Consider the following 111,567-nt stretch of genomic DNA (forward strand, 5'->3'; position numbering starts at 1 on the left):
ACCAGGACCAAGGGCCTGCTGTACGGCGGCTCGATCGAGGTGCTGCTCAAGCAGCTCGCCGCGATCGTCGTCGTCGGCCTCTACTCCTTCGTCGTCACCTATCTCATCGGCCGCGTCGTGGACCGGCTCTGCCGGATGCGCGAGACCGAGGCCGAACAGCTCGCCGGGACCGACGCGCAGCTCGGGACGGAGGACTGATGGCCGCCACCCGCCATCCGGCCCGCGCGCTCGTCCTGGTCGGGGTGGGCGGCGGCGTCGGCGCGGTCGCCCGCCACCTGCTCACCCAGACCCTGATGGGCGCCGACCACCCGCTGCCCTGGCCCACGCTGGTGGTCAACGTTCTCGGCTGCCTGCTGATGGGCCTGCTCACCGGCGAGCTGACCCGCCACCCGCTGCACCGCATGCCGGTCAAGGCGCTGCTCGGCACCGGCTTCCTGGGCGGCTTCACCACCTTCTCGCACCTGGTGGACGGCGTCCGCGAGCTCACCGTCGGCGGCGCGGCCGGCTGGGCGGTGCTCTACCTGGTGCTCAGCGTCGTCCTGGGCCTGCTGGCCGTCTGGGCGGGCCTGCGGCTGGGCGGCCGTCGATGATCCTCGCGCTGGTCGTCTTCGTCGGCGGCCTGATCGGCGCGCCGGCCCGCTACCTCGTGGACGCAGGCGTCACCAAGGCGGCCGGCAAGGCGATGCCGTGGGGCACGCTGGCCGTCAACGTCATCGGCTCGGCCGTGCTCGGCGTCCTGATGGGCATCGCCTCCCACGGCGCCCTGCCGCCGGCCGTGTTGTCGCTGGTCGGCACCGGGTTCTGCGGCGCGCTCACCACGTTCAGCACCTTCAGCGCCGACACCTGGAAGTTGCTGGCCGCCGGGTCCACCGGCCGGGCGCTGGCCAACATCGCCATGAACCTGGTGCTCGGCCTGGCCGTCGTCAGCCTCGGCTACCTGCTCGGCAGGGCGATCGCCGGCTGACCGGAAGGAGGCGGGAACGCCCATGACCACCGCCTCCCCGTGGGAGCGGGCCAAGCGGGCCCTGGTCGGCCGGCCGCTGCGGACCCAGCACCTGGAACGGCAGCTCCTGCCCAAGCGGCTGGCGCTGCCGGTCTTCTGCAGCGACCCGATCTCGTCGGTGGCGTACGCGACCGAGCAGATCATCATGGCCCTCACCCTGGGCGGCCTCGCCCTGCTGCACGTGACCGGCTGGATCGCCCTGGCCATCGTGGCCATGCTGGTGATCATCATCGTGTCCTACCGGCAGACCTGCTACGCCTACCCGGGCGGCGGCGGCGCGTACGTCGTCAGCCGGGAGAACCTGGGCGTCAACGCCAGCCTGGTCGCCGCCAGCGCGCTGCTGGTCGACTACGTGCTGACCGTCGCCGTCTCCGTCGCCGCCGGGGTGGACGCCATCACCTCCTACGCGCCCGGTCTGAACCGCTGGTCGGCGCCGCTGAGCGTGGCCTGCGTCGCGCTGCTCACCCTGGTCAACCTGCGCGGCACCCGCGAGTCCGGCCGCGGGTTCGCGGTGCCCACCTACGCCTTCATCGCCGCGGTCTACCTGATGTTCCTGGTCGCCGCCTGGCGGCTGCTGGCCGGCGAGCATCCCCGGGCGGTCAGCGCCGGCTTCACCATCGAGCCGCTCTACCAGCCCGTCGGCTTCGTCGCCGTCTTCCTGGTGCTGCGCGCGTTCGCCTCCGGCTGCACGGCGCTGACCGGGGTGGAGGCGGTCAGCAACGGCGTGCCCGCCTTCCGCCGGCCCAAGAGCAGGAACGCGGCGAACACCCTGGCGATCATGGGCGTGCTGTCGGTCACCATGTTCTCCGGCATCACCGTGCTGGCCCTGCTCACCCACGTCCGGATGACCGACCCCGACCACCCCGGCCGGCTCGCCGGGATGCCCGCCGGGTACGTCGAGCCCACCGCCCTGGCCCAGATCGGCGACGCCGTGCTCGGCCGCGGCGTCCTGTACGCCTTCCTCCAGGCCAGCACCGCGGCGATCCTGATCATGGCGGCCAACACCGCCTACAACGGCTTCCCCATGCTGGCCTCGATCCTGTCCGCCGACTCCTACCTGTCCAGCCAGCTGCACAAGCGCGGCGACCGGCTGGTCTTCAGCAACGGCATCCTGCTGCTCGCGACGGCCGCGGCCGTGCTGCTCGTCGTCTTCGACGCCAACAGCTCCCGGCTCATCCAGCTCTACATCATCGGCGTCTTCATCTCCTTCACGCTGAGCCAGGCCGGCATGGTGCGGCACTGGCAGCGGACCGGCCCGCGCTCGCCCGGCGTGCGGCGGCGCCAGGCCGTCAACGCGACCGGCGCGACGGTGACCGCCGCCGTCCTGGTGATCGTGCTGGTCACCAAGTTCGCCAACGGCGCGTGGCTGGTCTGCCTGGCCATCCCGGGCCTGTTCGCGCTCATGAAGGGCATCAGGCGGCACTACGACCAGGTACGGGCGGCCACCACGCCGGACACGCCCGTCGAGCTGCCGGGCGGCGCCCACGCCATGGTGCTGGTCTCCCGGCTGGGCAGCCCCGCGCTCCAGGCGGTCGCCTACGCCGCGGCCACCCGCCCGGCCGGGCTGGAGGCGGTGCACGTGTGCACCGACGAGGAGGCGACCCGTGAGCTGCGCGAGGGCTGGGAGCACTACGCGCCCTCCTCCGTGCCGCTGAGGATGATCGAGGCGCCCTACCGGACCGCCGTGGGCCCGATCCTGCGGCACGTACGCGACTGGCTGGCCCTGCACCCCGACCAGATCGTGACCGTCTACATCGTCGACTACGTCACCGGCCGCTGGTGGGAGCCGGCCCTGCACAACCGGCTGACCGCCCGGCTGCGGGACCGGCTGCTGCTGCTCCCCGGGGTCATGGTCACCCTGGTGCCCTACCGGCTGGCCTCGGGCGAGGGCCGGGCCGAGCGCCCGCCGCGGCTGCCCACGCGCCTGGCCGTCCTGGCCCAGGCGCCGGACGGCGGCGACGACCCGGCGCAGGCTGCTACGCCGCGGCCCTGACGACGTGCATGAGCTCGGCCAGGACCTCGGTGTTGAGCTGGTAGGCCAGCCGCACCTCGCCGATGATCCGCTGCCGCTCGCGCTCGTCGAGCTCCGCGCCGAGGGCGTCGAGCCGGGCCCGGTACTCGGTCTTGAACCGCGGCAGGCTGCCGACCTCGTCGAAGATGTAGAAGTCGACGCCGCCGCCGGCCCGGTAGCCGAAGATCTTCTGCAGTTCCATGCGGATGAACTGGCCGCCCGACAGGTCGCCGAGGTATCGGGTGTAGTGGTGGGCGACGTAGCCGCCGGGCCAGTCGGTCATCTGGTGGATGCGGGCCTGGAGGGTCCGGGTGGCCTTGGAGGGGGCGACGCGCTCGCGCCAGGCGGGGCCGTAGATGGTGGCCAGGTCGCGTTCCAGGGCGGGCTCGCGGTACAGCTCGGGGAAGACAAAGCGACCGGCGACCGGGTGGGCGGCCAGCTCCTTGGAGACGCCGTCGAGGGCGAGGTAGGCGAAGTAGTGCTGGGCGACCATCTCGCCGTACTCGTGCTCGGTCAACCGGCCGCTCATCAGCTCGGCGAGGTAGCCCTCGGACTCGGCCGACTCGTGGTCGCCCCAGGTGGCGGCCCTCAAGGTCTCGGAGAACGACGTCGTCACAGCACTTCCCCAACTCGCGCGAATGTTTCTGACACAGTGTCACAACCCTCGGAGGCTCCGTCAAGGTGATGGCGACAGCATGTCAGCAAAACTCGCCTCCGCCGTTCATCTACCCAGGAAGGCGGGGCTCAAGGGGGCGGGCCTGGCGGGGCCGTCCGTCGCGCACAGTGGCGGGCGTCAAACGGTCCGCTACCTGGAAAAATCGCTCTAACATACGGTGACACCGTCACTCGCTAGCCAACCCAGGAGTGATCCTTGACCGTCCAAGCCGACGTCGCCAGGCGACGCATCGAAGAGCTGCTCCGTGAGCACGAGGAGCAGATCCTCGCCCGTTGGGTGCAGCTCGCCAAGGCCCCGTCGGACGAGCTTCTCGACATCTACCGCGCCCTGCGGTCCTCGCTCGATCAGGGCAAGGGAGACCTCGCCGACGTCCGCGGGCTGCTCGCGGAGCTCTCCCGCACCCGCGCCCGCGCCGGCCACCAGCCCGCCGACACCGCCCGCGCGGTCTTCGGGCTCAAGGAGGCCCTGTACGAAGTCGTCGAGGCCGACGGCGAGCCCGAGGCCCTGCGCGGCTTCATCTGGTTCTCCCGGCTCATCGACGACCTCGGCCTGCTCACCTTCGAGACCTTCGCCGACGCCCGCGAGAAGATCATCCTGGACCAGGCCGAGCAGCTGCTCGAACTGTCCACCCCGGTGGTCAAGCTCTGGGAGGGCATCGTCGCCGTGCCGCTGATCGGCACCCTCGACTCCGCCAGGACCCAGGTCGTGATGGAGAAGCTGCTGCAGACCCTGGTCGACACCGGCGCCGAGCACGCTGTGATCGACATCACCGGCGTGCCCGCCGTGGACACCCAGGTGGCCCAGCACCTCCTCAAGACCGTGGTGGCCGCCAGGCTGATGGGCGCCGAATGCGTCATCTCCGGCATCCGCCCGCAGATCGCGCACACCATCGTCACGCTCGGCATCGAGTTCGGCGACATCGTCACCAAGGCGTCGCTGGCCGACGCCCTCGCCCACGCCTTCAAGCGCAGCGGCGTGCAGGTGACGCAGTCCAAGCACGCCCGCATCGCCGTCCGGGCGGAGGGCGCCTGATGGACCGGGTGCCCGTACTCAAGCTCGGCGACATCCTGATCGTCTCCATCCAGATCGACCTGGAGGACCAGAGCGTGCTGGCCCTCCAGGAGGACCTGGCCGAGCGGGTCGTCGCCACCGGGGCCAGAGGTGTGATCATCGACATCACCGCGGTCGAGATCGTCGACTCCTTCATCGGCCGCATGCTGGCCACCATCGCCACCATGTGCCGCATGCTGGACGCCCAGACCGTGGTCGTCGGCATGCGTCCCGCGGTGGCGATCACCCTGGTCGAGCTCGGCCTGTCGCTGGGCGGCGTGCGCACGGCGCTGAACCTGGAGAAGGGAGTGGCGCTGCTCGACCACGTCAGGGGCGCCGCCACGTGACCGAGACGATGACGATCGCGGGCAGCGCGGACGTCGTGATGGTCCGGCAGATCGTGCGGACCCTCGCGATCGAGGCAGGGCTCTCCCTCGTGGACCAGACCAAGATCGTCACGGCGGCCAGCGAGCTGGCCCGCAACGCGCTCGTCTACGCCGGCGGCGGTGACGTGCGCATCGACCTCGTCGAGAACGGCCGGAAACGGGGCCTGAAGCTGGTCTTCAGCGACGAGGGCCCCGGCATCCCCGACCTGGACAAGGCGCTCACCGACGGTTTCACCACCGGTGGCGGCATGGGCCTCGGCCTCGGCGGCTCCCGCCGGCTGGTCGACGAGTTCGACCTGATCTCCGCCCCCGGGAAGGGTACGACCGTGACGGTGACCAAGTGGGCGAGGTGAATCCGGCCTGGGTGCGCGCCGAGGACCCGAGTGCCGTCGGCGCCGTCCGGCGGCGGGCGGTCGAGCTGGCCGAGGCGGCCGGCTTCGACACCACCCGCACCGGGCAGACGGCCGTGGCCGTCAGCGAGGCGGTCTCCAACCTGGTCAAGCACGCCGTGGAGGGCGTCGTCCTGGTGCGGCCGCACCCCGAGGCCCCGGCCGGCGTGGAGCTCGTCGCGGTGGACAAGGGCCCCGGCATGGCCGACGTGGCCCGCGCCCTGCGCGACGGCTACTCCACCTCCGGCACGCTCGGCATCGGCATGGGGGCCATCGCCCGCATCGCCACCGGATACGACGTTCACTCGGTGCCCGGCATGGGCACTGTGCTCGTCATGCATTTCACCGCCGAGGGCGCGCCCGGCCCTCCGCTGCGCGCCAGCGGCCTGACCCGGCCGATCGGCGACGAGGTGAGCTGCGGTGACGGCTACGCCATCGCCGAGAACGGCGAGAGCACCACGGTGCTGCTGTGCGACGGCCTCGGCCACGGCCACATCGCCGCCATCGCCGCGCAGACCGCCATCGAGCTGTTCGCGCAGGTCCAGGACCAGGAGCCGCTGTCGATCCTGGAACACCTGCACCGCGGGCTGAGCGGGACCCGCGGCGGCGCCGTCGCGGTCGCCCGGGTCGGCCGGGACACCGTCACCTACGCCGGGCTGGGCAACGTCTCCGGCTGGGTCGCCGACGCCGGCGGCCGGCAGGGCATGATCTCGCTGCCCGGCATCGCCGGTCACCAGGGACGCACGCTCCGCCAGTACGAGTACAAGATCCCCCCGTACGCCACCGTCGTGATGCACTCCGACGGCCTGACCGACCGATGGGACCCCGGGAACGTGCCGGGGCTGTTCGCGCGCACCCCCGCGGTCATCGCCGCGGGCCTGCTGCGCGAGGCGGGCAGCAGGCGTGACGACGCCTGCGTGGTGACGGTGAGGCCCGGCAATGGCGGCGACTGAGCTCATCAGGGTCAGGCTCGACACCGACCAGGACGTCTTCGTCCTGCGCCGTCTCGGCCGGGCCGCGGCCGAGCTGGTCGGGCTGGAGTCCCAGGACCAGATCCGGGTCGCCACCGCCCTCAGCGAGGTGGGCAGGGAGGCCTTCGGCAAGGGCGCCGCCGCCGTGATCACCCTCGGCCGCGACGTGCTCGCGATCACCATCCACCACGCCAGGCCCTCCGGCTTGGACCGCTCCGAAGGCGTGACGCTGGCCGGCCGGCTGGTCGACGACATCGCCCTCGGCGACGGCCACGTCACGCTCACCAAGCGGCTGCGGCCGCGGGTGACCGCCCTCCCGTTGGAGGCCGTCCGCGCCGACCTCGCCAGGCTGGCGCCGATCAGCGCGCTGGAGGAGCTGCGCGAGCAGAACAGGGAGCTGGCCGAGACCCTGGAGGACGTGCTGCGGCTCAACTCCGAGCTGCAGGAGACCAACACCGGCGTGCTGGCCATGTACAACCAGCTCTCGGCCGAGCTGGAGGAGACCAACAGGGGAGTCGTCGCCCTGTACGCCGAGCTGGACGAGAAGTCCGCCCAGCTCCGCGAGACGATCGACGCGCGCAACCGGTTCTGGGCCACCGTCAGCCACGAGCTGCGCACCCCGCTGAACTCCGTCATCGGCCTGGTCCGGCTGCTGACCGGCCAGGGCGGCGAGCCGCTGACCGAGGAGCAGGCCCACCAGATCGGGCTGATCGGCGACTCGGCGCAGACGCTGCTCGAACTCGTCAGCGAGCTGCTCGACATGGCCAAGGCCGAGTCCGGCCGCCTGGACCCGCAGCCCACGCTGGTCAACCTGGCGCGGATGGCCGGGCAGTTGCACGTCACGATGCGGCCGACGAGCGAGCGCGCCGGCGTGACGCTGAGCCACGAGATCACGCCGGAGGCCACCGAGCTGTACGCCGACGAGAGCATGCTGATCAGAATTCTGCGCAACTTGCTGTCGAACGCGCTCAAATTCACTCAAAGCGGGCAGGTAGTGCTGGCCGCGCATGCCGACGAAGCCAAGGGCGAGATCGTCATCACGGTCACGGACACCGGCATCGGCATCTCGGAGGAACACTTGACGCGCGTGTTCGAGGACTTCTACCAGGTTCCCGGCTCGCTCCAGGTCAGGGCCAAGGGCACCGGCCTCGGCCTGCCGTACGCGCGCAGGCTCACCGAGGCCCTGGGCGGCACGCTGGATCTCACCAGCACCCCGGGCGAGGGCACCACCGCCACCCTGCGGCTGCCGCACCAGAGCGGCACGCCCGAGGTCCAGCGCGTGCTGATCGCCGACGACGACGAGGTCTTCCGCGCCACCGCCCGCCGCATGCTCTACGGCTTCACCGTGCACGTGGACGAGGCCGCCGACGGCGCCGCCGCGCTGGAGGTCATGGCCGCCTCCCCGCCCGACGTGATCCTGGTCGACCTGCTCATGCCCCGCGTGGACGGTCACGTGCTGCTGCACCAGATGGCCGAGGACGAGCGGCTGAGCGACATCCCGGTCGTCATCGTGACCATCGCTCCGCAACACGCTCCCGGCAACCGGCCGGTACTGTCCAAGCACGGGCTGCGCAGGGAACAACTCCTGCAGGCCATCCGCAGCGCCCGCCAGGGCGAGAACGGCGGTGCTGGAGAGGACCAGAATGTCTGAGTCCGCACGCGTGCTGGTGGTGGACGACACCCCCACCAAGCGCTACATCCTGTCGAGCTGGCTACGACGGTCGGGGCACCAGGTGCTGGAGGCCAGGGGCGGCGAGGAGGCCCTCGCCCTGCTCGCCGCCAACCAGGTCGACCTGGTCGTCCTCGACGTCCGACTGCCCGACATCAACGGCTACGAGGTCTGCGAGCTGATCAAGGCCAACCCGGCCACCGCCTCCATCCCCGTCATCCAGGTGTCGGCCAACGCGATCACCCCCGCCGACCGCACCGAGGGGCTGGAACGCGGCGCCGACGCCTACCTGAGCGAGCCCATCGAGCCCACCGAGTTCGCCGCGACCGTCGAGGCCATGCTGCGCTACTACCGGGCGCGCTGGCGGGCCGAGCTGATGGCCGAGCGCCTGGCCAAGCTCGCCGAGGTGACGTTGCGGATGAACGAGGCCGAGACGTTCGACGAGCTGCTGACCGTGGCCGTCGAGGGCACCGCCGAGGTGCTCGGCCGCTACAGCGGCACGCTCGCCATGCTGCCCGACGGGCGGGTCCGGCGCTTCCGCGCCCGTCCCGGCGAGCCGGCCAGTGTCCAGCCCGCCGCCCCCGACGTGCTGGAACGCCTGTCCGAGCGGACGCTGAAGGACGCCGCCAGGGCCCGGGTGTTCACCCTGGCCACCAGCGAATGGGAGGGCCTGCTGCCCGACGTGCGCGCCGAGGACTCCACCACCGGCGTGCTCTGCCGCACCAAGAACTCCCCGTCGCCGGTCTACCTGGGCGTCGAGGCCGTCTCGCCGCTCGACGCCGACGAGGTGAACCTGCTGCGCCAGCTCGGCCAGGAGCTGGCCCTGGCGCTGGGCGCGCTGCGCGCCTACACCGAGGAGCACGACATCGCGCTGACCCTGCAGCGCAGCCTGCTGCCCAGCCGCATCCCCGAGGTGCCGGGCCTGCAGGTCGCGCTGCGCTACCAGCCCGCCGTGGACAACGTCGAGGTCGGCGGCGACTTCTACGAGGTGCTGCAGGTCGACGGACGCGTGCTGATCGCCGTCGGCGACGTGGAGGGCCACTCCCTGCACGCCGCGACCGTCATGGCCGAGGTGCGCCACGCCCTGCGCGCCTCGCTCATCGCCCAGGTCGACCTGAGCGCCTCCCTCGACCTGCTCAACCAGATGATGCGGCGCTACCACCGGGGCCTGACCGCCACCGTGTGCCTGATGCTCATCGACCCGGCCACCGGCGAGATCGAGCTGGCCAACGCCGGGCACATGCCACCGCTGTTCGCCGGGCCCGGCAGCTCGTACCACACGCTGGGCAACCTGCTGCTCGGCGCGGTGCCCGAGCGGTACCAGGTGGACCGGCTCAAGCTGCCGCCCGGCGGCACGATGATGCTGTTCACCGACGGCCTGCTGGAGGACCGGCACATCCTGCTCGACGACAGCATGGAGAAGGCCAGGCAGCTCGCCGAGACCGTCGAGGACGACCTGGAGGAGTTCGCCGAGCGCATGCTGGCGGCGTTCGGGGCGCGCGAGGACGACGTGGCGCTCGTCGTCGTCCGCCGCACCCTCGACGCGGACTCCGCCGGAGCCTGAACGGGCGTACTCGGGCCTGAACCCTCCTCAGCGGGTGTACCGGTGCTTGGCTCCGGGCGGGAAGTACTCGGAGTCCCCGGCCTCGCGCAACCGGATGAACGGCATCTGCTGCGCCACCGGCACATAGTTCGCGAACTCGCTGTTCAGCCGCAGCAGCTGAGCCAGGATCGAGGCGCCCACCGCCTGGGCGACCTCGTCGGCAGGCTTCTCGCCGGGCATCAGCTCCACCGTGACCGTCAGGTGCCGGTCGTGGTCGGCGTCCTCGGCCGCCTCCATCACGAACTTGCCCGTCACCGACCCGCTGACCTCCGGCTGCTCCAGCCCCACCGCGATGTTCTCCGGGTAGACGTTCGCGCCGTAGTACGACAGCGTGAAATGGCTCCGGCCGAACACGTAGACGAACGGATGTCGCGGGCCGGCGACGTCCGACCGGAAACCGTGCCGCTCGGCGAACTCCAGCATGCGCTCGTACGGGATCACGCCGCCCTCGTCGGCGATGTGGTACCGGATCAGCGGCACGCCGTTGTCGCCGGAGAACAGCAGCGTGCCCTCGTGCTCCTCGAAGAAGCGCACCCGCGGGTCGTACTGCACCAGGGTCGGCAGCCGGGACTCCCCGAACAGCTCCCTGGCCGTGTCCGGGCGGCCGGACAGGAACCGGCGCAGCTCGACCGAGAGCGGCGTCTCGTTGCCGAGCACCCCGGCGTCCGCGGTGCCGTACAGCGAGGCGATCCCGCGCACCGGGTCGGCGATCCCGGCCCGCTCGGCCACCAGCGTGCGCCACTCCTCGCTGAACACCTCGCCCGCCGTGACCAGCTTGACGTTCCAGTCGGCCCAGGGGAGCGGCTCGGTGTCGATGACGTTCTTCAGGAACGGCGGATAGCCCAGCAGGACCACCTGGTCGAAGTGCGGCGCCAGCTCCGGCAGCACCCGGGCGATCTCCCTGCGGTCGGTGCCCGGCGCGACGACGGTGATCGGGTAGCCGCGTTCGGCCAGGTGACGACAGCACTCGATGGTGAACAGGCCGCCCACCCAGGTGCCCAGGGCGAAACAGACCACGGCCAGCGTACGGCGTTCGCGGGCCCCGAAGGAGTCCCGGAAGACCTCCTCGAAGCGGGACGCGATCACCCGCTCGTCCGCCACCGAGCGCGGCCAGAACGACGGCGTCCCCGTCGAGCCCGAGGACACGGCGATCATGTCCCCGATCACGCCGTCCCGGCAGAGGTCGGGGAGCGGGTGACGGCGGATGTAGGTGTCCTTGGACGTCATCGGCAGCCGGCTGAAGCGCTCCAGATCGGTGACGCTCGCCGGCTCGACACCGTGCTCGGCCAGGAACGAACGGTAGGCGGGCACGGTGGCGGCCACCTGATGGAAGAGCTCAAGGGGATCCATGGGGCACGCGCGGCCGACCGCCCGGAACCCTGCGCCCCGGGCCAGCCCCCACGCCTCCTCCCTCCAAGAATCGATCGTCTCCAGCCCCCATGGTGACACCGTCGCATGTCGGCCGCCCACGGCCACTCCACAAGCTGCGGCTCCATGGTGAACACGGCCCCGCGGCCACACTCTCTCGACCGCGAAGGGAAGCTGCGCCGTAAGGCCAAGGGCCTCGTCCTGAGCCAAAGGGCCAGGCGCATGCCATGAGGTCAGGGCTCGCCGGCATGGGGTGTCAGGGGCCGTGGTGGACGAGTGCCGCCCAAAGATCAGGTCTGTCCGGGTGGGTACGGCGTAGGTCGCGCATGACGCGGTGCAGCACGCGGGCGGCGTCGTCAGCGTCCGGTCCGGGCAGGCCGCGGTAGAACTCGCGGGCAACCGCCGCGGCCGTCGCGTCGTCGAGGGGCCACAGACTGCCGACGACATGGCGGAAGCCGATCATCTGAAACACGGACGCGAGATGGATCGACTCGTTGGCGTGGAAGATCCCGCTGAAAGCGGTCGAGCAGGCCGACAGGTAAGCCAGTTCCGCCTGGTCCAGGGGCAGTGCGGCGATCGCACCGACGGGCAGCAGGTCATCGTGCAGGACGAGGCCGCCCAGCGACGGCTTCTCCAGGTCGGTGGCCGCGTGGCAGGCGAAATGGGCCCAGGTGCGGCCGGGCAACTCGGCGAGTACCCGGTCGGTCGTGGCGTGCTCGTCCACGAGAAGGATTCCGGGGTGGTGCTGGTGCAGGGCCTCCGCCTCCTCGGCCGTGGAGGTGAGAGCAGGCAGCGCGGGCGCGCTGCCGACCGCGACGGTGAGCTGGCGGCGTACTGTGGCCGGCGCCCGCGACCTGGCCCGGGCGAGCGCGCGAAGCGTCGGCGCGTAGGAGGACACCACAGGTTCGGGAAGGGCCGTGTGCAGGGGGAGGACGCCGAGCATGCCGATGGGCAGCCACCAGACCCGGTCCACTGCGGACAGGGCGGCTGCGATGGGCCCGGCGATCGTGGCCGACAGCCACTCCAGGGTCTCCTTGACCACCCTCTGCATGCGCAGCGCGCCGGTCAGCGTTCCGTTCGCAGATGCCCGGATGGAGATGACCAGTTCGGCCACGTGCTCCGCCACGTCGTCCCAGGAAAGGCCGGGCAGCGCGACCGGGGTGATGTCCCCGGTCGTGATGATGATCGCATCGCTACGGGTGCGTGCCGAGTTGACCAGCACCACCGCGCCGCCCTCCGTGGCGGCGCGCAGTTCGGCCAGGTCCGGACGGCCGAGGAAGCGCGGTGCCCCACGCCGGATCTCCTTGACCAGGTCGTCGTACTCCGCCCATAGCCGCGTGCGGTCGTTGACCAGATCGGTGGTGATCACCATCAAGCCGCCTGGATGGACCTGTGACGTGGCGCGAAGCCTGTCGCGTACGTCCCGGAAGCGCGCGGCGAGCCCGGGGTCGCGTGCCTCCAGTTCGGTGAGGTCGGCGTGCAGGTCGGCCTCTTCGGCCAGCAGGATGCCTCTGCCCTGTTCCGCCACGGCGACGGCGCCCGCCGGATCGCCCGCGGCCAGATGGGCGGCGACGGCCTCGCCCACCAGGTGCGTGTACTCGGCGACCCGTTGTTCCTGATCCACGCGGGAGTTGCGCCTGGACACCGCGGCGGGCAGCAGCGCGACCGCCGCGTCGTACAGGTCGGCGGCGAGCGACGGGTCACCGAGGTCGACAGCCAGTGTGGCCAGCTGGGTGAAGGCGCGGACGCTGTGGCTGGGCACCGAGCGGACGGCGCCGCGGGCCAGCCCGGCGAGGCGCCGCAGCTCGTCGATCGTCACCGAGGGGGAACCAGCGGCGCGGTGTGCCGAGTGGATGTCGGTGGTCACGGAGATGATCCCGGCGGTGGCGGGGTGGCCGTCCGGCAGCAACGGGAGGGCGCTCCGGGCGAGTTCCGCCGCGCGTGCCAGGTCTGCGGCGTCGCCGTCGCGCTCGTACCGCCACAAGTAGCCATGGGCGAGGTCCGCCAGCTGCTTGGCCAGGTCCGCAGCACCGGCCAGGGGGGCACCGGCGGCCAGGTCGGCGCCCCCGGACGCGAGCGCGCCGCCCCCGGACGCCAGCGCGCCGCCGGACGCCAGCGCGAGCCCCTGTTCACCGGCCTCGATCGCGCGATCCAGGGTCACCGGATCCCCGCCGTGCTCGTGCCGCCGAGCCAGAACGGCGGCGAGCTGCCTGAGGTAGATCACCCGCTCGGGATGATCGCCGGGCACCGACGCCAGGCTCTCCTCCGACAGCTCGATGGCCCGGTCGAGATTCGCCACTCCACCCCCGCGCTGGTAATGCTGGAGCAACGCGATGCTGAGGTTGTTCAACCGTCCCGGCCGGTCCGGGTCGTCCGGCGGGGTGGCCTCGACCGACACCTCGCTCAGCGTGATCGCCCGGAGCAGGTCGGGCAGCCCGCCGTCCCTCAGGTACCGCAGCTGGTACCCGATGCCAAGATACGAGACCGCGACCAGCAGCAGCGGATGATCACCCGGCGCGGTGTCCACGACTTGATCCCCCAGCCGGATCGCCTCGTCCAGATCCGCCACATCGCCACGCAGCTCGTATCGCTGCTGATAGACCGCGACAAGATTGGCGGCCGCCGCGAACCACTCGGCGCTCGACTCGCTCACCAGGCCCAGCGCCTCCTCCGTGGCCAGGGTCGCGGCGTCGAGATCGGTTGGATCACCGTGACGCTGGTAGCGGTGGCGGAAGGCGACGCCGAGGTTCATGAGCAGCAGCGGCAGCTCCGGGCTGCCGGACGGCGTCCCGGCCGCCGCCTGGGAGAGCAGCGTGATGACGACGGTCAGGTACGACGGTTCGGACGTGGTGTGCGCCTCGGCGAGCATGGCCATCGCCGTACCGGCCTGGACCTCGGGGTCGGCGTCGGGCCCGATCAGCGGCCGTAGCAGTTCGGGGACCACGCGGGGGATGTGCGCGACCGGTGTCAGGTGGAAGGCGGCCTGGGACAGCTCGAAGTTCGACCGGGTGGCGACCCAGCGGGCGTGAAAGAGCCATCCGATGGCGATATGTGCCTTGAGCAGTCGTTGCCGCTCCGAGCCGGTCATGTCCGAGGGCTTCCGCCGCACCGCGCCGTGCCACAGCCGTAAAGCGTCCGTGAGAGCGTCCTCGTCGAGCACGGTCCGCGCGTCACCGGTACGTTCGTAGGCCGCGAGGCGGCGGCGGATCCGGCGGGCGATCAGGTAGAGCCGGAAGCCCTGCGGCACACCAGAGATTCCCACCTCAGCGTCCTTTCCGTGCCACAGCGGTGACCCGGCTGCCCTCCTCGACGGTGAGCGGCCCGGCATGGCCTTCGTCGGCCACGCCCAGTGCCGTCGCGAGCGTACGGCCGTGCAGGTCCACGACGGACTCGACGAGCAACGCCAGCTCGGCCACGGCGCCGCGGGCGCGTGCCCATCCGGCGGCGCCGACCACGATCGCGATCAGGGCGGCGGGCCACCACACGAAGGCGAGGGCGACCAGCGGCCATGACCAGCTGGCGACGGCGACCGCCGTGGCCAGCGCGGTGCCGGCGTTCACGAGATCGGCACGCGCGGCCTCGGGCAGCACCACCCACAACCTCGGCCAGACGAAGGGCAGATCGAGGCCGTAGCGATCCCGTGCGACCGCCTCCGCACCGTGGATCCGGTCCCCCAGCCAGGTCGGCCGCCCCGGCTCGGCCAGGGCCATCCGATTGACCTCGGCCGCCGCCTGGTCGATCCGCTCCTGCTGCTCAGGAGTCCTGGTCGGGGCAGGGTGAGCGCGGGTGAGCGTGCGGCGTCGATTCAGCAGCGCATGCCAGCGGTCGCGCCTTCGCCGTACGAGCGTGTTCCGCAGCCGGCCGAACGGCCATGGCCACTGACCCAGCCACAACGTACGCGTCACCCCGGCCATCGCCTGCACCAGCAGCCCGGCCCCGCCGGTCGCCACCAGCACAGCGACCAGCAGTCCCACCTGACCCCCCGCAGGCCGCCGGGCGAACCACTCCGAGAACCGGATCACCTCCCTCGCCGCCAGATCCACGTCGAGGGCGTGGGCGTGCCCGAGCCGGACGCCGAGCGCCGCGACGGCGAGGAACAACACTCCGGGAAGCAGCAGCAGCGAAACCCATCGCTCGGCGAGCTTCTTGGCCAGCTCGGCGAAGAAATCACCCACGGCCGCTACCTGGGCCGCATCGGCGCGAAGGTCACCCGGCACACCGGGATCGGCCCGCCGGGCAGGGGAACCTCCACCCGGTCACACGCGCCGTCCGGGCAGCCGAACTCCTCCTCGTGCGCCCTGCCGGGACCGGTGCCCGGCAGGGCGCTGCCGAGGGCGCGCAGGGCGCCGGATCCGTCGCCCCCGAGCAACTGCCCCAGCATGGGAATGATCGGCCGCCGCACGCGGGCCGCGGCCTCGATGGCTCCGAGCAGCCGCTGATGGCGCTCGGACTGGCGCGCACATTCGGCACGCAACTCAGGCAACTCGCCGCATAACACGGTCAGCGCGAGACGTTCGGCGTCGTCCATCGCCTCGATCGTCCCAGCCCGTGATCGCGGCATCAAGGGCACGAATACGCCGCGGCCGCGGCAAGACCATCGGCGCCGCCGCCGTCACCGAGAAGGCCGTGCTCTCCGTGGCTCCGCAGCTGCGCGACATCGCGCACGGCTCGTGCCTCCCCGGTCGCCGTCGTACTGCCGTACGCCCCTCCCCGTGAGCGCACTGTTCCCAGGTCGCTCCGGCTCGCTGTGCCTCTCGGCTTCCGAGGTTGCTCCGGCTCGCTGTGCCTCTCGGCTTCCGAGGTTGCTCCGGCTCGCTGTGCCTCTCGGCTTCGCCGTTCCCGTAGGTATCCCTCGTGCCGTCGTTTCCCTGTGCCGGCTGACCTGGGCGTCGGCGTACCGCCGTCCTCCCGTTCCGGCCGGTGCGGCGTCCCGGGGGCTTGCCGGCTCGTCGTGCCCTGGGCAGCGCCGTACTCGTATGTTGGGCTCTTGTGGTGTCGTGCTGTGGCGCTCGGTGCCGCCCCGGCCTCATGTCCGTCCGTGTTCCAGCGCTGGGTGTTTGTTCGGGGACGGGTTACTCGCCGGGGCGGACGAGGCCGGTTTCGTAGGCGAAGACGATGGCCTGGGCGCGGTCACGCAGCCCCAGTTTGGTCAGCACGCGGCCCACATGTGTCTTGACCGTCTGCTCGGCCACGAACAGCTTCTGGGCGATCTCCTGGTTGGACATCGCCTGGGCGACCAGGATCAGCACCTCCGTCTCGCGTTCGGTCAGCTCCTCCGGACGCCTCCCCGACGGCGGACGGGGCCCGCCCAGCCGGGCGAACTCGTGGATCAGCCGCTTGGTGATGGCCGGCGCGATGAGCGCGTCGCCGGCGGCGACCACGCGGACGGCCTCGGCGAGCTGGGCTGCCGAGGCGTCCTTGAGCAGGAACCCGCTGGCTCCCGCCCGCAGCGCCTCGTAGACGTAGTCGTCGAGGTCGAACGTGGTCAGGATGAGCACCTTCGACGCCGGGCACGCCGCCAGCACCTCCCGGGTCGCCTCCAGCCCGTTCATGACCGGCATGCGCACGTCCATCAGCACCACGTCGGGGCTCAGCGCGACGGCCCGCGTCACCGCCTCACGGCCGTCGGCCGCCTCGCCCACGACCTCGATGTCCGGCTGGCCGCTCAGGAACACGGTGAACCCCGTGCGGACCATCCCCTGGTCGTCGGCGATCAGCACGCGGATCACGCGGCGCCCTCCCTCTCCTCGATCGGCAGCCCTGCGGCCGGCCCGCTTGATGACTCGACCGGCGGTTCCGTCGGCAACGCGGCGCTCACCTGGTAACCGCCGCCGCGCGTGGGCCCGGCGTCGAGCGTGCCGCCGAGCAGCGCCGCGCGTTCCCGCATGCCCACCAGCCCCTGGCCCGCGCCGGGCGCCGCCGCGGGGGAGTGGCCGGGGCCGTTGGCGACGCGCAGGCGCAGCGTGCCGGCGTCGGCGGTGATCTCCACGGTGACGCTCGACCCCGGCGCGTGCCGCATCGCGTTGCTGAGCGACTCCTGCACGATCCGGTACGCCGACAACCCCACCGCGGGCGACAGCCGCCCGATCGACCGCCGCCGGTCGACCGCCACGGTCAGCCCCGCGTTGCGGGCGTTGGCCACCAGCTCCTCCAGCCGGTCGAGGCCGGGCTGCGGCGCGGTGTCGGTGCGGCCCTCGGGGTCGCGCAGCACGCCGAGGACCTGGCGCAGCTCGTTGATGGCCTCCAGGGACAACGCGCGGATCTCGGCCAGCCCCGCCTCCAGCTGGGACGCGTCGCCCGCGGCTCTGAGCGGCACGGCCTCGGCCTGGATGGCGATCACCGACATGTGGTGGGCCACCACGTCGTGCAGCTCGCGGGCGATGCGGGCGCGCTCTTCCAGCACCGCCTGCGCGCCCTCGGCCTGCCGGGTGCGCCGCTCCTCCTCGATGAGCAGGGCCGTGGCGTTGCGCCGGGCGCGCACGTTGTAGCCGAACAGCAGGACGACCACGGCCACGCCGGCCACCACCGGCGTCGAGTCGACGTCGACGGCCAGGCACAACAGGACAGTGAGGATCCCGGCCCCCACCGTGATCCGCCGATCGCAGCGCACGCCCACGGAATAGAGCGCCAGCAGGTACGCCACCCCCACCGCGACCGGGTAGGGCGCGTAGCCCTCGTCCTGCCCGATCGTGAGGCTGGCGCAGACGGCGACGGGGGTCAGCACGGCGGCCGCCCGCCAGGCCGCCAGCGGCCACCGGTTGCGCAGCACCACGGGCAGGCCGGCGGCCAGGGCCGCGAGGACGACGGCGCCGCCCCAGAGCGGCGCGGGATCGCCGGGCGTGGCGGCGGCCTGCTCGTTCCACTCCTGGGTCGTGGACAGCGTCACGCCGAACAGCTCCACGCCCAGCAGGAGCTCGGCGATCTGCAACAGGCTGTACGTCTTCACCGGGACCAGCGGCGCCAGCCATCGGGGCACCGGCATCCGCAGCCACCGGGAACGCGGCCGGGACGGGGGATCGGCGCTGCCCGTCAGCAACGCGAGCGTGAAGGGCCGCAGCACGGCCAGCGAGGCCCGCCACAGCGCCACGGCGAACCGCCCGGCCGCTCCTCCGGGCGACTCCGGAGGGCCGGTGCGCGCGTCGCCCCGGGAGGCGAGGGGCGCCGAGCGCCGGGCACGGTGATTCACCTGGTCAAGGATACGGAAAGGCGGGCGGCCGGACGTCAGACCAAGGTCTGATCCTGACGTCACCCTCAGGTATCACTTACAACATTACGATCGCCGTGAGCGAACATCGGCAAGGTTGGGAACAACAGCGCGCTCCAATGAATTGAGTCGGTATAACTCAACCCTTTGGAGTTCGCATGAGTGAGAGCTTGATCCTCCCGGTCCTGCCGCTCGACGACGAGGTCGTCCTGCCGGGCATGGTGGTTCCGCTGGACCTGTCCGACTCCGAGGTGCGCGCTGCGATCGACGCGGCCCGCGCGTCCGGTGGTAACAAGCCGCGGGTCCTCCTCGTTCCCCGGATCGACGGCCGTTACGGCGCCGTCGGCGTCCAGGCCGTGATCGAGCAGGTCGGAAGGTTGCCCGGCGGTGAGCCCGCCGCCGTGGTCCGCGGCGTCAACCGCGTGCGCGTGGGCACCGGCACCACCGGCCCCGGCGCCGCACTGTGGGTCGAGGCCGACACGATCGACACGGTTCCGGCCGGCGAGCGCGCCCAGGAGCTGGCCAAGGAGTACAAGGCCCTGGCCACCACCATCCTGCAGAAGCGCGGCGCCTGGCAGGTCGTCGACCAGGTCAACCAGATCGACGACCCCTCGGTGCTGGCCGACAGCTCCGGCTACACCCCGTGGCTGACCACCGCCCAGAAGGTCGAGCTGCTGGAGGCCGCCGACCCGGCCGACCGCCTGGCCAGGCTCATCGAGTGGTCCCGCGAGCACCTCGCCGAGCTCGACGTCGCCGAGACGATCCGCAAGGACGTCCAGGAGGGCATGGAGAAGCAGCAGCGTGAGTTCCTGCTGCGCCAGCAGCTCGCCGCGGTCCGCAAGGAGCTGAAGGAGCTCAACGGCGACACCGCCGAGAGCGAGGAGGAGGACTACCGGGCCCGCGTCGAGGCCGCCGACCTGCCGGAGAAGGTGCGCGAGGCCGCACTCAAGGAGGTCGACAAGCTGGAGCGCACCTCCGACCAGTCCCCGGAGGGCGGCTGGATCCGCACCTGGCTCGACACGGTGCTCGACATCCCGTGGAACGAGCGTACCGAGGACAACTACGACATCGCGGGCGCGCGGGCCGTGCTCGACGCCGACCACACGGGCCTCGACGACGTCAAGGACCGCATCATCGAGCACCTGGCCGTGCGCAAGCGCCGCCAGGACAAGGGTCTCGGCGTGGTGAGCGGCCGGCGCAGCGGCGCCGTCCTGGCGCTCGCCGGTCCTCCCGGGGTCGGCAAGACGTCCCTGGGCGAGTCGGTGGCGCGCGCGATGGGCCGCAAGTTCGTCCGGGTCGCGCTCGGCGGCGTACGCGACGAGGCCGAGATCCGCGGGCACCGGCGCACCTACGTCGGCGCCCTGCCGGGCCGCGTCGTCCGGGCCATCCGCGAGGCCGGCTCGATGAACCCGGTCGTCCTGCTCGACGAGGTCGACAAGGTCGGCGCCGACTACCGCGGCGACCCCACGGCGGCGCTGCTGGAGGTCCTCGACCCGGCCCAGAACCACACCTTCCGCGACCACTACCTCGAGGTCGAGCTCGACCTGTCCGACGTGCTGTTCCTGGCCACGGCCAACGTGCTGGAGGCCATCCCCGGCCCGCTGCTCGACCGCATGGAGGTCGTCACCCTCGACGGCTACACCGAGGACGAGAAGGTCGCCATCGCCCGCGACCACCTGCTGCCCAGGCAGCTGGAGCTCGCCGGGCTGACCTCCGAGGAGGTCAAGGTCGACGACGGCGCGCTGCGGCGGCTGGCCGGCGAGTACACCCGCGAGGCCGGCGTGCGCTCGCTGGAGCGGGCGGTCGCCAGGATCCTGCGCAAGGTGGCTGCCAAGGACGAGCTGCCCGTCACGGTCGGCCCGGACGACCTGGTCGGCTACATCGGCAGGCCGCGGTTCGTGCCGGAGTCGTCGCTGCCCGAGTCCACCCAGCGCACCTCCGTGCCGGGCGTGGCCACGGGCCTGGCGGTGACCGGGGCCGGCGGCGACGTCCTCTACGTGGAGGCGTCGCTGGCCGACCCGGAGACCGGCGAGACCGGCCTGACCCTGACCGGCCAGCTCGGCGACGTGATGAAGGAGTCGGCCCGGATCGCGCTGTCCTACCTGCGCTCGCACGGCGCGGAGCTGGAGCTGCCGGTCACCGCGCTGAAGGACCGCTCGGTCCACGTGCACTTCCCCGCGGGCGCCGTCCCCAAGGACGGTCCCTCGGCGGGCGTGACGCTGACGACCGCGCTGGCCTCGCTCCTGTCGGGCCGCCAGGTCCGCGCCGACGTCGCCATGACCGGTGAGATCTCGCTGACCGGGCGGGTCCTGCCGATCGGCGGCGTCAAGCAGAAGCTGCTGGCCGCCCACCGGGCGGGCATCACCACGGTGCTCATCCCGGCCCGCAACGAGCCCGACCTGGACGACGTGCCCGAGGAGGTGCGCAACGAGCTGACCATCCACGCGGTCAGCGACGTGCGCGAGGTCCTCGACATCGCGCTGACCCCGGCCGAGGTCGCCACCACGGTCGCGGCCTGACGCCGCGCCCGGGGGCTGCCCCGGGACCGCCCCGCCGCACCCGGATGCGGCGGGGCGGCTCCATGTACGGGGGCCTGAACGAACGGCGCGCGAGGGGCCGGGAACGAGCCGGTGAATCGGGTCAGTCAGTGAGCAGCAGCGACTCCAGTTCCGCCAGCAGCGCCATGACCCGGGCCGCGCGTTCGGGATCGTCGCCGACCGCCGCGCGCACCGCCTCCTCCACCGGCCTGGCCGCCCGGCGGTGGACCGCGGCCAGCGCCGGATCCGTCAGCGTGACCAGGGTGCGCCGCCCGTCGCCGGGGTCGGGTTCGGTCCGGACGAGGCCGCGCTCGCGCATCCGGGCCACCGAGGCCGACACGTGGCTCTGGACGAAGCCCGTCCTGGCCTGGATCTCGCCGACGGTGCCGCCCGGGTGGCGCAGCACGTCCTCGAAGACGGCCTCCTCGCCGGGGGTGAGGGGCGGGCCCTTGGTCTCGCCGGCCGCCGTCTTCGACAGCTCCACCAGCCGTCGTCCGAGCCTGCGCAGTCGTGCCACGTTCATGGTGGCCGATTGTATCGCTGGAGATGTATCGTCAGCGATATGAATGGGGTGGCGAGGACGGCGGTGGGCGCGGCCCGGTTACGGGCGCGCGAGAGCGAACGGCCCGACCGGCTGTTCGAGGACCCGTACGCGGGCGCCTTCGTGGCGGCGGCGGACGCCCGGTCGCCGGACGCGGGGCGGGGGAGCGGAGCGGGTGATCTCTTCAGCGCCCACCTGGTGTTCCGGACCAGGTTCTTCGACGACCACCTGAGCGGTTCCGGCTGCGACCAGGTCGTCCTGCTGGCCGCCGGGCTCGACGCCCGCGCCTTCCGGCTCGACTGGCCGCCGGGCGTGCGGCTGTTCGAGCTCGACCTGCCCGAGCTGCTGGCGTTCAAGGACGGCGTGCTGCGCGGGCTGGGCGCGACGGCGCGGTGCGAGCGCGTCCCGGTGCCGGTGGACCTGCGCGAGGACTGGCCGGGCAGCCTGCGCGCGGCCGGGTTCGACCCCGCGCGGCCGACGGCCTGGCTGATCGAGGGCCTGCTGATCTACCTGAGCCCGGCCGAGGCCGGGCGGCTCCTCGACGGCGTGTGCGCGCTGTCGGCCGCGGGCAGCAGGCTCGCTTTCGAGCACGACCCGGCCGCGGCCGCCGTGCTCGCCGAGCGGGTGCGCACGATGCCCGAGCTGCGGCGGATCGCCACCCTCTGGAAGGGCGGCCCCGGCGCGGACGCCGTCGCCCGGCTGACGGCCCGCGGCTGGCGGACGCGTACGGTCGAAGCCGCCGCCCTCGCCGCCCGGTACGGCCGCCCCGCCCCGCGCGGCGGTTTCCTCACCGCGGTGCTGAGTGACGCAGATCACCACAATTCCCCGGAATAGGAGTATGTAAAGGCGGCGTTAGCACCGGCGTGAACGAGGCATACGCGAACGACCACCGCGCCCACCGGGACGCCATGTGTTGTCGCATGCGTATGGGGCGAATGCCGGCCCGTTAGAGACCAGATCCCCGCCCGTTCTCCTCGAAGGTCACCATGATCCACACTTTCTGCTTCGTGCTGCGCAGGCTGAGCCACCTGCCGTTCCCTCCGGGCAGCCACTAGATCCCACCGCTCCGACGGTGATGTTCGTGTAAGGAAGCGGCCCGCCACCCGGCCGCTCTCACTCGTGGGGAAATTTCGTGATCCAGGCTTCCGGCCTGCGCAAGCAGTACGGCCAGACCGTCGCGCTCGACGGCGTCGACCTGCATGTGCGCGAGGGCGAGATCTACGGCGTGCTCGGCCAGAGCGGCGCCGGCAAGAGCACGCTGCTGCGCTGCGTCAACCTGCTCGAACGCCCCACCGCGGGCACGGTCACCGTCGCCGGGCAGGACCTGACCGCCCTGCCCGGCCGCGAGCTCAACCGCGCCAGGCAGCGCATCGGCATGATCCACCAGCACTTCGCGCTGCTGTCCTCGCGCACGGTGGCCGGCAACGTCGCCTTCCCGCTGGAGGTCATGGGCGTGCCCAGGGCCGAACGGCAGCGGCGCGTGGCCGAGCTGCTCGACCTCGTCGGCCTCCAGGGCCGCGGCGGCGACCGCCCCCACCAGCTCTCCGGCGGCCAGAAGCAGCGCGTCGGCATCGCCAGGGCGCTGGCGGGCAACCCGTCGGTGCTGCTGTCGGACGAGGCCACCTCCGCGCTGGACCCGGCCACCACCCAGTCGATCCTCGCCCTGCTCAAGCGGCTCAACGCCGAGCTTGGCCTGACGATCCTGCTCATCACCCACGAGATGAACGTCGTCAAGAGCGTCTGCGACTCGGTCGCGATCATGGCCGGGGGCCGCGTCGAGGAGTCGGGGGCGATCGCCGACCTCATCAGGACCCCCGGATCCCGGCTGACCAGGGAGATCTTCCCGCTGCCCGAGCCGGCTCCGGCCGGTTCCGTCACGCTCACCTTCACCGGTGACCCGGGCCGTCCGCTGGTCTCGGAGTTGGCGCGCAAGTTCGACGTGGACGTCAACATCCTCGGCGGCTCGATCGAGGAACTGGCCGGCGGTTCGGTCGGCCGCCTGCGCGTGGCGCTGACCGGCGCGGAGTCGTCCTCGGCGCTGTCGTTCCTGCGGGAGTCGGGGTTGCTCGTCGAAGTCGCGGGGGAGGCCGCATGACCTGGGAAGAGATCGCGCCGCTGCTGTGGCCGGCCACGTGGGAGACCGCCCAGATGGTGGGCTGGGCCACGCTGTTCACCGTGCTGTTCGGGCTGCCGCTCGGCGTGGCGCTGGTGGCCTTCGACCGGGACGGGCTGCGCCCGCTGCCGGCGTTGAAGTCCGTGCTGGGGATCGTCGTCAACATCGGGCGGTCGCTGCCGTTCATCGTGTTGATGATCGCGATCATCCCGTTCACCCGGCTCGTCATCGGGACCACGATCGGCACCGCGGCCGTGGTGGTGCCGCTGACCGTGGGGGCCGTGCCGTTCTTCGCCCGGCTGGTCGAGACGGCGCTGCGCGAGGTCGGCACCGACGTCGTCCAGGCCGCGCAGGCCATGGGGGCGAGCCGGACCGCCATCGTGCGCAAGGTCCTGCTGCCCGAGGCGCTGCCGGGCCTGGTGTCGGGGCTGACCGTCACGATCGTCGCGCTCATCGGGTACTCGGCCATGGCGGGCACCGTCGGTGGCGGCGGGCTCGGCGACCTGGCCGTGCGCTACGGCTACCAGCGGTTCGAGACGCTCGTGATGATCGTGACCGTCGTCCTGCTCATCGTCATCGTGCAAATTCTGCAGAGTCTGGGCGACTGGGTCGCTCGGCGCATTTCACATAAGTAAGGGAAAAATCATGAAGATTCGCTCGATATTGGGTGCTGCTGCGCTGTCTCTGTTGCTCGCCGCATGCGGTACGTCGCAGTCCGCGACGTCCACCCCCGCCGCCGAGTCGGCCGACACGGTGCTGAAGGTGGGCGCGAGCGCCGTCCCGCACGGCGAGATCCTGAAGTTCGTCAAGGACAACCTGGCCCCGGCCGCCGGGCTGAAGCTGGAGATCGTCGAGTTCAGCGACTACGTCCAGCCGAACGTGCAGCTCGACGAGGGCCAGCTGAACGCCAACTTCTTCCAGCACAAGCCCTACCTGGACGACTTCAACGCCTCCAAGGGCACCAAGCTGAGCTTCGTCACCCCGGTGCACCTGGAGCCGCTCGGCCTGTACTCCAAGAAGATCACCTCGCTGTCGGCGCTGGCGGACGGGGCCACCGTGGCCGTCCCCAACGACGCCACGAACCTCGGCCGCTCGCTCAAGCTGCTCGCCGACAACGGCCTGGTCAAGCTCAAGGACGGCGCGGGCACCGCGGCCACCGAGCGCGACGTCACGGACAACCCCAAGAAGCTGCAGTTCAAGCCCCTTGAGGCGGCCCAGCTCCCGCGCTCGCTCGAGGACGTGGACGCCGCGGTGATCAACGGCAACTACGCCATCGAGGCCGGGCTCAAGCCCGCCAGCCAGGCGCTGGTGCTGGAGAAGACCGAGGGCAACCCGTACGTCAACGGGCTCGTCGTCCAGGCCGGCCACGAGAAGGACGCCAACATCGTCACCCTCGGCAAGCTGCTCCAGGACCCGAAGGTCAAGGACTTCATCAAGCAGAAGTACGAGGGCTCGGTGATCCCCGCCGAGTGATCCCCGCCGAGTGATCCGCGCCGAGTGATCCGCGCCGAGTGATCCCGGCGTCGGCCGACGCCGAAGCCGCGGCTTCCCCACCGGGGAGCCGCGGCTTCGGCGTGCCCTAGCGCCGCCGCCGACGGACCGAATACTGTTCTAATATGTACCCGGGAGCCATCGCAGCCGTCACCCCCGACAAGCCCGCTGTGATCATGGCGGGCTCCGGGCAAATCCTCACCTACCGCGAGCTCGAAGAGGAGTCCAACCGCCTGGCCCACGCCTTCCGCGCGGCCGGGCTCAGGCCCGGCGACCACGTCGCCTTCATGCTCGCCAACCACCCGCTCTTCCTGGCCGTCGCCTGGGCCGCGCACCGCGCGGGCCTGTACTACACGCCGATCAGCTCCCGCCTGCAGACCGACGAACTCGCCTACATCGTGGACAACTGCGGCGCCCGGGTCTTCATCTCCAGCGCGAACCTGGCGGAGGTGGCCACCTCGATCACCGACGCCACGCCGCGGGTGGAGCTGCGGCTCATGCTCGACGGCCTCGCCGAGGGCTTCGCCTCCTACGAGGAGACGGTGGCCGGCTGCCCGGTCACCCCGATCGCCGACGAGTGCCAGGGCGCCGACATGCTCTACTCCTCCGGCACGACCGGGCGTCCGAAGGGCGTCAAGGTGGCCGCCTCGCTGGCCCCGCTGACCGAGTCGAACACGCTGGTCCGGCTCATCCAGGCGCTGTTCGCGCCGTCGGCCGACAGCGTCTACCTCTCGCCCGCGCCGCTGTACCACGCCGCGCCGCTGCGCTACTGCCTGTCCTTCCAGCGGCTCGGCGCCACGGTGGTGGTGATGGAACGCTTCGACCCCGAGGAGTACCTGCGGCTGGTCGAGCGGTACGGGGTGACGCACTCGCAGCTCGTCCCGACGATGTTCATCAAGATGCTGAAGCTGCCGGAGGAGACCCGGAAGAAGTACGACCTGTCGTCGCTGGTCTGCGCCATCCACGCGGCCGCGCCGTGTCCCGTGCCGGTCAAGGAGCAGATGATCTCCTGGTGGGGGCCGGTGATCCACGAGTACTACGCGGGCACCGAGGGCAACGGCTTCCTCTACGTCGGCTCCCAGGACTGGCTGGAGCACAAGGGCACGGTCGGCCGCTCGCTGCTCGGCGTCGTGCACATCTGCGACGAGGAGGGCGAGGACCTGCCGCCGGGCGAGCACGGCACGGTCTACTTCGAGAACGGCGCCCGCTTCGAGTACCACGGCGACCCCGACAAGACCCGCTCGGCGCAGGACCCGAAGGGCCGGGGCTGGACCACCCTGGGCGACATCGGCTACCTGGACGCCGACGGTTTCCTGTACCTCACGGACCGCCGCTCGTACATGATCATCTCGGGTGGGGTGAACATCTACCCGCAGGAGGCCGAGAACGTGCTGGCCGTGCATCCCAAGGTGGCCGACGTGGCCGTGTTCGGCGTACCGGACGAGGAGATGGGGGAGCAGGTCAAAGCCGTGGTCCAGGCGATGACGGCGGCGGAGGCGGGGCCGGCGCTGGAGGCGGAGCTGATCGCGTACTGCCGGGAGCACCTGGCCCACTACAAGTGCCCGAAGTCGGTCGACTTCCGCGACGAGCTTCCGCGCCACCCGACCGGCAAACTCTACAAACGCCTCCTGAGGGACGAATACTGGCCCGCCCGCACCTGACCACAGGGCCGCGATCACGCGACCGGCGTCCAGGATCGTCCCGTGGTGGACGGGCGGAGGCTGCGAGAGGAAGCCCGGTCCGTCGCCGCCTCTGGCGCAGACGCAGGTCGATGAGGGAGGCTCGGTGGTGCCCCCGGCCCTGCCGCGGGCCGGGGCGAACAGTCCGGGACCGACACCCGGGGGCCCGTTCCCGCGAGGCGGCGACCCCTCGTCCGCCCGGCCGCCCCTGACGGCCGAGCCGGCGTGACGGCCCCGCACCGACCTGGACGGGAGACGAGCATGACCAACATCGGAGTCCCTGAGATCCTCGCTCTTCTGGTGATCCTCGCCCTCGGGGCGTTGATCTTAGGAGGCATCGTGTTCGTGGCGGTGAGGCTCGCCAACCGCGGCCGGCGGTAGCCCCGGCGCCGGACGCCTCGTCGACAACGCCGCTCTGGCCGCCTAGGGTGCGGGCCATGACGGAGCGTCTCACCATGGCCCGGTGCGAGTGCGGCGCGGCCGCCGGACCGCTGGGCGCCTGCGTGGACTACTACCACGCCGTCCTTGCCGAAGAGCAGGGCGATCCCGGCATGTACCGGTGGCACGCGGTGGTGGTCTGCGCGTACTTCCTGCAGCATCCGTCCGGGGCGCACCCGAAGTACCTCGACGACCAGTTCCGCCAGTTGCAGCTCTGCCTGGACCGGGGGCTGGACGCGCTGCTTCGCGTGGGAGCCCGCCAGGTGGCCAGGAACAGGCACGGGGCGCGGCCGGCCCACGACCCGGATCCGTTGTCGGCGTACGCGCCGCTCCCGCCGGGCGGGCCGCCCCGGCACTTCCGCGCCACGTTCAGCGACCTCCCGGTCCGCGACGGCAGCTTCGTGTCCGACGGCCATCCGGCCTACGGCCGGCGCATCGAGACGATCGCCGCGGCCACGGTGGAGTCCTGGCGCTCCCTCCAGGCATGACCCCCCGGGGCGGAGGCCGTGGCCCTCGTTGACGGATCGGGGACCCGGCAGCTATCGGATCTTGATCTCGGGATGGCAGCCTCTCGACCCGTGACCTCTTCAGCAGACGAGCCCGCCGACGACCAAGTCCCCGTCCAAGTCCCCGTCCTCGTGGCGTCCACCGGAGGGGACGGTGACCCCGCCACGGCGGTGCGCGTGGTCGGCAACGTGGCCATCTTTCTGGGCCTGGCGCTGTCGGTGCTCACCATCGTCACGCCGTGGCAGGACGAGCCCACCGCGTGGCTGCTCGTCTACCTGGTGATCGCCCTGGGCGGCTTCGCCCTGCGCATCGAAGCGGCCGTCCGCGCCCGCCGCCGGTGAACCCACCGCCCGGCTGCGCCGCACCCCGTACGAACGTGGTTTGTAGATTCTTTTCTGCTTTTATGGGCCGAAGTCCGACCCGTGAGCAGCGCGGATAAGGTGTGAGTGAGTCGTCTCACAGAGTTCCGATCACCGCCTTAACCAGGTCTTACGCACCTCTTGGCACCCTTGAGTCATAGGGACTTGAGGGAGATGACAGATGAACGCGAACGAGCCTCGCGAGCAGGGCACCGGTGGGTGGAGCCAGTTCGGCGCCACCCCGCCGGCCGCCGGGGGCTTCCCCCGGCGGGACACGATCGTCATGGAGCAGCCGCCTCCTCCTCCGCCGTCCACCCCCGTCAAGGCGCGGCTCAACGCCGGGCAGAAGGCCGTCGCCGGGCTCGCGCTGGCCGCGATGGCCATCGGCGGCGGTGTCGTGGGGGCCGCCGTCGCGACCGCGTTCCAGCCCGAGCCGCAGCAGGTGGTCAGCGCGCCGAGCCCGGTGCTCAGGGCCGCCTCCAACCAGCTCTCCACCGCTGAGGTGGCCGAGCGGGTGCAGCCCTCGGTGGTCATGATCCAGGGGCAGACGGGCGAGGGGTCGGGGGTCGTGCTCTCCGAGGACGGCCTCATCCTCACCAACAACCACGTGGTCGTCGGCGCCTCGCAGGGCGGGGGTCAGATGACGGTCAAGTTCAGCGACGGGAAGACGGCCAAGGCCAAGGTCGTGGGCACCGACCCGGCCACCGACCTCGCGGTCATCAAGGCCGAGGACGTCTCGGGCCTGACCAAGGCCACGCTGGGCGACAGCGACCAGCTCAAGGTCGGCGACGACGTGCTGGCCATCGGCAGCCCCCTCGGCCTGGACGGGTCGGTCAGCAGGGGCATCGTCAGCGCCCTGAACCGTACGCTCAAGCTGGGCGGCGAGCAGCGTCAGCAGCTTCCCCCCGGGTTCGGCGGCGAGCAGCAGGCCCCGGTGGAGGGAACCACCATCGGCGACGTCATCCAGACCGACGCCGCCATCAACCCCGGCAACTCCGGCGGCGCGCTGGTGAACGCGGCGGGCGCGCTCGTCGGCATCAACACCGCCATCGCCTCCGACGCGGCCGGTGGCGGCGTCGGCTTCGCGATCCCGGTCAACACCGCCAAGCAGGTCGCCGAGCAGCTCATCAAGAGCGGCAAGGTCAGCCACGCCTTCCTCGGCGTGAGCGTCACCGACGCCACCGGCGACGTGCCCGGCGCGCTGATCCGGCAGGTGACCGCGGAAAGCCCGGCGGCCAAGGCCGGGCTGCAGGAGGGCGACCTCATCACCAAGATTGGGGACACACCTGTTGACTCAGGCGATACCGTTGTTGGACAGGTCAGAGGTTTCAAACCGGGCCAACAGGTCAAGATCACATATATGAGGGACGGTCGGTCCGCGGAGGCCACCGTCACCCTCCAAGAGAAGAAGTAAACACAAGGACCCCCTCCCGGAGACGGGTGTGCCGTTGAGATCGCTGCGGACTCGGCGGCACACCCCCCCATCAGGCGAAACGCCGACCCTCGTCACGGCGGTACGCCCACGTCGCGGCGGCCGCCGCGATCACCGTCCAGACGCCCAGCATGATCAGCGCGATGCCGTCAGGGCGGGCCCCCGAAATGGCCGCCCAGATCAGCTCGGCCGCGCCCCTGGACGGAACGTACGGCGAGACGGCCTCCACGATGTCCGGCAGGATCTGCGGCGGCAGGATCAGCCCGCCCACGATCGCCACGGGGAAGAAGACGATCTGCGCCACCGCGAGCGCCGCCTTCGACGGCAGCGTCAGGCCGAGGAACAGGCCGATCAGCATGAACGGCACCCCTCCGCCGACCAGCGCGGCCAGCCCCAGGGCCAGCCGGACCGGCGTGATGACCGCCTCGGTCAGCAGGGCCGCGACCACCAGCACCGGCACCACCGACAGCAGCATGAGGACCACCGTCGAGACCATCCGCCCGGCCAGGCGCGGGAACGGCCCGGCGGGCAGCGTGCGCGTGTAGGGGTCCCAGGGCTGCTCGCGATCCTGCGAGACCGACGCGCTGAGCCCGATCACCGCCGAGGACATGGCGCCGAAGAACATCAGCGCCCCCGTCGCCCCCGTCGCCGCCGCCGGGTCGCCGCCCGCGAACGGCACCACGAACGCCAGCATCGAGATGGCCGGGAACATGGAGCTGGCCAGGATCCCGATGGGCACCCTGAACTGCTCGACGAGCTGCAGCCGGGTGTGGGCCACGATCAGGCTAGACATGCGCGCTCTCCTTGGGGGGCGAGGTCGAGGTGATGGTGAGGAAGGCCTCCTCCAGCGTGGTCGGCCTGACCTCCAGCCCCGAGAACGGGACGCCGCTGCGCACCAGCTCGACCACCAGCCGGTCGGGATCGGTGGTCAGCAGGCTGACGCGGCCTTCCTGGCGTTCGGTGCTGAGCACGCCGGGCAGCTCGGGCAGGTCCCCGGCGTCGAGCGAGACGCGCCGCACCCCCACCATGTCGCGCACGGCCCGCACGGTGTCGTCGGCCAGGACGCGTCCCTGCCCGACGACGACCACGCGCTGGGCCAGCGCCTCGATCTCCTCCAGGTAGTGGCTGGTCAGGACGACCGTGCCGCCTTCGGCGTGGAAGGCCTGGATGCCGTCCCAGAGGGTGCGCCTGGCCTCGACGTCGAGGCCGGTCGTCGGCTCGTCCAGGAACACCAGGCGCGGGCGGCCGGCGAAGGCCAGCGCCACGGCCAGGCGCCGCTTCTGGCCGCCGGACAGCCCGCCCACCTGCCGCTTGACCAGGTCGCTCAGGCCGAAGCGGTCGAGCAGTTCGTCCCTGCCGAGCGCGTCGGGGAAGTGGGCGCGCACGAAGTCGGCGATCTCGCCGACCCGCAGCGACTCGGGCAGGCCGGTCTCCTGCGGGGTCACGCCGATGCCCCGGCGGATGACGGGATCCTGGGGTGAGCCGCCGAACAGCTCGACCGTGCCGGAGGTCGGGCGGCGCAGCCCGACGAAGAGGTTGATCAGGGTGGACTTGCCCGCGCCGTTCGGGCCGAGCAGGCCGACCAGCTCTCCTGCCCGGATGTCGAGCGAGACGCGGTCGAGCGCGAGCACGTCCCCGTAGCGGCGGGTGACCTCCACCGTTCTGGCGAGGGCCGTCATGGGGTTCCTCCAGCGTTGTCGAGCAAGGCGCGGATCGCCTTGGTGTAGTCCTCGAAGGCCAGCCGTCCGCGCTGGGTGAGCGCGACGTAGGTGACGGGGGTGCGGCCTTTGTGGGTCTTGGTGATGCGGACGTAACCGGCGTCCTCCAGCTTGGTCAGGTGCACCGAGAGGTTGCCGGCCGTCATCCCGAGCAGGTCCTTCAGCGAGGGGAAGGCGATCTCGTCGCGCCCGCCGAGGGTGTTGAGCGTGGCGACCACCCGCAGCCTGGCCTGCGCGTGGATCACCGGGTCGAGCTCGGGGACGGCCCCGTCGGGGCTCACATCCGCCGCCGCAGCACGACGCCGGCCGCGATGTAGCCGCCGCCGGTCAGCACGGCCGTCAGCAGCGCGTGCCAGCCGGCGCCGAGCATGACGCCCACGCCGTTGACCACCGCCGCCCACACGCCGACGAAGAACATCGGCCAGTACGTCCAGATCGCGCCGCCGGCCATGTAGAGCAGCGCGACGAGCATCATGAATCCGCCGCCCCACAGCAGGCCGCTCTCGGCGGCCGGGAGCTGGGGGCTGAGGCGGATGGCGAGCACCGTCATGGAGACCAGGCCGGCCGCCCAGGCGTAGCCGTACATCATGCCCTTGGCGGAGGTCTCGCCGCGGACCTGCGCCCCCATCTTCACCATGCCGAAGATCGCGATCGCCCCGGCCAGCGACATGCCCGCGAACAGCACCATGAGCGCCTGCGGGCGGGAGATCGGCGCGTAGGGGACGCCGTCGAGGCCGTAGTGCAGGAACAGCGCCGTGAAGCCGAGCAGCCAGGCCACGCCCCAGGGCACGTAGAGCAGCACCGGGTCGCCGTGCAGGCGCCGGACCGTGGCGGAGCGCTGCTGCTCGATCAGCCGCAGCGTCTCCTCGGGAGTACGCGCCCGATCGTCGTCAACCATGCCAACTCCTCTTACCCGCAAACAGGTTTGCATCATAAACCTGATGGCGGCGCAAACTCAAAGCGAGGGCAAGAGGAACGGCTACCGCCGGGTCAGCGCCTCGGACTCCCACAGGTCGCGGTAGTACCCGGGCGCCGCCACCAGCTCGTCGTGCCGTCCGCGCTGGACGACGCGGCCCTCATCGAGCACCACGACCTCGTCCACCGACTCCAGGCCCTTGAGCCGATGGGTCACCAGCACGGTGGTGCGGTCGCGGATGACGTCCAGCAGGTCGGCCATCAGGCGGTCGGCGGTCTCCTCGTCGAGCGCCTCGGCGGGCTCGTCCAGCAGCAGCACGGGCGGGTCGTACAGCAGCGCCCTGGCCAGGGCCAGGCGCTGGAGCTGGCCGCCGGAGACGGTCCTGCCGTCCTCGCCGAGCTCGGCGTCCCAGCCGGTGCGCTCGACCCACGGGCCGAGCCTGGCCTCCCGCACGGCCGCCGTCAGCCGCTCGTCGCCGGCGTCCGGCCCGGCCAGGCGCAGGTTGTCGCGCAGGGTGGTGCGGAAGATGTACGGGTCCTGGGTGAGGCCGGTCATCAGCGTGCGGACGTCGTCGCCGGACAGGTCGCGCAGGTCGGTCCCATTGACGCGCACGCTTCCCGACTCGGGCTCGACCAGGCGCATCAGCGCGGCCAGCAGCGTGCTCTTGCCCGCCCCGCTCGGGCCCACGATCGCCACCCGGCGGCCCGGGGTCAGGCGCAGGGAGACGCCGTCGAGTGCGGGGCGCGCGGCGTCGGGGTGGCGGACGACGAGGTCGTCGACCTCGACCGTCAGCGGAGCCGACGGCACGGGCGCGGGCGCGGCCGGCTCGGTGACGGCCGGCGCGGCGGCGCGGACCTCGCGCAGCCGCCGGATCGCTGCGGTGATCCCGGCCATCCGCTCGCCCGCCGCCGCCAGCGGCAGCACCGGCTCGAACGACACCAGCGCGGTCAGCGCGAGCACCGCCGTCGCGACGGAGCCGGCGCCCGCCCCCTGGGCGAGCAGCACGATGGCCGCCACCGTCAGGCCCTGGGCCAGCGTCCCGACCGCCAGGGCGGCGGCGTGCACGCGCGACTGCCGGCGCTCCAGCGCGGCCAGCGCCTCGTCGGCGGCCAGCGCGCCGGACAGCGCCCGCTCGCCCGCGCCGTAGGCGGCCAGGTCGGCCGAGCCGTGCACGAGGTCGGCCACGCGGGCCGCCAGCGCGGCCCTGGCCGGCGCGATCCGGGCCGACCAGCGGCGCGCGGCGGCGGCGGTCGCGGCCGGCAGCAGGACGCCCGCCACCACGAGCCCGGCCACCAGCACCAGCGCGGTCAGCGGCAGCACGAACAGCCCGATGGCGACCGCGGCCAGCCCGGTCAGCAGCGCCGCGGCGGCCGGGAGCAGCGCGCGGACCAGCAGGTCCTGGACGGCCTCGGTGTCGTCCACCATGCGGCTGAGCAGGTCGGCGCCGCCGTGGCGGGGACGCTGGGGCGGGACGAGCGCCTGGTAGAGCCGCTCGCGGGTGCCGGCCTGGGCGCGCAGGGCCACGTCGTGGCCGGTGAGCCGTTCGGCGTAGCGGAAGACGCCCTTGCCGGTCGCGAACGCCCTGGTCGCCACGATGGCCACGCTCAGCGCGGCCAGGGACGGCTGCTGCGCGGCCCTGGTGATCAGCCAGGCGGCGGCCGCGATCAGCCCCAGCCCGGCCAGGTCGGCGGCCGCCCCGGCCAGCACGGCCCAGGCCAGGCGGGTGCCCATGCGCCGGTTCATCGCGCGCTCCCCTCGGGAAGGGAGACCGCGCTCTGCGGTTCCCGGTGACCGTCGCCGTCCGGGTGGGCCGGCGGCCGGTCGCGGGTGGTGTCGGAGACGACGCGGCCCTCGTGCACCCGCACGATCCGGTCGGCGAGGTCGATCATCGCGGGCCGGTGGGCGACGATGACGGCGGTGCGCCCCCGCGCCAGCTGCGCGGTGGCGGCCACGACGGCTGCCTCGCTGCGGCCGTCGAGGCGGGCGGTGGGCTCGTCGAGCAGCAGCGCCGTGGCGTCCGGGCGGCAGAAGCCGCGGGCCAGCGCCACGCGCTGCCGCTGGCCGGCCGACAGGTTCGCGCCGCGCTCGCCGACCACGGTGTCGAAACCCTGGGGCAGGCCGTCCACGAAGTCGGCGTGCGCGGCGGCGGCCGCCCGCCGGACCTCCTCCAGGGTGGCGCCGGGCGCGCCCAGCCGGATGTTGTCGGCCACGGAGGTGGTGAACAGGTGGGGCCGCTGCGGCACGTACGCCAGGGCCGCCCGCCAGCTGTCCAGGTCCAGCTCGCGCAGGTCGGCGCCGTCGACCAGGACGCGTCCCTCGGACGGGCGCAGGAAGCCCAGGACCAGGTGGAGCAGGGTGCTCTTGCCGCCGCCGCTCTCGCCGACCAGCGCCACCCGCTCGCCGGGCGCGATGGTGAGCGTCACGTTCTCCAGGGCGGGCTCGTCCCTGCCGGGGTAGCGGACGGTCACGTTCTCCAGGCGGATCTCCGGCGCGCCCTGCCCGTCGTACGGGCGGGCCGGGCCGGACGGGTCGCCGGCGGCCTCGTCCAGGACGGCGAAGGCCGCGTCGGCGGCGGCCACCCCCTCCATGGAGGCGTGGAACCGGGTCCCCATGGCCCTCAGCGGCAGGTACGCCTCCGGCGCCAGCAGCAGCACCAGCAGCGCCGTCGTCAGGTCCAGCGAGCCGCCGAGCAGCCGCAGCCCGATCGGCACCGCCACCAGCGCCAGCGACAGCGACGCGCACAGCTCCAGCACCAGCGACGACAGGAACGCCACCCGCAAGGTGCGCATGGTCGCGCTGCGGTGGGCGTCGGCGACCTGCCGGATGACCGTGGCCTGGTAGCGGGCCCGCCCGAAGGCGCGCAGCGTGGGCAGCCCGCGCACCACGTCGAGGAAATGCCCGCCGAGCCGCGACAGGGCGTGGAACTGCCGCTCGGTGACGGCCTTGGTCGTCATGCCCACCAGCGCGCCGAAGACGGGGATCAGCGGCAGCGTCACCAGGACGATCACCGCGCTGCCCAGGTCGGCGGCGAACAGCCGGACCAGCACGGCCACCGGCACCACGGCCGCCACCGCGATCGAGGGCAGGTAGCCGGTCAGGTAGGCGTCGAGGCCGTCCAGGCCGCGGCCGGTCAGCGTGACCAGCTCGCCCGACCGGTGACCGGTCAGCCTGGACGGCCCCAGCTCGCCCAGGCGGGCCAGCAGCCGGTGGCGCAGCGCGGACTTCACGCCCGTCGCGGTGCGCCCGGCGAAGACGCCCTGCGTCCAGGCCAGCAGCGCCCGGACGCCCACGACGGCGGCGAGCGCCCCCAGCGCGGCGGCGGTGAAGCGGCCCGACAGCACGCCGGCCAGCAGCTCGGCCTGCGCGAGCACGAGCAGCCCGGCGAGCACGGCCGCGACCATGGTGACGGTCAGGTGGCGGCGCACCGAGCGCTCGGCCCGCATGAGCCGCAGAAGATCCTTATGCACGTGGCCTTCAGAAGAACGAGGGGAGCGGGATGGCGCCCTTACCTGGCCGGAAAGTCCGCCATACCCATACTTGCGCGCCCAGCATGATCGGCGCGAACGGCAACGCCATGACACTGAGCACATTCAACGTAGTCGCCGGCGCGCTGTGCTCCAGCAAGTACGGCATGGCCCCCGCCAGCAGGCCGATCGCGGGCAGCGCTGCCACCAGCCCGGACAGCAGCAGCGCCCGCCCCGACCGCACGGCCCCGAACGCTCCCGGCTCCCGCCAGGCCAGGAACGTCCACCCGTGGAAGGCGAACAGCAGCGTCACCAGCACGCCCAGCAGCACCCCGACCGGATTCACCGGCGAGGAGGCGAACCCGGTCGCGGCGGCGTGCAGCGCCATGCCCCACCCGAAGGACAACCCCAGCGACCCGAACGCGATCATCGCGTCCCAGAAGCCGCGCCACCTCGCGCCGTCCAGCCGCCGCCGGAACCACAGCCCGGCGTCGCGCACGATCCAGCTCAGCAGCATGGCCACCACCAGCGGGTACAGCCCGAACAGCACCTCGCCCTCCAGGCGTGGGTACACCCCGAACAGCGTCCCGGCCACCGCCACCAGCCACACCTCGTTGGCCAGCACGAACGGCGCCATCGCGGCCACCATGCGGTCGCGGTTGCCGCGCGTCCTGCCCAGCACCGGCAGCAGCAGGCCGACGCCGAGGTCGAAGCCCTCCAGGGCGAAGTACCCGGCCAGCAGCACCGCGAAGAACAGGAACCAGATCACTTCCATGTCAGCACTCCTAGTAGCTCAGCGCCGGGGCGGGCTCGGCGCCGGCCGGGACCGCCCCGAGGTCGAGGTCGCGCGGGCCGCGCCGGACGACCCGGGCGATGAGGACGTAGTCGACGACCGCCAGCAGCCCCAGCACGCCGGCGAACCCGATCAGCGAGGCCGTGACCATGCCCGAGGTCAGGCCGGGCGTCAGGGCGTCGGCCACGGTGAGCTTGTGCCAGACCATCCACGGCTGGCGGCCGATCTCCCTCGCCATCCAGCCCAGGATGGCCAGCGCGAACGGCACCGGGGTCATCACGATCAGCACGAGGTGCGTCCACCGCCAGCGCGGCAGCCAGTAGATGAGCGGCAGGAGCACGAACAGCAGCACGAACGCCAGGAGCTGGCCGATCTCGATCATGAGCCCGAGCGGCACCCCGGCGCCCGCGTCGCCGTCGAACTTGCCCTCCTGGACGCCGCCGAACTGCGCGTACCCGAAGCCCAGGGCCAGGAAGGCACCGACCGCCGCCACGCCGACCCCCGTGCGCAGCGACTTGGTGAAGAACAGCGTCTCGCGGGTGCGCCGCCGCAGCTGGTACGCGCTGGCCCCGGCCAGCACCAGGCCGCCGGTCAGCAGCCCCGCGCCGATGACGTGGGGGAAGGAGAAGACCAGCGTCTTGTTGGTGAGCAGGGCGCCGAAGTCGACCAGCTCCAGCCGGCCGTTCCTGACCACCGAGCCGGCCGGGTTCTGCAGGAAGGAGTTGGCGACCATGATGAAGAACGCGCTGGCGTACGCGGTCAGCGTCACCAGCCAGATGCAGGCCAGGTGCAGCCACTTGGGCAGCCGCCCCCACCCGAAGATCCACAGACCCAGGAACGTGGACTCCAGGAAGAAGGCCACCAGCGTCTCCATGGCCAGCGGCGCGCCGAACACGTCTCCGGCGTAGTGGGACAGCCCGCTCCACGACAGCCCGAACTGGAACTCCATCACCAGGCCGGTGACGATGCCCAGGGCGTAGTTGATGACGTAGATCTGCCCCCAGAACCGCGTCATGCCGCCGTGCAGCGCGCTGCCGGAGAGCACGTGGCGGGTGTGCATGAGCGCCACGACCGGCGCCAGCCCGAGCGTGAGCACGACGAACAGGAAGTGCAGGCTTCCCGTCACGGCGAACTGCGTGCGGGCGAGTTCGAGTACGTCCATTCGATCGACTCCGTTGTTGTGTCTACCTACATATAGGCAGCCTACATGTAGACTGGCTACATGGCGAACGGTTGTCTAGGATCAGGAGCATGAATCCAGACGCGCTGCGCGGGCACATGGACGCGTTGCTGCTCTCGGTGCTGGAGCGGGAGCCGCTGCACGGCTACGCGATCATCGAGGCGCTCCAGGAGCGCAGCGGGGGCGCGCTGAGCGTGCCCACCGGCACCGTCTATCCGGCGCTGCGGCGGCTGGAGCGGGTCGGCTACCTGGCCAGCGAGTGGGCCACGGTGGGCGGGCGCAAGCGGCGCACGTACCGGCTGACCGACCCGGGCAGGAAGCAGCTAGAAGGGGAGCGGTCGGCCTGGCGGGAGTTCACCAGCGTGATCGGCGGCGTGCTCCAGGCCGACACCCGGGCCGACGTACGGGCCGACGCGCGGGCCTCAGGCTGACGGGGCGGCGGTGGGTCGGCGGGTGCGGCTGACCCGCAGGCAGCGCGTGGCGCCGTAGATCTGCAGACCCCAGAACGCGGTCGTGACCAGGTTCGCCAGGAACGCGGGCAGGTAGCCGGTCATCGTGCCCGGCCCGGGCGGGCTGTAGGACAGCACGAGGCTCATGGCGCCACCGAGCGGCAGCATGCCCCACACGACGATGCCCAGCGACCTGGTCACCAGGTGCGGACGGCGGATCCAGCGCGCGCCCCGGCCCAGCGCCAGCAGGGCGAGGCCGCCGTACAGGCCGGTGGCGAGCTGGCAGATGTCGAGCAGCTTCGAGATCAGGTGGTACCAGGCCGGACGGCCCACCCACAGCGCCGGGTCGGCGGGGTAGGTGCGCCACACCATCGACCACATGAGCGCGGTCAGCGGGACGCTGATGAACAGCAGCAGGCCCAGCCGCCGCCCGGCCACGGCGGTCAGCTCGCTCTGGTAGCCGGGGGCGATCTCGGTGACTGGGCCGAACTCGGCGACCGCCAGCCGCTCGGCCTCGGCGCGGTCGAGGCCGTCGGCCTCCAGGGCGTCGGCGGTGTCGGACAGGCTGTCGCGGGCCTCGACGACCAGGTCGCGCTTCGCGCCGGACGGGCCGGAGAGCGCGCGATCGAGGTCGGCCACGTAGTCGTCGATCCGCATGATCCCAGTTTACGGAGTGAGCCGCCGATGGCCTATCAGGGAAGTCCCCGATATTTCACGCCGCGACTTGATATGTCGGAAAAATCCTACGTATAGTGTCCGACATGCTGATTTCCGGGATCCTCACCGTCACCGTGCCCGTCGCCGACCAGGCACGGGCGCTCGACTTCTACACCGGCGTGCTCGACTTCGAGGTGCGCACCGACAACCCGTTCCCCATGGGCCGCTGGCTCACCGTCGCCCCCAAGGGTGCGGCGACCACGCTCCTGCTGGCCTCCTGGTTCCCCGACATGGCCCCCGTCGGCGGACTCGTGGTGGCCGCGCCCGACCTCGACGCGCTGGCCGCCCGGCTCGCCGCGCACGACGTCGCCTTCGAGGGGCCGAGCGAGCAGGCGTGGGGACGCCAGCTCCTCTTCCAGGACCCCTTCGGCAACGGGTTCGTGGTCAGCCAGGCATGACCGCCGACCACGTCTTCACCGCGCTGGCCAGCCCGGCCCGGCGCGAACTGCTGCGCCTGCTGCTCCAGGAGGGCCCCCAGCCCGCCGGACGGCTGGCAGAGCGCTTCGACATGAGCCGGCCCAGCGTCTCGGAGCATCTCAAGGTGCTCAAGGACGCCGGGCTCGTGGCCGAGGCCCGCAAGGGGCGCGAACGGCACTACCAGCTGGAGGCCGAGCCGCTCATGGAGATCCGCGACTGGCTCACCCCGTACGAGAGGTTCTGGCGCGAGAAGCTGACCGGCCTGTCCGCACTGCTCGACGAGATGGAGGAAGAGGATGGCTGAGGACCGGACCGCGATCAGGCTGGACGAGTTCCTCAAGCACCCGCCGGCCAAGGTGTGGCGGGCGCTGACCGACCCCGAGCTGATGGCCCGCTGGCTGATGCCCAACGACTTCCGGCTGGAGGTGGGCCACCGGTTCACCTTCACCACCCAGCCCAGGAAGGCGGTGGGGTTCGACGGCACGGTCCACTGCCGGGTGCTGGAGTTCGAGGAGGAGAAGCTGCTGCGGATCAGCTGGAGCGACCGCAAGCAGGCCGACTGGACGGTCACCTGGCGGCTGGTGCCGGAGGGCCGGGGGACCCGGCTGTTCCTCGACCACGAGGGCTTCGACCCCGACGACCCCACCCAGCAGCTCTCCCGCCGGATCATGGGCGGCGGCTGGCCCCGGCACTTCGCCGTCATCGGCGACCTGGCCGCCGCCCTCTGAGCCGGGCTCCTACATGGCCGGGAGCTCGCGGGTCAGGCGCGAGCTCCACGGGCACCAGTGGCCGCCCGGCAGGAACGCGCCGCCCGCCTCGTCGAGGTGCTCCTCCACGTACGTCATGCTCGCGTCGCAGACCTCGATGGCCATGTCGAAGAAATTGATCGTCTCGGGCTGCAGGTGGTAGCTCCACCGGGCGTTGTAGGCGACGGGCCGCTTGACGATGCGGCCGTGCACGTGCGGCCGCTCGTCGGTGGCGCCGGACAACAGGTCGCGGGCGTGCCGGATGGAGGCGGGGTCGGTGAGCTGCATGACGAACCGGGACCGGCCGTCGGTGTCGGTGAACTCGAAGTACGCCTCTCCGGCCGCCTGGGCCGGGACGGCTCCCGCCGCGGCGAGCAGGACGACGGACGCCAGCACAGCGCTGATCTTGGTGACGATGCGGGGCACGGGGGACACCTCCGAAACTGTCGGCCGCACTCTGCGGCCCGTCACTCAAAGTAATCGAGTGAATGCGCAAAGTCACTAGGACGGAAGCCGGAGATGGGCCATGACCTGCGCGGCCACCTCCTGCGGCGGCCGGCCGTCGGTGTCCAGGCGCACGTCGCCCGCCCCCGCCCGGTCGAGGGCGGCGGCCTCCCGCGCCGCCCGCCCGGCCACGGCCCGCAGGGCGTCCGGGCCGAGCCCCCGCAGCTCGTCGCCGGGCATCGCCGGGCCGCCTCCCCGGCCGCGCAGCAGCACGCGTTCCAGCAGCGTGGCGGGGGAGGCGTGCAGCCGGAACACGGTCGGGGTCAGGCCGGGGAGCAGGGTGGTGCAGGCGCGGACGGTCTCGTCGGAGTCCGCTCCGCCGGAGACGACCAGGCATCCGGCCCCGGCCGCCCGGTACCCGTCCCACAGCGCGGCCAGGCCGTGCGCCCTGAGCCGGCGGCTCTCCTCCTCGGTGGACGGGCGCAGCGCGGCGATCTGCCGCAGATCGACGTAGGCGGCCCGGACGCCCAACCGGTGGACGCGGCTGAAGACCTCGTAGCCGACCGTCGACTTCCCCGCCGCCGTCGCCCCCGAGAACCACACCAGGGGAACCGGCACGCCGGAACCGACACCCCCGCCCGGATCGGCCGGGGCGGGCGCCGGCTCGGTGGCGGGGACGGGCGGCGGCCAGCCGCCCAGCCGGTCGAGCACCAGCCGGGCCGTCTCGGCCACCGTCCGGCCGCCGGTGTCCACGCACAGGTCGGCGTACCGGCTGCGGTCCTGCTCGACGGCCTCGGCCACGGCCGCCTCCACCAGGTCCGGACGCCAGCCCCGCCCCAGGAACCGCTCCCGCAGCTCCGCGTGCGGCACCCGCAACCGGCACACGGTGAACGCCGCGCCGGGCAGCAGCGCGGTGTACTCGCCGACCTCCTCGGGCGTGTCCACGAACCCGGCCAGCACCAGGCAGCGCATCCCCGCGCGCCGGAACCCGGGCCACAGGGCCGCCAGGTTGCGCGCCCGCAGGCGATGCGTGCCGCCCTCCGGCGCCGGATGGCACAGGGCGATCTGGTCGGCGTCGAGGAACGCCGTCTTGACGCCGCTGCGGCCCAGCCGGTCGAAGATCTCCCACCCGGCCGAGGACTTCCCGGCGCCCGTGGGGCCCGTCAACCAGAGCAGCGGCAGCGGATCGGTACTCACCGGCGCGACCCTAGCGAGCCCGGTCCGCCGCCTGCCACCGCATTTCCGCCCGCCCGCCCGTCGGCGGGCGGACGGCTCGGCCCGGCTACTGGTGGAGGACCGGGTTGTGGTGGACCGCCTGGCGGGCCGCGTGCGAGGTGGAGCTCCACAACACCGCCGCCGCGGTCAGCGCCGCCAGCAGCGTGCACCAGGCCACCGCGCGTCCGAGCCGCATGCCGTACCCCCACAGCAGCCACGACAGCGACAGCCACCAGTGCTCACCGGCCCGGCGGCGCATCTCCATGGCGGCGAAGGCGAAGTCCGCCGAGGTGTCGCGGTCCTCGATCCGGCCGCGCAGCTCGGCGTAGAGGGCGGCCAGCAGGTCGGGGGTGGTGGGCGAGCCGCCGGAGGCGTCCCAGCCGCGCAGGGCGTGCTCGTCGGCCAGCGCGCTGCGCCGCGAGATCCAGCGCAGCATCGGACGGCGCAGGCTGACCCGCACGCCGCGCGGCGTGAGCGCGAACGTGCAGTTCCTGACCCGCACCCCGGCCGGGTGCGTGAGCCCGGCGAAGCCGCAGCCCGACAGGTCGAGGCCGGTCAGCGTGAGGCTGGCGGCGTCCACCTGGCGCAGCGAGCTCAGCATCGACAGGCCCTTGCCGGTCACCGAGGCGGGCCCGTGCAGCACGGCGCCCTCCAGGTCGGCGCTGGAGTCGGTCAGCCGCACGGTGGCGGCCCCGAAGACCTCGGCCCGCCGCAGGTCCACCCCGCAGCGCGCGACCGTCACGTCGAGCAGGCCGTCGGCGCGGGCGCGCGCGGCCGAGAGCCTGCCGGAGGCCGACAGGTAGGCGTCCCCGGCGAAGTGGGCGTAGTCGAACCCCGCCTGCCCGCGCACCTTGCGGAAGGAGAGCGTCCGGCCGAACCTGGCCCCGCGGAACGTGGCGCCGGTGCCCAGGCGGGCGTCGTCGAAGGTGGCGTACCCGTCGAACCGGGCGCCCTCGCAGGAGAGCCCGTGCTCGAAGACGGCCTGGCCGAACAGCGCGTCGCGGGACATCACGGCCCGGTCGAGCGAGACGTGCCCCCGGACGCGTACGCCGTGGAAGGACAGCTCGCGCGTGAACCTGGCCGCCGCCAGCGACACGTTGCCCTCGAAACGGGCCCCGAAGAAGGAGGCGAGCCGCTCGAACCTGGCTCCGTCGAGCGACACGTCCCCGGCGAACGTCACGCCCGACAGCCTGACGTCGCCGGTGAACCTGGCCCGGTCGAGCCGGGCGCGGCCCGGTCTGCAACTCGTCGCCTCCAGGACCCGCGACAGCAGGTCGCCGTTGACGGTGGTGCCGCGGAGGTCGAGCAGCCTGCCGGGGGACAACCGGGCGAGGACGGCGGGCAGGTCCTCGGCCGGCAGATGCGCCAGGCACAGGCCGGACGGCTGTTGGGCGATTCCGGGGCAGGCAGCAGAAAACGCGCAGGTGACCCAGTCCATGCACTGGTCATACCCGCGTGCCGCCAATGTCAAGGTTCGATGATTTAATGTTCTATCCACTTTTGTGTGGAAATATGCGGTCAATAATCCCTCTAAAGTGCCGGTCATGCGCGTTTTATCCCGAGCAGCACTCGCTGCCCTTGTGGCGGGCGCCCTGACCGCCACCCCGGCCCTCGCCGACACGGCGGCGGCGCCCTGTGACACCCCGGCCGACCGCCGCGTCGCCGAGGTGCAGGGCAGCGGCGACACCGGCCCCCTGACCGGCCAGACCGTACGGGTCGAAGGCATCGTGACCGGCGACTTCCAGCGGACCGACCAGCTCAGCGGCTTCTTCCTCCAGGACCCGCGGCCGGACGCCGACCCCAGGACCTCCGAGGGCCTGTTCGTCTTCGCCCGCGAGTCCGTCAAGGACGTCAAGACCGGCGACCGCGTCCTGGTCACCGGCAAGGCCACCGAGTTCAACGGCTGGACCGAGCTGTCCCCGGTCACCGCCGTGGACGTCTGCGGCACCGGGAGCGTGGCGGCGCAGCCGTACACGCTGCCCCCGGCCGCGGACGGCCTGGAGGCCGTCGAGAACATGCTGCTCACCTTCCCGCAGCCGCTCACCGTGGACGACAACTACAACCTGGGCCGCTTCGGCGAGGTCACGGTGTCGGCGCACGGCCGGCTGTACCAGCCCACCGACCGGCCCGGCGTGGACCCCGCCGCCGACACGCGCCGCTCGCTGCTCATCGACGACGGCTCCAACCGGGAGAACCCGGCGACGCTGCCGCCCGTCACGCGGGCGGGCACCGTGGCCGCCGGCGTCACCGGCGTGCTCGGGTACGGCTTCGGCGAGTACCGCCTCCAGCCCACCCAGCCGATCGCCTACCTGGACGCCAACCCGCGCACGCCGCGCCCCTTCCCGGTGGTGGGCAACGTGAAGGTGGCCTCGTTCAACACCCTCAACTGGTTCACCACCATCGGCTCGCGCGGCGCGAGCAACGCCAACGAGCAGCAGCGGCAGCTCGCCAAGCTGGTGGCCGCGCTGAAGGGCCTGGACGCCGACGCGGTCGCCCTCATGGAGGTCGAGAACAACGGCCAGACCGCGCTGCAGGCGCTCGTGGACGCCGTCAACGCCGAGGTCGGCGCCGGCACGTACGCGGCCCTCAGCCACCCCCACCCCGGCACGGACCTCATCCAGGTCGGCCTGATCTACAAGCCGGGCAAGCTCACCCCGGTCGGCGAGACCAAAGCCTCCCAGGACCCGGTCTTCAGCCGTCCGCCGCTGATCCAGACCTTCCGCAGGAAGGGCGGCGGCCAGCCGTTCACCATGATCGTCAACCACCTCAAGTCCAAGGGCAGCTGCCCGGCCGACGGCCCCGACGCCGACCAGGGCGACGGCCAGAGCTGCTGGAACCCCACCCGCGTCAAGCAGGCGCAGGCGCTGCTCGGCATCATCGGCGACCAGGACCTGCCCAACCCGCTGGTGCTCGGCGACCTCAACGCCTACGGCGAGGAGGACCCGATCGACACGCTGGAGGCCGGCGGCCTGACCAGCCTCACCAAGCGGTTCGTGCCGCAGGCGCAGCGCTACAGCTACCTGTTCGACGGCCTGGCCGGCGAGCTCGACCACGCCTTCGCCGGCAAGCAGCTGCTCAAGCGGGTGACCAGCACCACCATCTGGCACATCAACTCCGACGAGCCGCGCATCCGCGACTACAACACCGAGTTCAACCCGCCCGGCCTCTACCAGCCGGACGCCTACCGCTCCTCCGACCACGACCCCCTGGTGATCGGCCTGACCCTGCCCGGCGGCCACTGACCCGTGCGGAAGGCGCGGCCCGCGGGCCGCGCCTTCCGGCGTCCCGGATCGCCCGCCGCAGCGGGGTTGCGGGCCCTCAGAGCATGGAATGCTGGTGGGGGGTACGTGGTTGACACGGTTGCAATTTCACCGAAGAGCGAGGAGCCACTTGTGGCGACCATCGAAGTAACAGAGAAGAACTTCAACGACATCGCCGACAAGGGCATCGTGCTGCTCGACTTCTGGGCGACGTGGTGCCCGCCGTGCAAGAAGTTCGGGCCGATCTTCGAAGCGGCCTCCGACAAGCACGACGACATCACCTTCGGCAAGATCGACACCGACGCCGAGCAGGCGCTCGCCCAGGGCTTCGACATCACCTCGATCCCCACGCTGATGGCCATCCGCGACGGCATCGTGGTCTTCGCCCAGGCCGGCGCGATCCCGGCCCCGGCCCTGGAGGACCTCATCCGCCAGGTCCGCGCCCTCGACATGGACGCGATCCGGGCCGAGCTCAGCGAGGAGCTGAAGAACGCCGAGCAGAACTGACCCCGGCGGGCCCCGCCGGCACGGCGGGGCCTTCGCGTCGCCCGGCCCGCGCCAGGGCGGCGGCCAGCGGGAACAGCGCGATCACCACGAGCGTGCCGGGCAGCCCGGCCAGGCGTGACAACGCACCCGCCACGCCCAGCCCGATCCCGCCGCCGACGAAGAACGTCAGGTTCAGCAGGCCCATCGCGCCGCCGCGCCGCTCCACCGGGAAGCTCGCCGACATCCGGGCCGTGATCACCACCTGGGCCAGCGAGAACGCCGGGAACCCGAGCGAGGCGGCCACCACCAGCAGCACCGCGGCCCACCCCGCCGGCCCGCCGTGCCCACCCGGCCCGCCGATGAGCGCTCCGGCGAGCCCCGCCGCGACCAGGCAGAGCGCGAACGCCGCGGCCACCGCGGGCAGCAGCCACGACCGGGTGCCCGCGATCCTGGCCAGCACCACGCCCACCAGCGCGCCCGGTAGCAGCCAGGCGCCGATCGCCGGCACGCTCCACCCGTGCACCCCGGCCAGGAGCTGCGGGGCGGCCCACATGGTGGCGAACAGGCCGCCGTACACGCCGACGCCGATCAGGGCGGCCCCGCGGAAGACGCGGTCGGCCGGCAGGTCTCGCGGGACGAACCCGCCCGCGACCGTACGGGTGCGCCGGACCAGCGCGGCCCCCGCGAGCACCGCCACCACCCCGGCCAGCGCCGCGACCGGCCAGGTCAGCCCCAGGTTGGCCGACTGGACGAGCACGAGGAACGCCGACACGCCCGCCGCCAGCAGGCCCGCGCCCACGACGTCCACCCGGCCGCCCGACCCCGCCCGCCGCGCCACCGGCAGGCAGAACGGCACCGCCACCAGCGCCAGCGCGGGCAGCGCGAGCGTGAGCCGCCACGACAACGCCTGGGTGACCAGCCCGCCGGCCAGCGTCGCGCCCGCCGAGAACACCGCCATCGCGCTGCCGAACCAGGCCAGCACCGCCTGACGGCGCTCCGGCTCGGCCGTCGCCGCCAGGTTCAGCGCGACCGCCGACAGCGCGCCCGACCCGGCCGCCAGCACCGCCCGCGCCGCCACGAGCGCGCCCAGCGACGGCGCCACCAGGCAGGCCAGCGCCCCGAGCGCCAGCACCGCCGAGCCGAGCAGCAGCGTGCGGCGCACCCCCCACGCGTCCGACAGACGCCCGAACAGCGCCGTCCCGATGCCCAGCGCCAGCGCGTGCGCGGTCAGCACCCACACCACCGCGCCAGGACGCGCCCCCAGTGCGGCGGCGACGTCCGGCAGGGCGACCCCGGCCGCCGTGACGCCGAACACGGCCGGGCCGAAGAGCGCGCCCAGCCTGATCCCGATCGATCCACTCCCGTTCATGCCGGCCAGTCCATCGCGGGAAGAGCGGGCGAACCAGGAGACGTTCTCCTGGACAGTCATCACCGATCATGATGAATGGAGACACAGTGGAGCTGCGGCAGCTCGCCTACTTCGTCGCCGTCGCCGACGAGGGCGGTTTCGGCCGGGCCGCCGAGCGGCTGCACATCGTGCAGCCCGCGGTCAGCCAGCAGGTGAGCAGGCTGGAACGCGAGCTGGGCGCCCGCCTGTTCGACCGGTCGACCCGGCACGTGCGGCTGACTGAGGCGGGGGAGCGGCTGCTGCCCGAGGCCCGCGAGGTGCTCGCCGCGGCCGAACGGGCCCGCCGCGCGGTCACCGGCCATCTGGCCGAGGCCACCCTGCGGCTCGGCGTGTCCGCCGCGCCCGGCACCCGCCTGTACCCGATGCTCGACCGGCTCGACCCCGGCCTGCGGGTCCGGCTCGCCAAACAGGGGCTGGCCGAGCGGCTGGCGGCGGTGCGCTCCGGCGACCTGGACGCCGCGCTGGTGCGTCTGGTGGACGCCGCGCCCGGCCTGGAGTTCTTCCCCGCCTGGACCGAGCCGCTGGTCGTGGCCCTGCCCGCCGCCCATCCGCTGGCCGGCTCCGGCACGCTCAGCCTCGCCCAGCTGGGCGACCTGCCCGTACGGCTCGCCCCCCGCGAGCGCAACCCGCCCTTCCACGACCTGGTCACCGGGGCCCTGGCGCGGGCGGGCGTGGACCCGCCGCGCGGCCCGGCCTTCACCGGCCTGCACGACACGCTCATCGACCTGGCCTCGGGCCCGCCGTCGTGGACGCTGTTCTACCCGGTCTTCGACGAGCTGCCGCCGATCCGCGGCGTGGCCTACGCCGGCCTGGACGAGCCCGAGGTGCGCACCTACCTCGCCGTGCCGGCCGGGCCGCCGACGGCCCGGGTGCGGCAGCTCCTGGCGGCCCTGCCCTGACCGCGCCCCTCACCGGGCCCCTCATCGCGGCCCTCACCGGGGGCCGCGATCCGGGTGTGCGTCAGGGCTTGCGGGCGACGCCGACGTAGCCGACGTCGGTGCCGTTCGTCAGGGCGGGCGGCTCGGTGGGACGCCAGTCCTGGGGGAAGACCAGGCCGGGGTCGGCCAGCTCGTAGCCCTCGAAGAAGGTCAGGATCTCCTTGTCGGTCCGCAGGCTCAGCGCGGCCGTGGCCTGGTTGTAGACCTCCAGCGCCTGCGGGGTGGTGTCGGGCCTGGCGTCGATGGCATGGCTGATCACCAGGTGACTGCCGGGGGCGCTGACCTCGCGCAGCCGGGCCACGATGGGGTGAGCCTGCTCGTCGGGGATGAAGTGCAGGATCGCCAGCATGAGGAAGGCCACCGGCTGGTCGAAGTCGACCAGCGCGCCCAACTTGTCCAGCAGGGTGTCCACCTCGCGGATGTCGGCCTGCAGGATGTCGACGTTGTCCGTACGGGCCAGCAGCGCCCGGCCGTGGACGCACACCACCGAGTCGTAGTCGACGTAGACCACGCGGGCCTCGGGCGCGATCTCGTGCGTGTTGCCCTGGGTCGGCAGCCCGGCGCCCAGGTCGACGATCTGCCGTACGCCCGAGTCCACCAGATGCCGCACGGCCCGCTGCAGGAACGCCCGGTTGGCGCGGGCGGCCTCCTTGGTGTTGGGGAACACCTTGAGGATCTGCTCCGCCGCGGCGCGGTCGGCCGCGAAGTTGTCCTTGCCGTCGAGGTAGTAGTCGTACATCCGCGCGACGTTGGGGACGTTGGGGTCGACCCCCTCGGGGGCACTGTCCACGATTTCTCCCGAAATTTCGGTCCTTCGGGTGATCATAGCCTCGCCGACCACGCCCGCACTGGAATTCGGTTCGGTTGTCCGCGCGGCGCGTCACGAACACGCGCCGCGCGGAACCGGCTCAGCCGCGGTACAGCTCGGCCACGCGGAAGGCGAGGTCGAGGGACTGGCCGCGGTTGAGCCGCGGGTCGCAGGCCGTCTCGTAGCGGGTGCCGAGGTCGCCCTCGACGATCTCGTGGCCGCCGCCCACGCACTCGGTGACGTCGTCGCCGGTGAACTCGATGTGGATGCCGCCCGGGTGGGTGCCGAGCGCGCGGTGGACCTCGAAGAACCCGGCCACCTCGTCGAGCACGTCGTCGAAGTGGCGCGTCTTGTGCCCGCTCGGCGCCTCGAAGGTGTTGCCGTGCATCGGGTCGCAGATCCAGGCCACCTGGGCGCCGGCGGCCGTGACCTCCTTGACCAGGGTGGGCAGGTGCTCGCGGATCTTGGACGCGCCCATCCGGGTGATGAACGTGAGCCGGCCGGGCTCGTTGTCCGGGTTGAGCTTCTCGATCAGCGCGAGCGCCTCCTCCGGCGAGGTCGTCGGCCCGAGCTTGACGCCGATCGGGTTGCGGATGCCGGCGAAGAAGTCGACGTGCGCGCCGTCGAGCTGACGGGTGCGCTCGCCGATCCAGACCATGTGCGCCGAGACGTCGTAGGGCAGGCCGGTGCGCGAGTCGATGCGGGTGAGCGCCCGGTCGTAGTCGAGGATGAGCGCCTCGTGGGAGGAGTAGAACTCGACCGTGTGGAACTCCTCGGGCTCGGCCCCGCAGGCCCGCATGAAGGCCAGCGCCTGGTCGATCTCGCGGGCCAGCTGCTCGTAGCGGCGCCCGGCGGGCGACTCGGCCACGAAGTCCTGGTTCCAGGCGTGCACCTGGCGCAGGTCGGCGTAGCCGCCCTTGGTGAAGGCGCGCGCCAGGTTGAGCGTCACCGCCGAGGAGTGGTACGCCTTGAGCAGCCGCCACGGGTCGGGCTCGCGCGACTCGGGGGTGAACTCGAACCCGTTGACCATGTCGCCCCGGTAGGCCGGCAGCTCCACGCCGTCGCGGATCTCGGTGCCCTTCGACCGCGGCTTGGCGAACTGGCCCGCCACCCGGCCGATCTTCACGACCGGCACCTTCGCCGCGTAGGTCAGCACGATCGCCATCTGCAGCAACGTCTTGAGCTTGTTGCGCACGTTGTCGGCGGTCGCGCCGGAGAAGGTCTCGGCGCAGTCGCCGCCCTGCAGGACGAACGCCTCTCCGCGCGAGACGGCCGCCAGCTGCCTCTTGAGCTGGTCGCACTCGCCGGCGAAGACGAGCGGGGGCAGGCCGCCGAGCTCGGCGACGACCTTGTCGAGCTCACCGCGATCGGGCCAGTCGGGCTGCTGGGCCGCGGGGAGGGCTCGCCAGGAATCGAGATCCACGAGATTGCTGCTCACGAGATACGAGGGTATTCCACTGACCCGGCCCCACCGACCCTCTTGTCCACGTTGTGAGAATGCATTTATCAGCTTTCGGGAGACTTCACATGCTCAGGCAGCACCCCGAGGCCGATGAAACGCCGCGGCAGCCGGTTGAACAGCGGAATTCTGGTGAGGTCACGCGGCATCCTGGACGCGTCGAACCGCCGCCCCAGCGCCGGCGTGATCACCTGGTTCTGCACCAGGCGCTGGGCCGCCTGGGTGACCCGCGTGGGCAGCATGCGCCGTCGTTGCAGCCGGTGCAGGACGGACTCCGGGATCGGCAGGCCCGCGGCGAGCGGCGCGGCCAGCAGGTTGGCGGCGGCCACCGCGTCCTGGACGGCCAGGTTGATGCCCACCCCGAACACCGGCGACATGGCGTGCGCGGCGTCCCCGATGCACAGGAACCCCGGGCGGTGCCAGCGGCGCAGCCGGTTGAGCGCGACCGTGAGCACGCTGACGTCGTCGAAGCCCTCGATCTGCCCGACCCGGTCGGCCAGGTACGGCAGCAGCGTGGCCACCGGGCGCCTGAGGGCGTCGATGCCCTGCCCGGTCAGCCGCCCGAAGCCGCCCTTGGGGATCAGGTAGGCGAGCTGCCAGTAGGTCTCCCGGTTGATGGCGACCATCATGTGGCCGCTGGAGATGCGCAGGAACGTGTCGTCGGGGTCGTCGTCGTGCCGGGGCAGGCGGAACCAGACCACGTCCATCGGCGCGTGCAGGTCCTGCGGGACCAGGCCGGCGCGGGCGCGCAGCGCCGAGTGCCGCCCGTCGGCCGCCACGGTCAGCGTGGCCCGCAGCTCGTGCTCGCCGGACGGGTCGCGGTAACGCACCCCGCGCACGGCCCCGCCCTCGCGGATCAGGTCGTGGCCCTCGGCGTTCATCAGCAGCCGGAAGTTCGGGTACGCGCTCGCGGCCGTGGTGACCAGCTTGAGGAAGTCCCACTGGGGCACGAACGCGATGTAGTCGTAGCCGCCCGGCAGGCCGCGCAGGCTGGCGAGCCTGATGTCGCCGGTGTCGGTCACCAGCCGCAGCTCGTGGGCCTTGCGGTGGGGCAGCTTCAGGAAGTCCTCCGCCAGGCCGAGCTCGGCCAGCACGCGCAGGGTGGAGGGGTGGATCGTGTCGCCGCGGAAGTCACGCAGGAAGTCGGCGTGCTTCTCCAGCAGCGTGACCTCGACGCCGGCCCTGGCCAGCAGCAGTCCGAGCACGGCCCCGGCGGGACCGCCTCCGGCTATCACACAAGTCATAATTCATCACCCAATGAGATTGTGTCACGTCCCCGGAAATGAGCAAGCCCCCGCGCCCCTCCGACGTGCCGGAGGGGCGGTGGGAGGGGGTGGGGTCAGGAGGGCAGGGGCGGGCGGCCGTAGCGGGCGGTCCAGGCGGTGTAGACCGGGCTGCGGGCCGCCACGGCGGCATGGGCCGCCCGGGCGCTCTCCAGCAGCGCCGGCGCGTGCGCGGCGAACGACGACCGCCAGATGAGCACCTGACGCATCCACAGCGGGTTCCCGCGCAGCGGCAGCACCGACACCCGCTCGCCCGGGTCGTAGAGCGCCTGGCAGGCCGACACCGCGTGCCCGGCCGCGATCAGCTCCCGCCGCACCCCGGCCTCCACGAGCTGGTACCGCCCGCGCGGCGTGAACCCGGCCCGCCGGCACGCCTCCAGCAGGTGCTCCGGCCAGCCCATCCCGTCGGGCGGCGGCAGCACCCACGGCTCGCCCGCCAGCTCGGCCAGCTCCACCTCGGCACGCCCGGCCAGCGGATGGGCGGCGGGCAGCGCCACGAACACCGGCTCGACCGCCACCACGCCCATCCCCATGGCCGGGCCGAGCCGCAGCTCGTGGTCGGGGTAGTCGGCCACCAGCGCCACGTCGAGCCGCCCGTTGGCCACCATGTCCACCAGCACCCGGACGTAGTGCTCGGTCTGCAGCGTGATCCGGGCCTCGGGCAGCGCGCCCGCCAGGTTCGCGACGAGGGGCACCACGACGGGGTTCTCGAAGCCGCCCACCCGGATCGCCTGCCCGGCCAGCTCGTACGGCCCCGCCGCCAGCAGGTCGTCCACCCCGGCGAGCACCACCCGCGCCCTGGCCAGCACGAACTCCCCGAACGCGGTGGCCGCCACGCCGCGGTGGTCGCGGGTGAAGACCGCCCCGCCGAGCAGGCGCTCGATCCGGCCGAGCTGGGCGGTGAGCGCGGGCTGGGAGACGCCGAGCGCCGCCGCGGCCCTGGTCACACTGCCGTGGTCGGCGATGGCGCGCAGCGTCCTGAGATGTCTCAGTTCGAGCTGCATCCCGCAGAAGCTATCACTCCGGAGTTATGCCCTTATGGGATGAGACTGCCGGATCCATCGGGCCGATAGTGCATGACATGCGTAGATTCGCGGCCCTGGTACTGGCCGCCGCCGTCCTACATGTCCCATCCGCCCATGCGTCGGCGGCCGCCGACGGGCCCGGCGCGGCCACGGTCGTGCCGGTCCAGGTCACCGGCGCCCCGGCCAAGCGGTTCAACCTGATCGTCATGGGCGACGGCTACACCGAGGCCGAGCAGGCGAAGTTCCGGGCCGACGTGGACCGGCACCTCAACGTGATGTGGTCGATCGAGCCGTTCAAGACCTACCGCGACTACATCAACGTCTACCGGATCGACATCGTCTCGGGCGAGTCCGGCGTGAGCTGCGACCCCGGCCTGGACGCGCCCCGCCGTACCACCCCGCTGAGCATGGGCTTCTGGGGCGGCTGCAACCCCGGCAGCGTGCAGCGACTGATCACCATGGACAACTCCGCCGCCACCCGGTTCGCGAACCTGGTCACCGGGACGACGTCGGGCAACCGGCAGATCCTCGCCCTGGCCAACAGCGGCACCTACGGCGGCGCGGGCGGCAGCTACGCCACCGCCTCGGGCAGCAACTCCATGTCCGCCCTGATCAGCCCGCACGAGCTCGGCCACTCCCTGGGCGGCCTGCAGGACGAGTACGACTACTACCAGCGCGGCGTCCCCGGCGGGACCTACGGCGGCTCCGAGCCCTCCAGCGCGCACCACAGCCTGCTGACCGAGCAGCAGATGCTCGACCAGCGCCGGAAGTGGTGGCGGTGGCTGGGCGAGGACAGCGAGTCCGGCGGCCCGATCGCCCGCTACGAGGGCGGCCTGTACTACACGAGCGGCGTGTGGCGGCCGAGCAGGCACTCCATGATGAAGACCCTCGGCTACTACTTCGACCAGGTCAGCCGCGAGGTCATGACCCAGCGCATCACCGCCAAGACCACGCTGATCCAGGACTCCACGCCCACCGCCGCGCCCGTCGGGGCCGACCGGGTGCTCTGGGTCGAGCCGATGCGCCCGGCCGGGCACTCGCTGACCACCACCTGGGCCGTGGACGGCAAGAACCTGCCCGGCGACGCCGACGTCCTCGACCTGCGCACGCTGGGCCTGGCCGCGGGCACGCACACGGTCACGGCCACGGTCGCCGACCCCACGGAGTTCGTCCGGGACCCGGCGATCCGGACCGCCATGAGCCGGACCCGCACCTGGACGGTGGACACCACGCTCACCACGCCGCCCGACGGCGTCCAGGCCGCCGTCGTGTCGTCCACGCCGACGGACCGCCCGGCCGGGCGCGAGGCCGTCGTGTACGTCGAGACCACCCACCCGGCGGCGTCCGTCCCCGCCGTCGCCTGGGCGCTGGACGGCCGGCCGGCGGGCACCGGCACCGAGTTCGACCTGGGCGCGGCCGACCTGGCGCCCGGCTCCCACACCCTCACCGCCACCCTCGGCGCCACCACGCTGACCTGGCAGGTCGACGCCGCCGCGCCCACCACCGGGTACGAGCTGTCCGAGCCGCTCGCCCGCTCCGGCGACACCTACGTCTACAACGGCCCGTTCACGATGAAGCTCACCGGCGACGACGACCGCGACGGCTACGTGGTCTCGGAGTCCCGGGTGGACGGCGACGGCTGGTTCAACTACTTCGGCTGGCCCACCTCCTCCGAGCTGCCCTGGACGTTCACCGAGCAGGGCACCGTCATCGACTCCCTGGTCTACGGCAAGCTGCCGCGCGGCCGGCACACCGTCGAGTACCGCTCGATCGACGCCGCCGGCAACTACGGGCAGGCCAAGAGCTTCACCGTCACCACCATCGCCCCGCCGCCCGCCTGCGACCGCACGGTCACCGGCGCGCACCGGGGCCCGCTCACCGTGGCCGACGGCGTCACCTGCCTTAAGGACGCCGAGGTCACCGGCCCGGTCACGGTCAAGGCCGGCGCCTCGCTGGTGACCGACGGCGGCCGGATCAGCGGCACGCTCACCGCCGCCGGGCCCGCCGCCGTGCACCTGATCAGGACGCGCGTGGACGGCGCGCTCAGCGTCACCGGCGCGGGCCGGCTCACGGTCGTGGGCGCCGAGCTGCGCGGCGCGGCCGTGCTCACCGGCAACACCGCGCCGATCCTGTCGGGCGTCACGGTCAAGGGCGCGCTCGCCTGCACCGGCAACACCCCCGGGCCGGCCGACCTCGGCGTGCCGAACCAGGTGAACGGCGCGGGCGGCGGTCAGTGCGGCAAGCTGTCAGCGGGCGTCAAGGGGAAGCCGTACGAGGCGGTCCAGGACGTCCGTCAGTGAGCTGACGGCCAGATCGCGGACCCTGGCGTACTCGGACTCCGGGTACTGCCGGGGTCCGTTCTCCACCAGCAGGATCAGGTAGAGGTAGGCGCGGTACAGATCCAGCCGGACGCGCGCCGAGGAGGTCAGCTCCAGCGGCGTCACCTCGCGGTAGCCGGCCAGCAGCGGGTCGTCCTCGCGCAGCTCGTCGAAGATCGTCGGGGTGACGAACTCGGCGATCGGGTCGCCCCAGAACGCCCGCTCGTGGTCGATGATCGCCTGGATGCGCGGCTCGCCGGTCAGGTCGAGGAACACGTTCCCGGCCCACACGTCGAAGTGCACCAGGCACGGCGTGGTCACCTCGTCCAGCACCGGCGCGGCCCGCTCGAAGACCGCCATGATCTCGGCGGCCGGGCGGGGCAGCGGCGCCGGGTAGCGCTCGGTGTCGGCCAGCAGCGCGCCCGCCATGGCCAGGAACGCCTCCCGCCAGGTCGAGCCGACGATCCCGGCGTGCGGGTAGCCGAACACCTCGCCGGTCACCGCGTTGAAGGCGGCCAGATGGCGGCCGAGCTCCCGGCGCAGCGCCTGCTCGCCCTCGGGCTTGACGTCGTTCCAGGAGACGCCGTCGAGCGCGGTCAGCATCAGGTAGTCGCCGCCGAGCACCGGGTCGTCGAACCCGGCCACCAGCAGCTCGGCCATCGGCACGCCCGCCGCGGCGGCCAGCTCGTAGGCGGCGGCCTCCATGCGCAGCAGGTTGCGCTCGTAGCTGAGCTGGTCAAGGTCGGGCGAGGGGGAGAGCTTGAGCACCACCTCGCGGCCGTCCTCCAGGGTCAGCCGCCACACGGCGTTGGCGTAGCCGTCGGTCAGCTCGACGGCCGTGAAGACACCGGCCCCCACGGCCCGTCTGGCCAGCGCGTCGAGCTCGGCGGGCGATAAGCGGCGCTTGGTCCTGCTGTCCACGCGAGGCCCCTTCCGGGTTCAGGCGACGCTGATCGTCCAGCTCGCCACGTGTTCGTCGCCCGGCCGCAGTACGACCAGGTCGGTGCCGGAGTTGAAGGCGTCGGGCGGGCAGGTCATCGGCTCGACCGCGACGCCCTCGTAGCCGAGCTGCCGGCTCGTGCAGACCTGCACCCAGGGCAGCACCGCCGGGTCCCAGGCGAGCCGCACCCCGCCGACCCGCACCTCGCCGCGGTCGAGCCCGGTGAAGGCGTGGTCGATCACGGTGTCGCCGACCGGGCGCGGCTTCCTGAAGTCGTACGGGGTGCCGGCGACGTCGGCCAGGCCGGCCGGCAGCAGCCGGTCGTCGGTCGTCAGGTAGCGGGCGGCGGGCAGCTCCAGCTCCTCACCCAGCAGCCACGGGTGGGGCCCGCAGCCGTAGGGGGCGTCGGCCTCGCCGGTGTTGCGGGCCGTGACCGTCGTGGTCAGGCCGCCCGCGTCGAGCCGGTGCTCGGCCGACAGCGCCAGCGTGAACGGGTAACCGGGCGCCTCGGCCAGCTCGTACGTCAGGCGCGCCCGATCGGCCCCGGCCTCGGCCACCTTCCAGTCGACGACGGCGACCAGGCCGTGCAGCGCGTGACCGCGGTCGGGCTCGGTCACCTCAAGCCGGTGCGAGCGGCCCTGGAAGGCGTAGCGGGCGCCGCCCACCCGGTTGGGCCAGGGGGCCAGGACGGTGCCCGCGAAGTAGGGGACCGGGCCCTGCTCGGGCCAGGTCGTCACCAGGTCGCGCCCGCCGTGCCGGAGCGTTCTGAGCGCGGCGCCGCGCGAGCTGATCTGCGCGGTGTAGCCGCCGCCTTCGAGCTGGGGCACGGGAGAAGGTCCTTTCGTCGGGCGTGCGAGCGAGCCGGGCCAGGATAACGCCTGGTCAGGCAGACTCTCGGCGTACCAGGTGCGTGTCGAGGATCACCACGGGCTGGCGCAGCTCCTCGCCGTTGATGCGGGCCACGAGGAGCTGGGCCATCTGGCGGCCCATGGCCTCCGTGGGCTGGTGGACGGTGGTCAGCGGCGGATCGGCGTGCAGCGCGGCCTTGGAGTCGTCGAAGCCGATCACGGCGACGTCGCCCGGGATGGCCTTGCCCGCGGCCTTGAGCACGCGCATCGCGCCCAGGGCCATCGGGTCGGAGGCGGCGAAGACGGCGTCGAGATCGGGATGGCTCTCCAGCAGCTCCTGCATGGCGGTGGCGCCGCTCTCCTCGGAGAAGTCGCCGAAGGCCACGATCTCCGGCAGCCCCGAGGGCAGCAGAGCGTCGCGGTAGCCGGCCAGACGGTCGACGCCCACGCCCATGTCCTGGGGGCCGGCGATCGTGGCGATCGCGCCCCGGCCGAGGCCCAGCAGGTGTTTGACCGCCTGCCGGGCCCCCGCCCGGTTGTCCATGTCCACGAAGCTGTAGGGATCGAGGCCGACGGGCCTGCCGCCGAGCACGGTCGGCACGCCCATCTCCTCCAGCCTGCCCGGCAGCGGGTCGGCGCCGTGCAGCGACAGCAGCAGCACGCCGTCGACGTGCTGCCCCGTCAGGTAGGTCTCCAGCCGCTCGTGCTCCTCGGGGGAGCGCGCCATCGCCAGGATCAGCTGCAGCCCGGTCTCGGCCAGCGCCGAGCCGATGCCGCGGATGGTGCCGGCGAAGTACGGCTCGTCGAAGACCCGGAACTGGGACTCCGACACCACCAGGGCGACCGTGTCCGTGCGGCGCGTGACGAGGGCGCGCGCCGCCCTGTTGGGCACGTAGCCCAGCTCGCGGATGGCCAGCTCGACGGCCTCGCGGGCCTTGGCGCTGACGTTCGGCGAGCCGTTGATGACTCTCGACACCGTGCCCCGGCCCACACCGGCCCGAGCCGCGACTGCCTCAAGAGTCGGTCGGTTCATGTCGCCTATTCTGCCGGATGATCTCCGAGTACCAGTGCGCGCTGTCCTTCAGCAGCCGCTCCTGGGTGTCGAAGTCGACGTGGACCAGGCCGAAACGCTTGCCGTAGCCCCAGGCCCATTCGAAGTTGTCCATCAGCGACCAGGCGAAATAACCCTGCAGGGGCACGCCCGCGTCGATCGCCTGCCGGCACGCGCCGAGGTGCGCCTCCACGTACGCCTGCCGCTGCGCGTCGTGGATGCGGCCGTCGGCCAGCACGTCGTCGAAGGCGGCGCCGTTCTCGGAGACCACCATCGGGATCGGCGGGTAGTCCCGCGCCACCCGGGTGAGCACCTCCACCAGGCCGTCCTCGTCGATCTCCCAGCCCATCGCGGTGACCGGCCGGCCGCCGTTGACGAACGAGACGTGCTCGCTGCCCACCCACGGCGAGGCCGTGTCCGTGGGGGCCGCCGCCGCCGACGCCCTGCCGCCGGGCGCGCCGGAGACCGTGAAGCGGCTGTAGTAGTTGACCAGCAGCACGTCGATCGGCGCGTTGATGGTCTTCATGTCGCCCGGCCGCACGAGGTCGTCGTCGATCGGGATGTCGTTCAGGACGTCCTCGGGGTAGCGGCCGGTCAGCAGCGCGTCCAGGAAGAACCGGTTCTGCAGGCCGTCGATGCGGCGGGCCGCGTCCAGGTCGGCCTCGCTGCCGGTCTCGGGGGAGATCGCGTACAGGTTGACGCAGCCGCCGGCGCGGCGCGCGTCCATCGCCTGGACGGCCAGGCCGTGGGCCAGGTTGAGGTGATGCGCGCCCCTGATCGCGTTGCGCGGCTCACGCCGGCCAGGGGCGTGCTCGCCCGAGGCGTAGCCGAGGAACGCGGCGCACCACGGCTCGTTGACCGTGCTGAAGGTGTGGACGTGGTCCTTCAGCGCCTCGTGCACGATCGCGGCGTACTCGGCGAAGCGGTAGGCCGTGTCGCGGTTGGGCCAGCCGCCCTTGTCCTCCAGCTCCTGCGGCAGGTCCCAGTGGTAGAGGGTCAGCCACGGGTCGATGCCGTTGTTCCGGAGCTCGTCCGTGAGCCGCTTGTAGAAGTCCAGGCCCTTCTGGTTGACCGCGCCCGAGCCGGTCGGCTGGATCCGCGGCCACGACACCGAGAAGCGGTAGGCCGTCAGGCCCAGGTCCGCCATGATGGCGACGTCCTGGCGGTAGCGGTGGTAGTGGTCCATGGCCACGTCCCCGTGGTGCCCGTTGAGCACCCGCCCCGGGGTCTTGGTGAAGGTGTCCCAGATGGACGGGCCGCGTCCGTCCTCGGTGACCGCGCCCTCGATCTGGTACGCCGAGGTGGCCGCGCCGAACGCGAAACCGGGAGGGAAGCGCAGCCCGGGACGAATCTGTTCCTCTTGTGTCGTCACGCCTTGACCGCACCTTCCATGAGTCCGCCGACGATCTGGCGGCCGAATGCGACGAATACCGCGATGAGCGGAATGATGGACAGCGCGGTACCCGCGAAGATCAGCGAGTAGCTGGTCGAGTAGCGCGCGTTGAGCGAGTTGATGGCGATCTGCACGGTCGGGTTGTCCGGCGTCAGCACGATCAGCGGCCACATGTAGTCGTTCCACATGAGCATGAAGGTGTTGATGCCGAGCACCGCCATGCCCGGACGCACGGCCGGCAGCACGACGTTCCACCAGATCCGCAGCGTCGCCGCGCCGTCCACCCTGGCCGCCTCGACCAGTTCGTTCGGCACGGCCTGGCGCGTGTACTGGGTCATCAGGAACACGCCGAACCCGTTGAGCAGGTACGGCAGGATGATGGCCTTCAGGGTGCCGGTCCACTCCAGGCTCACCATCATGCGGTAGAGCGGGACCACGCCCATCTGCTGCAGCGGCACCGCCATCGTCAGCAGCACGAGCAGCAGCAGGATGTTGCGGCCCTTGAACCGCAGGCTGGCGAAGGCGAACCCGGCCAGGGTGGAGATGATCACCACGGACACGGTGACGATCGCCGCGCTGAAGAAGGAGTTGGTCAGGCCGAGCAGGAAGTGCGCGTCCTCGTTCTCCAGCACCGCGACGATGTTCTCGCCGAGGTTGCCGCCGGGCAGGAACTTCGGCGGCACCGACACGGCGTCGGAGTTCGTGCGCGAGGCGATGACGAGCATCCAGTACAGCGGGAACGCCGACAGGAAGATCGCCACCCCGAGCATGACCCGCGTCATGACGGTCGGTTTCCAGCCGGTCACTTGGCGCCTCCGATCCGCCGGACGAACAGGAAGTTGACGGCCGCGCCGATGAGGATCAGCAGGAACAGCAGCCAGGCGGCCGCCGCGGCGTAGCCGTAGTCGAACTCGCGGAAGCCCTGCTTGACGACGAACATCGCCACCGTCTGGAACTGGCCCTGCGAGCCGCCGTCCACGTTGCCGTTGTAGAAGGTGGTCGGCTCGGAGAACAGCGTCAGGCCGCCGATCGTGGAGTTGAGCACCACGAAGATCATGGTCGGGCGCAGCATCGGCAGCGTGATCTGCCAGAACTGGCGCCGCCGGGACGCGCCGTCGATGGCGGCGGCCTCGTACAGGTCCTTGGGGATCGTCTGCATGCCGGCCAGGAAGATGATGGCGTTGTAGCCCGTCCAGCGCCAGTCGACCATCGCGGCGATGGCCAGCCAGGACGGGAAGCGCTCGGCCCGCCAGTTGATCTTGTCCCCGCCGAACCAGCCCAGGACCCAGTTGACCAGGCCCCAGTCACGCGCGAACAGCTGGGTGAACACCACCGCGACCGCGACCACCGAGGTGACCAGCGGCAGCAGCACGCTCATGCGGATCGGCAGGCGCCAGCGCAGCTTCTTGTTCAGCGCGTTGGCCAGGAACAGGGCCATCAGCATCTGCGGGATCGTGGCCAGCAGGAAGATGCCGACGGTGTTGGTGACGGCGTTCCAGAAGTCCTCGTCGGCCAGCAGCGCGGCGTAGTTGCCCAGCCCGGCCCACTTGGTGTCGCCGGCCAGGTCGTAGTCGTAGAGCGAGTAGTAGAGCGTGAAGGCCAGCGGGAACAGCCCGAAGGCGGCGAACAGCAGGAAGTACGGGGACACCAGGGCGTACGGCATGGCCTTGACGTCGAGTCGAGAACGCCAGAGGCGGCCGGGCGGGCGATCGCGGCGATGGTGGTTCCGCGCCGCCCGCGGAAGGGTGTCGAGGCTCATAACAGACCTTTCAGCGGCAAGCCCGGCCCGCCGGCGGCGGACCGGGCGGGGGAAGATCAGCCCGCGGCCTTCACCGCGTCGTCGACCAGCTGCTGCCAGGCCTTGTCGTAGGCCACCGAGCCGTCGTCCATGCCCTGGATGACCGACTCGACCGCGTTCTTGACCTGCGCGTGCTTCACCCCGAGGAAGACCGGCTGCAGGCTCTCCGCGGACTTGGCGAAGATCTCACCGATCGGGGCGTCGCTGAAGAACTCGTTCTTCGCGCCCTGCACGGCGGCGTCGGCCTGGGCCTTGCTGTTGCTCGGCATGTTGCCGAAGTCGGTGAAGATGCTCGCCTCGGTCTGCGCGCTGGTCAGGTAGTCGGCGACCTGCGCGGCCTCCTTCGGGTGCTTGGACTGCTTGGGCACGGCCACCCACGAGCCGCCCCAGTTGCCGCCGCCGCCGGGCACCGAGGCGACGTCCCACTTGCCCTTCATGCCGTCGCCGGCGTTGCCCGAGACCACGCCGAGCATCCAGGACGGGCAGCCGACCGTGGCGAAGGCGCCCTTCTGGGTGCCCGCCGCCCACTCGTCGGTGAAGTTGCGCAGCTTGGCCGTCAGGCCGGACTGGCTGAGCTTGGAGGCGAAGTCGAAGCCCGCCTTCACCGCCGGGTTCTTGTCGACGATGAGGTTGTTGTCCTTGTCGAAGTAGGCGACGTTGCCGTTCTTGGCCGCCTCCTGGTACAGCACCACGTTGTAGAGCGTGTTGGTGCCGTCGGTGAACTTGGTGTCCTTCACCTTCGCCTGGAACTGCTGGCCGACCTTCATGAAGTCGTCCCACGTCGGCCACAGGGCGGCGACCTTCTCGCGGTCCGTGGGCAGCCCGGCCTTCTTGAACAGGTCCGTGCGGTAGCACAGGCTCATGCCGCCGATGTCGGTGCCGAGGCCGAAGATCTTGCCGTCGGCCGTCACGCCGTTCTCCCACTTCCAGGCGGGGTAGTCGGCCTTGCGGCCCTCAAGGCCGTACTCCTTCAGGTCGGCCCACCACTCGGGGTGCGCCTTGGCCAGGCCCATGCCGCCCTCGTCGATGCCGACGACGTCGCCCGCCCCGTTGCCGGACTGCAGCCACTGGATCATCTGGGGCCAGTACTGCTGCTCGAACTGGTCGGTCAGGTGCTCTTCCTTGATCTGGATGTCCTTGTGCTCGGCGTTCCACTTCTCGATGGCGTTCTTGTAGCCGAAGTTGGAGCCACCGCCGAAGGTCTGCACCCGGATGGTGACGGGCTCGGCCGCCGCCGCGGAGGAGGCGGGGCTGTTGCCGGCGGCCGGCGTGTCGCCGCTGCCGCACGACGCGACGGTCAGCGCCGCCGCGGCCAGGGCTGAGGCCGCGGCCAGACCGCGACGCTTGCTGATCATCATGAGGGACCCCTTCTCGGGTGACTGATGGGAGGTGCACCGCGGCACGCGCTCCGCCGCGGTGGGAGTGTTTGGGAGCGCTCCCACAAAGGGTGCACTTACCGGCTGTGTCCGTCAATCCGCCGAAACGGAACCGTTACCAATCGTGCGTTTTGCCACCCAGAATCGGGATTTAAGGGGATGAAGGGTGTGAAGGGCTGTTTGGGAGCGCTCCCACCTCAAGAGACATCTTTCGTGCCGCATCAAGGGCATGTCGCCCGGACCCTCCGAGCTTGCTCCCGGTCAGGTATGGCTGTCACGGAGCGTGACGGTCGGCTGGCACGTTCCAACGCCTTGACCCGGGGCCCGCCCGCGGCGTCCGGCGCAGCGTCGGCGGCGTCCGGCTGAGTGGCTGCGCGGATGGGGGCGGTTGGGGAGACTGGTGGCAGAGCGGGTACGAGTCCTGGCGATCATGGAGTGGCACCATTGTGTGATCGTTGGGGAGACTTGTGCCTGTTCTGCCGCCCTGGCAGACCGAACCGTTGTGGGAGCAGTTCGCGGCCCTGTTGCCGATGCGGCCGGAGTTCCACCCGGGCCATTCGCGGCTACGACGATCCGCACCACTGGACCTGCTGGACGACCTCCGGCCCCTGCCCGACGACATCACCGTGCACCTGGACGCCGGCTGCGACTCCGACAAGACCCGCCCCCTGCTTGCCGAACGTGGCCTGGGCGGCCGGATCGCGCACAAGGCGAGAAGGCACCGGTCAAGGCAAGCGACAGGTGGCATGTGGAGCGTACCCATGCCTGGCAGAACGCCTTCCAGCGCCTCGCCCGCTGCCACGAACACCACGCGACGGTCATTGACGCGTTCTTACGCGGCCTGATCCGCCGGGCCTGGACAACGCACCGCTGGGACAACCGACCCAACCGCCACCCGTGAACACACGCCCGATGGCGCGTCGAGCGGTTCATTGCTCGTCGTCGAGGCCCTCGACGGCGACAGGCTGCCTTCCGTTGAACGTCACGAGGATTCCGTAGGGGTCCGCCATTCGGAGCCTGCTCTCCGTGAAACGGATTGCCCAGGTTCGGTCGGCCCACACGGTTGCTTCGGGAACTGCCAGTGGCAACTCCGGAAGGTCGAGCCAGCTCAGTTCCTCAGTGGTGAGTTCGAAGTGCGATTCCCGGAGTCGGGTGCGGCAGTACTCCAAAGCTCGGTCGACGAACACATCGAAGTGGCTCACGACGTCGTGAGCGAAATGGAGGGTGGCCTCTTCTGGCGGGGCGGCTGGCTCGATCACCAGACTCATCCCGGTCTCGACCGCGCCTGTCGGCTCCGGGAAGTAACCGGTCCAGCAGGCCAGCGATGGAGGGCTCTCCATCCTTCTCAACACAACCCCGGCGATACGCACGGTCGCGGGCAGTTTCGCGTCAACGCCAGGCTCTTCAGCGCCCGAGCTTCTCGTGGGGGCGCCGTTGTCGGTCATTGGCTCAGCATAGGTCCAGCCTGGTCACGATGATGATCGACAGCCGAGGCACGTAGCCACTTGCGCCCTCCGCCCCAAGCCCTATTCGCGCGGTCTGTAAGGGCCCGGCCCAGCGGTAGGCCCAGCGGTTGGCACGGCGGTCGGCAGAGTGCCCGCCACAGCGTCCGGCCTCAGCCTGATGCGGGCCTCAGCAGGCGGCGGCGCGTTCGTGGAGCAGGGCGCGCTCGCGGGAGTTGCGGGTCATCGAGGCCGCCCGTTCGAACTCGGCCCGCGCCTCGCCGCGCCGGCCCAGCCGGAACAGCAGGTCGCCGCGGACGCTCGGCAGCAAGTGGTAACCCTTGAGCGCCGGCTCGTCCACGATCTGGTCGAGCAGGTCGAGGCCCACCGCCGGGCCGTAGGCCATCGACAGCGCCACCGCGCGGTTGAGCTCGACGACGGGGGAGCGGGCCAGCCGGGCCAGCGACTCGTACAGGCTCGCGATGCGCACCCAGTCGGTGTCGCCGGGGTCGAACGCGCGGGCGTGGCAGGCCGCGATCGCGGCCTGCAGCGTGTACGGCCCCGCCGCGCCCACCCGCTCCTCGGCCCGTTCCTCGGCCAAGCTCTCCGCACGCTCCTCGGCCAGGCCCTTGGTTCGCTTCTCGGCCAGGCTCGCGGCCCGTTCCTCGGTCAGGCTCTCGGCTCGGGCCAGGGCCGCCAGCCCGCGGCCGATGAGCAGCCGGTCCCACCGGGTGCGGTCCTGTTCCAGCAGCAGCACCGGCTCCCCGGACGGCCCCACCCGGGCCGCCGCCCTGGACGCCTGGATCTCCATGAGCGCGACCAGCCCGTGCACCTCGGGTTCGGCGGGCATCAGCCCGGCCAGCACCCGGCCCAGCCGCAGCGCGTCCTCGCACAGGCCGGGCCGCATCCAGTCGTCGCCCGCGGTCGCCGAGTACCCCTCGTTGAAGATCAGGTAGATGACCTCCAGCACGGACGACAGGCGTCCGGCCAGCTCGGCGCCCTGCGGCACCTCGAACGGGACCTTCCGGTCGGCCAGGGTGCGCTTGGCCCGCACGATCCGCTGGGCGGCGGTCGGTTCGGGCACCATGAACGCGCGGGCGATCTCGTCGGTGCTCAGGCCGCCGAGCACCCGCAGCGTCAGGGCCACCCGGGCCTCCATCGACAGCGCCGGATGGCAGGCGGTGAAGACCAGCCGCAGCAGGTCGTCCTCGATCTCGTCGGGCTCGGGCGGCTCCCCGGCGGTCTCCAGCCGGTGGCCCAGCTCGGCCAGGTTGCGGGACATCCGCTCGTTCCTGCGGATCAGGTCGACGGCGCGGCGCTTGGACACCGTCATCAGCCAGGCGCCCGGGTTGCGTGGCACGCCCGATTCCGGCCACTGCTCCAGGGCCGCGACCAGTGCGTCCTGGGCCAGCTCCTCGGCCAGGCCGACGTCGCGGACCAGCCCGGCCAGGCCGGCGATGAGCCGGGGCGCCTCGATCCGCCAGACCGCCTCGATCGCCCGGTGGGTGTCGGAAGCCATCACCGGCTCATGACACCAGCACCGTCCGGGGTCCGCAAGCCGAGGTCAGCTCTCCCGCCCGCCCAGACGCCGGCGCATGGCCCTCTCCCGCTCGACCTCCGCCGGGTCGGAGGAGGCCGCGTCGGGCGCGTCGGAGGCGTCGTACACCCGCCACACGTCCAGGCCGATCCCGTCATAGCCCTCGGGGACGGGCACGCGCATGGCCCATTCCAGAGCCTCCTCCCTGGACTTCACCTGGATCAGCCAGAACCCCGCGATCAGCTCCTTGGCCTCGGCGAACGGGCCGTCGATCACCGTGGCCCGGCCGCCGCTGTAGGCGATCTGCGCGCCTTGCGAGCTCGGGTAGAGCCCTTCGGCGGCCAGCAGCACCCCCGCCTTGGCCAGCGCCTCGTTGTAGGCGTGCATGTTGTCGACGAGCTCCTGGCTGGGCAGCGCCCCGGCCTCGGTCTCCCCGTTGGCCTTGCCGACGATCATGAATTTCATCCTGCCGTCCCTTCCCTCCGCGGCCCCCGGGCGGAGCCGGCCTCGCCGAAGCGTCGAACGGGCGCCGGCCGGATCGACACGCGGGCGCGGACCGTCCGCTTCCAGGGCACCGTACCGGTCGTGCGGGCGGATGGCCGATGTGCCATCCTCGCCCCATGCCCCAACCCGCACCAGACGCCCCCGTCCCCAACCGGGCCCTGTGGGACGAGCGCGCCCGCGTCCACGGCTCCACCTCGGCCGACCGGTTCTACGACGTCGACGCCTTCCTCGCCGGCCGGCAGACCCTCTACCCGCTCGAACGCCGCCTGGCCGGCGACGTCGCCGGCCGGGACCTGCTCCACCTGCAGTGCCACTTCGGCCTGGACACGCTGAGCTGGGCGCGTCTCGGAGCGCGGGTGACCGGCGTCGACTTCTCCCCGGTGGCGGTCGCGCGCGCCCGCGACCTGGCGGCCAGGGCCGGGCTGGCGGCCACGTTCGTGGAGGCCGACACGCAGCGGCTGCCGGCGGAGCTGGCCGGCGGCTTCGACGTGGCGGTGGCCACGTACGGCGTGTTGTGCTGGATCGGCGACCTGGACGCCTGGATGCGCGGCGCGGCCATGGCGCTGCGGCCCGGCGGGCGGCTGGTGCTGGTCGACCTGCATCCGGCCTACCAGACGGTGGCCTCGCTCGACCCGCTGGTGGCCGACTGGCCCTACGGCGGCGGCCAGGCCCACCGGGAGACGGTGACCGGCACGTACGCCGACGCCGCGGTGGTGATCGGGACCCACGAGGCGGTGGAGTACCCGTACTCGGTGGGCGAGATCGTCACGGCGGCGGCGCGGGCCGGGTTCACGGTGGCCGAGCTGGGCGAGCACGTCGAGACCGACCTCGACCCGCGCGGCCTGCTGCCCGAGGGCGCGGACGGCCGGTACCGGTTCCCGTTCGGGGACTCGCACCTGCCGATCCTCTACTCGCTGGCGGCGGTCCGGCCCTGAGACGCGGCGAGCGCGCGTCCCTCGTGCGGGACGCGCGCTCGGAGCGGGCGGAGGTCAGCTCGCGTACTGCGGGTATCCGTAGCCGACGACCTGCGACTTAGGACGGACGCGCTCCTCGACCTTGCCGTTGCCGGTGTTGCCCTCGATCGTGGAGATCGTGCCGTCGCCGTTGTCCTTGACGACGAAGCCGACGTGCTGGATGGCGTCCAGGCTCTTGCTGCCGCCCCAGGAGAAGAAGACCACCGCGCCGGGCCTGGCCTCGGCTCCCCAGCGGTCGTTGGCGGCGAACCACTTGGCGTGGGCCACGGTCCAGGCGTCCCAGCCGACCTGCGGGCGGGCGCCGGTCTGCTCGCCGACCCAGGAGACGAAGATCGAGCACCAGGGGGCGTTCAGGTACATGGCGCGGGTGCCGCCGTCGCGGGCGATGGTCTCGGCGGCGCGCTTGGAGTCGGCGTACCACTTCTGGAACTTGGTGCCGCCGCCGTAGGCGTTCTCGGAGGTGCCGACCTGGGCCTTGGCCAACGCCAGGACCTGCTGGGCGGTGACGTTGACCTGGGTCTCCTCCGCCTTGCGGGTCTGGGCGGCGGCCTGTGGCGCGACGGCCGAGTGCCCGGCCGCGGCGGCCGGGCCGGCGCTGTCGGCGGCGGCGGCGGTGGCGTGGGCGCCGATGGCGGAGGCGAGGATGGCCGCGCCGAGCGCGGCGTGGGCGTAGGTGATCTTCGGGGCACGGATGGGACGGTGCGTGGCCATCGAGGGCATTGACTCCTTGCTTCCATGCCGCTTACCGGGTTAGCTGACGGGTTCGGACGTGGAAGCTGCCCTACGGCACCGAAGTGCCGATTCACCCCAAAGGACGTGGGTCCCCGGTTCCGCCCGAAGGCGGATTCAGCGGTCACAGGACGATCCTGTGAAATGTCTTGCGATGGTTGGACAAAGCCGGACAAACCGGACGTCTGCCGCGAGATGCCCCACAAGGTAATACATCGGGCAAGAGCTAGGCAAGTGGCTAAAGGTCCAGCTAGGAGAGTTGGGCCCGTGCTTCGGCCAGAAGCCCCATCATGGCAAGGGATTCGTCAAGCGGCATGATCTCGCTCTCCGTGCGGCCCTCGATCGTGGCCGCGCGCACCTCGCGCAGCTCGCCCGCGTACCCGTTGTCGGCCGGGTCGAGCACCAGCTCCTCCGTCTCCATCGACGGCCCCGACAGCAACACCCGCCGCGGCGCCCAGAACGGCGCCAGGATGTCAGCCCGCATCGACGTGCCCACCACGCTCGCGTCGTTGGCGTGATGTGCCAGCAGCGACACGTCCACCAGGGCCCGCCGACCGTCGGGGTACAGCAGCAGCCCGCCGGCCTCGGCGTCGACGCCGCTGGGCGCCAGCGAGCCGGCCATGCGCAGCTCCGCGGGCATGCCGAGCAGCAGCTGGGCCAGCCCGAACGGGTAGATCCCCAGGTCGAGCAGGGCCCCGCCGCCCAGCTCCGGCGCCCACAGCCGATGGGCGGGGTCGTAGGGCAGCGCGAAGCCGAACGAGGCCCGCACCGACCGGATCTCGCCGAAGCGCGGATCGGCCGCCACCCGCTGGATGAGCGGGTTGAAGCGCATCCACATGGCCTCCATGAGGAAGACCCCGGCCGCGCGGGCCAGCGCCACCATGCGCTCGGCGTCGGCCACGTCGGCCGCCAGCGGCTTCTCGCACAGCACCGACTTGCCCGCCGCGATGGCCGCCTCGGCCACCTCCAGGTGCTGGGCGTGCGGCGTGGCGACGTAGATCGCGTCTACGGCCGGATCGGCGCACAGGGCCTCGTAGGAGCCGTAGGCCGACTCCGCGCCCAGCTCGTCGGCCAGCGCCCGCGCCCTGAGCGGGCTCCGCGAGCCGACGGCGGCCACCCGCATGCCGGGCTCGGCCACGATGGCCGCCCCCACGGTACGCGCGATGCCGCCGGTCGCCGCTATTCCCCAGGTGAAATCTCGCACGACCGAGATCGTAGAGCGCTCAGGTCAGGTTGAACGAGTCGGGGTCGGGCCCGATCCGCCGCCCCGCGTTCATCGCGCCGATGGCCGCCATGTCCTCGGTGTCGAGGATGAAGTCGAACACGTCGATGTTCTCCTCGATCCGCGACGGCGTGACCGACTTGGGGATCACCACGTTGCCGAGCTGCAGGTGCCAGCGGAGCACGATCTGGGCGGGCGTCTTGCCGTACTTCTCCGACAGCACGCGCAGCGCCGGGTCGGCCAGCAGCCCCTTGCCCTGCCCGAGCGGGCTCCACGCCTCGGTCAGGATGCCGTTGGCCTCGTGGAAGGCCCGCATCTCGCGCTGCTGGAAGTACGGGTGGAGCTCGATCTGGTTGATCGACGGCGTGATGTCGGTCTCCTCCATCAACCGGGTCAGGGTGGCGATCGTGAAGTTGGAGACCCCGATGGCCTTGGCCCGGCCGTCCCGGTAGATCTTCTCCAGTCCCCGCCAGGCCTGCACGTACCTGTCCTGCTCCGGGACCGGCCAGTGGATCAGGAAAAGATCTACGTAGTCGAGGCCCAGGCGGGCCAGGCTCTCGTCGAAGGCCTGCTCGGCGCGCCCGTGGTCGCCGTTCCACAGCTTGGTGGTGACGAACACCTTCTCCCGTGGCACCCCGGCGGCGCGCACGGCCCGGCCGACGCCCTCCTCGTTCTCGTAGGCGGCGGCGGTGTCGACGTGCCGGTATCCGGCGCGCAGCGCGGCCGTCACCGCGTGCTCGGCGTCGTCGGCAGAGACCTGCCAGACGCCGAAGCCGAGCTGTGGTATCTGCACACCGTCGGTGTTGAGCATCAGCGAGTTCATACCCTCCATTGTTCACGTGTCGTTTCTTGCGGCTTAAGCAGGCCGGGCTACCTTGAGGCGGGTCGTGCAAGGCCATCCACCGGCTGGGGGAAACAGAGTGGTCAGACAGGCGTCGGCCTGGGTGGAGTCTCCGCTCCAGATGCTGTGCGCCGTCGAGGCCCACCATGCCGGGCTGCTCGGCCCGGACACCGTGGTCGTGCCGCGCGCCGGCCTGCGTCCGCTGCGCGCCACCCGCAAGGAGCTGCGCCGCCTCGACCTGCCCGCCGGCCTGGTGCTGGACGAGCCGCGCGAGCGCATGCCGCGCCGCGTCCAGGCCGTGGGCGACGCGTTCTCCGGCAAGGTCCAGATGCGCTGGCTGACCTCCGACCCCGGCCACATCGTCGTCGTGGACGACGGCCTGGCCACGCTCAGGCTGCTCGAACTGCTGGCCGCCGGGCCGTTCCGGCCGCTGCTGCGGGCGCGGGCGACCCCCTCGCGGGCGCGCGCCCTGCTCGGCCTGGCCGCCGCGCTGCGGCTGCGGATGAGCCGGGTGTCGGTCTTCACCGCCCTGCCCGTCCCCGACGAGCTGGTCGCCGCCGTCCGGGGGGCGGGCGTGGACCTCGTCCGCCACGACTTCGCCTGGCTGCGCGCCCAGCCGCCGAGCGCCCAGGGGCCCGCCGAGCGGACGGTCGTCCTCGGCACGTCCCTGGTCCGCAACGGCCTGGTCCACCGCGACCACTACCTGCGCTGGCTGACCGACCTGGCCGGACGCGAGCCGCTGGCCTACTACCCGCACCGCCGCGAGGACCCCGTCGACCTGGCGCTGATCGGCGAACGTCCGGGCATCACCGTGCACGACGCGGGCGTGCCGGCCGAGCTGACGTTGCGCGGCCTCGACGCCGGGCAGCGGGTGCTCAGCCTGCCCTCGACCGCGATCACCTCGCTGCGGGTGCTGCTCGGCCCGCGCGGCGTCGAGGTCGAGCCCGTGGACGTTCCCGACGACTGGTGGACGAGCAGGGCGGCCCCCGGCCTGCGATCGCATTTGACAGGAGCTTCCAGGTGAGGGTGCTGGCGATAGCCGACTCCGACTCGTATCTGAAGTGGGCGGCCTGCCTGCTCGACGACCTGCCCGCGGGCTGCGAGAGCGAGCTGGTGGTGGTGCGCACCCCGATCGCGCCCTCGCCGGAGCAGATCGCGGCGGCGGTGGGCGGGCGCGCGGCGCCCCCGGTGTTGTCGGCGCGCTCGCTGCGCCGCCTGGCCGAGCGCACCCGCCCCGACGCGATCCTGGTGGGCTGCACGGGCCCGGTGGTGGACGTCCTGGTGGCCGACGTGCTGGCCGGGCTGCGGCCGGCGGGCCGGGCACGGCCGGTGTTCGTCAGCGGGCTGCCCGGCATCTCGGTGCCGGCCACGGAGAAGGCGTGGCTGTTCCGCAGCGGCTGCGACCTGTTCGTGGTCCACAGCGAGCGCGAGGTGGCCGAGTTCTCCGAGATCGCCGGCCGGCTCGGCGGGGGAGGGGCGGTCGGGCTGGCCAGGCTGCCGTTCCTGCGGCCCGGCGCGGTGTCCGGCGGCGGCGACCGGGTCGTGTTCGCCACCCAGGCCAAGGTGCCGCGGGCGCGGGAGGAGCGCGAGCGGGTGCTGACGGCGCTGGCCGAGCTGGCCGCCCGCCGCCCCGGCCTGGAGGTCGTGGTCAAGCTGCGCGCCCTGGAGCACGAACGCCAGACCCACAACGAACGCCACCACTACCAGCGGCTGTGGCGCGAGATGGGCGAGCCGGGCAGGCTGACGTTCGCGGCCGGGTCGATGCACGAGCAGCTGTCGCGGGCGGCCGGGTTCGTCACGGTCAGCTCGACGGCCGCGCTGGAGGCCGTCGCCATGGGCGTGCCGTCGCTGGTGCTGAGCGACTTCGGCGTCAGCGCCGAGATGATCAACCTGGTGTTCGAGGGCAGCGGCCTGCTCGGCACGCTGGACGACCTGGCCCTGGGTGACTTCCGCACGGCCGAGCCGCGCTGGTGCGAGGCCAACTACTTCCACCCGGCCGGCCGCGACGACTGGGCGGCCCTGCTGACCGGCCTGGCCGCGGACGGGACGCGCCCGGCCGCCCGCTCGCTGCTGGACGGCCCCGAGCACGCCGCGGCCCGCCGCCGGGCCAGGTTGCGGGTGGAGGTGCCGCCCACGATGCTGCGGGCGGGCTACCGGGCCAAGCGGCGGGTGCGCCGCTACCTCAGATCGCTGACCTGATCTTCCTGCGCAGCCTGGACAGCGCCGAGGGCGGCTCGGCCAGCCCCAGCGTCTCCAGGCGCTTGCGCTTGAAGTAGCGCCCGTCGAAGGCCCCGTCGAACCCCGGGCCCGACGGGCGCAGCTCGGGATAGGCGTCGGCCTGCATGCAGTAGCCGACCGCGCGCACCAGCGCGGGCAGGTCCGTGCGCGGCGGCTCGTCGATCACGCCGTCGGCGTTCAGCCGGGGCAGCAGCGCGTCCACGATCGTGGCCGGCACCCGGTTGCTGTTCTCGTACGGCGTCAGCCGGTCCAGCACCAGGCCGGTGCCGAAGGAGGCGACCGGCAGGCCGAAGTAGCGCCGGGCGGTCACCAGGCCGGTGGAGAAGCAGCCCACGACCAGCTCGGGCCGCTGCGTGGCGAAGCACACCTCGGCCGGCACGCTCTCCCCGGCCACCGTCAGCCGCACCCCCAGCGGTCCGGCCGCCGCGCGCAGCAGTTGCGCGTGCCGGCGTCCGGCGGCCGGGTGCGGCTTGAACACCACGTCGGTGCAGCCGCGGGCGGCCAGCGCGCGCAGCATCGAGGCGTGCAGCCCGGCCTCCTCCTCCGGCGTGACGATCTCCAGCGCCGACAGGTACTGGCCGAGGACGACCGCCTGCCCGGCGCGCAGGTCCGGCGCGGTGGCGGCCACCTCGTCCACGACCGCGCGGAAGCGCTCCTCGGGCAGCACCACGGACGGCACGCCGTACTCGCTGAGCAGCAGCGGGGTCAGGCCGGGCACCAGGTCCAGGTGGAGCAGCCGCTCGATGCGCCGGGAGATCTCCGCGGGCAGCGGGTCACGGGTCGGCCCGTAGCTCATCAGGCCGTCGGAGTAGACGGTGATCGGGCAGTCGCGCACCAGGCCGGCGATCGTGCGCGCGGGCGGCACCGCGATCGACTCCAGCACCAGCTCCTCGACGTCGTCCAGCGCCAGGTGGGAGCGGATCAGCCGCTCGAACATCGGCACCTCGATGATCCGCGCCCGCCAGTCGGAGGGGTGCAGCGGGGCGATCAGCTCGTTCCAGGAGTGCACCTCGTCGAAGCGCGAGCGCAGGGCGGCGAAGCCGGGCGTGCCGTCGAGCGGCACCGACACCTCGGGGATCGCCGCGTTGTTCGACACGATCAGCACGCGCCGGCCCGCGCCGAAGCGGCCGTCGTCGATGGCCGCGGCCAGCGACATCGCGCCGAACAGCGTCGAGGCGTAGAAGACCTTCATCAGGAGTCCTCCCGATCCCGGCGGATCCGGACGTGGGGGCTGGGGGGAATGTCGGGTACCAGGGCGCGCAGCACGGCCTCCCGCTCGACGGCCATCCGCGACACGGCGTCGGCCACCAGGGCGGGCGGCAGGCCGCGGACCATCTGCGCGCCCCGCTCCTCGAACCGGGCGCGCAGCGCGGGCGTGAACCGGCCCGCGAGCTCCAGGTGGTGGGCCAGCAGCGCGCAGAAGTTGCGCGCCGCCTTCGGCAGGAACTCCGGCTCCAGGTCCTTGAGGACCAGCTCGAAGGCGTCGAAGAAGTGCAGCTGCCGCTCGTCGCCGACCTGCGTCAGCGACCCGGACACCAGCCGCCGGTAGAACACCCCGGCCATCGGCACGACCGCGAACGTGGCCGCCTCCCGGTGCAGCCGCCAGATCCACGGCCGGTCCTCGGCGGTGTGCAGCGAGCCGGGGAAGTGCAGCAGGTCCCGCAGCGAACGCCGGTAGACCCCGGCCCATGCGTACGGGTAGTCCACCATGGTCCGCTCCCCGGCCGGCAGGATCGCCGAGCGGGGGTCGAGCACGACGCCGCGGCGCGACAGCGGGGCCCGGTGCACCACCCGCCTGCGCCCCTCCACCTGGACGTGGTCGACGCGCACGAAGTCGCAGCCGAGCCCGTCGATGGCCGCCACCAGCCCGGCCAGGTAGCCGGGCGCCAGCCAGTCGTCGCCGTCCATGAACGTGACGAACCGCCCCGAGGCGGCCGACAGCCCGGTGTTGCGGGCGTCGGCCAGCCCCACGGGGGCGGGGTTGCGCAGCACGGCCAGGCCGGGCAGGTCGCGGGCGAAGTCGGCGATGATGTCCGGGGTGGCGTCCACGGAGCCGTCGTCCACGACGATGAACTCGAAGTCGGGCCGGGCGTTGCGGGCGAGCGAGGTGAGCGCGTCGGCGATGAAGCGCTCACCGTCACGCACCGGCACGACGACGGAGAGAGTGGTCGGCGTCATGACTCAGACGGTCACCCGGCGCAGCCGGGCCTTGGGCGCCTCCTCGCCGGGGAAGACGCGCTTGACGCCGTCGCCCATGGCCTGCTCGATGATGCGGATGTCGCGGACGAGGTGCTCCAGCCCCGACGGCTCCAGCGAGGCGGCGTGGTCGGAGCCCCACATGGTGCGGTCGAGCGTGATGTGCCGCTCGACGCAGACCGCGCCCAGGGTGACCGCCGCCAGCGAGATCTGCAGGCCGCGCTCGTGCCCGGAGTAGCCGACCGGCACGCCGTAGCGCTCCTTGAGCGTGGTGATCGTGCGCAGGTTGGCCTCCTCCGGCGGCAGCGGGTACGTGGAGGTGGCGTGCATCATGATCAGCCGGTCGGTGCCGAGGATCTCGACCGCCTGGTCGATCTCCGACAGCGTGGACATGCCGGTGGACAGGATGAGCGGCTTGCCGGTGGCCGCCAGGGCGCGCAGCAGCTCGTGGTCGGCGACGCTGGCTGAGGCGATCTTGTGCGTCAGCACGTCCATGTCTTCCAGGAACTCCACGGACGGCACGTCCCACGGCGAGGCGAACCAGTGCAGGCCGCGCTCGTCGCAGTACTTCGCGATCTGCCGGTACTCGTCGTGGCCGAACTCGGTGCGCTCCTTGTACTCCAGGTACGTCATCTCGCCCCACGGCGTCTGCCTGATCTGGCCCTTCTGCTCCTCGGGCACGCAGATCGCGGGGGTGCGCTTCTGGAACTTGACCGCCTGGCAGCCCGCGTCGGCCGCCACGTCGATGAGCCGGCGGGCGAGGTCGAGGTCGCCGTTGTGGTTGATGCCGATCTCGCCGATCACGTACACCGGCTCGCCGTCGCCGACCAGCACGTCGCCGATCGCGACCGGGCCGAGCCGCGGCCGGGCCTTGGCCTCGGCGACGGGCGGCTCGGGCCGGGCGGCCACCACCAGGTCGCACAGCTCGCGCACCGCGCCGGAGCCGCCGGGCCTGGTCAGCACCACGCGGGCGGCGGCGCGCACGCGCGGGTGCGCGTCGGGGGTGGCGATCGGCCAGCCGACCTCGGCCATCGGGCCCAGGTCGTTGACGTCGTTGCCGACGTAGGCCACGCGCGCCGGGTCCAGGCCCTCGATGGCCAGCCAGTCGCGCAGCACGATGCGCTTCTCGGCCAGGCCCTGCAGCACGGGCACGCCCAGCTTGCGGGCGCGGGCGGCCACGACCGGGTTCTGCTCGGTGGACATCACCAGCACCTTGACCCCGGAGCGGCGCAGCAGCGAGACGCCCATCCCGTCCGAGCGGCTGACCAGGACCATCTCCCGGCCGTCGGAGTCGATGTAGGCGCGGTCGTCGGTGTGCACGCCGTCGAAGTCGGTGATGACCGCGTCCACGTCGATCGGCTCGGGCTTGTCGATAAACGGCGCCAGGGCGCGCACCAGCTCCAGGTCCTCGGGGTCGTCGACCTCGATGGCGTGCTGCGGCGGCACCGGCTGTACGGCGACCTCGCCGAAGAAGCGGTGGCCGTGCTCGCGCAGGCCGGCGGTGCGCATGACGTAGAAGGCGCCGTTCTCGCGGAACTGCGGCTCGCGGTCCTGCCTGCGCGGCCGCACGGCGGGGTCGTGGTTGACGCCCGCGCCCGCGGCCGTCCACAGGAACTCGTGCGTCGGCAGCCCGGACACGACCGAGTCGGCCTCGCCGTCCAGGACCTTGCGCACGGCCGCCGACAGGTCCTCGGGGTCGATGAACGCGCTGGTGCACTGCACCAGGACGACCACGTCCGGGTCCGCGCCGAGCGCGTCCAGGGCGTGCAGCACGGCCGACTCGCTGGAGGCGGTCGCGCCGCTCAGCTCCTCGGGCCGCTCCACCACGGTCGCCCCCGCCGCGCGGGCGGTCTCGGCGATCTGCGGGTGGTCGGTGCTGACCACGACCTGGTCGACGAGCTCGGCCCGCAGGCACGCCCGTACCGCGCGGGTGACCAGCGGGACGCCCCCGACCAGGGCGAGGTTCTTCAGGGGAACGCCCGCCGAACCTCCGCGGGCGGGAACAACGGCCAGGACTCGCAAGTGACTTCTCCTCAGTGCATCGGATCGCACCCAGAAGCTAAGGGCCCGGATTGAACGGGCAGCGTCACCGCCATTAACTTTCCATGGGGATCCGGTAGAGCAACTCTGGCCGGCCCACCCCGCCGTACTGCGGCACGCGCACCGCCGTCCCCAGCTCGACCAGGTGTTCCAGGTAGCGGCGGGCGGTCACCCGGGACACCCCGACGGCCTGCGCCACGCTCTGCGCGGTGCTGCCGCCGGGCCGCTCGCGCAGCCGCGCCGACACGGCGTCGAGGGTGTCGCGGGCCAGCCCTTTGGGCAGCTCGGAGCTGCCGCGCAGGGTGCCGAGCACCCGGTCGACGTCGCCCTGGGCGACGATCACGCCGGTGTCCTGCCTGAACCGGGCGTAACGCGCCAGCTTCTCGGCCAGGGTCGCGTAGGTGAACGGCTTGAGAAGGTACTGGGAGACGCCCAGCGACACCGCCGAGCGCACCGTCGCCAGGTCGCGCGCCGAGGTGACGGCGATGACGTCGCACAGCAGCCCGCCGGCCCGCACGGCGCGGCACACCTCCAGGCCGTGCATGTCGGGCAGGTACAGGTCGAGCAGGATGAGGTCGACCGGCCGGCCGCGCAGGAACCGCAGCGCCTCGCCGCCCGAACGCGCCACCCCGGCCACCTCGAACCCGGCCACCCGCTCGACGTAGACCCGGTTGGCCTCGGCCGTGATCTCCTCGTCCTCCACGATCAGCACGGAGACCGGCCCGTCCGGCCCGCTCGCCGCGCCCGCTCCGGGCCCGGTGTCCGGCCGGTTCATCGGACCCGCTCCGGGACCGGCAGCCGCACCGTGAACGCCGACCCGGCCACCTCGATCGTGCCGCCCAGCCGCCGCACCGCCTGCCCGACCAGCGCCAGCCCGAGCCCGTGGCCGTCGCCCTTGGTGGTCCAGCCCTTCGCGAACGCCTCCGGCGCGGTCAGCCCCGGCCCGTCGTCGGCCACCCTGATCACCACCCCGTCCCCGTCCGCGCTCAGGTGCACCTCGACCCTGGTGGCCGCGTCGAGGGCGTTGTCGACCAGGTTGCCGACGATCGTCACCAGGTCGCGCGGGTCCAGGCCCAGGTCGTCGAGGTCGCTGTCGGGCGTGAGCACCAGCTCGCCGCCGCGTTCGGCCGCCTCGGCGCTCTTGCCGAGCAGCAGCGCGGCCAGCACCGGCTCGCGCACCGCGCCCACCACCCGGTCGGTCAGCTCCTGCGCCGCGCGCAGCTCGGCCGTGCCCAGCGCGACGGCCTGCTCGGTGCGTCCGAGCTCGACCAGCGTGATCACGGTGTGCAGCCGGTTGGCGGCCTCGTGCGCGGCCGAGCGCAGCGAGTCGGCGAAGCCGCGTTCGGCGTCGAGCTGCCCGGCCAGTGCCTGCAGCTCGGTGTGGTCGCGTACGGTCACCACCGTGCCGAGCCTGCTGGCCGCGCCGTTGACGGCCAGCACCCGGTCGCCGGCCAGGTGCACGCGTTCCTCGTGCTCCTCGTGGCCCTCCAGCAGCGCCGGCAGGCCCAGCTCGGCCATGTGCCGGCCCTCGGCGTCCGGCGGCAGGTCCAGGAGCTGCCGCGCGGCGTCGTTGCACAGCGTCAGCGTGCCGTCGCCGCCGACCAGCAGCAGGCCCTCCCGCACGGCGTGCAGGACGGCGTCGTGGTGGTCGTGGATGCGGCCCAGCTCCACCGGGCCGAGCCCGTGCGTCTGGCGGCGCAGCCGTACGGTGACCAGCCACGTCCCGGCCGCGCCGAGGCCGAGCGCGAGGGCGGCGACCAGGCCGCTCCAGGCGACCTGGTCGCGCAGCCGGGCGCTGATCCGGTCGACCGTGATGCCCGCGCTGACCAGGGCCCGGACCCGGCCGCCGGACCACACGGGCGTCACGGCCCGCTTGGAGGGGCCGAGCGTGCCGGTGTAGGTCTCGACGAACGTCCGGCCGGCCAGGGCCCGCCCGGTGTGGCCGAGGAAGCGCCGGCCGATCTCGGCCGGGTTCGGGTGGGTGTAGCGGGTGCCGTCCGGCTTCATGATGGTGACGAAGTCGACGCCGGTCTCCTTGCGCACCCGTTCGGCGTACGGCTGCAGGGCCAGGGTCGGCTCCGGGCCGTCGAGGGCGGCGGCCACGCCCGGCGCGGCGGCCACGCTGACCGCCACGGCCCTGGCCGTGGCGCCCGCCTCCTCGGTGAGCAGGCGGTGGGCCTGCACCAGCGCGAGCACCGCGCAGCCCGTCACGGCGACCGCGACCACGACCAATTGCAGGGCCAGCATCTGGCCCGCCAGGCTCCAGCGGCGCATGAGCCCTCCTTGCGTGAACGAAACTTACTCAATCGTGACGTGGGTCACAGCGAGCCGCATAGTCGCACGACCAGCCCCTTTTTCCCAAGCGGTGGAGACCCCTCATGCGTGATCGCACGCGTTATCTGTACCTGGCCGTCATCGTGGCGGTCCTGCTCGGCATCCTGGTCGGGTTCGTCTGGCCGGAGGCGGGCAAGGAGCTCAAACCCCTCGGCACCGGGTTCGTGGCGCTGATCAAGATGCTGATCAGCCCCATCATCTTCTGCACGATCGTGCTCGGCATCGGCTCGGTACGCCAGGCCGCCAAGGTCGGCAAGGTGGGCGGCCTCGCGCTCGGCTACTTCATGGTGATGTCCACCGTCGCCCTGGTCATCGGCCTGCTGGTCGGCAACGTCATCGACCCCGGCTCCGGGCTGCACCTGACCGACGCCGCCCGGCAGGCCGCCGAGGCCGAGGCGGCCAAGGGCGAGGCCACCGGCGGGGTCGACTTCCTGCTCGGCATCATCCCCGTCACGCTGGTGTCGGCCTTCACCGAGGGCTCGGTCCTGCAGACGCTGCTGGTGGCGCTGCTGGCCGGGTTCGCGCTGCAGGCCATGGGCGAGCGGGGCGCGCCGATCCTGCGCGGCGTCGAGCACGTCCAGCGGCTGGTGTTCCGCATTCTGGCCATGGTCATGTGGGCCGCGCCGGTCGGCGCGTTCGGGGCCATCGCGGCCGTGGTCGGGGCCACCGGGATCGAGGCGCTCAAGAGCCTGGCCATCATCATGATCGCCTTCTACGTCACCTGCCTGCTGTTCGTGGGCGTGGTGCTGGGCGCGCTGCTGTGGCTGGTGGCCCGGGTCAACCTGTGGTCGCTGCTGCGCTACCTCGGCCGGGAGTTCCTGCTGATCCTGTCCACGTCGTCGTCGGAGACGGCGCTGCCGCGGCTGATCGCGAAGATGGAGCACCTCGGCGTGAGCCGGACGGTGGCCGGCATCACCGTGCCGACCGGCTACTCCTTCAACCTCGACGGCACCGCCATCTACCTCACCATGGCCACGCTGTTCATCGCCTCGGCCACCGGCGCGCCGCTGCAGGTCGGCGAGCAGGTCTCGCTGCTGCTGTTCATGATGGTCGCCTCCAAGGGCGCCGCGGGCGTGACCGGGGCGGGCCTGGCCACGCTCGCCGGCGGCCTGCAGTCGCACCGCCCCGAGCTGGTGGACGGCGTCGGCCTCATCGTCGGCATCGACCGGTTCATGTCCGAGGCCAGGGCGCTGACCAACTTCGCGGGCAACGCCGTGGCCACCGTCGTGGTCGGCACCTGGACCGGCGACTTCGACCGGGAGCGGGCCGCCGAGGTGCTGGCCGGGCGGGCGCCCTTCGACGAGTCCACGCTGATCGACGAGGAGGACGACCGCCCCGAGCCGGAGCCCGATCGGCAGGCCGCGCGCGTCTAGGGTTGCCGGCTCTCGGCGCTCGCAGCTCTAGGGTTTGCGGCCGATGCCCGCGTACCCCATGCGGGCGAAGTCGTCGTCGTAGAAAGGCGGGCTCTCGGGGTCGGTGAACGGGAAACCGAGCTCCGGCCCCTTGCCCGTGGCCAGACCGGGCGGGATCAGCTCGAAGTCGCCGAAGAAGGCGGCGATCTCCTTGCCCGGCCGCGGGCAGAACGGCGCGTTGGCCCGCCGGTAGAACTGGCTGACGCGGGCCACCCGCTCGGGCGCGTGGTCGGTGCCGACGTGCGACAGGGCCAGGTAGCTGCCGGGCGCGAGCGCGTCGCGGTAGGCGGCCACGAAGCCCTGCGGGTGGTCGGTGTCGGGGATCAGGTGCAGCAGGAACATCATGAGCACGGCGACGGGCCTGCCGAAGTCCAGCAGCCCGCGCACCTCGGGGCTGTCCAGCACCTCCCGCGGGCGCCGGACGTCGCCGTGCAGCATGGCCACCTGCTCGGGGCCGGCCAGCAGGGCCCGCCCGTGGGCGGCCACCACCGGGTCGCTGTCCACGTAGACCACGCGGGCCTGCGGCGCGTACCGCAGCGCCACCTCGTGCACGTTCTCGGCGGCCGGCAGGCCGGAGCCCAGGTCGAGGAACTGGGTGACACCCTGCTCGCACAGGTACCGCACCACCCGGCCGATCAGCAGCCGGTTCTCCCGCGTGCCGTCCCTGACCTCCGGCATCGCGCTCAGCACCAGCTCGGCCAGCTCACGGTCGGCCGGGAAATTGTTCTTTCCGCCCAGGAAGTAGTCGTACATGCGCGCGGTGTTGGGGATGTGAGGATCCACGCCCTGGGGGACTTCTTGCGTCATGAGGGCATGATCCACTAACCGGCTGCCGGAAATCTACGCTTTCGACATCAGATGGCGGGAAGCCGCAGGACGAACCGCGCCCCGCCCGGACGGTCCTCCACCCGCACGCTGCCCCGGTGGGCCATCGCCACGTCCCTGGCGATGGCCAGGCCGAGCCCGGTGCCGCCGGAGTCGCGGCTGCGGGCGGCGTCGAGGCGGGTGAACCGCTCGAAGATGCGCTCGCGGTCGGCCTCGCGGATCTCCTGGCCGTCGTTCTCCACCGCCAGCACGGCGGTGCCGCCCCTGGCCGGGCCCGCCTCCCTGGTGACCACGACCCGCACCATGGTCTCGGCGTGCCGCTGGGCGTTGTCCAGCAGGTTCGTCAGCACCCTGGCCAGTTGCAGGCGCACGCCCTCGACCACCACGCCCTCGGTCAGCTCCAGCCGGGTGGGCAGCTTGTCGCTGCGCACGGCCAGCTCCTGCCGGACGAGCTGGGCCAGGTCCACCGGCTCCCTGGCCACGTCCACCCGGGAGCCGATCCTGGCCAGCAGGAGCAGGTCGGTGATGATCGCCTCCAGCCGGTCGGTGTCCCGCAGCGCGCTGTCCACCAGCGCCTCGACGTCGGTGTCCTCCGGGTAGAGCTGGGCGCTCTCCAGCTGGGCGCGCAGCCCGGCGATCGGGGTGCGCAGCTCGTGGGAGGCGTCGGAGGCGAACTGGCGCTGCTGCAGCGCGGAACGTTCCAATCGGGCCAGCGTGTTGTTGACGGCCTTGGCCAGCATGGCGACCTCGTCCTCGCCGCCCGGCTGGGTGACCCGGTGGCTCAGGTCGCCGGCGCTGACCGCGTCCAGCTCGGCGCGCATGGTCGCCACCGGGCGCAGCGCGCGGCCGGTGACCAGCCAGGTCGCCCAGGCGGTGAGCGCGATCAGCACCGCCACCTGGGAGAACACGATCACCTCCAGCGTCTGCGAGGCCAGCACCTCCGGGGTGCTGCGGCCGGCGTAGACGATGGGGGAGTCCTCCGACATGCCGGCCTTGACCGCCGACAGGTGCACGCACTCGGTCGGCAGGCAGTTGGTGGTGTTGACCACCCGGCTCTCGGCGGTGGGCCGCACGTCGCTGAGCGGCGGCAGGTTCCTGGCCGCGTCGCTGCTGGCCAGGACGCGGCCGTCGGTGCCGACGATCTGGATCAGGTCGATGGACGGGTTGGGCACCGGGATCGTGGCGCCCTGCGGCAGCCCGCCCGCGCGCATCTCCGAGGCCACCCGCTCGGCGGTGTCCCGCGTGTCCCGGTAGACGCCGGCCGTCACCAGCGAACGCGAGACGATGCACCCGGCGACGCCCACGGGGATCAGCACGAGGGCGGCTACGGCCGTCGCGATGAGGGTGACGCGTCCGCGCAGGGAGCGGGCCCACAGGGGTGGCACTCCCCGAGACTACTAACCGTCATTGCCGCCAAATGCCGCGTCAAGGGAAAGGTTCCCCCAACCTCAACGCTGGATCCACACGGTGGTGTCCGGCGGGACCGAGCCGTCGGCCGCCAGCGGGCCGCTGGCCAGCAGCACAGTGCCGGGCACGACCGGGGCGACCGGGCGCTCGCCGGTGTTCAGCATCACGACCAGGCCGGGGTCGCGCTGGACGGCCAGCACGTCCTCGGGGGCCTCCAGCCACCGCAGCGTGCCGCCGCCGAGCGCCGGGTGCTGCTTGCGCAGCCGGAGCGCGGCCCGGTAGAGGTTCAGCGTCGAGTCCGGGTCGTGCTCCTGGGCCTCGGCCGACAGCTGCGTCCACGACGGCGGGATCGGCAGCCACGGGTCGCGCCAGCCGCAGCCCGGCTCGCTCGTCCACGGGATCGGCACCCGGCAGCCGTCGCGGCTCTCGCCGGTGCGCCGGAAGGCCGGGTCCTGGCGCAGCTCGTCGGGCAGGTCGAGGACCTCGGGCAGGCCCAGCTCCTCGCCGTTGTAGAGGTAGGCCGAGCCGGGCAGGGCCAGCATGAGCAGCGTCGCCGCGCGGGCGCGGGCCAGTCCGCCGTGCCGGGTGACGTGGCGCGGCTTGTCGTGGTTGGACAGCACCCAGGTGGTGGGCGCGCCGACCAGCTCGGCCTCCGCCAGCGACTTCTCGATCACCGTACGGAACGACTTGGCGTGGAAGTCGGCCATCATGAACTCGAAGTTGAACGCCTGGTGCAGCTCGTCGGGCCCGACGTAGCGGGCCAGCCGCTCGGGCGAGGACACCCACGCCTCGGCGACGGCCATCCGCCCGCCGGGGTAGGAGTCGAGGATCGGCCGCCACTCCCGGTAGATGTCGTGCACGCCGTCCTGGTCGAAGTAGGGCACCTGCTCGTCGCCCAGCATCTCGGCCTGGCGGCCCTCCTTCGGGCCCACGTCGGGCAGGCCCTCGGCCTTGACCATGCCGTGGGCCACGTCCACGCGGAAGCCGTCCACGCCCCGGTCCAGCCAGAAGCGCAGGACGTCGCGGAACTCGGCGCGCACCTCGGGGTTGTCCCAGTTGAGGTCGGGCTGCTCCGGCGCGAACAGGTGCAGGTACCACTGGCCGTCCTCGACCTGGGTCCAGGCCGGGCCGCCGAAGATCGACTCCCAGTCGTTGGGCCGGTCGCGGAAGATGTAACGGTCGCGCAGGCCGGCCTGGAACCAGGGGTGCCGGTCCGAGGAGTGGTTGGGGACCAGGTCCACGATCACCCGGATGCCGCGCTCGTGGGCCTCGCCGATCAGGGCGTCGAAGTCGGCCAGCGTGCCGAACATCGGGTCCACGTCCCGGTAGTCGGCCACGTCGTAGCCGCCGTCGGCCATGGGCGAGGTGTAGAAGGGGCTCAGCCAGATCGCGTCCACGCCCAGCCGCGCGAGGTGGCCCAGGCGTTCCCGCACGCCCTTCAGGTCGCCGGTGCCGTCGCCGTCGGCGTCGGCGAAGCTCCGGGGGTAGACCTGGTACACGACGGCGTCCCGCCACCAGTCGTCGTTGCCGAGCATGGCTTTCCTTCCCCCGATGTCCGTGATGTCTGGTGCAGGATGTCGCGCGTTCTTGCGACAGGTCAAGTGCAAGTTTCGGAAAGTTGCAGATTCCCCGTACGCCCGTTATCGGAGGTGCGGCGAGGTCAGCGGGTCGTGGGTCGGATGTGGTTCCGGTAACGCTCTTTCGCAAGTTCTTCCAATTCTTGCAAAGAGCCGCTAACGTCCCGGAAACGTAAGCCGTGAACAGCGGCGGAAAACGATCTTCGGCGGCGGCGCACGCAGGCGTCGCCGCTCCTCCATGACCTCGGGAGGTCTCATGCGTGTTCGGGTCCTGGGAGTGGCAGCCCTCTCCACCCTCGCGTTCGCCGCCACGGCTTGCGGTGACTCCGGCTCGACCGCCCCGTCGGCGCAGCCCAGCGGCTCGGCCTCGGCCTCGGCTCCGGCCTCCGCGGCGGGCGGCACGCTGGTCATCTGGGCCGACCCGAGCCGGGTCAAGCCGCTCAAGCCCTTCGCCGACCAGTTCGGCACCGAGAACGGCGTGACCGTCGAGGTGAAGGAGATCAGTAAGGACAACCAGATGACCTTCCTGACCGCCTCCCAGCAGGGCAGCGGCCCGGACATCATGATCGGCGCGCACGACTGGATCGGCAACCTCGTCCAGAACGGCGCCATCGACCCCGTCACGCTGACCGACGAGCAGAAGGCGGCCTTCTCGGAGATCGCCATGAAGGCGGTCACCTTCAACGGCCAGGTGTACGGCGCCCCGTACGCGGTGGAGAACATCGCCCTGATCCGCAACACCAAGCTCGCCCCCGACGCCCCCGCCACGCTCGACGAGATGATCGACAAGGGCAAGGAGCTGAAGAAGGCCGGCAAGGTCAAGGAAGTGCTCTGCCTGCCCGTCGGCGTCAAGGGCGACGCCTTCCACGCCTACCCGCTGTTCGCCTCCGCGGGCGGCGCGCTGTTCGGCCAGACCGCCTCCGGCGACCCCGACCCCAAGCAGGTGCTGCTCGGCTCCGAGGGCTCGGTCAAGGCGTTCGGCAAGCTGAAGGAGCTCGGCGAGAAGGGTGACGGCGCGCTCAAGACGTCGGTCACCAACGAGAACTACATCGTCAACTTCGCCGCCGGCAAGTGCGCCTACCTGATCTCCGGCCCGTGGGCCATGAGCGAGGTCAAGAAGGGCGGCGTCTCCTACGACATCACGCCCGTCCCGGCGTTCAAGGACGGCAAGCCGGCCACGCCGTTCGTCGGCGTCCAGTCGTTCTTCGTGGCGGCCAAGGGCAAGAGCAAGGCCCTGGCCCAGGAGTTCGTCGCCAACTACGTCACCAACAAGGACGTCGCCAAGGCCCTGTACGAGGCCGACCCGCGACCCCCGGCGCTGACCGCCGCCCTCCAGGAGGTCCAGGCCGCCGACCCCGACGCCGCCAAGTTCATGGACGCCGGCAAGAGCGGCATGCCGATGCCCGCCATCCCCGAGATGGCCGCGATCTGGGAGCCGTTCGGCATCGCGGAGACCGCCGTGGTCAAGGGCGGCGACGCCGCCAAGGCCGCCGCGGCCGCGCAGAAGGCCATCGACGGCGCGCTCAAGAACTGACATGGCCCAGGACGTGCACGAGGCCGTGGGGACCACCGCGTCCCCGCGGCCTCGCCGGGAGCTCACCACGGCGTTCGTGGTGAGCAGGATCGCGGTGCTGGCCGTGGCCGCGGCGATCCTGCTCTACGCCGTGCCGCCGCTGGTCGCCGCGGAGTCGTGGGTCTCGCTCACGCTGCTGGGGCTGGCCGCCGCGGCCATCTCCTACCTGTACCTGACCCGCCGCTTCATCCCGGCCAAGTACCTCGTCCCCGGCACCGTCTTCCTGATCGCCTTCCAGGTGCTGCCCGTGCTCTACACGGTGACCACGGCGTTCACGAACTTCGGCGACGGGCACCGCGGCGACAAGGCCGACGCGGTCACCGCCATCGAGACCGGCTCGGTGCGCCAGGCCCCCGGCTCGCCCGAGTACGGCCTGACCGCCGCCCTGCGCGGCGACGAGCTGGTGTTCCTGCTGGTCGACCCCACGACCAAGCAGGTCCGGCTGGGCACCGCCGAAGGGCTGACCCCGCTCGCCGGCGCCCAGGTCGGCCTCACCGGCAAGGTCCTGACGGCCCCCGGCGTGACCGTGCTGAAGGCGCCCGAGGCGGCCGCCCGCGGCCAGGAGATCTCGGCGCTGTCCGTGCCGACGCCGGGCGGCGCGATCAAGGCCAACGGCCTCAGCCGGGCCGTGGAGGGCAAGGCGGCGCTGGTCTACGACGCCGCCTGCGACTGCGTCAAGGGCAACGGCGACACCTGGACGGCCGACGAGGCCCAGGGCTACTTCGTCAACGCCGAGGGCGAGCACCTGGCACAGGGCTGGCAGGCGAACGTCGGCCTGGACAACTTCGCCCGGGTTCTGACCAACCCCACCATCTCCGGCTACTTCGTCGGCGTGCTGGGCTGGAACCTGGTGTTCGCGCTGGCCTCCGTGGCCGGCACGTTCGGGCTCGGCATGGCCGTGGCGCTGGCGCTGCACCACCCGCGCATGCGCGGCACGAAGATCTACCGGATCGCGCTGATCCTGCCGTACGCGATGCCGGCCTTCGCCATGCTGCTGGTCTGGCGGGACATGTTCAACCGCGACTTCGGCCTGATCAACCAGTTCTTCGGGCTGAGCGTCGACTGGCTCGGCGAGCCCGTCACCGCCCGCTTCGCGGTCATCCTGGTCAACCTGTGGCTCGGCTTCCCGTACATGTTCCTGGTCACCACCGGCGCGCTCCAGGCGATCCCGCGCGAGCTGACCGAGGCGGCCTCCATCGACGGCGCCACGCCGTGGAAGGCGTTCCGCCGGGTGACGCTGCCGCTGCTGCTGGTCGCGCTGACGCCGCTGCTGATCTCGTCGTTCGCGTTCAACTTCAACAACTTCAACGCCATCGCGCTCACCACCGACGGCGGGCCGTTCCCGGCCGAGAGCCCGCAGGTGGGGGCCACCGACCTGCTGATCACCTACACCTTCCGGCTGGCGTTCGGCGCGGGCGGGGCGCAGTTCGGGTTCGCGGCGGCGATCTCGGTGTTCATCTTCGCGATCGTGGCGGTCATCTCGGCCGTGGCCTTCCGCCGTACCCGCAAGCAGGAGGAGGTCTACGCATGAGGATCGCGCTCAGGCACGTGTTCGTGCTGGCGGTGTGCGCGTTCGCGCTGTTCCCGATCCTGTTCGTGGTCTCGGCCGCGATCAACCCCATGGGCACGCTGGCCTCCACCGACCTGCTGCCGTCGGGGGCGAGCCTGAACAACTTCGCCAACCTGCTCACCTCCGACGACTATCCGTTCGGCCGGTGGTTCTTCAACTCGGTGTTCATCGCGCTGGTCTCGTCGTTCGCGAGCCTGCTGCTGTCGATGCTGGCCGCCTACGCCTTCAGCCGCATGCGCTTCACCGGCCGCCGGGTCGGGCTGCTGGCGCTGCTGCTCATCCAGATGTTCCCGCAGTTCCTGGCCATCGTGACGATCTTCATGATCTTCACCAGGGTGACCGAGCTGTACCCGGCGTTCGGCTTCAACACCGTCTGGGGCCTGCTGCTGCTCTACCTGGGCGGCGCGCTCGGCGTGAACACCTGGCTGATGAAGGGCTTCCTCGACACCGTGCCCAAGGAGCTCGACGAGGCCGCCACCGTGGACGGCGCCACCCACGCGCAGATCTTCTGGCGGATCATCATGCCGCTGGTCACGCCGATCCTGGCGGTCACCGCGCTGCTGGCCTTCATCGGCATCATGAGCGAGTTCCTCATGGCCAACGTGTTCCTGCGCGACCCCGAGAGCAAGACCCTGGCCGTCGGCATGTACGGCATGATCGCCGGCGACCACCGCAACGCCAACTTCGGCATGTTCGCCGCCGCGACGTTGCTCACCGCCGTACCCACGGTGAGCGTGTTCCTATGGCTGCAGAAGTACATCGTCTCCGGCCTGACGGCCGGGGCTGTCAAGGGATAGGTCCATTGCGTCATGTCGGCGAGCCGCACCACGACGGCTCAGCTCTCTACGTCTCCAGCCGGGAACCGGCGCTCGGCTCGCGGGTGACCCTCTGGCTGCGCGCCCCGCGCGCCGCCAGGATCACCGGCGTGCACGTGCGCACCGTCTACGACGGCGAGCCCCGCTACGCCGAGGCCCGCGTCGACGACTCCAGGACCGGCACGCCGGTCGCCGGCTACGGCGCGGACGACGTGTGGTGGCAGGCGGAGATCACCGCCGTCAACCCGGTCACCCCGTACCGCTTCCTGCTGCACACCCGCCGCGGCCAGCTGTGGCTGACCGCGGCCGGCCCGGTCGCCCACGACGTGACCGACGCGAGCGACTTCCGCCTGGTCTGCCACCAGGCGCCGCCCTCGTGGATGTCGGACGCGATCGTCTACCAGATCTTCCCCGACCGCTTCGACCGCTCCGGCCCGATGCCGGACCTGCCCGACTGGGCGCTGCCGCGCGACTGGGACCGCGACCCGGTGATCCCCAGCGGCCCCGGCACCGCCCAGCAGTTCTACGGCGGCGACCTCGACGGCATCACCCGGCGCCTGGACCACATCCAGGGGCTCGGCGCCGACACCGTCTACCTGACGCCGATCTTCCCGGCCCGCTCCAACCACCGCTACGACGCCGCGAGCTTCGAGCACGTCGACCCGCTGCTCGGCGGCGACGAGGCCCTGCACCGGCTGTCCGGCGCGCTGCACGCCCGCGGCATGCGCCTGCTCGGCGACATCACCACCAACCACTGCGGCGACGCCCACGAATGGTTCACCGCCGCCGTCTCCGACGTCAACGCCCTCGAACGGGAGATGTTCTACTTCGACCCCGACACCGGCGACTACGAGTCGTGGTGGGGCGTCAAGTCGCTGCCCAAGCTCAACTGGGGCAGCGAGCTGGTGCGCTCCAGCATGCGCGCGGTGCTGAAGAAGTGGCTCGGCCCGCTGGACGGCTGGCGCGTGGACGTCGCCAACATGACCGCCAGGCTCGGCGCCGACGACCGCAACCACGAGGTCGCCGCCATGCTGCGCCGGCAGCTCGGCCCCGAGGCCGCCTTCATCGCCGAGCACAACCACGACGCCTCGCTCGACCTCGACCGCGACGGCTGGCACGGCACCATGAACTACGGCGGCTTCACCCGTCCGGTCTGGGCCTGGCTGCGCGGCCCCGACCTGGACCTGCCGCACTTCCTCGGCGTGCCGGGCGGCGTGCCCGAGCGCGACGGCACCGACACCCTGGCCACGTTCAGGTCCTTCGCCTCGCACATGTCCTGGCGCTCGCTCACGCACTCCTGGCAGCTCCTGGACTCCCACGACTCGCCGCGCATCCGCACGGTGACCGGCTCGCGCGAACGCCACCTGCTGGCCCTCGGCCTGCAGGCCACGCTGCCCGGCACGCCCATGGTCTTCGCCGGCAGCGAGTTCGGCCTGACCGGGATCAACGGGGAGCACTCGCGCACCCCCATGCCCTGGAACCGGCCGCACGACCAGGACCTGGCGACCCTGTCGGCCTACCGCGAGCTGCTCGGGCTGCGCCGCGCCGAGCCCGCGCTGCGTCACGGAGGGTTGCGCTGGCTGCACTCCGACGCCGACTGCCTGGTCTTCGCGCGCGAGACGTTCGAGGAGTCGCTGCTGGTGGCCGTCCGCCGGGCGCCCGGTGCCGCGCTGCCCATCGGGACGCAGGCCCAGGGCGTCCACAATGCCCAGGACGGAGACATGATCCCGGGGGACGGTCCTTCGGTGAGTGTGTGGCGCATCACACGCTGATCACGCTACGGTATGGCCTGGCCCCGTACCGTCTTCAACTGGATAGTGGTGTGCCCGCATGAGGTTGCTCTCCGTAGCCGTCGCAGCTTCGCTCCTTACCGCCGTACCGACCGCCGCGGAAGCCAGGGCGGCCACCACCTACTACGTCGACTCCAGGGCCGGTGACGACTCCGCCGCCGGCACCAGCCCCGACAAGCCGTGGAAGTCGCTGGAGAAGGTCGGCTCCGCCGAGCTCAAGCCGGGCGACATCGTCAGCTTCAAGCGCGGCGGCAGCTTCACCGGCCCGCTCCGGCTCACCGCCAGCGGCACCGCGGCCCGGCCCATCGTCATCCGCTCCCACGGCACCGGGGCCCTGCCCCGCATCAGCGGTGAGGAGCGCGACTGCGTGGTCGTCAAGGGCGCCTACTGGCAGATCAGCGGCCTGCGCGCCACCGGCTGCCGGTTCGCCGGGTTCCAGCTCGCCGGCCACCACATCGAGCTGACCGGCGTCGCGGCCGACGGCAACGTCGCGGGCGTGTGGGTCACGCCGTCCGGGTCGCACAACACCGTCCGCGACAGCACGCTCACCGGCAACAACCGCATGAGCGTCGACGACGAGGGCGGCGACAACGACTCCGGCGCCTTCGGCGTGCTGCTCAACGGCGACGACAACCTGGTGACCCGCAACACCATCACCGGCAGCTACGCCAAGAGCCACGACTACGGCACCGACGGCGCCGCCGTCGAGATCTTCAACGGCGACCGCAACCGCATCACCTACAACCACGCGCGCGACAACGAGACCTTCACCGAGCTCGGCGCCCAGAAGGGCAAGACCGCCACCGGCAACGTCTTCGCCTTCAACGTCGTCACCTCCGGCCGCAGCCGCGGCTCCTTCCTCATCACCCGCGGGCCCGGCCACGTCGTGGGCCCGGTGAAGGGCACGATCGCCGTGCACAACTCGGTCTACCTGCCGGCCAAGGACACCATCGGCTGGTCCTGCCACGACGGCTGCGGCCCCTCCATCCTCAGGCTGCGCAACAACGTGATCGCGGTCGGCGGCGAGGCGGGCTGGGCCGACGGCAAGGGCGTCGACGACGGCGGCAGCGTCTACTACGGCCGCAAGCTCACCTTCAAGCTGGGGCCGAAGTCGGTCAGGGCCGACCCGCTGTTCGTCTCCCGCACCGACCTGCGCCTGCGTCCTGGCTCCCCGGCGCTGGGCCGCGGCCTGCCGCTGTCGCCCACCTGGTACGGCGGCGCCGCCCTCGGCAAGGACATGCTGGGCCGGCCGCTGTCCGGGTCGCCGGACGCCGGGGCCTACCAGCGGTAGCGGTGTAACCTACGGGGCATGGTCCCGGATCTTCGCCTGCCGCTGGTCAAGCAGCTCGCCGAGGCCGACGTGCCCCACCGCTTCTGGCACACCGCCGGCCCCGGCGGGCGCGTCTGGCTGTTCGAGAGCGTCGAGGGCGACGGCGAACACTGGGCGATCAGGCAGATCGAGGTCGACACCGACCGCGTCGCCCACCGCTACTGGTGGGGCCGGCTCCAGGACGATCGCGGCTTCCTCACCGACCAGCCGCTGGAGATCTGGGAGCTGACCGAGATCACCCAGGCGGCGTTCGAGGCCGTCTGGGCCGCCGCCTGAGCCTCAGCCGGCGTTCTCCAGCACGAGCGCGTTGGCCAGGCCGCCCGCCTCGCACATGGTCTGCAGGGCGTAGCGGGCGCCGCGCGTGCGCATGGCGTGCACCAGCGTGGTCGTGATGCGGGCGCCGCTGGCGCCGAGCGGATGGCCGAGGGCGATGGCGCCGCCGTTGACGTTGACCTTCGCCGGGTCGGCCCCCGTCTCCTGCAACCAGGCCAGCACGACGCTGGCGAAGGCCTCGTTCACCTCGAACAGGTCGATGTCGGACAGCGCGAGCCCGGCGCGGCGCAGCACCTTCTCCGTGGCCGGGATCACGCCGGTGAGCATGAGCAGCGGGTCGGAGCCGGTGACGGCGAAGCTGTGCAGCCGGGCCAGCGGCCGCAGGCCGAGCCGCGCGGCGGTCTCGGAGCTGGTGATCAGGACGGCCGCCGCGCCGTCGTTGATCGGGCTGGCGTTGCCCGCGGTGACCGACCAGCTGATCTGCGGGAAACGCTCGGCGTAGCCGGGGTCGGCGTAGGCGGGCCGCAGCCCGGCCAGGATCTCGGGCGTGGTGGCGGGCCGGATCGACTCGTCGCGGTCCAGGCCGGCGATCGGGGCGAGCTCGGCGCCGAAGTCCGCGGCGGCGGCCTTGGCGTGGGAGGCGGCGGCGAAGACGTCCATCTGCTCGCGGCTCAGCGACCACTTGGCGGCGATCAGCTCGGCGCTGACGCCCTGCGGGACCAGCCCGCCGGGGAAGCGCGCGGCCACCGAGGGCCCGAACGGGTCGGCGCCCGGCGGCACGTTCGACCACATGGGCACCCGGCTCATCGACTCCACGCCGCAGGCCACGACCAGGTCGTACGCGCCGGACATGACGCCCTGCGCGGCGAAGTGCACGGCCTGCTGGGACGAGCCGCACTGCCGGTCGACCGTGACCGCGGGCACCGAGTCGGGGAAGCCGGCGGCCAGCCAGGCGTAGCGGGTGGTGTTCATGGCCTGCTCGCCCACCTGGTCGACGCAGCCGCCGATCACGTCGTCGACCAGCGACGGGTCCACGCCGCTGCGCTCGATCAGGGCGCGCAGGGCGTGGGCGAGCAGGTCGACGGGGTGCGTCCCGTGCAGCCCGCCGCCGGGTTTGCCCTTGCCGATCGGGGTGCGTACGGCTTGCACGATGACGGCGTCGCGCATCGCGGCCTCCTGTCCGTTGGAAAGTCCAACTCACTCTAACGCGAGAGGGTTGGACTTTCCAACGCAGGCGTCACCGGGCGGCCAGGCCGTTGATGATCATGTGCAGGGCGACGTCGAAGCTGCGCTCGACCTCCTCGGGCTCGCCGCTCAGGTGTCCCCGCGTCTCGGCGAAGACGAACCCCGAGACGAACGCGTGCAGCACCTCGCTCGTCCGCCGCAGCTCCTCCTCGGGCACCCCGGAGGCGCGCAGGATGCGGTAGAGCGCCTGCCACAGCGGCAGCCGCCGGTCCTCGCTGAACTCGGGATGGTTGTGCAGGTAGTTCCACATGGCCGGATGTTGCCGGGCGTGCCGGTGGTAGGCCAGGGCCAGGGCGCGGAGCTGGTCCTGCCACGGGGTGCCGTCGTCGGGCGGCAGCGGCAGCCGGACGCTGACCGTCTCGCAGATGCGGGCCAGCAGCGCCTCCTTGCTCGCGACGTGGTGGTAGACCGACATGGGGTTGACGTCGAGCTCGGCGGCCAGTTTCCGCATCGACAACCCCTCGACGCCGGCCTCGTCGATCAGGCGAAGCGCCGTGGAACAGATCTCGTCAAGACTCAGGGGAGCTCCCCTGCGCGCGCTCACTGCCATACAGCGTATGGTAGCGTCAGCCATACGGTGTATGGCTACCCGAAGGGAGCACTCATGAGGCGTATCCCCGCCCCGCAGGGCCTGCCGATCCTGGGCAACACGCTGCAGATCCCGGCCCACTCGCCGGTGGAGCACTTCGTCAAGGTCGCCGAGCGGTACGAGGAGGGCATCTTCCGGCTGGAGGTCGCCGGCCGCACGATCGTGCTGGTCTACGACCCCGACCTGGTCGCGGAGGTGTGCGACGAGAGCAGGTTCGTCAAGCGCATCAAGCCGCCGCTGTCGATCGTGCGCGACTTCGGCGGCGACGGCCTGTTCACCGCCGAGCCGCACGAGCCGGTGTGGGGGCAGGCGCACCGCATCCTGCTGCCCGCCTTCAGCCAGCGCTCGATGAAGGCGTACTACCCGCAGATGCTGGAGGTCGCCGAGCAGCTCGTCGCCTCGTGGGCCGGCCGCCAGGGGCAGGACCTGCCCGTGGCCGACGACATGACCCGGCTCACGCTGGACACGATCTCGCTGACCGGCTTCGGCTTCCGGTTCGACTCCTTCGCCTCGCCCGAGCTGCACCCGTTCCTGAAGGCCATGGGCGGCGCGCTGACCGAGGCGATGCTGCGCAACCAGCAGCTCCCGTTCGTCACCAAGCTGAAGCGCGGCCACGAGGACGCCTACCGCCGCGACATCGAGACCATGCGCGCCCTGGTGGACGACGTGATCAAGCAGCGCCGCGCCGAGGGCGTCGGCGACGCCAAGGACCTGCTCGGCCTCATGCTGGCGGCCGCCGACCCGCAGACCGGCGGCCGCCTGTCCGACGAGAACATCCGCAACCAGGTGCTCACCTTCCTGATCGCCGGGCACGAGACCACCAGCGGCCTGCTCTCCTTCGCCCTGTACAACCTGCTGCGCGACCCCCACACCCTGGCCAGGGCCTACGACGAGGTCGACCGCCTGCTGCCCGGCGACGAGCCGCCCAGCTACGAGACGATCATGAAGCTCGACGTCATCCCCCGGATCCTGGAGGAGACGCTGCGGATCTGGTCGCCGATCCCCGCCTTCGCCGTCAGCGCCGTCGAGGCCACCACCATCGGCGGGTACGAGATCGAGGCCGACCAGAGCGTCGCCGTGCTGCTGCCGTCGCTGCACCGCCACCCCAAGGCGTGGGAGCGGCCGGCGGAGTTCGACATTGACCGCTGGCTGCCGGAGCACAAGAAGGCCCACCACCCGGCGGCGTACAAGCCGTTCGGCAACGGCGAGCGGGCCTGCATCGGCCGCCAGTTCGCGCTGACCGAGGCCCGGCTCGCCCTGGCCATGATCCTGCGCCGCTTCGCCGTCTCCGACCCCGACGCCTACCGGATGAAGATCAAGCAGACGCTGACCATCAAGCCCGACGGGTTCACCCTGCGGGTGCGCGAGCGCCGCGCCCACGAACGCACCGCCCCCGCCGCCGGCGTCCAGGCCGCCGGTGAGGGGGAGCGGCACGACCTCGCGGTCACCGGAGTGCCGCTCACCGTCGCCTACGGCTCCAACCTGGGCACAGCCGCCGACATCGCCGAGCGGCTGGCCGAGCGGGCCGGTCGGTCCGGCTTCGCCACCACCCTGACCACCCTGGACGACCTGACGCCGCCGTCGCAGGGCCTGCTCGTCGTGGTCGCCTCCTCCTACAACGGCAAGGCGCCCGACAACGCCCAGCGCTTCGACGCCCTGGAGGAGCTGCCCGACCTGTCGGGCGTGCGTCTGGCGGTGCTCGGCTGCGGCAACTCCCAGTGGCCGACGTACCAGGACTTCCCGCGCCGGGCCGGCGAGAAGCTGACCGCCGCCGGGGCGGTGCCGCTCGTCGAGCGCGGCGAGGCCGACGCCGACGGCGACTTCGACGGCGACGTCTCGGCGTGGACGGCCCGGCTGTGGGCGGCGCTGGCCGACGAGTACAGCGCCCCGGCGGGCGCGGCCGGGCCGCGCTACGAGATGGAGGTGCTCGGCGAGAGCGAGGTCAGGCCGGCCGTCGTGTCCGAGCGGGCCGTGCCGATGACCGTCGTGTCCAACGAGGAGCTGACCGGCGACCCCACCGGGCTGTGGGACTTCTCGGCCGAGGCCCCGAGGCCCGGCGTGCGCTCCATCGTGGCCCGCCTGCCCGAGGGCGTCACCTACACGGCGGGCGACCACGTCGCCGTCTTCGCCAAGAACGACCCCGAGCTGGTCGAGTGGGCCCTGCGCTGCCTGCGGGTGCCGCGCGAGCAGGTGGTGCGGCTGCGTGCCGCCGGCGCCACCCACCTGCCCGTGGACACGCCGGTGACGGCCGGCCTGCTGCTGACCGAGTTCGCCGAGCTGCAGGAGGTGGCCACCAGGGCCGACCTGGAGGCCCTGGCCGCGCACACCGGCTGCCCCTGGACGCGCGGCCAGCTCGCCGAGCTGACCGCGAACTACGCCGACGAGATCCTGGCCAAGCGGGTCTCGCCGCTGGCTCTGCTGGAGCGCTTCCCGGCCGTCGAACTGCCGCTGCCGGTGTTCCTGGAGATGGCCGGGCCGATCCGGCCGCGCTACTACTCGGTGTCCTCCTCGCCACTGGCCGGCCCCGACCTGGTGCGGCTCACCGTCGGGCTGGTCGAGGGGCCCGCCTGGTCCGGCAGCGGCACCTACCAGGGCATGTGCTCGGCGTACCTGGCCGGGCTGCGGCCCGGTGAGGTGTTCTACGGGTACGTACGCGTGCCCGCGCCGCCGTTCCGGCTGCCCGCCGATCCGGCCACCCCGGTGATCCTGGTCGGCCCCGGCACGGGCTTCGCGCCGCTGCGCGGCTTCCTGGAGGAGCGGGCGCTGAGCGGGGCGGGCGGCCGGGCCGAGGTGTTCACCGGCTGCCGCCACCCCGACCACGACTGGCTGTACCGGGACGAGGTGACCGCCTGGGCCGCCCGCGCGGAGGTGAACGTGCACACCGCGTTCTCGGCCGTGGCCGGGCATCCGTACCGGTACGTCCAGGACGCCGTGGCCGATCACGCCGAGGAGCTGTGGGAGCTGCTGGAGCAGGGCGCGTACGTGTACGTCTGCGGCGACGGCCTGCGCATGGCCCCGGCGGTGCGCCAGGCGCTGCTGGACGTCCACCGGCGGCACACCGGCGAGGGCGGAGAAGGCGGCGAGGACGGCGCGGCCTGGCTGGCCGCCCTGGAGGCGGACGGCCGCTACCAGCAGGACGTGTTCGCCTGATCCCCGCCTGATCCTCGCGTGATCCCCTGCCTGATCCCCGCCCGATCCCCACGTGCGGGGATCGGTCTGCCTGATCCTTGAACGATCCTTGGTCGTTTTTGGGAAAACACCTGCTCAAACCGCCACCCAGGTTCGACAATCCGGACTTAGCGCCGGATCCTGGGATATAAGCGCAGCATGCGCGACATATCCGTGGAACATATGCGAAACCTGTCCACGGCACTGTGAGAGCCTCTGGGAAAGGGGGCGGCCAATGCTGCTGCGACTGAGGGTGTCCCTGCCGGACCGGCCGGGCGGCCTTGGCCAGGTCGCGAAGGCGCTGGGGACGCTCGGCGCCGACATCCTGCAGGTCACCGTGCTGGAACGGGAGACCGGCCGGGCGGTGGACGACTTCATCGTGTCCTGGCCGGGCCCGATCAGCGCGACGGAGGTCTGCGAGCGGCTGTCGGCGACGCCGGGCGTACGCGTCGAGGGCGTCTGGCCCACCCGCGACGTGCCCGGCTCCGCCCCCGACTACGACCTGCTCATGCACGTGGCGACGGAACCGGCGCGCGGCCTGGCCACGCTGGTGGACGCCCTGCCCGCGCTGTGCGGCGCCGAGTGGTCGGTCGCGGTCGAGGACGGAGCCGTCCGGCACGCCTCGATGGCCGCGCCGGAGGTGCTGAACCTGCCCGACCCGCCGCCGCGCGCGATCACGCTGGACTCGGCGGACCTGCGGCTGATGTTGCTGCCCCTCGTCCCGCAGGGCATGCACGTCGTCGTCGCCCGCGCCGGCGGGCCCGTCTTCCATCGGGCCGAGCTGGAACGCGCGGTCCGCATCGTGGACGTCGTCGCCAAGCTGACCGCCCGCGCGCCCGCACGATTGACCGGCCAAACATCAGACGAATAACGTGAGCCTCGACCGTCCCTCCCGCGCAGAGGACCTGAGGCCATGGATTTCGAGCTGACCGACGAGCAGAAGGCCTTCCGCGAGACCCTGCGCGCCTTCGTGGAGAAGGAGATCCTGCCCGTGGCCACCGAGTGGGAGCACTCGGGCCGCTACCCCACCGAGATCGTCGAGAAGATGAAGCAGATGGGGCTGTTCGGGCTGACCGTCCCCGAGGAGTACGGCGGCCTCGGCGCGGACATGGTCTCCTTCGCGCTGGTCTTCGAGGAGATCGCGCGCGGCTGGATGGGCGTGGCCGGCACGATCGGCTCCCACTCGCTGGCCTGCTGGATGATCGCCAGACACGGCACCGACGAGCAGAAACGCCTCCACCTCGCCGACCTGGCCGCGGGCGTCCGGCGTACCGCCATCGCGCTCACCGAGCCCGGCGCCGGCACCGACCTGCAGGGCATCCAGACCCGCGCGGTCCGCGACGGCGACCACTACGTGGTGACCGGCACCAAGACGTGGATCACCAACGCCCGGCACGCCGACCCGCTGCCCGTCCTGGTCAAGACCTCGGTCACCGAGCCCGCCCACAAGGGCATGTCGGTGCTGCTCGTCGATCCGGCCTCGCCCGGCTTCGGCGTCAGCCGCGACCTGCCCAAGCTCGGCTACAAGGGCACCGAGACCTGCGAGGTCGTGCTCGACGAGGTCCGCGTGCCGGTCTCGGCGCTGCTCGGGGGCGTCGAGGGACGCGGCATGCAGCAGGTGCTGGGCGGGCTGGAGATCGGCCGGGTCAACATCGCCGCCCGCGCGGTCGGCGTCGCACAGGCGGCCTACGACGCCGCCCTGGAGTACGCGCGCGAGCGCACCGCGTTCGGGCAGCCCATCGCCGACTTCCAGGCCGTCCAGCTCAAGCTCGCCGACCTGGCCACCGAGATCCAGGCCGCCCGGCTGCTCACGTACTGGGCCGCAGCCCAGGCCGACGGCGGCAAGCGGGTGGACATGGAGGCGGGCATGGCCAAGTACTTCGCCTCCGAGGTGGCGCTGAAGGCCTCGCTGGAGGCGATGCGCATCCACGGCGGCTACGGCTACTCCCAGGAGTTCGTGGTCGAACGGCTCTACCGGGACGCGCCGCTGATGGCGATCGGCGAGGGCACCAACGACGTGCAGCGGCTGGTGATCGCCCGCGCCCTCGTCTCCGGCAAGGGCCGGGTGGGCTGGTAGCTAGTCGTGCCGGGGCAGCCCCGAGACCTCGTGGTCGGCATGGGACAGCGCCTCGGCGATGAGCGCCCGCACGTGCCCGTCGCGGGCGCGGTAGAGCACTCGGCGGCCGTCCCTGCGGGTGTCCACCAGACCGGCCAGCCGGAGCTTGGCCAGGTGCTGCGACACCGACGGGCGCGCCGCGCCGACCGCCTCGGCCAGGGAGTTCACGTCCAGCTCACCGGCTGACAGTTCCCACATCAGCCGGAGCCGGGTGGCGTCGCTGAGCATGCGGAAGGCGTCCACGGCGGCGTTGACCTGGGCGGGAGTGGGTTGCTCCTGCGAGTGGTCCGCACCTGAGACGTTGTCGCGTGCGTACATGACTACATATCCTGGTCGGAGCGGACGAGACGCGCAAGCGAAGGGGTGCTCATGTCTGACTCCGATACCCATCCGCACGGTCATGGTCACGGCCACGGTCACGGGCATGGCCACGGTCACGGGCATGGCCACGGGCACGGGCCGGGGGAGCGGCGGGGGCTCAGGGCGCTGGCCGCCAAGGCCGCGCACGTGTTAACGCCGCACAGCCACGACAGCGCCGCCAGAACCGACAGCGCCCTGGAGTCCAGCAGCCGGGGCATGCGCGTGCTGGCCGTGTCCTTCGCGGTCCTCATGCTCACCGCCGTGGTCCAGGCCGTGATCGTCGTGGCGTCGGGGTCGGTCGCACTGCTCGGCGACACCCTGCACAACCTGGCCGACGCGCTGACCGCCGTCCCGCTGGCCATCGCCTTCTCGCTCGGCCGCCGGGCCGCCACCCGCCGCTTCACCTACGGCTACGGCAGGGCCGAGGACCTCGCGGGCATCGCCATCGTCGTGCTCATCGCCGCCTCGGCCGCGCTCGCCGGGTACGAGGCCGTCCGGCGGCTCGTCGAGCCCCAGGACGTCCGGGCGCTCGGCTGGGTCGCCGCCGCCGCGCTGGCCGGGTTCGTCGGCAACGAGTGGGTGGCGCGCTACCGCATCACCGTGGGCCGCCAGATCGGCTCGGCCGCGCTCGTGGCCGACGGCCTGCACGCCAGGACCGACGGTTTCACCTCCCTGGCCGTGCTCCTCGGCGCGGGCGGCGCGGCGCTCGGCTTCCCGATCGCCGACCCGGTCGTGGGCCTGCTGATCACGGTCGCCATCTGCTTCGTGCTGCGCGACGCCGCCCGCGAGATCTACCACCGCCTCATGGACGCCGTCGACCCCGCCCTGGTGGACGAGGCCGAACGCATCCTGGCCGGCGTCCCCGGCGTCGAGCGCGTCGGCTCGGTGCGCCTGCGCTGGCTCGGCCACGCCCTGCACGCCGAGGTCGAGATCCTGGTCGACCACGCCATGTCGGTCGTGGACGCCCACGCCGTGGCGGTCGAGGCCGAGCACCGCCTGATCCACGACCTGCCGCGCCTGCGCGCCGCCACCGTCCACACCGACCCCTGCGGCCCCGACGGAGCCGACCACCACGCGTCCCTGGCGACCCACCGCATCACCTAGCCCGCTGCGGGTAAGTTGGGGCGGGTGCCGACCGCCGCGACCCCCCACCCGACCACGCCGGGCGCGCCGTCCAGGCTCGCCTGGCTCGACGCCCTGCGCGGCATCGGCGCGCTCGCGGTGGTCGCCGAGCACCTGCTGCCGTGGTTCCTGCCCGCGCTGCGCCCCTACTGGTTCAGCCTCGGCGTCTACGGCATCCTGGTGTTCTTCCTGGTCAGCGGGTACATCATCCCGACCTCGCTGGAACGCCACGGCGACGTGCGGGCCTTCTGGGCCAGCCGCGCCTTCCGCCTCTACCCCCTCTACCTGGCCGTGATCGCGCTGGTGCTGGCCGCCTCCTGGTGGGTGCCGGTGCGCGAGGGCGTGCCGCGCGACGGGAGCGCGGTGGCGGCCCACGCGACCATGCTGCTCGACGTCGTGAGCGTGGGCGGCGTGGCCGACACGATGTGGACGCTGTCGTACGAGATGGTGTTCTACCTGCTGGTCACGGCGCTGTTCCTGATCGGGGCGCACGAGCGCAGCGGGCTGGTGTCCGTCCTGTTCGCCGGGGCGTCCGTGGCGGTGGGTCTGGTGGCGTCGGGGGCGGTGCTGCGGGGCGGATGGCCGGCCTACGTGTCGTGCGCGGTGTTCGCCGCCGGGCTCGCCTGCGTGGTCGGCGGCTGGTTCCGCCGGACCGCGGCGTGCCTGCTCGGGCTGATGGCGCTGGCGTTGCTGCTGCTGAGCAGCCGGGTGCCGTGGCTGGGCGCGGCCGTGGTCGCGGTCATGTTCGCCGGCACGGCGATCCACCGCTGGGAGCGCGGGCGCGGCGGCCTGTGGCCGGTCGCGGTGACGGCGGCGCTGGTCGTCGTGGCTCCGGTGTGGGCGATCGAGAGCGGCTGGTGGTGGGTCGAGGCCGACGTGTGGCTGACCACGATCGCGCTGGCGGCGGCCACCTTCGCGGGCGCGATGGCGCTGCGCGGACGGCGGCTGCCCCCCGTGCTCACCTGGCTCGGGCTGATCAGCTACTCGCTCTACCTGGTGCACCATCCGCTGCTGAAGTACTTCGTGGAGGTCACCGGCGACCTGCGGCGGGCGCCGCTGCCGTACCAGCTCGCGATGGCCGGGCTGGCCCTGGCGCTGATCCTGGCCGTCAGCGCGCTCTCCTACCGTTACGTCGAACGCCCCATGCAGGCGCTGGGCCGGCGGGTCTCCCGGCGGTCCGCCGGCGCGGGCGCCGCGCCCCGCGCGGTCCCCGTCACGGGAGCCTCGGTCGTGGGCGGTCAGGGCGACGGCTCGGGGCACACCGCGTAGGCCGGCACGATCCTCTCGCCGGGCTCGTGCCGCCGGCTCGTGGAGTGCAAGATGGGGGGCGGGTCATCGTCGCGGACCCCGCCGGGCCGTCGCGCGGCCTCCTCGGGGCTCTCGCCGGGCTCGGGGCTGGTCAGGGCGCGTGCCGGGGCCCCGCGGTCACCGGCGGGTGGGGAAGGGGCCGAGGGCATGCCGGGTTCGCTGGTGCTCATGGGGTCGGGGGAGACGAGCCCGACCATGGTCGAGGTCCACCGGGCGGTGGCCCGCGGGCTGCGCGCGGGGGCCCGTGCCGTGCTGCTCGACACGCCCTACGCCTTCCAGGAGAACGCCGCCGACATCTCCGCCCGCGCCCGCCGCTACTTCGCCCGCAGCGTCGGGCTGGAGGTCGAAGCGGCCACCGCGATCACGGGCGCCGACTGGGTGTTCTCCGGGCCGGGCAGCCCTACGTACGCGCTCGACCGGTGGGCCGCCTCCGGCGTGGCCGGCGACCTGCGTGCCCGGGTGCGCTCCCGGCAGGGGGTGACCGTGCTGGCCTCGGCCGCCGCCTGCACCGCGGGCCTGGCCACCGCGCCCGTCTACGAGATCTACAAGGTGGGCGCCGAGCCTCACTGGCGCGAGGGCATCGGCCTGCTGGAGCCGCTGGGCCTGCGGGCCGTGCTGATCCCGCACTTCGACAACGCCGAGGGCGGCACCCACGACACCCGCTACTGCTACCTGGGCGAGCGGCGGCTGTCGCGGATGGAGCGGGAGCTGCCGCCGGAGACCGCCGTCCTGGGGCTCGACGAGCACACGGCGCTGATCATCGACCTGGAGTCGGAGGCGGTGGAGGTGGCCGGGCGCGGCGGCCTGACCGTACGGCGTCCGGGGGCGGTGAGCGTCCTGCCGGCCGGGACCCGGACGAGCCTGGCCGCCGTCCGCGGCCTGGCGGCGGGCGCCATGTCCGGCGCGGTCCCGCCGTTACCGCCCGCCGCCCGCGCCGCCGCGGGGCCCGCCGTCACGCTGGAGGAGACGGTCCGCTCCTGCGAGCGGCTGTTCGAGGACGCGGTCGGCAAGCCGGACCTGGCGGCGGCGGCGCGGCTCGTGCTCGACCTGGAGGCGGAGATCGTCACGTGGGCAGCCGACACCGAGGAGGACGCGGGCGGGGTCGACCAGGCCCGGGAGCTGATGCGGCTGCTGATCGCCCGGCTGGGCGAGGCCGCCGCGACCGCCGGTCTGCGTCCCCTGGTCGAACCCCTGCTCGACCTGCGCGCGCGGCTGCGGGGGGAGGGGCGGTACGAGATCGCGGACGCGCTGCGCGAGGCGATGGCGCGCGGCGGCGTGACCGTGGAGGACACCCCGGCCGGTCCGCGCTGGAGCCCGGCGACGGTCTAGAAGGTCCTGGCGACGCGGCGGGCGTGCTCGTCGGCCTGCTTGCGCTCGGCGTCGTAGGAGCCGGTGAGCGTGGGGTGGTGGCGGATCTCCTGGACGTCGGCGATGCCCGTCCAGCGCAGCCAGTCGCCGAAGAACGTGGACTGGAAGTCGGTGCCGAACTCCGGGCCGAGCCGCGGCCCCCACACCGCGCTGGTGTAGACGACGGCCGCCCGCTTGCCGGTCAGCAGCGCGCGGTACCCCGTCTCCGGGTGCACGTCGAAGATCATCGCGGGCTGGCTGACCACGTCGATGAACTGCTTGAGCTTGTACGGCACGCCCGCGTTCCACATCGGCACGCTGAACAGGTAGCGGTCGTAGGCGTCGAAGCGCTCGAACGTCCTGACCGCCGCGGCCCAGGCCTCGGCCTCCTCGCCCGCGGGGGTGCCGCCGCCGAACACCGTCATCTTGGCGCGGGCGGCGGCGGGGCCGAACTCGGGCAGCGTGCCGTCCCAGAGGTCGAAGCGGTCCACGGTATGGGCGGGGTGGGTGGCGAGGTACTCCTGGACGAACGTCTCGGCGATGGCGGCGGAGATCGATTCCGTGCCGCGGGGTGAGGCGGAGATGTGCAGCAACCTGGACATGGCGAACACCTTTCTGGACCGTGGTCCGTTTAGTGTCGCCAACGATACGGACCGAGGTCCGCTTGGTCAAGGTGCGGCTGTGCCGGGGCATGGCGAAGGCCGGGCCCGCGCGGCACGGTGGGTGCGCCGCGAGTCCGGCGGGGCGTCAGGTCGGTGCGCTCGACGGTGGGGCAGGGTGTCGATCCCGCTGTGCTTTCGAGGCGCGCCAGAGGTCAGCGGCGCGGCGGGTCGATGCGGGCGCCGTCCAAAGTGAAGATCATGAGGCGGGACAGGTCCACCGCGACCTTCGCCGCGTCCCCCGCCCGCCACATCGGCCGGTTGCCCAGCCGGACGATCAGGTCGGAGCGGCGGTGGAAGCCGCTGCCCACGTTCTGGCCGACCTGCTCCTGCTCCTCGTGCTCCGGCGCGCGCTGCGAGAAGAGCCGCCGCACCATCCCGGTCAGCCCGCCCGCGCCGTCGCGCTCGCCGTTGAGGCGGGCGCGCGGGTCCGGCGGCTCGGGCACCGGCATCGCCGGCATGCCGCACTCCAGGTACGCCAGCCACTCGTGCCCGTGGTACTCCAGCGCCCGCACCCGCCCGTAGAAGGACGGCCCGTCGTACGACTCCGGCACCGGGGCCAGCCCGTCGGGGCGCATGCCGACCAGCACCTGCCCGCCCGTGTGCTGAGAGATCGCGTACGCCCTGGGATCGCTCCAGGGCATCGTGAGCCGGTGCGGGCCGAAGTCGAGCATGACGTACTGGTTCTGCGGCGTTCTGACACCGGCCGCCAACAGGTTCAACTGCTGGGAGTTGAGGAAGGCGGCCACGAACGCCGTCGCTGGATCGTTGTAAATCTGGGCCGGAGTGCCGACGTCCTGCAGGACGCCGCGATTCAGGATCGCGATCCGGTCGGCCAGGGTGAGCGCCTCGACCTGGTCGTGCGTGACGTAGATCGTGGTGACCCCGAGCGACCTGACCAGCGCGGAGATCTCCATCCGCAGTTCGGTGCGCATGCCGGCGTCGAGGTTCGACAGCGGCTCGTCCATGAGGAACAGCTTCGGCTGCCGGACGATCGCCCGGCCCATCGCCACGCGCTGTCGCTGGCCGCCCGACAGGGTGCCGGGGCGGCGGTCGAGCGTCTCGTCGATGTGCAGTGCCTTCGACAGCTCGGTGACGCGGTCGCGCACCATCGCCGGGTCCGACTTGGCGATCTCCAGGGGGAAGGCGATGTTCCCGCGCACGGTCCGGTGCGGGTAGAGGGCGCCGTTCTGGAACACCATGGCCACGTCGCGGTCGCGCGGTGGCAGGTGGTTGGCGAGCTGGCCGTCCAGCCAGAGATCGCCTTCCGTGATCTCCTCCAGGCCGGCGATCATCCGCAACAGCGTGGACTTGCCGCAACCGGAAGGACCGAGGAGGACGAGGAACTCGCCATCCTCGGCCTGCAGGCTCAGCCGGTCGACTGCCAGGTAGTCGCCCGGATACACCTTGGTCACTTTGTCGAGAACGACCGAGCTCATGGGCCCACACCTTGCGCGCGTGTCACCTGTGACGAGGCTGATTGAAGAGGTAGTACATCGCGCCTTAACGCTGGATGTCCACCCTTGACATAAAGAATCTCACCCGCAGGGGTTTCGGCCAGGGGTTTTAGGCGGCCGTATACCCATAAATCCGGATACGAGGTGCATGGAAGGGCTTGCGTAAACTTGCGGCAAGGGCTTTCATGGTGCGGAAACCCGGGGGGAGATCCATGAACATGTGGTGGCGTGACGCCGTGATCTACCAGGTCTACGTGCGCAGTTTCGCCGACGGCAACGGCGACGGCGTCGGCGACCTGATAGGCGTGCGCGATCGCCTGCCGTACCTGGTCGAGCTGGGGGTGGACGCCGTCTGGCTGACGCCCTTCTACACCTCGCCGATGGCCGACTTCGGCTACGACGTGGCCGACTACCGGGACGTCGACCCGCTGTTCGGCTCCCTGGCCGACGCCAAGGCGCTCATCGACGAGGCCCACGGCCACGGCCTGCGCGTCATCGTGGACGTCGTGCCGAACCACACCTCGTCGGCGCACGCCTGGTTCCAGGCCGCGCTGCGCGGCGAGCGGCGCGATCGGTACATCTTCCGCGACCAGCCCAACGACTGGGAGTCGATCTTCGGCGGCCCGGCCTGGACGCAGGTCGAGGACGGCCAGTGGTACCTGCACCTGTTCGACCCCGCCCAGCCCGACCTCAACTGGGACGACGACGAGGTGCGCGGCGAGTTCGAGTCGATCCTGCGCTTCTGGCTCGACCTGGGCGTGGACGGCTTCCGCGTGGACGTGGCGCACGGCATGGTCAAACCGGCCGGCCTGCCCGACATCGGCCACCCGAACCAGACCAGGATGATCGGCCGCGAGCCGGTGCCGTACTTCGACAACGACGGCGTGCACGAGATCCACCGGTCCTGGCGGCGGGTGCTCGACTCCTACCCCGGCGAGCGCATCGGCGTCGCCGAGGCGTGGGCGCCCACCGCCGAACGCCTGGCCATGTACGTCCGGCCCGACGAGCTCCACCAGGCCTTCAACTTCCACTACCTGTTCACCCCGTGGGACGCCGCCGAGTTGCGCGCGGTGATCGACTCCTCGCTCGCCACGGCCGGCTCCGTGGGCGCGCCCACCACCTGGGTGTTGTCGAACCACGACGTCAAGCGGCACGTCACCCGCTACGGCAGCCTGGCCAGAGCCCGCGCCGCCGCGCTGCTGACCCTCGCGCTGCCCGGCTCGGCCTACGTCTACCAGGGCGAGGAGCTGGGCCTTCCCGAGGTGCTCGACCTGCCGGACGAGGTGTGCCAGGACCCGCAGCGGCTGCGCGACCCCGACAGCGGGCGGGACGGCTGCCGCGTGCCGCTGCCGTGGACCCGCGAGCTCGGCTGGCGCGACCCGTGGCTGCCGATCCCGGCCGACTGGGCGGACCTCAGCGTCCAGGCCCAGGACGGCGTCACCGGCTCCACCCTGGAGCTCTACCGCGCCGCGCTGCGCCTGCGCCGCTCCCTGGACGGCGACCTGGTCTGGCACGACTCGCCCGAGGGCACACTGGTCTTCTCCCGCGGCGACGTGCTGTGCACCGTCAACCTGACCGGCGCGCCCGTCGACTTCGGCGTCGCGGGAGAGCTGCTGCTCGCCTCCGATGTCCCCGGAGCAGCCGATTCGGCCGCCTGGTGGAAAGTAAAGTGTGTTCCATGAACGGTCACGCTCGCCTAGCCGACATCGCCGCCCAGGCCGGGGTGAGTGAGGCCACGGTCAGCCGGGTGCTCAACGGCAAGCCCGGCGTCTCGGCAGGCACCCGGCAGGCGGTGATGACGGCCCTCGACCTGATGGGTTACGAGCGGCCGCCCCGCCTCAGGCAGCGCAGCAACGGGCTCATCGGGCTCGTCACGCCCGAGCTGGACAACCCGATCTTCCCGGCGTTCGCGCAGGCCATCGAGAAGGCGCTGACCCAGCACGGCTACACGCCCGTGCTGTGCACCCAGCTGCCCGGCGGCGCCCCTGAGGACGAGTTCACCGAGCTGCTGGTCGACCGCGGTGTCAGCGGCATCGTCTTCGTCTCCGGCCTGCACGCCGACACCACCGCCCGGATGGACCGCTACACCCGCCTGATCGACCGCGGCCTGCCGATCGTGCTGGTCGACGGCTACAGCGAGCACATCGACGCGCCCTTCATCTCGCCCGACGACCGCCTCGCGGCGCGGCTGGCCGTCCAGCACCTGGTCGACCTCGGCCACGAACGCGTCGGGCTCGCGCTCGGGCCGCGCCGGTTCGTCCCGGTGATCAGGAAGATCGAGGGCTACAAGCAGGCGATGGCCCACCTGCTCGGCGCCACCGACGTCGACGACCTGATCTCCCACTCGCTGTTCTCGGTCGAGGGCGGGCAGGCCGCCGCCGCGCAGCTGCTGGCCCGCGGCTGCACCGGGATCGTGTGCGCGAGCGACCTGATGGCGCTCGGGGCGATCCGCGCCTGCCGGCAGAAGGGGCTGGCGGTGCCGGGCGACGTGTCGGTGGTCGGGTTCGACGACTCGCCGCTGATCGCGTTCACCGACCCGCCGCTCACCACCGTGCGCAAGCCGATCGGGGCGATGGCCTCGGCCGCCGTGCAGACGCTGCTGGAGGAGGTCAGCGGCGCGCCGGCCAAGCACGTCGAGCTGATCTTCCAGCCGGAGCTGGTCGTGCGTGGCTCCACCGGTTCCGGTCCGCTGGTCAACCGCTGATCCCGGACGCTCTCTGTGAAAGGCTCTCTGTGAAAGGCCGACCCACCGATGACGCCTGACGTGCTGGTCCTGGGCGGCGCCGGGGTGGACACCACTGTCTACGTGCCCGCGCTGCCTCTGCCGTACCAGGACACCTACCACGTGCCGCCCGTCGTCGACCGCGTCGGCAACACCGGGGCCGGGGTCGCCCTCGGCTGCCACGCTCTCGGGCTCGGCGTCGCCTTCGCCGACCTCGTCGGCGACGACCCGCAGGGCGCGCTGATCAGGCACGCCCTGCGCGACATCGACTGCAGGTGGGGGGTGGCGCAGGCGGGCACCCGGCGCAGCGTGCTGCTCGTCGGCCCCGACGGGCGGCGCACCTCCCTGCACGACCCCAAGGTCACGCCGGGGGAGCGGCTGCCCCGCGAGCTGTACGCCGGTGCGCGGCCCAGGCACGCGCACATCTCGATCATGGACTTCTGCCGCCACGTCTACCCCGACCTCGACGGCGTCCCCATCTCCACCGACCTGCACGACTGGGACGGTGTCGCCGACTACCAGAAGGACTTCGCCTACGGCTCCGACCTGGTGTTCCTGTCGGCCACCGCGCTGGCCGACCCGGCGGCCACGATGCGCGACATCCTCGCCGAGGGGCGCGCCCACACAGTCGTCTGCACGCGGGGCGCGGACGGCTGCCTCGTCCTGACCCGCGACTCGGCCGACGTACGGGCCTTTCCCGCCGCGCCCCTGCCCGGCCCGGTGGCCGACAGCAACGGCGCGGGCGACGCCTTCGTCTCCGGTTTCCTGTACGGCCTCCTGAACGGCCGGACGATCCCCGAGTGCGTCGCACTGGGCGCGGTCGCCGGTGCGCACGCGTGCACGGTCGAGGGCACTCACGAATCCCCGATCACCGAGAAACTGCTGCTCAGCAGGGCGTCCCAGCTCTGAGTGAGCGTGGCCGCTCCGAGTGAGCGTGGCCGTGACCAAGGTTCGGTAGATTCGGGGCGAGAAGCCATGGATTGTGAGGCAAGAGTGTCGGACGAACGCGGCCCGCAGGAGACCAGCCGGGGAAGGCGGCCTCGCGCGTGGATGATCGTGCTGGCCGCGGTGGTGCTCCTGGTCGATCAGGCGTCCAAGTTCTGGGCGATGTCGGCTTTGTCCGGTGGTGAGGAGATCACCGTGATCCCGCGGCTGCTCTCGTTGCGGCTGCTGCTCAACCCCGGCGCCGCGTTCTCCCTGGGGGAGGGCGTGACGTGGGTGTTCGCGCTGGCCGCCGCCGGGGCGGTCGCCGGCATCCTGTACGCGTCCCGGCGGCTGCGTTCGCCGGCCTGGGGGGTGGGGCTGGGCGCACTGCTCGGCGGGGCCACCTCCCACCTGCTCGACCGCCTCTTCCGCCCGCCCGCGTTCGCCCAGGGGCACGTGGTGGACTTCATCGACTACGGCGGGTTGTTCGTCGGCAATGTCGCCGACATCGCCCTGACGGGCGGGTGCGCGCTGCTGTTCCTGCTCAGCGTCCGCGGGATCCCACTGGGGGACGCTCCCGGCGAGGAACGTCTGTCCTCGACGCCTTCGGCGTCCTCGGGGTCCTCGGCCGCCTGATCGAACGGCCGAAGGCCGGGCAGCGGTGGACCGTCGCCCGGCCTCCACCACTACGCGAAGGCCATGCGCCTGACGGAGGCCCATGCGCCTGACCGGGGCCATGCGCCTTACGGAGGCCCATGCGCCTGGCGGAGGCCATGCGCCTGGCGGAGGCCATGCGCCTGACGGGGGCCATGCGCCTGACGGGGGCCATGCGCCTGACGGGGGCCATGCGCCTTACGGAGGCCCATGCGCCTGGCGGAGGCCATGCGCCTGGCGGAGGCCATGCGCCTGACGGGGGCCATGCGTCTGGCGGAGGCCATGCGCATGACGGAGGAGACCGGCTGGTAGGAGGCGTTCACCGCACCCCTGTGCAACGCCGACGCCACGTACGCCGACCTGGCAATGCTTCGCGAGGCCGTCGATCATCTGGAACGGGCCCTCATGCTTCGCGAGGCCGTCGAACACCTCGGACGGGCCCTCATGCTGAACGAGGCCATCGCCCACACCCCGGCCCAGGCCGTCAATCTGGGCAACCTCAGCTGCCTCTACCTGGAGGTGGGACGCCTCCACGACGCCGAGGCCAGGTTGAACCGCTCGCTGGCCCTGTGCCGCGAGCTGGAGCACCGGGCCAGTGAGGCGAACGGCCTGGCGATCATGGGCAAGGTCAGGCACGGCCTGGACCGGCTGCCCGAGGCCCGCGACACCCTCCTGCCCGCGGGTCACGATCGGGGCGTGATGTGCCAGATCGTGTTTCCTGCGTCGTCTGCGACCAGTAGGCGGCCGTTCTTGCCCGTGATCACGCCGACCGGCCGGCCGTACGTGGTGCTCTCGTCGGGGGCCGGTTTGAAGCCGGTCAGGAAGTCCTGGGGCTTGGCGCTGGGCATGCCGTTCTTGAAGGGGACGTACACGACCTTGTAGCCGACCGGATCGCCGCGGTTCCAGGAGCCGTGTTCGGTGATGAAAGCGCCGCCTCGGTAGGCCTCGGGGAACGTGGGGCTCTCGGAGAAGGCCAAACCGAGGGGAGCCGTGTGAGCGCCGAGGGCGTAGTCAGGGCGGAGCGCACGAGCCACCATCTCGGGACGCCGTGGTTGGACCCGCTCGTCTACGTGCTGCCCCCAATAACTCCACGGCCAGCCGTAGAAGTCACCAGGGCGTACACGCGTGAAGTAATCAGGTGCGGCATCGTCACCCAGAAGATCGCGTTCGTTGACGACTGTCCAGAGTGTCCTGGACTGCGGTTCGAGGGCCAGGCCATTGGGGTTTCTGAGGCCGGAAGCCAGGATGCGCTCACCGCTGCCGTCAGGGTTGATCTCCAGGATGGCGGCGCGCCGTCGTTCGGCATCCAGGCCATGTTCGCCCGCGTTGCTGGACGAGCCAACCGTGACGTAGAGCTTGGTGCCGTCAGGGGCGGCGAACAGGTTACGGGTCCAGTGGTTGTTGTAGCCGCCGGCCGGCAGGTCGAGGATCTTCTTCCCAGCGGCCGTGACCCGGGTTTCGCCCAGCTTGTACGGAAATCGCCAGACGCCGTCCGTGCCCGCGACGTAGAAGGCCGCCTGGGTGCCATCCGGGGTCGCCGGGCCGAGCGAGTACGGGGCGGACGCGGCCAGCAGCGCCATCCCGAACGGCTGGTTGAGGTTCTCCAAGAACACGCTGCGGAAGTCGGCCACGCCGTCGCCGTCGGTGTCGCGCAGCAGCGTGATCCGGTTGGCGCTGCGTTCGGTGGTGGAGCCGTCGTTGCGACGCAGCCAGTAGAACAGCCCCATGATCGGGGACTCCGGGTCCTTGGGCAGGGTGGCCGACTCGGCCACAAGCACATCGCCGTTGGGCAACTCGTAGAGCCAGCGGGGATGCTCCAACTCGCCCGCGAACCGCGTGACCATGAACCCGGCCGGTGCCTTCGGCGCTCTGCCGGAGGGCCAGCCGACCACGTCGGGGGCGTTGACCTTGGGGATGGGGAACGTCTCGCGTTCCCCGAGCTGGGGCTCGGAGCCCAGGTGGGCGGCTGTCTGCGGGGCTCCGCCCCGGTTCACCGCGTAGGCCGCGCCGGCCACCGCGAGGACCATGAGCAGGAGCAGCACAAGCAGGGCTCGCATCAGGATCCGGCGTCTTGGGCGGCGCGGGGCCGTCGCTGGCGCTGTCACTTTGGATGTCGTGGACACGGGGGTGTCTCCCAGTGAGCGGCTGACCATGGATGGATGACTGGACGGCACGTAAGACGGCAGCCGAGGATGCTCTCTCCTCGGATAAGCTGTCCGGAGTTAACGGCCGTTAGATTTCTAACATGTGTTAAGCGCGAGGTCAATTCTGATGCTCACCCGTCACAAGATCCTGGAAGCCGGCCTGGAGGTCCTCGAGGCGGACGGCGCTCACGGGATCAGCATGCGTAAGCTGGCCAAACGTCTCGATGTGACGGCGACGGCGATCTATCACTACTTCGACGGGCGTGAGTCGCTGCTGGAGGCCATCGTGGACGAGGTGTGCAGCAAGATCGTCTCTCAGGCCCCTCGTGAAGGGGGATGGAAGGACCAGCTGCGCGGGCTCATGGCCTCGATGGTCCGGCAGTCGCTGGAGCACCCCAGAGCCTCGGTCTGGTCCATCACCACGTACGCCCGGCGCGCGCCCGTGATGAGCCTCCACGAGGCCATCTTCGGGATCCTCCTGGATGCGGGCTTCCCTCCTGACCAGGCGGATCACGTGAAGGGGGCGGTGCTGCGCGTGTGCGTCGGGCATCTCGTCCTGCACGAGGCCGCCGCGCGGGACTGGACCGAGCTGCCCGCCGACAGGTATCCGCACTATCACGCTGTCGAGGCCGCCCGCCTGCGGGCCGATCAGGTCGAACACTTCAAGTTCGCGCTCGACGCCGTCCTCGCCGGGTTGCCCGACCCCAGCAATGAAGGTGAATCCCCTGCTTGACGGCCTTTGGGTCATGCCCTTGCGCGATGTGGCCGCCCAGTGAAGCCGGTAGCCGCACGAGTTAACGAGTGTTAGAGTTCTGCTCGGCTCCGCATCCAGCCGGGCGGAGTCAGGGGGCGTCCCGACGAGGGGAGGCGTGACCATGGCCGGAGGTTTCCCGCTGGGGGAGGAGGCCGGAGGTGGTTCGAGGCGCGGGTGCGGGGTAAGGCAACCGTTGGCGCGGACGCGGCCCAGGAACGCCTTCGAGGTGCAGCGTGACCGAGAGCAGCAGCGGATTAACGACCGCCGAGCACAGAGCCCAGGTGCGCAAGGCCGCGACGGCCAGCGTGGTCGGCACCGCCATCGAGTGGTACGACTTCTTCCTCTACAACACGGCCGCCGCTGTGGTCTTCGCCGAGGTCTTCTTCCCGAAGTCCACGCCGTACGCGGGCACGCTCGCGGCCTTCGCGACCAACGCCGTGGGCTTCGCGGCCCGGCCCGTGGGTGCGGCGATCTTCGGACATTGGGGCGACC

At 72.0% G+C, this 111,567-nt stretch carries 102 protein-coding genes, 1 pseudogene and 1 riboswitch (2 of these 104 only partly in view); of the genes and pseudogenes, 51 read left to right on the plus strand and 52 right to left on the minus strand.

Translation table 11 applies throughout. From position 1 onward, the window contains the following. The 4 genes in view from amt to ACIBK9_RS40825 are tightly spaced (at most 22 nt apart) and all read left to right on the plus strand, a layout consistent with a single transcriptional unit that may run on beyond the window. A protein-coding gene (gene amt / locus ACIBK9_RS40810) for an ammonium transporter (RefSeq protein ID WP_387669900.1) crosses the window boundary here: on the plus strand, positions 1–198 show its 3' portion. 1,020 nt of this gene lie to the left of the window's left edge; 198 of the gene's 1,218 nt are visible here — the last part of the coding sequence; its start codon lies beyond the left edge, outside the window; the stop codon is at positions 196–198. Next, positions 198–590, plus strand: coding sequence for a fluoride efflux transporter CrcB (crcB, locus tag ACIBK9_RS40815; RefSeq protein WP_397164243.1), 393 nt, complete (start codon positions 198–200; stop codon positions 588–590). The genes amt and crcB (ACIBK9_RS40815) overlap by 1 nt, the downstream gene beginning before the upstream one ends. Beyond that, positions 587–964: a fluoride efflux transporter CrcB gene (gene crcB, locus ACIBK9_RS40820; protein WP_397164245.1), complete on the plus strand. Its 378-nt coding sequence runs from the start codon at positions 587–589 to the stop codon at positions 962–964. Before crcB (ACIBK9_RS40815) ends, crcB (ACIBK9_RS40820) begins: the two co-directional genes overlap by 4 nt. A 22-nt stretch (positions 965–986) precedes the next feature. Beyond that, positions 987–2,996, plus strand: coding sequence for an APC family permease (locus ACIBK9_RS40825; protein WP_397164247.1), 2,010 nt, complete (start codon positions 987–989; stop codon positions 2,994–2,996). On the opposite strand, the gene ACIBK9_RS40830 is transcribed toward ACIBK9_RS40825, so the two are convergent. Continuing rightward, complete coding sequence (locus tag ACIBK9_RS40830; RefSeq protein ID WP_352354231.1) at positions 2,980–3,630, minus strand: biliverdin-producing heme oxygenase; 651 nt, start codon at positions 3,628–3,630, stop codon at positions 2,980–2,982. The two genes, ACIBK9_RS40825 and ACIBK9_RS40830, sit on opposite strands and share 17 nt — an antisense overlap. A gap of 255 nt (positions 3,631–3,885) precedes the next feature. On the opposite strand from ACIBK9_RS40830, the gene ACIBK9_RS40835 reads away from it, so the two are divergent. Genes ACIBK9_RS40835 through ACIBK9_RS40860 form a run of 6 tightly spaced genes read left to right on the plus strand, consistent with a single transcriptional unit; the run spans position 3,886 to position 9,719 of the window. Continuing rightward, on the plus strand, positions 3,886–4,722 hold the full coding sequence (locus ACIBK9_RS40835; protein WP_397164249.1) for an STAS domain-containing protein: 837 nt from the start codon (positions 3,886–3,888) through the stop codon (positions 4,720–4,722). Beyond that, positions 4,722–5,087 (plus strand): STAS domain-containing protein, encoded by a 366-nt coding sequence (locus tag ACIBK9_RS40840; protein ID WP_221762408.1) that lies wholly within the window; start codon positions 4,722–4,724, stop codon positions 5,085–5,087. The genes ACIBK9_RS40835 and ACIBK9_RS40840 overlap by 1 nt, the downstream gene beginning before the upstream one ends. A gap of 8 nt (positions 5,088–5,095) precedes the next feature. After that, a complete protein-coding gene (locus ACIBK9_RS40845) occupies positions 5,096–5,479 on the plus strand; it encodes an anti-sigma regulatory factor (protein WP_358011053.1) in 384 nt (127 codons plus the stop codon). Continuing rightward, entirely contained in the window at positions 5,467–6,468 is a 1,002-nt protein-coding gene (locus ACIBK9_RS40850; RefSeq protein ID WP_397164250.1) for an ATP-binding protein, read from the plus strand. The genes ACIBK9_RS40845 and ACIBK9_RS40850 overlap by 13 nt, the downstream gene beginning before the upstream one ends. Then, a complete protein-coding gene (locus ACIBK9_RS40855) occupies positions 6,455–8,137 on the plus strand; it encodes a hybrid sensor histidine kinase/response regulator (RefSeq protein WP_397164252.1) in 1,683 nt (560 codons plus the stop codon). Before ACIBK9_RS40850 ends, ACIBK9_RS40855 begins: the two co-directional genes overlap by 14 nt. Continuing rightward, complete coding sequence (locus ACIBK9_RS40860; RefSeq protein WP_397164254.1) at positions 8,130–9,719, plus strand: SpoIIE family protein phosphatase; 1,590 nt, start codon at positions 8,130–8,132, stop codon at positions 9,717–9,719. The genes ACIBK9_RS40855 and ACIBK9_RS40860 overlap by 8 nt, the downstream gene beginning before the upstream one ends. Before the next feature lie 27 nt (positions 9,720–9,746). Here ACIBK9_RS40860 and ACIBK9_RS40865 read toward each other — a convergent pair whose 3' ends face one another. The 4 genes from ACIBK9_RS40865 to ACIBK9_RS40880 all read right to left on the minus strand — a co-directional run bounded on the left by ACIBK9_RS40865 (position 9,747) and on the right by ACIBK9_RS40880 (position 15,654). Then, the gene (locus tag ACIBK9_RS40865) at positions 9,747–11,108 is read right to left on the minus strand and encodes a phenylacetate--CoA ligase family protein (RefSeq protein WP_397164255.1); all 1,362 of its coding nucleotides are present in this window, start codon (positions 11,106–11,108) and stop codon (positions 9,747–9,749) included. Between the two features lie 274 nt (positions 11,109–11,382). Continuing rightward, on the minus strand, positions 11,383–14,388 hold the full coding sequence (locus ACIBK9_RS40870) for a CHAT domain-containing protein (protein ID WP_397164256.1): 3,006 nt from the start codon (positions 14,386–14,388) through the stop codon (positions 11,383–11,385). 1 nt (position 14,389) lies between these two features. Continuing rightward, positions 14,390–15,301 (minus strand): hypothetical protein, encoded by a 912-nt coding sequence (locus ACIBK9_RS40875; RefSeq protein WP_397164257.1) that lies wholly within the window; start codon positions 15,299–15,301, stop codon positions 14,390–14,392. 5 nt (positions 15,302–15,306) lie between these two features. Then, positions 15,307–15,654 (minus strand): hypothetical protein, encoded by a 348-nt coding sequence (locus ACIBK9_RS40880; RefSeq protein ID WP_397164259.1) that lies wholly within the window; start codon positions 15,652–15,654, stop codon positions 15,307–15,309. Between the two features lie 20 nt (positions 15,655–15,674). Here ACIBK9_RS40880 and ACIBK9_RS40885 point away from each other — a divergent pair, with 20 nt between their 5' ends. Beyond that, positions 15,675–15,842 (plus strand): hypothetical protein, encoded by a 168-nt coding sequence (locus ACIBK9_RS40885; protein ID WP_397164260.1) that lies wholly within the window; start codon positions 15,675–15,677, stop codon positions 15,840–15,842. Between the two features lie 356 nt (positions 15,843–16,198). Here ACIBK9_RS40885 and ACIBK9_RS40890 read toward each other — a convergent pair whose 3' ends face one another. Further along, entirely contained in the window at positions 16,199–16,855 is a 657-nt protein-coding gene (locus ACIBK9_RS40890; RefSeq protein WP_358293127.1) for a response regulator transcription factor, read from the minus strand. Then, on the minus strand, positions 16,852–18,312 hold the full coding sequence (locus tag ACIBK9_RS40895) for a sensor histidine kinase (protein WP_397164262.1): 1,461 nt from the start codon (positions 18,310–18,312) through the stop codon (positions 16,852–16,854). Before ACIBK9_RS40895 ends, ACIBK9_RS40890 begins: the two co-directional genes overlap by 4 nt. A gap of 176 nt (positions 18,313–18,488) precedes the next feature. Here ACIBK9_RS40895 and lon point away from each other — a divergent pair, with 176 nt between their 5' ends. After that, positions 18,489–20,849, plus strand: a complete 2,361-nt coding sequence (lon, locus tag ACIBK9_RS40900) for an endopeptidase La (protein WP_358293121.1) — start codon at positions 18,489–18,491, stop codon at positions 20,847–20,849. Positions 20,850–20,970: 121 nt separating this feature from the next. Here the strand turns inward: lon and ACIBK9_RS40905 are convergent, their stop codons facing one another. Then, positions 20,971–21,390, minus strand: coding sequence for a MarR family winged helix-turn-helix transcriptional regulator (locus tag ACIBK9_RS40905; protein ID WP_397164264.1), 420 nt, complete (start codon positions 21,388–21,390; stop codon positions 20,971–20,973). A gap of 39 nt (positions 21,391–21,429) precedes the next feature. Between ACIBK9_RS40905 and ACIBK9_RS40910 the strand changes: the two genes are divergently transcribed. The 8 genes from ACIBK9_RS40910 (at position 21,430) to ACIBK9_RS40945 (ending at position 29,409) form a co-directional block, all read left to right on the plus strand. Further along, positions 21,430–22,242 (plus strand): SAM-dependent methyltransferase, encoded by an 813-nt coding sequence (locus ACIBK9_RS40910; RefSeq protein ID WP_397164266.1) that lies wholly within the window; start codon positions 21,430–21,432, stop codon positions 22,240–22,242. A 298-nt stretch (positions 22,243–22,540) separates the two neighbouring features. Next, complete coding sequence (locus tag ACIBK9_RS40915) at positions 22,541–23,503, plus strand: methionine ABC transporter ATP-binding protein (protein WP_397164268.1); 963 nt, start codon at positions 22,541–22,543, stop codon at positions 23,501–23,503. Next, positions 23,500–24,156, plus strand: a complete 657-nt coding sequence (locus tag ACIBK9_RS40920; protein ID WP_352329100.1) for a methionine ABC transporter permease — start codon at positions 23,500–23,502, stop codon at positions 24,154–24,156. The genes ACIBK9_RS40915 and ACIBK9_RS40920 overlap by 4 nt, the downstream gene beginning before the upstream one ends. A 10-nt stretch (positions 24,157–24,166) precedes the next feature. Continuing rightward, the gene (locus ACIBK9_RS40925) at positions 24,167–24,994 is read left to right on the plus strand and encodes a MetQ/NlpA family ABC transporter substrate-binding protein (protein ID WP_397164269.1); all 828 of its coding nucleotides are present in this window, start codon (positions 24,167–24,169) and stop codon (positions 24,992–24,994) included. A 143-nt stretch (positions 24,995–25,137) separates the two neighbouring features. Next, positions 25,138–26,673: an AMP-binding protein gene (locus ACIBK9_RS40930; protein WP_397164270.1), complete on the plus strand. Its 1,536-nt coding sequence runs from the start codon at positions 25,138–25,140 to the stop codon at positions 26,671–26,673. 455 nt (positions 26,674–27,128) lie between these two features. Further along, positions 27,129–27,617, plus strand: a complete 489-nt coding sequence (locus ACIBK9_RS40935; RefSeq protein WP_397164271.1) for a DUF5946 family protein — start codon at positions 27,129–27,131, stop codon at positions 27,615–27,617. Between the two features lie 90 nt (positions 27,618–27,707). Further along, positions 27,708–27,977, plus strand: coding sequence for a hypothetical protein (locus tag ACIBK9_RS40940; protein WP_397164272.1), 270 nt, complete (start codon positions 27,708–27,710; stop codon positions 27,975–27,977). 199 nt (positions 27,978–28,176) lie between these two features. After that, positions 28,177–29,409: a S1C family serine protease gene (locus tag ACIBK9_RS40945; RefSeq protein ID WP_397164273.1), complete on the plus strand. Its 1,233-nt coding sequence runs from the start codon at positions 28,177–28,179 to the stop codon at positions 29,407–29,409. Between the two features lie 70 nt (positions 29,410–29,479). On the opposite strand, the gene ACIBK9_RS40950 is transcribed toward ACIBK9_RS40945, so the two are convergent. The 8 genes from ACIBK9_RS40950 to ACIBK9_RS40985 all read right to left on the minus strand — a co-directional run bounded on the left by ACIBK9_RS40950 (position 29,480) and on the right by ACIBK9_RS40985 (position 37,480). Continuing rightward, positions 29,480–30,220, minus strand: a complete 741-nt coding sequence (locus tag ACIBK9_RS40950) for an ABC transporter permease (protein ID WP_397164274.1) — start codon at positions 30,218–30,220, stop codon at positions 29,480–29,482. Further along, the gene (locus ACIBK9_RS40955; protein ID WP_397164275.1) at positions 30,213–31,106 is read right to left on the minus strand and encodes an ABC transporter ATP-binding protein; all 894 of its coding nucleotides are present in this window, start codon (positions 31,104–31,106) and stop codon (positions 30,213–30,215) included. Before ACIBK9_RS40955 ends, ACIBK9_RS40950 begins: the two co-directional genes overlap by 8 nt. Continuing rightward, on the minus strand, positions 31,103–31,426 hold the full coding sequence (locus tag ACIBK9_RS40960) for a transcriptional regulator (RefSeq protein ID WP_352328377.1): 324 nt from the start codon (positions 31,424–31,426) through the stop codon (positions 31,103–31,105). Before ACIBK9_RS40960 ends, ACIBK9_RS40955 begins: the two co-directional genes overlap by 4 nt. Then, on the minus strand, positions 31,423–32,043 hold the full coding sequence (locus ACIBK9_RS40965; RefSeq protein WP_397164276.1) for a hypothetical protein: 621 nt from the start codon (positions 32,041–32,043) through the stop codon (positions 31,423–31,425). The genes ACIBK9_RS40960 and ACIBK9_RS40965 overlap by 4 nt, the downstream gene beginning before the upstream one ends. A gap of 81 nt (positions 32,044–32,124) precedes the next feature. Beyond that, positions 32,125–33,804, minus strand: a complete 1,680-nt coding sequence (gene cydC / locus ACIBK9_RS40970; protein WP_397164277.1) for a thiol reductant ABC exporter subunit CydC — start codon at positions 33,802–33,804, stop codon at positions 32,125–32,127. Continuing rightward, positions 33,801–35,528, minus strand: coding sequence for a thiol reductant ABC exporter subunit CydD (cydD, locus tag ACIBK9_RS40975; RefSeq protein ID WP_397164278.1), 1,728 nt, complete (start codon positions 35,526–35,528; stop codon positions 33,801–33,803). Before cydD ends, cydC begins: the two co-directional genes overlap by 4 nt. A gap of 7 nt (positions 35,529–35,535) precedes the next feature. Beyond that, the gene (locus tag ACIBK9_RS40980; protein WP_397164279.1) at positions 35,536–36,300 is read right to left on the minus strand and encodes a cytochrome d ubiquinol oxidase subunit II; all 765 of its coding nucleotides are present in this window, start codon (positions 36,298–36,300) and stop codon (positions 35,536–35,538) included. Between the two features lie 10 nt (positions 36,301–36,310). Continuing rightward, entirely contained in the window at positions 36,311–37,480 is a 1,170-nt protein-coding gene (locus tag ACIBK9_RS40985) for a cytochrome ubiquinol oxidase subunit I (protein ID WP_387669868.1), read from the minus strand. Positions 37,481–37,569: 89 nt separating this feature from the next. On the opposite strand from ACIBK9_RS40985, the gene ACIBK9_RS40990 reads away from it, so the two are divergent. Beyond that, positions 37,570–37,929, plus strand: a complete 360-nt coding sequence (locus tag ACIBK9_RS40990; RefSeq protein ID WP_397164280.1) for a helix-turn-helix transcriptional regulator — start codon at positions 37,570–37,572, stop codon at positions 37,927–37,929. Here the strand turns inward: ACIBK9_RS40990 and ACIBK9_RS40995 are convergent. Continuing rightward, positions 37,921–38,604, minus strand: coding sequence for a permease prefix domain 1-containing protein (locus tag ACIBK9_RS40995; protein WP_397164281.1), 684 nt, complete (start codon positions 38,602–38,604; stop codon positions 37,921–37,923). The genes ACIBK9_RS40990 and ACIBK9_RS40995 overlap by 9 nt on opposite strands. A gap of 104 nt (positions 38,605–38,708) precedes the next feature. Between ACIBK9_RS40995 and ACIBK9_RS41000 the strand changes: the two genes are divergently transcribed. The 3 genes from ACIBK9_RS41000 to ACIBK9_RS41010 are packed head-to-tail and all read left to right on the plus strand — an operon-like array spanning position 38,709 to position 39,809. Further along, positions 38,709–39,062, plus strand: a complete 354-nt coding sequence (locus tag ACIBK9_RS41000; protein ID WP_387669864.1) for a VOC family protein — start codon at positions 38,709–38,711, stop codon at positions 39,060–39,062. After that, positions 39,059–39,385: a metalloregulator ArsR/SmtB family transcription factor gene (locus ACIBK9_RS41005; RefSeq protein WP_358293072.1), complete on the plus strand. Its 327-nt coding sequence runs from the start codon at positions 39,059–39,061 to the stop codon at positions 39,383–39,385. Before ACIBK9_RS41000 ends, ACIBK9_RS41005 begins: the two co-directional genes overlap by 4 nt. Next, complete coding sequence (locus ACIBK9_RS41010; protein WP_397164282.1) at positions 39,378–39,809, plus strand: SRPBCC domain-containing protein; 432 nt, start codon at positions 39,378–39,380, stop codon at positions 39,807–39,809. Before ACIBK9_RS41005 ends, ACIBK9_RS41010 begins: the two co-directional genes overlap by 8 nt. A 9-nt stretch (positions 39,810–39,818) precedes the next feature. On the opposite strand, the gene ACIBK9_RS41015 is transcribed toward ACIBK9_RS41010, so the two are convergent. The 3 genes from ACIBK9_RS41015 to ACIBK9_RS41025 all read right to left on the minus strand — a co-directional run bounded on the left by ACIBK9_RS41015 (position 39,819) and on the right by ACIBK9_RS41025 (position 42,924). Then, a complete protein-coding gene (locus tag ACIBK9_RS41015; protein WP_397164283.1) occupies positions 39,819–40,253 on the minus strand; it encodes a calmodulin-binding protein in 435 nt (144 codons plus the stop codon). 75 nt (positions 40,254–40,328) lie between these two features. After that, positions 40,329–41,468 (minus strand): hypothetical protein, encoded by a 1,140-nt coding sequence (locus tag ACIBK9_RS41020; RefSeq protein ID WP_397164284.1) that lies wholly within the window; start codon positions 41,466–41,468, stop codon positions 40,329–40,331. Between the two features lie 85 nt (positions 41,469–41,553). Then, positions 41,554–42,924, minus strand: coding sequence for a pentapeptide repeat-containing protein (locus ACIBK9_RS41025; RefSeq protein WP_397164285.1), 1,371 nt, complete (start codon positions 42,922–42,924; stop codon positions 41,554–41,556). Between the two features lie 106 nt (positions 42,925–43,030). Here ACIBK9_RS41025 and ACIBK9_RS41030 point away from each other — a divergent pair, with 106 nt between their 5' ends. Further along, positions 43,031–44,728 carry an ExeM/NucH family extracellular endonuclease gene (locus tag ACIBK9_RS41030; RefSeq protein ID WP_397164286.1) on the plus strand — a complete coding sequence of 566 codons (1,698 nt, stop codon included), beginning with the start codon at positions 43,031–43,033 and terminating at the stop codon, positions 44,726–44,728. A 150-nt stretch (positions 44,729–44,878) separates the two neighbouring features. Continuing rightward, positions 44,879–45,253, plus strand: a complete 375-nt coding sequence (locus tag ACIBK9_RS41035; RefSeq protein ID WP_352351738.1) for a thioredoxin family protein — start codon at positions 44,879–44,881, stop codon at positions 45,251–45,253. On the opposite strand, the gene ACIBK9_RS41040 is transcribed toward ACIBK9_RS41035, so the two are convergent. Further along, positions 45,219–46,661 (minus strand): MFS transporter, encoded by a 1,443-nt coding sequence (locus ACIBK9_RS41040; protein WP_397164287.1) that lies wholly within the window; start codon positions 46,659–46,661, stop codon positions 45,219–45,221. The genes ACIBK9_RS41035 and ACIBK9_RS41040 overlap by 35 nt on opposite strands. A 26-nt stretch (positions 46,662–46,687) precedes the next feature. Between ACIBK9_RS41040 and ACIBK9_RS41045 the strand changes: the two genes are divergently transcribed. Continuing rightward, positions 46,688–47,539 carry a LysR family transcriptional regulator gene (locus ACIBK9_RS41045; RefSeq protein WP_397164289.1) on the plus strand — a complete coding sequence of 284 codons (852 nt, stop codon included), beginning with the start codon at positions 46,688–46,690 and terminating at the stop codon, positions 47,537–47,539. 61 nt (positions 47,540–47,600) lie between these two features. Here ACIBK9_RS41045 and ACIBK9_RS41050 read toward each other — a convergent pair whose 3' ends face one another. From ACIBK9_RS41050 to ACIBK9_RS41065, 4 genes are all read right to left on the minus strand, one after another. Continuing rightward, the gene (locus ACIBK9_RS41050; protein WP_397164291.1) at positions 47,601–48,368 is read right to left on the minus strand and encodes an SAM-dependent methyltransferase; all 768 of its coding nucleotides are present in this window, start codon (positions 48,366–48,368) and stop codon (positions 47,601–47,603) included. A gap of 118 nt (positions 48,369–48,486) precedes the next feature. Then, a complete protein-coding gene (locus ACIBK9_RS41055; protein ID WP_352351730.1) occupies positions 48,487–49,824 on the minus strand; it encodes a class II 3-deoxy-7-phosphoheptulonate synthase in 1,338 nt (445 codons plus the stop codon). Between the two features lie 68 nt (positions 49,825–49,892). Further along, positions 49,893–51,089, minus strand: a complete 1,197-nt coding sequence (locus ACIBK9_RS41060) for an FAD-dependent oxidoreductase (RefSeq protein ID WP_397164293.1) — start codon at positions 51,087–51,089, stop codon at positions 49,893–49,895. Between the two features lie 95 nt (positions 51,090–51,184). After that, on the minus strand, positions 51,185–52,132 hold the full coding sequence (locus tag ACIBK9_RS41065) for a LysR substrate-binding domain-containing protein (protein ID WP_387645042.1): 948 nt from the start codon (positions 52,130–52,132) through the stop codon (positions 51,185–51,187). Between the two features lie 77 nt (positions 52,133–52,209). Between ACIBK9_RS41065 and ACIBK9_RS41070 the strand changes: the two genes are divergently transcribed. Then, on the plus strand, positions 52,210–54,453 hold the full coding sequence (locus ACIBK9_RS41070; RefSeq protein WP_397164295.1) for a M64 family metallopeptidase: 2,244 nt from the start codon (positions 52,210–52,212) through the stop codon (positions 54,451–54,453). On the opposite strand, the gene ACIBK9_RS41075 is transcribed toward ACIBK9_RS41070, so the two are convergent. Genes ACIBK9_RS41075 through ACIBK9_RS41105 form a run of 7 tightly spaced genes read right to left on the minus strand, consistent with a single transcriptional unit; the run spans position 54,400 to position 61,859 of the window. Beyond that, positions 54,400–55,392, minus strand: coding sequence for an aminoglycoside phosphotransferase family protein (locus tag ACIBK9_RS41075; RefSeq protein ID WP_358293041.1), 993 nt, complete (start codon positions 55,390–55,392; stop codon positions 54,400–54,402). The two genes, ACIBK9_RS41070 and ACIBK9_RS41075, sit on opposite strands and share 54 nt — an antisense overlap. 18 nt (positions 55,393–55,410) lie before the next feature. Continuing rightward, on the minus strand, positions 55,411–56,238 hold the full coding sequence (locus tag ACIBK9_RS41080) for an aldose 1-epimerase family protein (protein ID WP_397164297.1): 828 nt from the start codon (positions 56,236–56,238) through the stop codon (positions 55,411–55,413). Positions 56,239–56,293: 55 nt separating this feature from the next. Beyond that, a complete protein-coding gene (locus ACIBK9_RS41085) occupies positions 56,294–57,292 on the minus strand; it encodes a LacI family DNA-binding transcriptional regulator (protein WP_352351719.1) in 999 nt (332 codons plus the stop codon). Further along, positions 57,273–58,682 carry a GH1 family beta-glucosidase gene (locus tag ACIBK9_RS41090; RefSeq protein ID WP_397164299.1) on the minus strand — a complete coding sequence of 470 codons (1,410 nt, stop codon included), beginning with the start codon at positions 58,680–58,682 and terminating at the stop codon, positions 57,273–57,275. Before ACIBK9_RS41090 ends, ACIBK9_RS41085 begins: the two co-directional genes overlap by 20 nt. Further along, entirely contained in the window at positions 58,679–59,509 is an 831-nt protein-coding gene (locus tag ACIBK9_RS41095) for a carbohydrate ABC transporter permease (RefSeq protein WP_397164300.1), read from the minus strand. Before ACIBK9_RS41095 ends, ACIBK9_RS41090 begins: the two co-directional genes overlap by 4 nt. Then, complete coding sequence (locus ACIBK9_RS41100) at positions 59,506–60,462, minus strand: sugar ABC transporter permease (protein ID WP_358293031.1); 957 nt, start codon at positions 60,460–60,462, stop codon at positions 59,506–59,508. Before ACIBK9_RS41100 ends, ACIBK9_RS41095 begins: the two co-directional genes overlap by 4 nt. A gap of 56 nt (positions 60,463–60,518) precedes the next feature. Next, positions 60,519–61,859 (minus strand): extracellular solute-binding protein, encoded by a 1,341-nt coding sequence (locus ACIBK9_RS41105; RefSeq protein ID WP_358293029.1) that lies wholly within the window; start codon positions 61,857–61,859, stop codon positions 60,519–60,521. 599 nt (positions 61,860–62,458) lie between these two features. Here ACIBK9_RS41105 and ACIBK9_RS41110 point away from each other — a divergent pair. Then, positions 62,459–62,778: pseudogene (locus ACIBK9_RS41110) on the plus strand (IS5/IS1182 family transposase); the annotation flags it as partial. A gap of 28 nt (positions 62,779–62,806) precedes the next feature. Here the strand turns inward: ACIBK9_RS41110 and ACIBK9_RS41115 are convergent. The 3 genes from ACIBK9_RS41115 to ACIBK9_RS41125 form a co-directional block, all read right to left on the minus strand. Further along, positions 62,807–63,322 carry a hypothetical protein gene (locus ACIBK9_RS41115; RefSeq protein ID WP_397164302.1) on the minus strand — a complete coding sequence of 172 codons (516 nt, stop codon included), beginning with the start codon at positions 63,320–63,322 and terminating at the stop codon, positions 62,807–62,809. Positions 63,323–63,509: 187 nt separating this feature from the next. Beyond that, a complete protein-coding gene (locus ACIBK9_RS41120) occupies positions 63,510–64,838 on the minus strand; it encodes an RNA polymerase sigma factor (protein ID WP_397164304.1) in 1,329 nt (442 codons plus the stop codon). A gap of 45 nt (positions 64,839–64,883) precedes the next feature. After that, on the minus strand, positions 64,884–65,321 hold the full coding sequence (locus tag ACIBK9_RS41125; RefSeq protein WP_352351707.1) for a YciI family protein: 438 nt from the start codon (positions 65,319–65,321) through the stop codon (positions 64,884–64,886). Positions 65,322–65,476: 155 nt separating this feature from the next. Here ACIBK9_RS41125 and ACIBK9_RS41130 point away from each other — a divergent pair, with 155 nt between their 5' ends. Next, positions 65,477–66,295, plus strand: coding sequence for a class I SAM-dependent methyltransferase (locus ACIBK9_RS41130; RefSeq protein ID WP_397164306.1), 819 nt, complete (start codon positions 65,477–65,479; stop codon positions 66,293–66,295). Between the two features lie 54 nt (positions 66,296–66,349). Here the strand turns inward: ACIBK9_RS41130 and ACIBK9_RS41135 are convergent, their stop codons facing one another. From ACIBK9_RS41135 to ACIBK9_RS41145, 3 genes are all read right to left on the minus strand, one after another. Next, positions 66,350–67,045 carry a CHAP domain-containing protein gene (locus ACIBK9_RS41135; RefSeq protein WP_397164307.1) on the minus strand — a complete coding sequence of 232 codons (696 nt, stop codon included), beginning with the start codon at positions 67,043–67,045 and terminating at the stop codon, positions 66,350–66,352. Between the two features lie 13 nt (positions 67,046–67,058). After that, a riboswitch (cyclic di-AMP (ydaO/yuaA leader) is annotated at positions 67,059–67,196 on the minus strand. A 117-nt stretch (positions 67,197–67,313) separates the two neighbouring features. Beyond that, positions 67,314–68,267, minus strand: a complete 954-nt coding sequence (locus tag ACIBK9_RS41140; RefSeq protein WP_397164309.1) for a Gfo/Idh/MocA family protein — start codon at positions 68,265–68,267, stop codon at positions 67,314–67,316. A gap of 19 nt (positions 68,268–68,286) precedes the next feature. Then, positions 68,287–69,108: an aldo/keto reductase gene (locus tag ACIBK9_RS41145; protein ID WP_397164311.1), complete on the minus strand. Its 822-nt coding sequence runs from the start codon at positions 69,106–69,108 to the stop codon at positions 68,287–68,289. 97 nt (positions 69,109–69,205) lie between these two features. On the opposite strand from ACIBK9_RS41145, the gene ACIBK9_RS41150 reads away from it, so the two are divergent. Both ACIBK9_RS41150 and ACIBK9_RS41155 read left to right on the plus strand, forming a co-directional pair. Next, positions 69,206–70,150 carry a hypothetical protein gene (locus ACIBK9_RS41150; RefSeq protein WP_397164313.1) on the plus strand — a complete coding sequence of 315 codons (945 nt, stop codon included), beginning with the start codon at positions 69,206–69,208 and terminating at the stop codon, positions 70,148–70,150. After that, positions 70,147–71,325 carry a DUF6716 putative glycosyltransferase gene (locus ACIBK9_RS41155; protein WP_397164314.1) on the plus strand — a complete coding sequence of 393 codons (1,179 nt, stop codon included), beginning with the start codon at positions 70,147–70,149 and terminating at the stop codon, positions 71,323–71,325. Before ACIBK9_RS41150 ends, ACIBK9_RS41155 begins: the two co-directional genes overlap by 4 nt. Here the strand turns inward: ACIBK9_RS41155 and ACIBK9_RS41160 are convergent. The 5 genes from ACIBK9_RS41160 to ACIBK9_RS41180 form a co-directional block, all read right to left on the minus strand. Continuing rightward, positions 71,309–72,556 (minus strand): polysialyltransferase family glycosyltransferase, encoded by a 1,248-nt coding sequence (locus tag ACIBK9_RS41160; protein WP_397164315.1) that lies wholly within the window; start codon positions 72,554–72,556, stop codon positions 71,309–71,311. The genes ACIBK9_RS41155 and ACIBK9_RS41160 overlap by 17 nt on opposite strands. Further along, complete coding sequence (locus ACIBK9_RS41165) at positions 72,556–73,542, minus strand: glycosyltransferase family 2 protein (protein ID WP_358293003.1); 987 nt, start codon at positions 73,540–73,542, stop codon at positions 72,556–72,558. Before ACIBK9_RS41165 ends, ACIBK9_RS41160 begins: the two co-directional genes overlap by 1 nt. A 3-nt stretch (positions 73,543–73,545) precedes the next feature. Continuing rightward, positions 73,546–75,582: an N-acetylneuraminate synthase family protein gene (locus ACIBK9_RS41170; protein WP_358293000.1), complete on the minus strand. Its 2,037-nt coding sequence runs from the start codon at positions 75,580–75,582 to the stop codon at positions 73,546–73,548. Positions 75,583–75,655: 73 nt separating this feature from the next. Further along, positions 75,656–76,375 (minus strand): response regulator, encoded by a 720-nt coding sequence (locus tag ACIBK9_RS41175; RefSeq protein ID WP_397164318.1) that lies wholly within the window; start codon positions 76,373–76,375, stop codon positions 75,656–75,658. After that, entirely contained in the window at positions 76,372–77,874 is a 1,503-nt protein-coding gene (locus tag ACIBK9_RS41180; RefSeq protein ID WP_397164319.1) for an ATP-binding protein, read from the minus strand. Before ACIBK9_RS41180 ends, ACIBK9_RS41175 begins: the two co-directional genes overlap by 4 nt. 104 nt (positions 77,875–77,978) lie before the next feature. Between ACIBK9_RS41180 and ACIBK9_RS41185 the strand changes: the two genes are divergently transcribed. Beyond that, positions 77,979–79,307, plus strand: a complete 1,329-nt coding sequence (locus tag ACIBK9_RS41185) for a cation:dicarboxylate symporter family transporter (protein ID WP_387669825.1) — start codon at positions 77,979–77,981, stop codon at positions 79,305–79,307. 27 nt (positions 79,308–79,334) lie between these two features. Here the strand turns inward: ACIBK9_RS41185 and ACIBK9_RS41190 are convergent, their stop codons facing one another. The 3 genes from ACIBK9_RS41190 to ACIBK9_RS41200 form a co-directional block, all read right to left on the minus strand. After that, positions 79,335–80,153, minus strand: a complete 819-nt coding sequence (locus tag ACIBK9_RS41190) for an SAM-dependent methyltransferase (protein ID WP_387669824.1) — start codon at positions 80,151–80,153, stop codon at positions 79,335–79,337. A 47-nt stretch (positions 80,154–80,200) separates the two neighbouring features. Then, on the minus strand, positions 80,201–81,556 hold the full coding sequence (locus ACIBK9_RS41195) for an ATP-binding protein (RefSeq protein WP_358292990.1): 1,356 nt from the start codon (positions 81,554–81,556) through the stop codon (positions 80,201–80,203). Between the two features lie 63 nt (positions 81,557–81,619). Continuing rightward, a complete protein-coding gene (locus ACIBK9_RS41200) occupies positions 81,620–83,113 on the minus strand; it encodes a glycoside hydrolase family 13 protein (RefSeq protein ID WP_397164322.1) in 1,494 nt (497 codons plus the stop codon). Positions 83,114–83,411: 298 nt separating this feature from the next. Here ACIBK9_RS41200 and ACIBK9_RS41205 point away from each other — a divergent pair, with 298 nt between their 5' ends. The 6 genes from ACIBK9_RS41205 to ACIBK9_RS41230 are packed head-to-tail and all read left to right on the plus strand — an operon-like array spanning position 83,412 to position 90,509. Next, positions 83,412–84,689: an extracellular solute-binding protein gene (locus ACIBK9_RS41205; RefSeq protein ID WP_397164324.1), complete on the plus strand. Its 1,278-nt coding sequence runs from the start codon at positions 83,412–83,414 to the stop codon at positions 84,687–84,689. Position 84,690: 1 nt separating this feature from the next. After that, positions 84,691–86,259, plus strand: coding sequence for an ABC transporter permease subunit (locus ACIBK9_RS41210; protein ID WP_397164326.1), 1,569 nt, complete (start codon positions 84,691–84,693; stop codon positions 86,257–86,259). Continuing rightward, positions 86,256–87,095 carry a sugar ABC transporter permease gene (locus tag ACIBK9_RS41215; RefSeq protein WP_358292982.1) on the plus strand — a complete coding sequence of 280 codons (840 nt, stop codon included), beginning with the start codon at positions 86,256–86,258 and terminating at the stop codon, positions 87,093–87,095. Before ACIBK9_RS41210 ends, ACIBK9_RS41215 begins: the two co-directional genes overlap by 4 nt. Positions 87,096–87,100: 5 nt before the next feature. Then, on the plus strand, positions 87,101–88,885 hold the full coding sequence (locus ACIBK9_RS41220) for a glycoside hydrolase family 13 protein (protein WP_397164327.1): 1,785 nt from the start codon (positions 87,101–87,103) through the stop codon (positions 88,883–88,885). A 58-nt stretch (positions 88,886–88,943) separates the two neighbouring features. Then, positions 88,944–90,194 (plus strand): right-handed parallel beta-helix repeat-containing protein, encoded by a 1,251-nt coding sequence (locus ACIBK9_RS41225; protein ID WP_397164329.1) that lies wholly within the window; start codon positions 88,944–88,946, stop codon positions 90,192–90,194. An 18-nt stretch (positions 90,195–90,212) separates the two neighbouring features. Continuing rightward, positions 90,213–90,509: a hypothetical protein gene (locus ACIBK9_RS41230; RefSeq protein ID WP_357969202.1), complete on the plus strand. Its 297-nt coding sequence runs from the start codon at positions 90,213–90,215 to the stop codon at positions 90,507–90,509. 3 nt (positions 90,510–90,512) lie between these two features. Here ACIBK9_RS41230 and ACIBK9_RS41235 read toward each other — a convergent pair whose 3' ends face one another. Together ACIBK9_RS41235 and ACIBK9_RS41240 are read right to left on the minus strand one after the other, a co-directional pair. Continuing rightward, positions 90,513–91,673, minus strand: coding sequence for a thiolase family protein (locus ACIBK9_RS41235; RefSeq protein WP_358292972.1), 1,161 nt, complete (start codon positions 91,671–91,673; stop codon positions 90,513–90,515). A gap of 70 nt (positions 91,674–91,743) precedes the next feature. Beyond that, the gene (locus ACIBK9_RS41240) at positions 91,744–92,301 is read right to left on the minus strand and encodes a WHG domain-containing protein (protein WP_364333682.1); all 558 of its coding nucleotides are present in this window, start codon (positions 92,299–92,301) and stop codon (positions 91,744–91,746) included. Positions 92,302–92,355: 54 nt separating this feature from the next. On the opposite strand from ACIBK9_RS41240, the gene ACIBK9_RS41245 reads away from it, so the two are divergent. From ACIBK9_RS41245 to ACIBK9_RS41255, 3 genes are all read left to right on the plus strand, one after another. Further along, positions 92,356–95,490 carry a bifunctional cytochrome P450/NADPH--P450 reductase gene (locus ACIBK9_RS41245; RefSeq protein WP_397164331.1) on the plus strand — a complete coding sequence of 1,045 codons (3,135 nt, stop codon included), beginning with the start codon at positions 92,356–92,358 and terminating at the stop codon, positions 95,488–95,490. Positions 95,491–95,743: 253 nt separating this feature from the next. Next, the gene (locus ACIBK9_RS41250) at positions 95,744–96,379 is read left to right on the plus strand and encodes an amino acid-binding protein (protein ID WP_397164333.1); all 636 of its coding nucleotides are present in this window, start codon (positions 95,744–95,746) and stop codon (positions 96,377–96,379) included. A 42-nt stretch (positions 96,380–96,421) separates the two neighbouring features. Continuing rightward, positions 96,422–97,585 (plus strand): acyl-CoA dehydrogenase family protein, encoded by a 1,164-nt coding sequence (locus ACIBK9_RS41255; RefSeq protein ID WP_352351655.1) that lies wholly within the window; start codon positions 96,422–96,424, stop codon positions 97,583–97,585. On the opposite strand, the gene ACIBK9_RS41260 is transcribed toward ACIBK9_RS41255, so the two are convergent. Continuing rightward, on the minus strand, positions 97,586–97,942 hold the full coding sequence (locus tag ACIBK9_RS41260; RefSeq protein ID WP_357969218.1) for a metalloregulator ArsR/SmtB family transcription factor: 357 nt from the start codon (positions 97,940–97,942) through the stop codon (positions 97,586–97,588). It abuts the gene before it with no gap. Between the two features lie 51 nt (positions 97,943–97,993). On the opposite strand from ACIBK9_RS41260, the gene ACIBK9_RS41265 reads away from it, so the two are divergent. From ACIBK9_RS41265 to ACIBK9_RS41275, 3 genes are all read left to right on the plus strand, one after another. Beyond that, positions 97,994–99,088, plus strand: a complete 1,095-nt coding sequence (locus ACIBK9_RS41265) for a cation diffusion facilitator family transporter (protein ID WP_397164335.1) — start codon at positions 97,994–97,996, stop codon at positions 99,086–99,088. A gap of 24 nt (positions 99,089–99,112) precedes the next feature. After that, positions 99,113–100,375 (plus strand): acyltransferase family protein, encoded by a 1,263-nt coding sequence (locus ACIBK9_RS41270; protein ID WP_397164336.1) that lies wholly within the window; start codon positions 99,113–99,115, stop codon positions 100,373–100,375. A gap of 186 nt (positions 100,376–100,561) precedes the next feature. Further along, positions 100,562–101,743, plus strand: coding sequence for a hypothetical protein (locus tag ACIBK9_RS41275; protein ID WP_397164338.1), 1,182 nt, complete (start codon positions 100,562–100,564; stop codon positions 101,741–101,743). Here ACIBK9_RS41275 and ACIBK9_RS41280 read toward each other — a convergent pair. Together ACIBK9_RS41280 and ACIBK9_RS41285 are read right to left on the minus strand one after the other, a co-directional pair. After that, a complete protein-coding gene (locus ACIBK9_RS41280; protein ID WP_397164339.1) occupies positions 101,740–102,363 on the minus strand; it encodes an FMN-dependent NADH-azoreductase in 624 nt (207 codons plus the stop codon). The genes ACIBK9_RS41275 and ACIBK9_RS41280 overlap by 4 nt on opposite strands. Positions 102,364–102,575: 212 nt before the next feature. Beyond that, the gene (locus tag ACIBK9_RS41285) at positions 102,576–103,859 is read right to left on the minus strand and encodes an ABC transporter ATP-binding protein (RefSeq protein ID WP_397164340.1); all 1,284 of its coding nucleotides are present in this window, start codon (positions 103,857–103,859) and stop codon (positions 102,576–102,578) included. 230 nt (positions 103,860–104,089) lie between these two features. Here ACIBK9_RS41285 and ACIBK9_RS41290 point away from each other — a divergent pair, with 230 nt between their 5' ends. The 4 genes from ACIBK9_RS41290 (at position 104,090) to ACIBK9_RS41305 (ending at position 108,159) form a co-directional block, all read left to right on the plus strand. Next, positions 104,090–105,559, plus strand: coding sequence for a glycoside hydrolase family 13 protein (locus ACIBK9_RS41290; RefSeq protein WP_397164341.1), 1,470 nt, complete (start codon positions 104,090–104,092; stop codon positions 105,557–105,559). Then, positions 105,556–106,581, plus strand: a complete 1,026-nt coding sequence (locus ACIBK9_RS41295) for a LacI family DNA-binding transcriptional regulator (protein WP_352328468.1) — start codon at positions 105,556–105,558, stop codon at positions 106,579–106,581. The genes ACIBK9_RS41290 and ACIBK9_RS41295 overlap by 4 nt, the downstream gene beginning before the upstream one ends. Positions 106,582–106,629: 48 nt before the next feature. Then, positions 106,630–107,508: a carbohydrate kinase family protein gene (locus ACIBK9_RS41300; protein WP_397164343.1), complete on the plus strand. Its 879-nt coding sequence runs from the start codon at positions 106,630–106,632 to the stop codon at positions 107,506–107,508. An 84-nt stretch (positions 107,509–107,592) separates the two neighbouring features. Beyond that, positions 107,593–108,159: a signal peptidase II gene (locus ACIBK9_RS41305; RefSeq protein WP_397164345.1), complete on the plus strand. Its 567-nt coding sequence runs from the start codon at positions 107,593–107,595 to the stop codon at positions 108,157–108,159. A gap of 701 nt (positions 108,160–108,860) precedes the next feature. Here ACIBK9_RS41305 and ACIBK9_RS41310 read toward each other — a convergent pair. Then, positions 108,861–110,219 (minus strand): PQQ-dependent sugar dehydrogenase, encoded by a 1,359-nt coding sequence (locus ACIBK9_RS41310; protein ID WP_397164347.1) that lies wholly within the window; start codon positions 110,217–110,219, stop codon positions 108,861–108,863. 229 nt (positions 110,220–110,448) lie between these two features. Between ACIBK9_RS41310 and ACIBK9_RS41315 the strand changes: the two genes are divergently transcribed. Both ACIBK9_RS41315 and ACIBK9_RS41320 read left to right on the plus strand, forming a co-directional pair. Beyond that, complete coding sequence (locus tag ACIBK9_RS41315; protein WP_358292929.1) at positions 110,449–111,054, plus strand: TetR/AcrR family transcriptional regulator; 606 nt, start codon at positions 110,449–110,451, stop codon at positions 111,052–111,054. A 254-nt stretch (positions 111,055–111,308) separates the two neighbouring features. Further along, positions 111,309–111,567 carry the start of an MFS transporter gene (locus ACIBK9_RS41320; protein WP_397164348.1) on the plus strand. The gene runs 1,064 nt beyond the window's last position, so only the first 259 of its 1,323 coding nucleotides appear in the window; the start codon lies at positions 111,309–111,311; its stop codon lies off the right edge, out of view.

The sequence above is a fragment of the Nonomuraea sp. NPDC050227 genome (assembly GCF_044459705.1).
Taxonomy (GTDB): Bacteria; Actinomycetota; Actinomycetes; order Streptosporangiales; family Streptosporangiaceae; genus Nonomuraea.

What these genes read in the sequence shown, in the direction of transcription:
- ACIBK9_RS41215 (WP_358292982.1), top strand. Translation starts at nt 86,256, where the DNA reads ATGAGGATCGCGCTCAGGCACGTGTTCGTGCTGGCGGTGTGCGCGTTC.
- ACIBK9_RS41005 (WP_358293072.1), top strand. Translation starts at nt 39,059, where the DNA reads ATGACCGCCGACCACGTCTTCACCGCGCTGGCCAGCCCGGCCCGGCGC.
- ACIBK9_RS41235 (WP_358292972.1), bottom strand. Translation starts at nt 91,673, where the DNA reads ATGCGCGACGCCGTCATCGTGCAAGCCGTACGCACCCCGATCGGCAAG.
- ACIBK9_RS41010 (WP_397164282.1), top strand. Translation starts at nt 39,378, where the DNA reads ATGGCTGAGGACCGGACCGCGATCAGGCTGGACGAGTTCCTCAAGCAC.
- ACIBK9_RS41125 (WP_352351707.1), bottom strand. Translation starts at nt 65,321, where the DNA reads ATGAAATTCATGATCGTCGGCAAGGCCAACGGGGAGACCGAGGCCGGG.
- ACIBK9_RS41185 (WP_387669825.1), top strand. Translation starts at nt 77,979, where the DNA reads ATGCGTGATCGCACGCGTTATCTGTACCTGGCCGTCATCGTGGCGGTC.
- ACIBK9_RS40855 (WP_397164252.1), top strand. Translation starts at nt 6,455, where the DNA reads ATGGCGGCGACTGAGCTCATCAGGGTCAGGCTCGACACCGACCAGGAC.
- ACIBK9_RS41085 (WP_352351719.1), bottom strand. Translation starts at nt 57,292, where the DNA reads ATGAACCGACCGACTCTTGAGGCAGTCGCGGCTCGGGCCGGTGTGGGC.
- ACIBK9_RS41260 (WP_357969218.1), bottom strand. Translation starts at nt 97,942, where the DNA reads ATGTACGCACGCGACAACGTCTCAGGTGCGGACCACTCGCAGGAGCAA.
- ACIBK9_RS40880 (WP_397164259.1), bottom strand. Translation starts at nt 15,654, where the DNA reads ATGGACGACGCCGAACGTCTCGCGCTGACCGTGTTATGCGGCGAGTTG.
- ACIBK9_RS41135 (WP_397164307.1), bottom strand. Translation starts at nt 67,045, where the DNA reads ATGGCCACGCACCGTCCCATCCGTGCCCCGAAGATCACCTACGCCCAC.
- ACIBK9_RS41165 (WP_358293003.1), bottom strand. Translation starts at nt 73,542, where the DNA reads ATGACGCCGACCACTCTCTCCGTCGTCGTGCCGGTGCGTGACGGTGAG.
- ACIBK9_RS41255 (WP_352351655.1), top strand. Translation starts at nt 96,422, where the DNA reads ATGGATTTCGAGCTGACCGACGAGCAGAAGGCCTTCCGCGAGACCCTG.
- crcB (WP_397164243.1), top strand. Translation starts at nt 198, where the DNA reads ATGGCCGCCACCCGCCATCCGGCCCGCGCGCTCGTCCTGGTCGGGGTG.
- ACIBK9_RS41280 (WP_397164339.1), bottom strand. Translation starts at nt 102,363, where the DNA reads ATGTCCAGGTTGCTGCACATCTCCGCCTCACCCCGCGGCACGGAATCG.
- ACIBK9_RS41060 (WP_397164293.1), bottom strand. Translation starts at nt 51,089, where the DNA reads ATGACTTGTGTGATAGCCGGAGGCGGTCCCGCCGGGGCCGTGCTCGGA.
- ACIBK9_RS41000 (WP_387669864.1), top strand. Translation starts at nt 38,709, where the DNA reads ATGCTGATTTCCGGGATCCTCACCGTCACCGTGCCCGTCGCCGACCAG.
- ACIBK9_RS41210 (WP_397164326.1), top strand. Translation starts at nt 84,691, where the DNA reads ATGGCCCAGGACGTGCACGAGGCCGTGGGGACCACCGCGTCCCCGCGG.
- ACIBK9_RS40905 (WP_397164264.1), bottom strand. Translation starts at nt 21,390, where the DNA reads ATGAACGTGGCACGACTGCGCAGGCTCGGACGACGGCTGGTGGAGCTG.
- ACIBK9_RS41105 (WP_358293029.1), bottom strand. Translation starts at nt 61,859, where the DNA reads ATGATGATCAGCAAGCGTCGCGGTCTGGCCGCGGCCTCAGCCCTGGCC.
- ACIBK9_RS40980 (WP_397164279.1), bottom strand. Translation starts at nt 36,300, where the DNA reads ATGGAAGTGATCTGGTTCCTGTTCTTCGCGGTGCTGCTGGCCGGGTAC.
- ACIBK9_RS41180 (WP_397164319.1), bottom strand. Translation starts at nt 77,874, where the DNA reads ATGCGCCGCTGGAGCCTGGCGGGCCAGATGCTGGCCCTGCAATTGGTC.
- ACIBK9_RS40865 (WP_397164255.1), bottom strand. Translation starts at nt 11,108, where the DNA reads ATGGATCCCCTTGAGCTCTTCCATCAGGTGGCCGCCACCGTGCCCGCC.
- ACIBK9_RS41315 (WP_358292929.1), top strand. Translation starts at nt 110,449, where the DNA reads ATGCTCACCCGTCACAAGATCCTGGAAGCCGGCCTGGAGGTCCTCGAG.
- ACIBK9_RS40950 (WP_397164274.1), bottom strand. Translation starts at nt 30,220, where the DNA reads ATGTCTAGCCTGATCGTGGCCCACACCCGGCTGCAGCTCGTCGAGCAG.
- crcB (WP_397164245.1), top strand. Translation starts at nt 587, where the DNA reads ATGATCCTCGCGCTGGTCGTCTTCGTCGGCGGCCTGATCGGCGCGCCG.
- ACIBK9_RS40860 (WP_397164254.1), top strand. Translation starts at nt 8,130, where the DNA reads ATGTCTGAGTCCGCACGCGTGCTGGTGGTGGACGACACCCCCACCAAG.
- ACIBK9_RS40825 (WP_397164247.1), top strand. Translation starts at nt 987, where the DNA reads ATGACCACCGCCTCCCCGTGGGAGCGGGCCAAGCGGGCCCTGGTCGGC.
- ACIBK9_RS40965 (WP_397164276.1), bottom strand. Translation starts at nt 32,043, where the DNA reads ATGGTTGACGACGATCGGGCGCGTACTCCCGAGGAGACGCTGCGGCTG.
- ACIBK9_RS41205 (WP_397164324.1), top strand. Translation starts at nt 83,412, where the DNA reads ATGCGTGTTCGGGTCCTGGGAGTGGCAGCCCTCTCCACCCTCGCGTTC.
- ACIBK9_RS41115 (WP_397164302.1), bottom strand. Translation starts at nt 63,322, where the DNA reads ATGACCGACAACGGCGCCCCCACGAGAAGCTCGGGCGCTGAAGAGCCT.
- ACIBK9_RS41025 (WP_397164285.1), bottom strand. Translation starts at nt 42,924, where the DNA reads ATGGACTGGGTCACCTGCGCGTTTTCTGCTGCCTGCCCCGGAATCGCC.
- ACIBK9_RS41275 (WP_397164338.1), top strand. Translation starts at nt 100,562, where the DNA reads ATGCCGGGTTCGCTGGTGCTCATGGGGTCGGGGGAGACGAGCCCGACC.
- ACIBK9_RS41040 (WP_397164287.1), bottom strand. Translation starts at nt 46,661, where the DNA reads ATGACTGTCCAGGAGAACGTCTCCTGGTTCGCCCGCTCTTCCCGCGAT.
- ACIBK9_RS40840 (WP_221762408.1), top strand. Translation starts at nt 4,722, where the DNA reads ATGGACCGGGTGCCCGTACTCAAGCTCGGCGACATCCTGATCGTCTCC.
- ACIBK9_RS41240 (WP_364333682.1), bottom strand. Translation starts at nt 92,301, where the DNA reads ATGGCAGTGAGCGCGCGCAGGGGAGCTCCCCTGAGTCTTGACGAGATC.
- cydC (WP_397164277.1), bottom strand. Translation starts at nt 33,804, where the DNA reads ATGAACCGGCGCATGGGCACCCGCCTGGCCTGGGCCGTGCTGGCCGGG.
- ACIBK9_RS41100 (WP_358293031.1), bottom strand. Translation starts at nt 60,462, where the DNA reads ATGAGCCTCGACACCCTTCCGCGGGCGGCGCGGAACCACCATCGCCGC.
- ACIBK9_RS40930 (WP_397164270.1), top strand. Translation starts at nt 25,138, where the DNA reads ATGTACCCGGGAGCCATCGCAGCCGTCACCCCCGACAAGCCCGCTGTG.
- ACIBK9_RS41230 (WP_357969202.1), top strand. Translation starts at nt 90,213, where the DNA reads ATGGTCCCGGATCTTCGCCTGCCGCTGGTCAAGCAGCTCGCCGAGGCC.
- ACIBK9_RS41175 (WP_397164318.1), bottom strand. Translation starts at nt 76,375, where the DNA reads ATGAACCGGCCGGACACCGGGCCCGGAGCGGGCGCGGCGAGCGGGCCG.
- ACIBK9_RS41300 (WP_397164343.1), top strand. Translation starts at nt 106,630, where the DNA reads ATGACGCCTGACGTGCTGGTCCTGGGCGGCGCCGGGGTGGACACCACT.
- ACIBK9_RS41245 (WP_397164331.1), top strand. Translation starts at nt 92,356, where the DNA reads ATGAGGCGTATCCCCGCCCCGCAGGGCCTGCCGATCCTGGGCAACACG.
- ACIBK9_RS41160 (WP_397164315.1), bottom strand. Translation starts at nt 72,556, where the DNA reads ATGAAGGTCTTCTACGCCTCGACGCTGTTCGGCGCGATGTCGCTGGCC.
- ACIBK9_RS41290 (WP_397164341.1), top strand. Translation starts at nt 104,090, where the DNA reads ATGAACATGTGGTGGCGTGACGCCGTGATCTACCAGGTCTACGTGCGC.
- ACIBK9_RS40935 (WP_397164271.1), top strand. Translation starts at nt 27,129, where the DNA reads ATGACGGAGCGTCTCACCATGGCCCGGTGCGAGTGCGGCGCGGCCGCC.
- ACIBK9_RS41120 (WP_397164304.1), bottom strand. Translation starts at nt 64,838, where the DNA reads ATGGCTTCCGACACCCACCGGGCGATCGAGGCGGTCTGGCGGATCGAG.
- ACIBK9_RS40985 (WP_387669868.1), bottom strand. Translation starts at nt 37,480, where the DNA reads ATGGACGTACTCGAACTCGCCCGCACGCAGTTCGCCGTGACGGGAAGC.
- ACIBK9_RS40910 (WP_397164266.1), top strand. Translation starts at nt 21,430, where the DNA reads ATGAATGGGGTGGCGAGGACGGCGGTGGGCGCGGCCCGGTTACGGGCG.
- ACIBK9_RS41225 (WP_397164329.1), top strand. Translation starts at nt 88,944, where the DNA reads ATGAGGTTGCTCTCCGTAGCCGTCGCAGCTTCGCTCCTTACCGCCGTA.
- ACIBK9_RS40955 (WP_397164275.1), bottom strand. Translation starts at nt 31,106, where the DNA reads ATGACGGCCCTCGCCAGAACGGTGGAGGTCACCCGCCGCTACGGGGAC.
- ACIBK9_RS40925 (WP_397164269.1), top strand. Translation starts at nt 24,167, where the DNA reads ATGAAGATTCGCTCGATATTGGGTGCTGCTGCGCTGTCTCTGTTGCTC.
- ACIBK9_RS40845 (WP_358011053.1), top strand. Translation starts at nt 5,096, where the DNA reads ATGACGATCGCGGGCAGCGCGGACGTCGTGATGGTCCGGCAGATCGTG.
- ACIBK9_RS41295 (WP_352328468.1), top strand. Translation starts at nt 105,556, where the DNA reads ATGAACGGTCACGCTCGCCTAGCCGACATCGCCGCCCAGGCCGGGGTG.
- ACIBK9_RS40990 (WP_397164280.1), top strand. Translation starts at nt 37,570, where the DNA reads ATGAATCCAGACGCGCTGCGCGGGCACATGGACGCGTTGCTGCTCTCG.
- ACIBK9_RS41285 (WP_397164340.1), bottom strand. Translation starts at nt 103,859, where the DNA reads ATGAGCTCGGTCGTTCTCGACAAAGTGACCAAGGTGTATCCGGGCGAC.
- ACIBK9_RS41070 (WP_397164295.1), top strand. Translation starts at nt 52,210, where the DNA reads ATGCGTAGATTCGCGGCCCTGGTACTGGCCGCCGCCGTCCTACATGTC.
- ACIBK9_RS40945 (WP_397164273.1), top strand. Translation starts at nt 28,177, where the DNA reads ATGAACGCGAACGAGCCTCGCGAGCAGGGCACCGGTGGGTGGAGCCAG.
- ACIBK9_RS41190 (WP_387669824.1), bottom strand. Translation starts at nt 80,153, where the DNA reads ATGACGCAAGAAGTCCCCCAGGGCGTGGATCCTCACATCCCCAACACC.
- ACIBK9_RS40920 (WP_352329100.1), top strand. Translation starts at nt 23,500, where the DNA reads ATGACCTGGGAAGAGATCGCGCCGCTGCTGTGGCCGGCCACGTGGGAG.
- ACIBK9_RS41250 (WP_397164333.1), top strand. Translation starts at nt 95,744, where the DNA reads ATGCTGCTGCGACTGAGGGTGTCCCTGCCGGACCGGCCGGGCGGCCTT.
- ACIBK9_RS41130 (WP_397164306.1), top strand. Translation starts at nt 65,477, where the DNA reads ATGCCCCAACCCGCACCAGACGCCCCCGTCCCCAACCGGGCCCTGTGG.
- ACIBK9_RS41065 (WP_387645042.1), bottom strand. Translation starts at nt 52,132, where the DNA reads ATGCAGCTCGAACTGAGACATCTCAGGACGCTGCGCGCCATCGCCGAC.
- ACIBK9_RS40995 (WP_397164281.1), bottom strand. Translation starts at nt 38,604, where the DNA reads ATGCGGATCGACGACTACGTGGCCGACCTCGATCGCGCGCTCTCCGGC.
- ACIBK9_RS41265 (WP_397164335.1), top strand. Translation starts at nt 97,994, where the DNA reads ATGTCTGACTCCGATACCCATCCGCACGGTCATGGTCACGGCCACGGT.
- ACIBK9_RS41030 (WP_397164286.1), top strand. Translation starts at nt 43,031, where the DNA reads ATGCGCGTTTTATCCCGAGCAGCACTCGCTGCCCTTGTGGCGGGCGCC.
- ACIBK9_RS41145 (WP_397164311.1), bottom strand. Translation starts at nt 69,108, where the DNA reads ATGAACTCGCTGATGCTCAACACCGACGGTGTGCAGATACCACAGCTC.
- lon (WP_358293121.1), top strand. Translation starts at nt 18,489, where the DNA reads ATGAGTGAGAGCTTGATCCTCCCGGTCCTGCCGCTCGACGACGAGGTC.
- ACIBK9_RS41200 (WP_397164322.1), bottom strand. Translation starts at nt 83,113, where the DNA reads ATGCTCGGCAACGACGACTGGTGGCGGGACGCCGTCGTGTACCAGGTC.